We start from the raw sequence: 115,343 nt of genomic DNA on the forward strand, positions 1-115,343 counted from the left end.
TCACTCCTTCCTCTACCGCTTCGTTATATTCAGTCTTTAGCGCAGGCAATTCATCTTCTGTCTTGCGATAAATGATGTTTACCGAATTCGCCCCCATTCTCAAGGCTGTGCGGGCAGCATCCATAGCTACATTTCCGGCACCAATAATAGCTACATTTTCCCCTTCCACCAATGGCACGGCATTACGGCTTATGTCGCCGTTATTATAGAGATTAACCATCCGTAGAAAGTAAGATGATTGCAATACCTTATATAGATTGATACCCGGAATGTCTAATCTGTTTGGGACAGACGTTCCTGAACCTATAAATACAGCATCGAATTCACGTGACAACATCTCGTCCACGGTCATCTTTTCACCAACAAGAAAGTCATTAATAAAGGTAACACCCAAAGCTTCTATTTTATTTATCTCCCTGCGGACAATATCTTTAGGCAACCGATACTCCGGTATACCATACATTAATACCCCTCCGGGTTCTTTTTGTCCTTCAAACACAACTACATTAAATCCCTCCCTGGCCAGGTCTCCGGCTACGGTCAGCCCAGCAGGTCCGGAGCCAACTACAGCAACCTTTCCTCGGGTTTTGGGTTTTAGTCGCTCTTTTATAAGATTCATATCACTGTCGAAGTCCGCGATAAAACGTTCCAATTTGCCGACTCTCACCGGATTGTCTTTTTTATTAAGAATACAATGACCTTCGCATTGCTTTTCATGTGGGCAAACCCTTCCACATATAGCCGGAAGATTACTCTTCTCATTTATTATTTGCATTGCCGCGCCAATATTTCCCATTGACAACTGATTCACAAAACCAGGAATATTATGCTCTATAGGACAACCCTGTATACATAATGGGTTTTTACAGTTGAGACATCGTTTAGCCTCATCAATAGCTTCTTTAGCGGTATAACTTACATTTATTTCAGCAAATTTATTACTTCTCATTTTTATTAAATTATCCATAAGCACAGTTTTTGCAATGTTAACATTGCAAATATATGTACTTTTTTGCTATATACATATTGCAAAATAAGTTTTTATAAAAAATAAAAGAGAATTACAGAAATAGAATTTTATTAAAAAAGAAATAAAATCAACCTGCTCTATCCTTTCTATATAGATAATTCTTTTAGAATAAAATAATAAATCAGAGTGTAAAGTTTATAAAATAATGATTTCAAGACTTAAAGTGGATAGATTTAAAGAAAAACCTCACCAGGGCAAGTTAAATAAAGTTAACAAAATAAAGAAAAGCACCAAAACATGTTTTACAACATAAAAATTCCATTATCTTTGTACTGTGTTTTTCATGGTATTAGATTTAAGGTTAACAATGAAGATTGGTTGTCGTGATGACAACCTTTTCTTATTTTATAGAAGTACCTTTCTGAAGATACTGAAATTCACGCTTCCATATACTCTTTTATCCTCAAATAAAGGTAACCCGGAAAAATCATGATCTTTCGGATGCTCCAGTATAAATATGCCTCCTGGCTTTATTAAATCCTTTTCAAAGACAATACGCGGGACATCCACAAAGTTTTTCATATCATAAGGAGGGTCTGCAAATATAAGATCAAACTGCTCCTTGCATCTTTCCAAATAACTGAAAACATCCATTTTGAGCAATAATAATTCTGATTTTATCTTCAATTCCTCTTTCGTTTTTTCAATGAAAGATGCATGATTGAAGTTTTTCTCAATACATGTGACCTGTGGACAGCCTCTCGATACCAACTCAAGACTTATACCTCCTGTTCCTCCGAATAAATCGAGAGCAACGGTATCTTCCCAATCTATAGTGTTATTCAGCACATTGAAAAGATTCTCTTTTGCAAAGTCCGTCGTAGGCCGTGCTTTAAAACTTTTAGGCAGATCGAATCTGCGTCCCTTATATTTTCCGCTGATAATTCTCATAATACTAATGCCAATAAATCGAGTGGAGCCTTTTGAGCATCCTCATTCCATAAATATACTTCGCTTGGAGTATTCATCCTTTCTATATTCTTAATATATTCCTGTAACCGGATAACAACCAGTTCGTCAGGTTTCCCGCTTATATATATATAATCTTCCAATTGATTAAAACCACAATTTTCCCATAATTTAAGAATATAGTAAACCTGATTGGCTGCCGGTTCATTTTCATAAGTTAAACAATGAACAAGCTTTGAACCTGAAAAACAAATAACATCCATAAAATTACCATGAAAATTCAAACACACCTTCGACCTTAAATTTGTTACTCCTCCCCTGCCCTCTAATAAATTAATAAGCAGATTGGAATGGTGAAAAAAGTGAGGATTCCATAAATTACGCAAAAGAAACTCAAAAATATCTTTCTCTACGTTAAACAAGCTTATAATATCCTGTTTTTCAATCAATCCTGACATCAATTGTCCGGCTTCCTGATTATGGGTAAAATTATACAATCTCTCTCTCTCCTTTATATTGAAATAAGATGCAGGAACCAGCTCATAGTCAGAAGAAACAATAATAACATTTGTCCGTTTAAATTCCTGGGTAAGAAAATTCAGATCAAAAATAATTCGCTGAATATTGCCTAATAGATTATCATTAGTCGAAAATGTAGTTTCACGCAGACAATATCCTTTTCCATTCTCCGGATCGGAAATAGAAAACATAAATTCATCCGTTTTTATACGAATGGATAAAACATATTTTTCTGACTGTCCAAGATCTATATTTTCCGGTAAGAACATATTTTATTTTTATATTGCAAAGTAAACAGAATAATATTCATTCATACATATTACCCAATATTTATTACTCTTTCTCCAATCTATAGATAAATCTTTTTATAAAGATTGATACATTACCCTGATTTAATATGTACAAAGTTAGAAAAAGATATTTTTATCCACTATTTTTGAACTTCAATTCACTTAACCATCCATTATGATCAATAAATTCTTCCTGGATAAGATAAAGCAGAATTTTCCATTCGAACCTACTTCCGAACAAGCTACCGCTTTGGAAAAGATCGTGGATTTCCTTTTTTTACAGAAAGAAGAATCTTTATTCTTATTGAGAGGTTACGCTGGTACAGGTAAATCCTCCCTTTTAGGTGCATTGGTAAAAACCATGACCGAATTTAAGCAAAAAACCGTGCTGCTCGCCCCTACGGGACGTGCCGCCAAAGTTTTTTCTTCATACTCCAGCCACCCTGCGTTCACTATTCATAAGAAAATATACCGCCAGCAAAAGTATTCCGGCGACTTCGGTAGTTTCGGTATAATGGACAATCTGCACAAAGATACTTTATTCATTGTCGATGAAGCTTCTATGATAAGCAACAATGGGCTTGATTCATCCATTTTCGGTACGGGGCGATTGCTGGATGATCTCATTCACTATGTCTATTCGGGAGAAAATTGCCGGTTATTATTGATCGGCGACTCTGCCCAGCTACCCCCTGTAGGAGAAGATGACAGTCCTGCATTACAAACCGATGTACTTACCGGATACGGACTGGAAGTGCGTGAAGCCATGTTATCACAAATCGTCCGTCAGGCCGAAAGTTCCGGTATATTATATAATGCTACCAGTATCCGGAATGCGCTTAACAAGGGGAGAACAGAAGCTTATCCTAAGCTAAAGTTGAAAAAGTTCACAGACATTGTCCGTATATCAGGAGAAGACCTTATAGATGAAATATCGGCGGCCTATGATCGCGATGGACTGGAGAATACTATGATTATTTCTCGTTCTAATAAACGTTCCAACATCTACAATCAGGGGGTAAGAAATCGCATACTCTACCGAGAAGAAGAACTCTCTGCCGGCGATATGCTGATGATTACCAAGAACAATTACTTCTGGACTGAGAATACTGAAGGTATTGACTTTCTTGCCAATGGCGAAATAGTAGAAGTACTGCGTGTCCGCGGCGAACAGGAGTTGTATGGCTTCCGTTTCCGCGATGTACTGGTAAAGAGCATCGATTACGACATAGAACTGGAGATAAAAATACTGATGGATACGCTTCATTCGGACGTGGCAGGACTTACACGTGAACGCTCCGAAGAGCTATTCGTGAATATAATGGAAGACTATGCCGATATATCTACCCGTGCAGGCAAAATGAAGAAGCTGAAAGTAGATCCCTATTATAATGCGGTACAGGTTAAATTTGCCTATGCTGTAACCTGCCATAAAGCTCAGGGGGGAGAATGGTCTAATGTATTTCTCGACTTAGGCTATATCTCGGAAGAACATCTTGGCATAAACTTTTACCGGTGGCTATATACTGCAATCACCCGGGCCAGTGAAAAATTATATCTGGTTAACCTGCCCGATGAATTTGTGTAGGAGAAAATGGTATGAGCAGACATTTATAGCAGATTTCAACCAACGAAAGGTAATTTCTGGTCAATCTTAGTCACCCATATTCATTTGTGTACAAATGGCTTCTGTTCTTCAAAATATATGCATTATATTTGAAGTATACGGAACAATTATCCGTTCCTATTTAAAGAAATCCAATTTGTATATTATGAAGAAAACTGAACCACTATTACTTTCCATTATCCTTTTTCTAATACAATCTATCTGTATTAATACATCAGCTCAGAACTCCAATACATACCAAAATCCGGTAATCAATACCAGCTTACCCGATCCTACTATCATCAAGACCAAAGATGGTAGCTTTTACTTATATGCAACCGAAAATACCCGCAATATACCTATCTACAAGTCTGATAATCTCACCGACTGGACATTCACCGGCACTGCCTTTACCAACGATACCCGCCCTAATTTCGAACCGAAAGGCGGATTATGGGCACCCGATATCAACTACATCAATGGAAAATATGTCCTATACTATTCCATGTCGGTATGGGGAGGCGAATGGACATGCGGCATCGGTGTGGCTGTATCCGATAAACCGGAAGGACCCTTCTTCGATAAAGGAAAGCTTTTCCAAAGCAAGGATATAGACGTCCAGAACTCCATCGACCAGTTCTATATAGAAGACAAAGGCAAGAAATACCTTTTCTGGGGCAGCTTCAGAGGTATTTATGCCACTGAACTCAGCAAGGATGGCCTAAGCCTGAAACCGGACGCCGCCAAAAAGCGGATAGCGGGAACTGCTTTCGAAGGAACATATATCTATAAGAAAGGAAAGTACTATTATATGTTCGCATCCATTGGCACTTGTTGTGAAGGAGTAAAGAGTACCTACCAACTTGTTGTAGGACGATCCAAATCTCTATTTGGCCCATATGTGGATAAATCAGGAAAAGACATGATGGATAACGGATATTCAGTTGTCATTGGCTCCAATTCCCGGTTCGTAGGCAATGGCCATTGTTCCGAGATAGTACAGGACAAGAAAGGAAACGACTGGATCTTCTATCATGGAGTAGATCTGGAGAATCCTAAAGGCCGTGTATTATTGCTGGACCAGATAAAATGGGATAAAGAAGGATGGCCATACACAGAAGGTGGAATCCCCTCATTGTCAGCCGACAAGCCTGTATTTTAAAAGAAATACTTCTTTAGAACAAGGGATCTGTCACTTAAAATTGGTCTTTATATAGTCTGTCATCTCAAAGTCTTTCTTCATTTCCGGTTTACCGATCTGCTGTACTTCCGTATGAATCATCAGTGGCTGCTTGCCAGCCACATATTTTTCCAGAAAACTGTCTATTTCGTGTAAGTTGGAAGTCATCGGACTCTCTGATATTTCGTGCGCCGCATTTTTCACATCAAAGAAATAATAAGGCGAAGCTATCTTATTTAGCTGTCCTTCAATATATTTCGATCCGTAAAAGCTGTAGTTATAAAGCTCTATCTTATCATAAGGTACATTACTATCGGCATCGCCATGGAACAACTGCATCGGAGCCGGAGGCGTCTGCCACTGCAACTCCCCGTCGATACTGAATATTGCGCCGGCAAAAGAGATAATCCCGGCATAATTAAACCCAACAGGAAGTTTCCCTGTTACTTTTGCCCGGGTACAGATAGCATATTCGCCGTGTAAAACAGATACGGCACCTGCGCTGGAACCATTGGCAACAATCATATCCTTATCAATATTCCAATCTCTGGCATTATCCACTACAAAAGCCGTGGCATCGAAGAGGTCTTCCACTGCCATAGATATACTTTTATTAAGAGCGGCTACGATACGCATCGGGTCTTGGGTATCCAGGCTCTTCATTCCCAGCCTGTAATCAATAGAAACTACGGTAAAGCCTTTATCTGCCAAATGATTGAAATACCCAATGTAATTCTTATTATCACGAACCCCTCCGACAAAACCTCCTCCAAACATAAAAACAATGCATGGCTTTTCTTTTTCCGGCCCGGGCAAATCATATTTATCGAGACGAAGGGTGTCTGTCCCTTTTATGGAATAGATATATGTCTCCTTCCTTAGCGGGTCATTTGCTCTAATAGTGATACTTAGCAATAATAAGACCGACAAAATGAATACAAGGCTCTTTCTCATAAGGCAGACTAATGTGTTATTTTATACAGTAACTCTTTTAACAATTCCCCATCGGGCGTAGATACATTATCCACCCCTTTGCATTTAGCGTCGTATGTTCTCAGTAGACTAAGTATCTCCATACATTTAAAAGCATTGTAATTGCGTATTGCCGCAACATAATCTTTTGCCTGATATGGATTCCTGAATCCCAGTTCGGCGGCGATACCCTGCTCTGTTTTATTCTTTGCCCAGTAGCATATCATCAGATTGCTGAAGAAATTGAAAAGAACTACCAATGTCACAATCAAAGGATTGTTCTTTGGATTCTTCTCAAAATAATCCGCTATCTGGTTCACTTTGAATGTATTCTTTTCTATAACAGCCTTTAGCAACTCGAAGTTGTTAAAATCCTTGCTTATACCAATATTCTCTTCTATCAGATTAGGAGTAATCTGTACCTGGCCTTTCGGCATAGCAATCAGCAACTTAGCTATCTCATTGGTTAGTTTGCTCAGGTCGTTTCCCAGATAATCGGATAGCATCTGTGCCGATTTCGCATCTATAGCCAGCCCTTTTTGTTGCATGTAAGAAGAAATGAAGGCCGGTATTTTATATTCCGGTATCTTCTTCGACTCGAACACTATACCGTTCTTATCTATTTCCGCATACAGCTTCTTACGTTTATCCAGCGTCCCGTTCTTGTAGTTGAGTACAAGGACGGTTGTATGAAGCGGATTCTTTGCATAAACCTCCAGTTCCTCTATTTTAGTCAGGTTTTGAGCTTCTTTTATAACAATCAGCTGATAATCGGACATCATCGGAAAACTACGCGCCATAGTAATAACAGAAGCCACATCTGTCTCCATTCCATAACGGATAGTTTGGTTAAAGTCCTTTTCCTCCTCAGGCAGGACGGTGCTTACCAGCATATCTGTTATCTCGTCGATGTAATACGGCTCGTCACCCATCAATAAGTAAACAGGCTTAAATTTACGGGCTTTTATATCGGCTATAATTTGCTCAAAAGTCATAGTCCTTATTCGAATTTCAGGTGTTTAACGGTTTGCCCGTTGTTTATCAGTGTTGTAAGAGACTCTATACCTATAAGCACATGTTCATCCACAAAGCTTTTAGTGACCAGGCTGTCACTTTTTTCAGTTTTCACACCGTCCGAAATCATTGGCTGGTCAGACACCAACAGCAACGCTCCGGTCGGGATCTGGTTAGCAAACCCGCAGGTAAACAATGTCGCTGTTTCCATATCCACAGCCATTGTACGAATCCGCCTCAGGTAGTCTTTGAATACATCGTCATATTCCCACACCCGGCGATTGGTGGTATATACTGTCCCCGTCCAGTAATCTCGGTTGTGATTACGGATAGTGGACGACACCGACCTCAACAGGCTGAAAGCCGGCAAAGACGGCACTTCGGGCGGAAAATAATCGTTCGATGTTCCTTCTCCCCGGATAGCCGCGATAGGCAATATATAATCTCCCAGATTGTTATGCTTCTTTATCCCTCCGCATTTACCTAAAAACAATACGGCTTCGGGTTCAATCGCGCTCAGTAAGTCCATTATGGTGGCCGCATTGGCGCTTCCCATACCAAAATTAATAATGGTAATACCATTAGCCGATGCATTCGGCATATTGCCGTCGAGCCCTACAATAGGCACGTTGAAATGACTGGCAAACACCTCTACATACTTTGCAAAATTGGTAAGTAATATATGTTTGGTAAACTGTTCTAATGGCCTTTTGGTATACCTTGGAAGCCAATTGTCTACAATTTCTTGTTTTGTTTTCATATTAACTTTACTTTTGTTTTAAGATACAACAAGTATCTTTTATTTTTTGTTGTACAGGATTAACAAAGGTAACAAATGTTGGATTTAAATCTGCCCCCTTTCAATATAAATGTAAAAAAAACGGACGGAAGACTTAGCGTTTTCGACAGGCTACGTCGTAAGTTTGTGACACTTACACCCGAAGAATGGGTACGCCAGCACTTCATTAATTACCTGATCACAGAGAAGGGGTATCCGCAGGCTTTAATAGCTAACGAGATACAAATCAACCTGAATAATCAGAAGCGCAGGTGCGATTCCATCGTTTACGATAAAACGATTTCCCCTCTGGTCATAGTCGAATATAAATCACCGGATGTGGAAATCACTCAGGCTGTTTTCGACCAGATAGTAAGATACAACATCGTACTGAAAGTAAAATACCTGATTGTATCCAACGGACTCAGCCATTACTGTTGCCGGATGGATTACAGCACGCAAACATTCGAATATCTTGCCGATATACCGACATATAAAGAATTATAACCCTCTGTAAAATTACATATTTTAACCATATACAGTTAAAATCTGACACATCTGACAGGTTTTTCATTATTTCCGTCTTACAATTTCATATTAGTTAACTCTATTTAGTTAAAAGGTAACAAAGGTAACAGATATACCAGTTATCAGTGAACAGTCATCAGTTAGCAACTTGTATCTTATATTTTGTATTTTGTCTACTTGTAACTTTTTCAAAAGGTAACACATGTAACAGTTTTTTATCCTTTGTGATTTCCTTCGTGTATTTGGTGGCTAAAACTCTTTACCGCAAGGTAAACAGATAGTTACACAAAAGATGCTATATAAAAGGTAACAAAGGTAACAAAGGTAACAGATATATTAGCAAACAGTCAACAGTTAGCAGTCAACAATATTTCACGCAGAGACGCTAAGGCGCAAAAGGTAACAAAGGTTACACTTTTTTACTTATTACTTTTACCTTCATTGTAAGTCCCCCTTGGGGAAACAACATTCGGCAGAGCCAATTATGGGGCCATCAATCTTTCAAAGAGCTCATAAAAACCGTATAGATAAATATATCCGGCAAATACACGCACCTATATCGCAAAAAAGGCTTCTCGTACGAGAAGCCTTCAATATCTTAATTATATTCTAGTCTGAGATTATTCAGCAGGAGGTGTTGCAGGCTGCTCTGTAGCAGGCGCAGTGTTGCTTGGTATTGCAGGCAGTGTTGTCGACATATCAGGAGCACCTGTATTAACAGGAGCAGGAGCACCTACTTCCGGTTGAAGAGTAGTTGTCGCTTTCGGCCTGATCATAACACAAACTATACTCATCACCATGATGAAACTGGCTAGTCCCCAAGTTGCTTTTTCAAGGAAATCGGTAGTTTTACGAACACCCATAATGGCGTTTGATGATGAGAAACCTGATGAAAGGCCACCACCTTTAGAATTTTGAACAAGAACTATCAGTACTAAGGCAATCGCTGCAATTACAATTAATACAGTAATAAGTGTAATCATTTTGTATCTTTAAATTTCGAATTTATAATCAGTTTTTCCAAAAAACTCAATTGGTCTGCAAAGTAAATATTTTTTTTCGGATAATTCAAACTTAAGTGTTTAATAATTTTGTATGCTTTCTCATACTTTTTCTGTTTTATGTAGATTTTAGCCAATGTTTCGGTAAAAAATACATCTTCGTCCAGCTCATCATCTTTTTCATCCGTTTTTTCCGTATCATCCGACAAAGGCTCGTCGTCTCCACTCATTTGTATGCGGATACCGCCTTCCATCTCCGAACGGGTAATGAATGTATCTATGATATTCTGATGCTTGAGGCTTGACGGCTCTTTATCTGCAGGGACATCTTCACTCTCTACTACAGAAGTCACCTGCATATAAGTAAAGTAATCTGTAGTAGCGAGACTTGAATGCGATATACTATACTCCAATTCCATATCTGAATTATTGTCTCCCTTCGATTCGAAAAAAGCATTCAGCAACAAGCTGGTCTTATCCTCACTCACTTCTGCCTTTCCCGTCTGACGGAAAAACGAGTCGTACTCATCACTCAAAATATAATAAAATAAAGCCTTACGGTCATTTACAAAAATACTTAATCTTCCAAGTTCTTCCTGAAAACTTTCAGACTCAAATAAATATACAGACTTCAGATAAGTAAATATACCCGTCTGCGAATATGGATATTCTTCAACAAAAGCCTTTAAAGGCTGTATATCCTCTTGCGAAGGATTTACGCCTTTTCCGGTTAATTTATAGAATTGTTGAATATCCACTTTTTTAATTAAAAATGATGAATTAAGAATGATGAATTATTCAGAAATATAGGATATAAAATCTCAATTGATTTGAAATTCTTAATTCATCATTCTTAATTATTAATTACTTTTTTCTACCAATTAGACATTGTCGCATTAAAAATCTGGTCTACAATATCTTTCGTCAACTCATCAATCAATCCATCCTGTACATCGGTAAGCATCAGGCTACTGGAGAAATCACGGTAAGCTGTAATCGTTTCCTCCTTGTCTTCCTGAGGATTTTTATTATTTCTGAATCGCATTTTCACTCCTAATGTCAGACGTGTTTCCGCGGAGAAGTTATCTTCTTTTACCGACAAAGGTGTCAATTCATATGTAACAATCTCCCCTTCAATCTCGAGCGACGGATTAATCGAGGTGAATTGCAATTTCGTATTACGGGTAAATACATCCTTCATTCGCTCATTGAAGACCTGTGTCAACGGAGGATATACATAAGGTGCCTGATTCTGGAAATCACGTATATCGATTGTTGGCGTTTCTGCATAGTTGATAGATGCCCCATTAAATTTATAAGACACCGTACAGCCGACAAACAATGCGACAAAGAAAAGTGACAATAATACCTTTTTCATAAATTTTCCAGATTATATTCTTTTATTTTTCTATACAATGTACGCTCCGATATTTTTAGATCCTGAGCTGCATTCTTGCGTTTCCCGTTATGCCGCTCCAGTGCCTTTATAATCATATCTCTTTCTACATCTTGTAACGAAAGCGTTTCCTCCTCATACTCCGGAGCCTCGATCACATCGGCATCGGCAATTGTAGATGCAGGTATTATCGTATGCCCGTCATCCTTGATAGGCAAAGAAGATGTCCTGTCTGCCTGATTTACAACCATTGGCGTAAGAGGTTTTTCACTACTATTTACCACAGAAGAAGATATAATATCGCCGGGCTTCATATTTCCGGCCACGATATCATGAACGATCTTTTTCAGCTCGTTCATATCCTTCTTCATATCGAACAATACCTGATATAATATTTCCCGCTCGTTATTGAAATTCTTCTGTTCACTCGCATTTATTGTACCTACAGGGATAAGCCCTACCTCATTAGCCGGAAGATATAATTTCAGTATATCAGGAGTTATATCCCTCGTTTGCTCAATTATCGAAATCTGTTCTGTAATATTCTTTAACTGGCGGATATTGCCGGGCCAGTAATATTCTTTTAGCATTTGTCTTGCAGAATCGGTTAGCACGATCGGAGGCATACTATACTTTTCGGCACAATCGCTTGCAAATTTCCTGAATAACAAGGGGATATCATCCTTCCGGTCCCTAAGTGCCGGAATACGGATAGGTACTGTGTTAAGACGATAGTACAAATCTTCACGGAAACGCCCGTTACGGGTAGCAGTCACCATATCCAGATTGGTAGCGGCAACAACACGTACATCGGTTTTCTCCACTTTAGATGAACCCACTTTTATAAACTCTCCTGTTTCCAGTACGCGTAATAAGCGAGCCTGAGTAGACAGAGGCAACTCCCCTACCTCATCGAGAAATAAAGTACCTCCGTTAGCTACCTCAAAATATCCTTTCCGCTCACCTGTTGCTCCGGTAAAAGACCCTTTCTCATGCCCGAAAAGTTCGGAATCGATCGTTCCTTCGGGAATAGAGCCGCAATTGACCGCGATATATGTCCCGTGTTTACGATGACTGAACTGATGAATAATCTGTGGAAAATTCTCTTTCCCTACTCCGCTCTCCCCGGTCACCAATACCGACATATCGGTAGGAGCCACCTGAAGGGCAATATCTATAGCCCGGTTCAGATCGGGACTATTCCCGATGATACCGAAGCGTTGCTTCACTTGTTGGATGTCCGGTTTTGCCATTATAATTACAAGTTTATAGGTTATATATCTTAAGTATTCAATATATTAGAATATAAATACAACTAACAATTGCCTACTATCAACTGTTAAACAGTAATAAAACCTGACAAAATTACATATTAATTCCCATTTTGTCAGTCTTTTTTAGTGAAGATTTGCAAAGAATAAAAATAAGTTATCATACTTATAAGTTATATTCCAAATTGGTTTTCGGAAAAATAACAACCTGATTAACGAACGTGAAAAAAGATAAACAATTCTTATCTTTTTAACGTTCTTATTTAAAAGTATTCGCTTTGAGCTAAAGGATTCTTTATCTTTGTATACATTGGAAAAAACAAACTGCTTAATATATCATAATAATATATTTAAATATGGAATTATCCACCTTACTGTCCCCTATCAATATCACATTAGCAATTCTGATTACGGCATCTATCTTCTTCATGCGAGGAAAGATCCGCTCCGACCTTGTTGCTGTATGTGCCTTGCTGGCATTGGTTCTTTTCGGAATACTGGATACATCAGAAGCATTGGCCGGATTTTCGAATCCTGTTGTCATAATGATGATCGGGCTCTTCATAGTAGGCGCCGGAATCTTCCGGACCGGATTAGCCAAGGTAATCAGTAGTAAGATACTGCAAACGGCGGGAAGCAACGAAAATAAACTATTCATACTTGTAATGCTTGTAACAGCATCGATCGGGGCTTTTGTGAGCAATACAGGTACTGTAGCCGTGATGATGCCGATTATTGTCAGCATGACCGCAAGTGCTAATATCAATCCACGCAGATACCTGATGCCGTTAGCCTTTGCCAGTAGTATGGGTATGTTTACGCTAATCAGTACTCCTCCCAATCTGGTAATTAATAACGCGTTGGTAGAAGCTGGACATAAGGCGCTCTCGTTCTTTTCTTTTGCTCCTATCGGTTTTGTTGCACTGGGTGTCGGGGTTATTATTTTATTTTTCCTAAGTAAATTGCTAATATCTAAAAGCGATGCGTCTGCAACAAAAAAGAAACAAGGAAAATCGCTAGTCGAATTAGCTATGGAATATGAACTGCAAAACCAATCATACAGGATAGAGGTAAAGAATGACACTCCATTATCGGACAAAACTCTTGCCGAACTAAAAATAGCGACACATTACAATGTAAGTATCAGTAAGATAGTACGGAAAGTAGGCAATTCAAGGTTCAGGAAGAATGTTATTGAAGAAGTTGCAGGTCCGAAGTCAACGATACAGAAAGGTGATATATTATATTGCCATGGAAATCTGGAAGATATAGAGAGATTCGTTTCCGAAAATCATCTGCATCTGGAGGAAACAAATGGAGATTATCCTTTTGCTGATTTTCAGGAATCAGGTATCGCTGAGATATTTATCATGCCTAACTCTAAACTTATAAATCGGACAATCTCTGAGATTCAGTTCAGAGAGGAATATAATGTAAATGTACTTGGTATTCAGCGGCAGAATGAATATCGCATGCATGATATTAAAGATGCAAAATTGCATTCGGGAGATGCACTCTTGATACAGGGTACGTGGAAAGACCTTGCAAACCTCGATGACAGGCAGGACGACCTCGTACTGGTGGGACAACCCCTGAAGGAAGCTGCAAAGGTGACACTAGATCAGAAAGCACCTATAGCTGCCGCGATTATGATACTAATGGTAATAGCTATGGTATTTGAAATTGTACCGTCTGTGATAGCGATTCTACTGGCAGCAGTGGCAATGGTGGTTACAGGCTGTTTAAGAAACATGGAAGAAGCCTATGGCAGTATCAATTGGGAAAGTGTAGTACTCATCGGAGCTATGCTGCCTATGGCTACAGCATTTCAGAATACGGGAGTAGATACACTGATTTCCGGTGGGCTGGTTGATAAGTTAGGAGACTTTGGACCTTACGCCCTGTTAGCAGGAATATACTTCTGTACATCATTGCTCACCATGTTTATTAGCAACACAGCAACAGCCGTGCTGTTCACCCCTATAGCCCTCAAAGCTGCGGTAAGCATGAGCGTCAGTCCATATCCGTTCCTGTTTGCTGTTGCAGTAGCTGCGAGTATGTGTTTCGCATCTCCATTCTCAACACCACCAAATGCATTGGTGATGAGTGCCGGGCGTTATACATTCATGGATTATATAAAGGTGGGATTGCCTCTACAATTAATTATGGGAATAGTAATGATATTAGTACTACCGCTATTGTTCCCTTTCTGATAAAGTAACCGGAATTTAAGATTCCAACAGTTTAACTATCTGTTGAAGATATTGCGCATCCGTTTCATCGAAGTGATTCAGATGCTCGCTGTCTATATCGAGTACAGCAATAACTTCATCGTGATGGAACAGGGGTACTACTATTTCGGATTGAGAAGCGGCATCGCAGGCAATATGTCCGGGAAACTGATTTACATCTTCTACTATAACTGTTCTCTTTTCCTTCCATGCTGTTCCGCAGACTCCTTTTCCGTATTTAATACGGGTACAGGCTATTGTCCCCTGAAATGGTCCGAGAACGAGTTCCTCTTTTTTTACGATATAAAAGCCAACCCAGAAGAAGCCAAAAGTCATCTTCAATGCTGCTGATACATTGGCAAAATTGGCAATGGTATCGGTTTCACCTTCCAGTAATGCTTTTAGTTGGGGAAGGAGGGACCTGTAGGCTTCGTCTTTGGAAGAGGGAGAGGTGAGGTGGAGGGTGTGGGACATAAAAAGCTTTTTTAAACGATCTTATCGACCTTTATACATTTCATTATAATATCTCTCATAATCTCCGGAAGTTATATTATTCATCCATTCCTGATTATCCAAATACCATCGAACGGTCTTTTCAATCCCTTCTTCGAACTGCAAGGACGGCTCCCATCCTAATTCATTTTTCAACTTTGAAGAATCAATAGCATAACGAAGATCATGACCTGCCCTGTCTGTGACATAAGTTATCAAATGATCGGATGTACCGTCAGGATTACCTAATAATTTATCTACCGTTTTGATAATAACTTTAATCAAATCTATATTTTTCCACTCATTGAATCCTCCAATATTGTATGTATCCGCAATCTTACCATTATGAAAGATTGTATCAATTGCACGCGCATGATCTACCACATAAAGCCAGTCCCTGACATTTTCGCCTTTACCGTATACAGGTAGGGGTTTTCCTTGACGAATATTATTGATAAACAGAGGTATTAATTTCTCCGGAAACTGATATGGCCCATAATTATTCGAGCAATTAGTCACAATTACACGCATTCCATAAGTATCATGATATGCTCGTACAAAATGATCGGAGGAAGCTTTACTCGCCGAATAAGGAGAATGAGGATCGTATTTGGTGGTCTCAGTAAAGTACGTTCCATCAAAGTCTAAACTGCCATATACTTCATCTGTAGAAATATGATAGAAAAGTTTATCTTCCCAATCTCCGTTCCAAAATAGTCTGGCTACCTGAAGTAGAGATAAAGTTCCCATCACATTTGTTTGAGCAAAAGTGAATGGATCTTTGATGCTACGGTCAACATGGCTTTCAGCCGCCAGATGGATTATATTGTCAACGTTATAAGTTTCAAGAATATCTTTCATTTTCTCAAAGTCACAGATATCCGCCTTAACAAAAGTATAGTTAGAAGCTCCCTCTATATCTTTAAGATTTTCCAGATTTCCGGCATAAGTCAGTTTATCCAGATTAATTATATGATATTCTGGATATTTATTTACAAATAATCTTACAACATGAGAACCTATAAACCCGGCTCCCCCTGTGATTAGTATATTCTTTTTAAAATTCATTTGTTTGCGCTTTTAATTCTTTTATACATTGCGTTAAGGACTCTTCCCAATACGGAATCTTTATATTAAATGTTTCTTTAACTTTAGTTTTATCCAGAACAGAAAAACTAGGACGTCTGACTTTACTCGGAAATTCATCACTATGACAAGGTTGAATATCACAAATATTTTCTGAAAGGTCGCATATTTTTTTTGCAAAATCATACCAGGAACATACGCCCTCGTTACTAAAATGATAAGTACCTTGTTTATGATATATATCCTCTTCAATTATTTTATATATAAGAGAGGCCAGGTCTGCGGCATAGGTAGGAGTTCCAACCTGATCAAATACAACATTAAGAGTATCTCGTTCTGAAGTTAACCGCTGCATAGTTTTTACAAAGTTATTGCCATATTGAGAATAAAGCCAAGACGTGCGAAATATCAAATATTTACATCCTATCTCTTGTATACTCAGTTCTCCTGCTAATTTAGTTTTTCCATATACTCCGATCGGATTCGTTCTGCAAGTTTCCTGATAAGGTATACAAGACTCCCCGTTAAATACGTAGTCTGTCGATACATGAATCAGAGTAGCTCCAGTCTCTTTAGCAATGACAGCAATATTTCTTACAGCCTTATTGTTTATAAGGTCTGCCATATCATAGTCATCTTCTGCCTTATCTACATTGGTATATGCAGCGCAATTTACTATAATGCTCAGTTTTTCCCCTATTGCCAGTTGACGAATAGCATCTAAATCTGTAATATCTAATTCTGCAACATCTGTAAAGATATAGTTATTCTTACTATCTCCGGTTATCCGGCGAATCTCATTACCTAGTTGTCCGTTAGCACCTGTAATCAGTATGTTCATTATTAATATAAATTTTCTTTATAATCAAATAACCATTCTGCATGTTTCAATGGTTTATTCTCTTTATCTTTTCCAGATAAAATAACTTTATCTGTAGATATTTTCCAATCAATATTTAGATCGGGATCGTCCCAAGCGATAGCACCTTCACTTTGAGGTGCATAATAATTATCACATTTATACTGAAAAATAACGTTTTCGCTCAACACAACAAAGCCATGAGCAAATCCCCGTGGGACGAAAAGTTGTAGATGGTTTTCTTCGGATAACTCCACGGCCACATATTGACCAAAAGAGGGAGAACCTTTTCTTATATCAACGGCAACATCAAGAACTTTCCCTTTTATAACCCGGACTAATTTACTCTGAGCATGAGGCGGCTTCTGGAAATGTAATCCTCGTAGGACACCAAAAGTAGATTTACTTTCATTATCTTGGACAAAAGTTGTTTTACACACCTTTTCTTCGAATATCTGCTGACTGAAAGATTCAAAGAAATAGCCTCGCGCATCTTCAAAAATACGAGGTTCGATAATAACGACCTCTTCAATATCTGTTTTTATTATATTCATCTTTTTTCGTTTGCTAGTTTATTTAAGTATTGCCCATACTGATTTTTAATCATTGGCTTTGCGACCTCAAGCAATCTCTCTCTCGCAATCCATCCCTGGTTATACGCAATAGCTTCTAAACATGCTATTTTCAGTCCTTGCCGTTTCTCAATTACCTCTACAAAAGTAGAGGCTTCACTCAATGAATCATGCGTACCGGTATCTAACCATGCAAAGCCTCTTCCTAAGGTCTGAACCTTTAACTCTTTATCTTGAAGGAACTGTTGATTCACTGTTGTAATTTCTAATTCCCCCCTTGCTGATGGTTTTATATTTTTTGCAATATTTACAACCTTATTGGGATAGAAATATAAACCTACAACGGCATAATGTGATTTTGGCTTTTCAGGTTTTTCTTCTATTGATAGACAGTTGCCTTCTTTATCAAACTCTGCAACTCCATAACGTTCAGGATCGCTTACCCAATATCCGAAAACTGTCGCATTCTGATCTTCTTCAGCTTGATAAACAGACTCTTTCAACATAGCAGTAAATCCTTGTCCATGAAATATATTATCACCTAATACAAGGCAAACAGAGTCGTCTCCGATAAAATTCTCCCCTATAAGAAAAGCTTGGGCTAAACCGTCGGGGGAAGGCTGTACTGCATACTGAAGCCTTATCCCATAATCGGAGCCATCTCCCAACAGTCTTTGGAAAGACGGTAAATCGTCTGGCGTAGAGATTATCAGTATATCCCTGATTCCTGCAAGCATTAACACTGAAATAGGATAATAAACCATTGGCTTATCATAAACGGGTAATAACTGCTTACTTACTCCTTTAGTAATAGGATAAAGACGAGTGCCAGAGCCTCCGGCTAAGACGATTCCTTTCATTTTATTATCTTTTTTGTTTCAGCATCCATTGATAACTTTTTGGTACGTCATATAGAAGATCTAATTCATATTATTTTTAGATATAAAATAGAAAACTTTTTTGAGATAGCAATTATATCAAGTAATAAACATAGAAAAAACTTTTGTGTAGAAAGAATCCTCTGTACAACAAACAAATTATGATACATTTATCTAAACTGGCTCATTATTGAATATAAAATATTATTTGAGTTTTGCTCTCTTTTCCTCTTTAATGGAGTTAAATCTTGGGAATACAATAATTCTTTCAGTTGTTTTTTATCATAAGCTACATATGCATATTCCTTCTCATTTATAGCCATTGCCGTTGCTATTTGATGATCATTCCGATGCTCGCCAAGTGATACCAATCGAGGGAATATAATTATAGGCTTTTCATAATCTATAGCAGTCAGAATGCTGCCCATTCCCGCATGGCTGACAATCAATCTAGCTTTTTGTACAATTTCATTAAATTCATCAGGTGAAATAAAATTTACAATCTTAAAATTCTGAGGTGAGTAATTACCATTCAATGCCTGCACAACAAAGGTTTCATCTATTCCCCCTGCAAGTTCATCAACTATTTTAATGAAGCGATCAAATGGTATCTGTGTCCCAACTGTAACAAATATCATAACTCTAATTTTCAATCAAAAACATTTCCTTTATATAAAACCTTGTCTGATGCTAACTCCTGCCATTGAGTATAAGCTTGTGTTACAAATTTTGATGCGATACGACCACTCAATGACAATCCTTGAATATTGGCAACACTATCTACCCAAAAAGTTTTTATCCCAAATAGTTTTGCTGCAAACAATGTAATTAATCCAGGAGCCGCACCTGTTGTTATAACAGCGCAGGGTTTCTCTTTGCGCAGAATCTTTATTGCCTGAAAAAAGACAGGTACAACTTTATACGCATTCCAACGACTAAAATCATCTATTGAATAAAATCTATTGCCTTCGACCATTATAGCACATTTGGGGTGTGTAGATACATATACTATTTCAATATCATTGAAAGTTTGTGGTACTATGCACAATAATTGTTTCCAATGTCCACCGATAGAGGCTATGGCTAGTATTTTCTTAATTGGAGTTTTCATTCTCGTTTTTACATTCTTTTCCATTAATTTTCTCTAATACTTGCATCGCCATTTTACACCATTTCTCATTCCTCTCTATTTTCAATATTCGAACTTCATTTTGAAGCCTATCAATATCATTCAAAGCTTTTTTTATTCCATTAGTGATGGAATCCGCATCAAGTGTTTCCACATAGACAGCCCCCTTGTAAAACATATCGCGTAGTAATTGGGTATCAGAGAGTACCATTGGCATTTCTAATCCGGTAGCTTCGTTTGCAACACTCAATTGAATATGATCTTCTGTTGTAAGCCCCATAATCAGGTCTGACTGTCTAAATACGATTTCATATTCTTCTAAAGGTAAAAAGCCAATTAAACTTACATTATCTGGTATTTTATTATAATCGAACAGAGAAATACCTCTCTCCTTCGGGCCTGATATCAGAATATGAATGTCCGGAATCTGCCTGGCGGCTTCAAACACAACCTCTAAAGGTTCATCCTTTGAAAATCCACAAGGCATTAATACTTGACTTGTATACTTGCTCTCCTTTTTCGGCAGTGGAGTATCAATATTTTTTTCAGCAGGTTTATCTTCTAAAATAATAGTTTTTTCTGCATTTAACCCCATATCAATGGCAATACCTCGAATTACAGTATTGTGAACCACAATGATATCGCTCTTATTTAATAAATCCGGATCAAAATATTTCTTCCACTTCCCAAAAAAGACACCATTATGACAATCCGAAATTATAATTACTTCCTTGTTAAAATATTTCTTATAAAATAGCAATAAATTCAACAGAAAAATTGGAGGCAATTGTATCCATACGGTTTTAGGCTTTTCTTTACATAGAATTACAAAGGTCTTTATACTTTTTATTATATAGTCCAATACTCTGAAATACTTATTTTTGAAACAAGAGGTAATATGTTTACAATTATAATCAAAGTATGATTGCATCGAAACAGCTCTTCGTTGAAATTTAATCCACGCAAAATAAATATTCTGTTTTTCCATTTAATATGGTCTGTAAAAATTATCGTTAAAGATTGAATAATAAGGGAAGTACATTTCTAAATAACCACTGAAAAAGAGGGTATAGGAACGAAACAATATATAAAAAGTGAAAATATATGGAAATGCAAATTTATATTTTGGATATTTTTCCCTACCATACACAATAAAAGCTGAGAACAAAACAGGAAATGCAAACATAAAATAGTTTTGCATCCTTTTTAATCCCAACATTTCATCACTAGAAAAAAGAATACCAATTATCACAAAAACAAAATAAATATTGTAAATAAATCCATAATTAATTTCACCTTCTTTTTTTGAGAGATCTTTAGCCATCTTTCCAAAAGGTATAAGGGTGATTATAAATATAATCGAATTAAAGAAAGTTGATGCACCCTTTACAAACGATTCTCCACCTTTCGCTGCTATATCATATTCAAAATAATGTTCATATTTAGTCGCTACATTCTCCCCACCCAATATATCCACATAAAGACTTAATGGCATAAGCAACTCTTGGACCTTATTGAGCTGGGCGATAATCAATGCTGCTAGAGAAATAGTAACTGCAAGCATTGTCGGAATACTTCTAAAGAAAATCAGAAAATACACAGGAATAAATACCAATGCTGATTTATGTATACTCACAGCCAGAAGAGTGCATATGATTATACGCATATATTTTCTGTCAGAGAAGCTACACAATCCCATCATAATAAAGGCAACTGCAATTCCCATACGAACCGGGAAAAATTGAGTACTGAACATAATCAATACGAAAACATATATAGGAGTCTTAGAGTTTGTTTGAGCAAACTTCATGTATACAACTAGTATAAACAAGTTGGTAAGCAGCAAAAATACAGTATAATTACCTCCAAGGTTCCTGACCAATGCATTAATGAACATATACCCTGGCTCCATTACAGCCACGCTATGAGTATAAGAAAATATATTATTCCAGTCTGCTGACTTAAACGTTTCATAATATAGTTCCCAATCGGTACCGGTTTCCCATCGCAAGCCTCTAAAAAGCGTAAAAATGACCACAAAGAAGAATAGTATTTTCTTTTTTGTATAAGAATCAACATTTTCCTTCTCTTTACAAATGGAAAGGAATAAAAGTGTATATAATAATATATATATAAGCATTTAATAAACTATAAAACAGTATTTCATATCTGGTAAAGTCTATTTAAGACAGAACCAAGCATTCAGGTCCATTCTAAAATTCAATCTTTTTTATCAAGTAAGATTTTACTGCCTCTAAATACCCCTTCCCCCATTTTAGGTCAGGTTCCATATAATTCCCCTCCCCCCATTCATTCCATGATTTTAATATTACCAGCTTATTCTCCTTTTCCTCAACAACATCGAATACTTTTTTAACATGTTTTTGAAATAATTGCGGAGTAGATTTATGCAATACAATAGCTCTTTTTGCACTTCTTGGTGAATGATCCCAATTTGGTAAAATAAATGGGATTACATCCTCCTGTTTGTCTATATCTCTTGTAAACCCATCTATTACAGATGAATAATTGACAACAATAGGAACATTAAACAACCGCCGAGCAACTTTACGAATAAATGTCACTATCTTCGACTTATAGATCATTCTGCTACTGGGATTTATAGTTACGGCGTCAAATCCTAGCTGCTTCAGTGCTAAATATTCATCCTCATTATAAGCATTGGCAACAAAATAAAACTTTTCGCCGACATTGTTCTTTTTCAGTAAAGCATTCCATTGTTTGATAAAATCGGAAACTCCGGGAAACTGAAGCGGCTTATAGATCAAAAAGAAAGGATTACCATCTACTCGAATATACCTTTTATCCTGAAATGCAGGGAGTAATTCATAAAAATGATCTTCATTATCTTTCTCTCCCGGATATTTTTGTTCTATAAGAGTTCTATTTTCCCCAGCTTCTCTATTCCATACTTTAGCTTGCCAAGACTCATTTGCCCAACCTAAGCAAAAAGGAAAATCTGGTTTACCTGAAGATACTACTTCATTGAAGGGCATTTCCAATAACCTTTTACCATCTCCAAACCAATAATGCCAGTAACAAAAGCCCTCTATACCTGCTTCTTTTGCGAGTTTTGCCTGCTCTTCCCGAACTTCCGGAATCCGTAAATCATAATATCCCAAATCGGCAGGAACCAGAGGCTGATAATGACCTTTGAACAATGGCCGGGCTTTTCCGACATTTGTCCACTCTGTAAAACCTTTCCCCCACCATTCATCATTCTCTGGTATGGGGTGAAACTGTGGTAAATAGTACGCTATTACTCGTGCTTTATTACTCTCCATCTATATTATTTAGTTTTTCCTTTATTTCATTTCGCCGCTCATAAAAGCTTACTATTTCAGACAATAGTAAAGCAATATTTTCTCTCTCTAAATCGACAATATCAACAATATATTTATCAAGCCCATACTGATTGAAAGCATATTTAAATTTATAACTATACGCTAACCCCAAAACAGGTGTCTGTGTATATATAGCAGCAAAACAAGCATGCATTCTTGTACCAATAAAAAAATCAAATTGTGAAATCATATATTTTGTTTGTGGAGAAGTCAATTTTTTATCCACAAGATAAACACCTTTCTTATTCTTCAGTGAATGATATACTGCTTTGTTGGCCTCCAAATCATCATTATTCGTTTCTGGAGTTATATAATTATATGAATGAGATACTAAATAAACAGGTATATTTTTCTCTTGAAACATATTTATTATTTTTTCAATAAAGAATGGATAATTATCAAACTTATTTGATAAAGCGCGGAATTTATTTGAATATGCCAATCCACTCACATTCAGCCCAACAGATTTAGGTAATATTTCCAAATCATCAATTTTCTCAGGTTGCATATAATATGAAAGATCTTTACACAATTCATACTGTACCCCCATCTTATCTAACTCTTGTTTAAAAGCTAAATCTCGCACATATACTTTCGAAGAATATTTCAATATTCTTTCTGCTAATTTATAATTAGAAGGAGTGCTAAAAGGACCGAGAGTTTGTGGCAATTCTATCAGTGGAATCTTACATATCATTGCTAAATTTGTATCCATCAGCCTTGATTTAAATGTTTTAGTACCATATATATCCGAAAAGCCATCACCACCGTTTATAGCAGCCACATATTCTGTTCTTTTTAAGATATCACTTAATCTTCCAAAAGGAGTTTTCTTTTTAAATAAAGAAATAAACCAATAATATAAAAAGAAAATATGTACAGTTTCTACGTCAAAAATATCACCTCCTATTTTCACCTGCTGGACTACAGACTTTTTATTCCTATATCTCCAAAGATTTCTAAAAAAATTAATTTTTATAATTTTATAATCAGACAACTGCTTCTCTATATTTAGAAAAGAAAACGCCCCATAGCCTAAAGCGGCAGTTCCTAGATTGTTATCATCTAAAATCAGTCCTGAAATAATTACATAGTCTTTCATTATATTATTCTATTTCTTTAATATACTTTTTAATATATCAATACCTTTTTCACCTATCACTTTGCGTAATAAAGCTTTTGGACCGTCCTCCTGTTTGTTATTTGCAATAATTGATTTTAACACTTTTGATTCATCTTCTGCAGTTGTAAATATCTCAAAAACAATTGACTGGTCAGATTCATTTATAAATTTATCTTTCAGTTGTATAAATTCATGTTTATTTCTTGCAGACAGATATTTAAAGCCATTTGCTTCTGTCCACCCTTTAGCATTATTGTAATGTCCAACTGCAGCAATATACGGATTTGCGTCCGTTCCCTCAATCTCAGATAACTTAAATTCCACCCCACAGCCATTATTTACCAAGAGAATACGAATATTGTTCTTCAAATGACGAATACCTAATGAATTCATATCATAAAAGAAACTCAAATCGCCAATAACCATAAAGCATAACCTATCAGTAGATACACTTTGGCCTAACAAGACCGACATACATCCATCAATGCCAAAAGCAGCAACGTTTGAGTAGCAAGTTATTGACGAATCAAGAGAGAAAAAACTCCAAACTCGTAAGCTATTCAATATCGCAAAATTTAAAAAGCTATTTTTAGGTATTTCATTATGTAGCTGCTGTGCTAAATATGCATTAGAAAAAGGTAAATCTTCAGGTATTGAAATTGACATTTCTAATTCTTTCCATTGGTCATAATAAGAGTGCTGAACAGTATCCTTTCCTCCTAACCGGGAAAAAAACAAATCAAAAGGACACTCGAATATTTTGGTCAGTTTATCATAGGTATCAACAACCTTTCCATCTTCACTAACACGCCAATGCTCAAAGTCAAATTGACTCCCCGCTGATAGTTTCCCATATAAGGGATAATCACCAGTCTGCCCACCTATGGTTATTAATATATCAGGCTTATAGTTCTGTATAAAAACATTACTCGACATACTGGCTAAAAATAAATTAGCTGAGACAGCATATTGACCGTGATAGTTAGATAAATGATTGACATAAACAAAAGCATTATGAGTTTGAGTAAATATTTCTAATGCTGCAGTCTGTTTCTCAGTGAATGGACGATGCTCACCTATAACAATCATTATTTTTTTATCTTTTAATGATACATCCCACTCTTCCCACTCCATATATCGCTTGATTGTACGAACTTGTGGTAATTTAGATACTGATATCTTTTTGATTTCCGAGTCCAACATCGGCACATTCAATTGCACAGGTCCAGGCACCCGATGAGATAATTCCAGAATTGCTTCATTAACCAAACGCATACAATGCAACTCGTCGTGTTGATTTGAAACATATGGTAAAGCGAAGGTTTGTTTCACTGTATCTACAGGCAAAGATATCTGATTAGGTGCCTGCATATATTCCTGGTAAGTAAATCGTGGATGCTTTGATGCTGTTATTGCTAATATAGGAACATGTTTGTAAAATGCCTCAGTAAGTCCAGGAATATAATTGCGCGTTGCCTGCGCACTCGTACATGATGTAGCAATTGGTACGCCCAGTTCCAAATACAAACCTATTGCGAAATACATCGCACTTCGTTCATCCACAACAGAATAACAAGTAAAAAATGGATCACTCTGAACTCCTTGAACAATTGGTATATTTGTAGCCCCGGGACTTATTACAATATGCCTAATATTGTGCTGCTTAAGCAATGCCAATACTATTTGGGCGTTTTTTGCGATTGTATACATAATATAATTTTATAATCTCATTTATTTTATAGTATATCCTCCATCACAGATTATCGTCTGCCCAGTAATAAAATTACTAGCATCACTCATTAGAAAGACAGCCAATTCTGCGATTTCTTCTGGTAATGCAAATCTTTCTAAAGGGTTCTGAGTGCAATAAACATTTTCTGCCCGATTTTGAAAATCAGATTGCATGTTCGTCACGACAACACCGGGAGCGATCCCATTGACAATAATACCATATGGAGCCAACTTAATTGCAAGCCCTTGTGTTAATCCTGCAATATCCCACTTTGTCATTCGATATGGATAAACTGCTCCAACAAAACCACCCTGTGAAGAAATATTAATTATTTTTCTCTGCTTGATTTTGTTTTCTTTTATCCATTTACCACATAACGATTGAGTAAGGAAAAACAATCCTTTCGAATTTGTAGCATATACTTTATCCCATACTTCTTCGGTCACATTTGGAAATTGAATACTATTCACAATTCCTGCATTATTAACTAGAATATCTATATCATTATTTAACAGTTCTTTGGTTTTTAAAATGCCTTCCTCCATATTAGCTATTTGGCTAATATCCCATGTGAGGACTTTTAATAGCGAACTGTTTATCTTTTCTTTTGCCTGCTTTAACTTATTTTCATCTCTACCTGTAATTACAACAGTCGCCCCTTCCTGTACACACTTTTTTGCAATACAAAAGCCGATCCCTGAACTGCCTCCTGTAATTAAAATATTTTTTCCCTTTAAAACTTCCCCACAATTAATATATGCAATATTAGTGGTTGTATACCCTCCATAACGATAAACTTTCCGTAAAGATCTAAGTATCAAAGGTACTCTCTTGACTGCAAAAATAATCTTGTGAATTGTTCTTTTCATTTTTAACAATTTCTACGTAAATTATCAATTTTAGTTATAGCAACATTCCTTATTTTTTCTCGTTCAGATTGCTTCAATGCAATTAAATACATACATATGCAAGCAAATAGTATGCTTCCAACCACCCCAATTACAGCATAAAAAAATCCAATAGGCAAAAGATAATGTAACCCGAAGGAAAGCACTGAAGACGCTAACATAACAAAAAAAACAGGAACTATTACCTCCACAATAAAAAGTTGAATATCCAGTCCTATTAACTTTCGAACAATAAATAAACGAACAATAAACATAATTAAATTTGCTACTATTGCCACAACAAAAACAGAATATGCCCTTGCTCCCATAATCAATACAATCCATGAAGCTATAAAAATAGCTATTTGAATACAGCCAAGCGTTAATTCATACATCCTCATCCTACCAGGTGCACGAGCTGCAGTAGTCATAGGCAAGCTTATCGAATTTATCATGACTTCAACCAAAGCCAATCGCGTAAACAATACAGCTTCGGGAGGAGGGTTCTTCAACCATACTTGTAATATAATATCCATTTCAAGAAACAATGGTAAAGCAAATACCCACATCAAAAAAAAAGTAATTTTAGAACCTTGGAATATCAGCGAAAACATTTCCTTTTTGTCATTCGCTGCATATGATTTTATAATTGGTGGATAAAGTCCTGTATTAAAATTATTAGAAAACACATTAACCTGGCCTGTAATATTTGTTGCCACAGCTCTTGCTGCTACAACAACAGGACTAAACACCTGATTTAACAAAATCGTAACTGCCTGATTTCGAAAAACCGTAGTTATTTGTCCAAATAATGTCCAGCCTGTAAAGCCTGTAATTTCCCGTAACAGTTTTTTGTCCCAATAGAATTTTCTAAACTGACATTCTTGGTATTTTCTCGTACAAATCACGATATAGACAAGATCGACAATAACCATTACTGCAAAAATCAACACTCCATACAGTTCAAGTTTATCCCAAGGCAAATAAACCAGTAAAAAAACAACTCCTAACTTCAAAATTGCCTCAAGGATTGATACATAAGCATAAATCTGCATGTCTTCATGAGCAATAATAATTGCCATAAAAGGTGCAGTAAAAATAGTAGCAATAAAAGTCAGTACCGAGAAATGATATATAAATTGAGCGGCTTCATACCTCTCGGGGGGAACATGTAATTTCTCATTTACAAACCAAAGGCCAATTGTTTCAAGCAAAACTAATGCAATAATCGCTATAACTACATAAATTAGTAGATTTATTGAAAAAGTACGATTTAGTTTATTTGTATCACTTTGTCCTAAAGCAAACGAAAAGAATCGTTGCGTGGCTGAAGCCATTGTTCCGCTGAGAAATGAAAAGAAAGCTACGATTCCACCAACTACATTATAAATTCCATAATCTTCAACACCAAGAGTATTTAATACCACACGTACTGTATATAGACTTACCAGCAAAATCAGTATTTGTCTAAAATACAACATCAAAGTATTTTTAACAATCCGTCTGTTACTACTTATAGAATTTTCTTTCCGCTCCATTAATAGATTCTCTTATCGTATTAAATATAATATATCTTCCTTGATGATCCATGCAGAAGCACTCAAAAACGATATTAATAAGAAACCCGCTAATATTATTTTTTTTGAAGGTTTCGATGGCTCTATAGGTTGTACAGCTGGTTGAATAATAGTAAAAACCGGCGTATTATCCTGAACCTTTACTTTTGCCAATTGCAATTGCTGTGCAGCTTGATTATATACAGAGTAAGCAAGATTTGCTTCATTTTGCAATCGTTCCTGAGTTATACGATATTTGGCTGACACAACATTTAAATTAGCATCAGAATATGTTGCTAATTTTTGTTGAGCTGTATAATAATCTGTTTTGGCTTCTTCATATAACTTTTCAGCAAATAATAAATCATTTCGGGCTTTCTGAGTACGATAGTCAATTATATAGGACTGAAAATAAAGAGTCAGTGTATCAACCAGATAAGCAGATATCTCAGGACTTTGCATTGTTACTTCAATAGTAGTAACTGCCGTTTTCTTTTCTGAGGATATAATTATTCGGTCTTTTAAACTCTTAATAATATCCATATCCATTTTAGACATAATTCGATTATTATCTACATCTTTAATGATTGAATCATCTTCTGTAAAAAATAAATTCATAAACAAACCTGGAGCCTTCAGAAGATATGACCACCAAGCATAGCTTTGATAGTTATTCATATAAGAATAGAAAGTCGTATCTATACCTTGCTTTAGATCTTTTACATTCATATCGAATAATCCTTTAATAAAAGGTGTAGACTCAAATACACTCGGATATAAATCAGGTGAAGCTAATGCATCAATTCCCGTAGTTCCTCCAATATTGACTCCTGCTAATGCTGCCAGTGAGTTCATAGACGATGTTCCAGACTGTGCCTCCGGCATTAAAATCACGGTCGTCGTATATTCCTTCGGAATACTAAATGCAACAATAAGAGCTATAACCAGTCCAATACCTAAGGCCTTTATTATAAACTTCTTATTTACCCATATTTTATTAGCTAATGCAAGCAAATCTATTTCTTTCTCCTCTGCTATATTATTTTTTTTCTCTTCCATAGCTTTATTTAGTCAATGCATTAATCAATAAAGCCACTACTGACGCCATCGATGTAATACTAGTACCAATACTAATAGTTTCAGCCAATGTCATTTTCTGCCTTTGTTCTTTTGCTGGTACAATTATCTCACAACCAGGTTGAATCGCATCTTTACTAGAACCTTTAACCTTTGCAACTGTTCCATTCATATAAACAATGTAAGCCCTCTTCTTCTGAGCCACATCATTATAGCCTCCTGCCTGATCGATATAATATGAAACTTTTTCCCCTTTTCTATAAAGGACTGTATTCGGATACATCACAGCTCCATTAATTTTAACTGTATTATCGTATTCAGGAATCATCAATCTATCCCCCGGCTTCAATACTAAATCGAATTCTGAGCGAGGATACTTCATCGCCATATCCAGTTCTATTCCGATAGCATAGTATCTCTCAACATCCATCAACTCAGAAGATATAGAATCTGTTGATCCACTTTCTGATATCATTCTAATAGATTTCTTCTGACTGGCTATTTCCGCTTGTGTTTTCTCCCTTACCAATTTTGCTCCTTGAGAATATGCATGTGGGGTTAAATTTCCAGCTCTTGCTATTATATCTGAAATCCGCTCGGTTTTCTCTTTAAGAGCATAAGTCCCAGGAAACAGCACTTCTCCCTGAAGCACTACATTACGCTGTTCAATATATCCCGGACTTCTGCGCACATACACTTGATCATATGGCATCAAAGTAAAATTAGAAACTCCTTCCGCAATTAAACCATCTTTTATACTAAAAGTAAATGTTTCTGCAATCACAGATTGACTTTCTGTACTCGTAGGATCTACTATTCTACGGGCAACATCAACCTTAGCAGTAGATGCTGACCCTAGTAATCCTCCAGCCCGGACTATAAGATCTTCAATAGTTGTATTATCTGCATATTTATATGAACCAGGATTTGCCACATTTCCATATATAGCAAAATTACCTAAGTCCATAACAACAGCATTTGCTGCAACAAATAAGACATCATTCTTTCTCAATACTATGTCACTAATAGTACCTTTAAGAAGCGAACTTAAGTTAATTGATAAATTCTCGATTGTCAAATCTGCCTTTTCGCGTGTCAATATAGCCCTGCTTAAAAATGCATCATCTTTGAGACCTCCTGCTTTTTCGATCAAATCCTTCACAGTCTTTATATCTTTTCCAATCTCATAGTAGCCAGAGCGATAAACAGCACCTTGAACTTCCACTCTGTTTTCGTATAGATTTAATCCAGCATGAATTGTGACCTGATCCCCATCGTCAAGGATAAAATTTTTAAAATTATCAGATGCTAATGTAAATACTTTATCATAACCACCTGTTTTTCGCACTAGTCCAGCTTCATCCCGGTATGCATCACCGACAAAACCTCCGGAATACTTAATTAAATCTGCTAATGTTTCCTGCGAAGTCATTTCATAATACATCGGCCGCTTTACCTTACCTGTTATTTCAACCAGTGATATATATGGCGGAACAATAATAATATCTCCATCATTTAATCGTATATCACCACTCGAATCTCCATCCAATAGATATTTATATATATCAATAGTTTTAATCAATTTACCCTTACGGTATAATTGAATTAACCTTAATGAACCTATTTCATTTATCCCTCCTGCATTATATAATGCATGAAAGACTGAAGATAATGAAGACATGGAATAAGTGCCCGGAACCGACACCTCACCCATTATATTTATTTGAATAGTCCTTATCTGTCCTAAAGTAAGTTTTATTTGAGAAGCTCCCTCATAATCACCTATTCCTGAATATAGCCCGGAAAACTTTTGCTGAACATAATCATTTGCTTCTTTTATCGTCATTCCATTCAAATAAACAGGCCCTAATCGATCAACCCTGATACTTCCCTCTGGAGATATGGTCTGTCTCACTGATGCTTGAGATGCACCCCATATATCGATCACAACTTCATCCCCAGGACCAAGCTTATAGTCTTCAGGAGTAGGAATATTAACATTGGGTGTAAATGATAAATTCTTCTTATTAAATATATCTTTTCCGAATATCCGCCGTTTATTATCAACAACAGGTTCATTGGCCATTGTTTCATCTAACACATCAGTCCTCAACTTCGAACCGTCATCGATAACTCCTGGAGCTGCTTTTTGTCTTTGTTGATTCTGTTGATCCTTTATCCTCTCTAGCTGACTTTGAGTCACACCTCTTTTTAACAGCTCGGCAGCTATTGTTTGTTGCGATGTCCCCTTATCCATCTCCGTCTTAACATAACTGATGACCTGATCGTCTGACATTTGAGCAAAAAGGGAACAAATCGAAATCAAAAAAGTAAATAAACAAAGAATAAGCCTTTTCATATATTTGAATTAATTTTTCCGGGAGTTTATGATTCTCTAATTTAGCTAATTGAGTAATATAACTTATTGCTGTTTCTTTTATTTTGTATAAGGTAATTCTCTGCCGAACAACCACAGAGGTATTTTATCTTCATGAAATAAACGCATAACGCACAAAATCAGACAGTTGCAGCAATCACATCAGCCACACTATTCTTCTTCTTTTTTTCGCGCTACAAATGTAGTCATTTTTTAGCTGAAAGCAAGCGTATTATAAATAAACATTTTGCGTTTTATCTAACTATCATAAAATACAATATAATGATAAGACAGTTATTCTTTATTCAAATATCCAAATAATTTTTCCTCCACAATACAGCATATTATATGTCCGATAAGTATGTGCGATTCTTGTATACGAGGAGTCTCTTCTGATGGAACTTTTATACATATGTCACAAATATCCGTAACACGCCCCCCTCCTTTTCCTGTAAAAACAATCGTCTTAACACCTTTTGCCCGGCATGCCATCAAAGCCTTATATATATTTTCTGAATTACCGGAAGTTGTGATCCCTATAAAAACATCTCCAACCTGACCATGAGCTTGAACCTGACGCTCAAACAACCGGTCAAATCCATAATCGTTACCTATAGCTGTCAGGATAGAGGTATCCGTAGACAAGGCGATAGACGGAATACCTGGGCGGTCAAAATAAAACCGGCTAACAAACTCCCCTGCAATATGCTGAGCATCGGCTGCACTACCTCCATTACCGGCCAGCAAGGTCTTAAAACCCTTCCGATAAGCCTCCGTAACCATTTCTGCTGCTTCCCGAATATTCTTCAATAAAGCAACATCGGTTAGTATTGCTTCCTTCACAGAAATTGATTTTTCTATCTGATCCTTAATTATACATTCAGTATCCATATTTCTTTTTTGTACAAAATTAATGCTTTTATATCAAACTATGCTTTTTTATGAATATCTTTCCTACAAACACCATAATACGCCATAAACACCAACAAAACCTCTTATATCTTGAACGTGACCACAATGCATAAATTGAAAAATAAAATCCTTTTTTTAACTACAAAATTATCCTGCTTATGCTTATATTTGCATTATGGAAAAAACAATATTTAAATACCTAGAAATTTCACTTCCGATACACAATTGTGTTATTATACCTGATTTTGGAGGTTTCATATTAAACATGGAACCAGCAATATTCTTATCCAACGGCGCAATCAAACCGCCTAAACACAGTATTGTTTTCAATCCGGAACTAAATCATAATGATGGAATTATAGCATCATACATTACCAAAGACGAGAAGATATCCTATAACGCTGCATGCAAAAAGATAAAAGAGTTTGTGACAGCAATTAAAACAAAACTGAAAGATGGTAAAACGATTCCGTTTGGCAATATTGGGTCATTTACAACTGATACAGAAGGAAATATTCTTTTCGCACCGAACAGATCGATTATGCATCCCGGTTTGTTTGGATTATACCCTACCAGCATAAAACAATTGGCCGAAATAGATAAAATTATCATAAGAGACAAAAGAAATCTGTCCTTAAAATATACAATTGGTGCGGTCGCTGCCAGTGTAGCCGCAATTGCACTTTTCATTACCCCCATCAACATTAAAGACAGCAACAGCAAAATCTCTCAAAAAGCTGATTTTATATCTACAATTACAAGCTCGTTGTCACCGCGTAATAGCGAAATTGTTAAAGATTTGGAAAACAAGACTGAGACCAAGCAAATCACTAACACGGCTGAAGATAGTCCTGTCAAACTCAAATCCGGACGTATCTATTATATTATTGTCGGAGGAGAAGACACAATGGATAGGGCGAACAATCTGCTTTCCAAAATTAAGAAGAATGGATTTAATGATGCAGACATTGTAGAAGGAGGCGATAGATACAGGATATATATATCTTCGTTTGAAGATAAGACACAGGCAGAATCATATCTTGACTCTTTCAGGAAAGAAAACCCTAAATTTGAAACGGCGTGGCTTTATTCCAAAAGAAACAACTAAACTCATCATATTACAGAAAATAAAAAGTCCGGAAAATTTCCGGACTTTTCTTATTTTAGTATTATCTTTTTTCATTCCTTTTCCCCATATGCTAAATCTCCGGCATCTCCCAGTCCCGGAATAATATATGCATACTCATTCAACTCCGGATCTATTGCTGCTGCCCAGATCGTAGTCCTGTCTTTAGGGAAATTCTGCTCACAATAATCTATTGCCTGCCGACTTGCAATAATAGTTGCAATATGAATATGTTTCGGCTGGCCTTTTGTCAGCAATGCCTGATATGACAAATCCATACTCCCACCTGTAGCCAACATCGGATCTGTAAGGATCAATATCTTATCCTCAATTCGGGGTGACGCTATATATTCGATGTGTACATGAAAACTCTGATGGTTTTCCCGATACTTTCTATATGCCGAAACAAATGCGTTCTCCGCCTGATCGAAACAATTCAGAAAGCCATGATGATATACCAACCCGGCACGCAGAATAGTACCTATTACAATAGGATCGGATGGCACGTTTGTTACCGAAGTACCTAATGGAGTCACAGTTTCTAAAGGAAAATAATTCAAAGTCTTACTTATCTCATAAGCCATAATTTCTCCTATTCTTTCTATATTACGCCTAAAGCGCATACTGTCTTTTTGAATGTCTACATCGCGCAGTTCACTGACAAAACGATTCAATACAGTGTTTTGTTCCGATAAATTTATTGTTTTCATTATTATATTTTAAGCCAAATTTAATTGTTTTCTTTCAATTTCACAGAATTGATAATAAAAATTTATCTATTCCATATATCCCAAGCTGCCAAAGCCTGCAATTCAAGCATCTCCGCACCATTTTTCACCTTAGCACCTCTTTCTTTCCCCAACCTCAGAAACTTTGTTTCAGCCGGATTATATACCAGATCATACAATAAGCAATCCCGGGTCAAATACAGATAAGGAATATCCGGTGCTTCATCTACATTAGGGAATGTACCTAGTGGCGACGCATTCACAATTACCGTATATTCATTAAATATATCTTTATTCAAATCCGGATATTGCAATTGCCCGGTCTTAGGTGTACGGGAAACATACGTAAAATCCAAACCGAGATTTTTCAACCCTCCGGCTACTGCTTTAGAGGCTCCTCCTGTTCCCAAAATCAAAGCTTTCTTATGAATATCTTTATTGATAAGTGGAGCAATCGAATTCCGGAAACCTATAATATCTGAATTGTACCCTACCAGCTTGACTGCCGATCCGCTTCTTACTACTTTTATTACATTCACCGCCCCCAATTCTCTGGTCTGAGGATCCAAATCATCTAAATATTGAATCACCTTTTCTTTATAAGGAATAGTTACGTTCAATCCTCTGAGATTCGGATGCGAACTTATAATATCCGGAAATAAAGAAATTTCAGGAATTTCAAATTTCACATATTCTGCATCAATACTCTCCTTCGAAAATTTCTCTGTAAAAAACCGGGGAGAAAAAGACTGAGCTAAAGGGTTCCCCACAATTCCATATAAATCCATAATATCAGTAAATTTAATTTTAAGAGCTGAGAAGGTATAAAAAAATAGGATAATACCAATTGGCAATTATCCTATTTCTATATTTTTAATTCTTCTATTTAGCGGCTTCGGGCTTGTAACGGCTATTAAGTAGCTGTATTACATCTTTCGTAATATCATATGAATCTTTTGCCAACAGGATATTGTCTAATCCTGTATTACTGAAGATCACCTGATAATTAGCTTTTTTATTATAATCTTTCAGGCAAACACGAACCGAATCGGTTATCTCCGCATTTACTTTAGCCTGTTTTTTCATATAATCTTCTCTCAATCGTTCTGCTGTAGCATGAAGGTCAGCCTCCATTTTCTGTATACGGACTTGCTCTTGCTGAGCACGTTCCTGACTTAGAAATACATTGTTATCAATTTTCTTACGAAAATCAGCGACTTCATTTTCAAATTGACGTTGTTTGTTGTTCAATGTTGCATTAGAACTGTTATATTCCTTCATCAACACATCATTTGCATCTTTTGCGTAATTGTAATTGATAAGTAAAGAGTCAACATTGACATAAGCTATAGGTAAAACGCCTGTAGAATCACCTTCTGCAAATTTAAGGGATGCAGATCCACCTTCTGTGCTTTTCTTATTAGATGTAAAAAATAAAATAAACAATACGATTATTGCAACTGCAAGTACACCGTTAATAACATAAGAGATATTCTTCATTTATTTAAATGCATTAGTTAATCCTTTTTTTAATACAGAAAACCTGTCAGGTACGAGTCTCATTTTCATACCCATTTTTGAGAACGACTTGGCAAAGATATATCTTTATGTTAAAACAACGCTATATTGAAACCTTTAAAAGATGTAAAAAAATTGCTTTTTATAGGTTATCTATCTAATTTTAGATGTTATTACAAAATAGAGTAGTCATCTACTAAAAAATTTAACGGAATATGACAATAAAAGATTTAAAGCCAAGCGCAGTATGGAACTATTTTTATGAAATAAGCCAGATCCCGCGTCCATCGAAAAAAGAAGGTAAAATAATAGCTTATCTACTCGATTTTGCAAAAAAGCACAATCTGGAGGTAAAAAAAGATGATGCCGGAAATGTGCTTATAACCAAGCCTGCGACTAAAGGCAAAGAAAATCTTCCGACCGTGATACTTCAGGGGCACGTAGATATGGTATGCGAAAAAAACAGCGGAACTGTCCATGATTTTGGCAACGACCCGATAGAAACAGTTGTAGAAGGCGACTGGTTAAAAGCTAAAGGTACAACTCTGGGTGCAGATAATGGCATAGGAGTGGCAGCTGCTCTGGCTATACTTTCATCAGATACAATAGAACACGGAAAACTGGAATGCCTGTTCACTGTAGATGAAGAAACAGGTCTGACTGGCGCTTATGCATTAAGTAAAGATTTTCTGAATGGAGATATTCTTATCAATCTGGATACCGAAGAAGAAGGTGAAGTATATATAGGATGTGCAGGAGGTAAGATAACTACTGCTACATTCACATACAAGCCGGAAAGCATTCCAGCAAACTATTTCTGGTTTAAGGCTCAGGTAAAAGGGTTGAACGGAGGACACTCAGGTTCGGAAATCCACAAAGGCCTGGGTAATGCAAATAAGATACTCAACCGCTATCTGTGGACACTCAGCAGACAATACGACCTTTCTCTAGCGGAATTTAACGGAGGGAATCTGCATAATGCTATTGCTCGCGAAGCATATGCTATAGCAGGAGTACCTTACAATAAAAAGGAAGAGGTAATTGTAGCATTGAATACACTGGCTCCGGAAATCGAAGCTGAATTGAAAAGCGTAGATCCTAATCTGAGAATGACAGTGGAATCTACCGATACTCCATCGTTTGTTATAGATAAGGATACAACTAACAATCTGTTGAACGCACTATACGCTTGTCCTCATGGTGTACTGGGCATGAGTTTTGAAATACCGGGACTGGTAGAAGCATCTACAAATCTGGCTTCAGTGAAAATGAAAGAGGGTAATACAATCCTGATAACTACAAGCCAGAGAAGTTCCACAAACTCATTGAAAGATGATGCAGGAAATATAGTTAACGCCGTATTCACACTAGCAAAAGCAGATGTGGTGCACTCGGCAGGATATCCGGGATGGAGACCTAATCCGGATTCTAAAGTATTAGGTGTAGCTAAAGATGCTTACAAAAAACTATTCAACAAAGAAGCGGAGATAATGGCAATCCATGCCGGTCTCGAATGCGGACTATTCCTCGAAAAATATCCACATCTGGATATGATCTCATGTGGACCTACAATCCGTAATGCCCATTCTCCGGAAGAACAGGTTGAAATTCTTTCTGTTGAAAAATGGTGGGTTTTCTTACTGGAAATATTAAAAAACATTCCTGCTAAATAATATCAGTTACATTATTTTTTGATATATAATACCTGAAATAAACGCATTTGCCGTGCCGATAGTAATATGCTTATTGGCGCGGCATTTTTCATAAAAGAATGTGTTGATATATTTTAATGTGTTGATATATTTTAATGTTCGATTAATTTCGACTAAACTTCGTTTCGTCAGGATGTTCATTTTGGCATTGCCCAAAACGAACCAAAAGGCTAGCGCTTCGTTCCTCGGCGACCTGTCAACGGTTTGCCGGCTGAAAGGGACAAACGGGCTATCGCCCCATCCCTTTCTACGTCGACTTCACCGGACAGGTGCCCGCTTACGTCACTAATGCGTATCCGCTGACGCCTTAGTAAGGCAAAGCTCTTTCGAGAATTAAATATGCGTCAGCCAGCGCCGTTAGCTTCACCGGCGGGGTACCCGTCAGGAGAGAAAGGCTAAAAAACGAAAACGTGTTTGAGCTTATCCGAGTATACGGATTGTACAAACCTTGGAGCGAGTTTTTTCGTTTAGCCGTCTCTTCTGCTAACGGGTCGGCCTTTGAAGCGGGGCGCTAAAGCGTTTTTGGTTCCTTTTGCGGCTTTGGGCAAAAGGAACACAAGCAATCTTTGATTGCGCGTAGCATAAAACAATCGAACACTAAAATGAAACAGAAAATACCAACATAAAACACTAATTAAAACAAAAAATGAAAGGAGAAAGAGTATTCAGTATCGACTTACTCAGAGTATTAGCCTGCTATATGGTAATACAAGTACATGCAGGTGAATTTTACTACATCGGAGAAGGAGGGACTATCGCAAATGGAAACGATCCGTTTTGGGTCAATATCTACAATTCACTGTTCAGAACAGCAGTACCCTTATTCATCATGATTACAGGCTATTTTGTCCTGCCCGTAAAGGAACAGATGAACGTATTCTTTAAGAAACGTTTCACTCGCGTATTAATTCCTTTCATCGTATGGTGTGTACTATATGCGATTTATGCCTTCGCTATGGGCAAGACCGATATAGAGGGAATGTTTATCAATATAGCTAAAATCCCTGTTAACTATGGAGTGGAAGTCGGACATCTCTGGTACATTTATATGCTGATTGGATTATACCTGTTCTTCCCTATTATATCGCCCTGGCTGAATAATGCATCGCGCAACAACCTGCATTTTTACCTCATTATTTGGGCAATCACATTGTTACTCCCTTATATACATCAGGTATTCCCCGAGGTATTGGGAGAATGCTACTGGAATCCGACATCCCTGTTATATTACTTCACCGGATTTCTCGGATTCGCCATACTGGGCTTCTATCTCAAAAAATTCTGTATAGCAAAGAGCAAGTGGGATATGCCCATAGGATTCTCTTTAATTATAATTGGGTACATCGTAACCTATTCACTTTTTGCCAACAGACTGAATACACAAGAGTTAGTATCTGATTTGGAATTATCGTGGAACTATGGAACCATCAATGTGGCAATGATGGCTTTGGGCTTATTTCTAGTTATTAAGAATATCAGATACAGAAAAGATACTATTCTAAAAAAGGTAATAACAAGTATATCTGTCATGAGTTACGGAATATACCTGGTGCATATAATAGTATTAAATTTCTTCTACTGGGCTTTTAACGATATATTTTCATCAGCAGCAATAAAAATCCCTCTACTGGCTATATGCACATTTCTGGTATCTTATATTATTATAAAAGTGATTTCATATCTGCCAAAGAGTAAATATATTATCGGTTAATAGTATCTTTGTATTGTTATAGCTTTGTTACATTTTAAGTTTAACAAATATATTTATCTATACAATAAAGTATTGTTTTGCAGCTCTTTGAAATGATAAAAAGTAACAAATATAAAACAAAAAAACTGTTACCTTTGTTACCTTTTAACAAGTGATGAGTTTTAAGTAATAAGTTTTAAGTTATATGAGATACGAGTAGACAAGACACGGGATACAAGTTGTTAACTGATGACTGTTCACTGAAAAAAGTGTTACCTTTGTTACCTTTTAACAGTTACGAGTTACTACGCCCTGTGGGCAGTTACAAGTAAACGAGATACAAGTTGTTAACTACTAACTGACGAGATGCTTCGCTCTGCTCAGCATGACAAGGGTATTATTAATTATTCATTCTTAATTGTTTTCTTTGTTACTTTTGTTACCTTTTAAAACTTACAAAACTAATTATCAACAACATAAAAAAACATCGATAATGAACAAAATGAAAATAGATATATGGTCAGATATAGCCTGCCCGTATTGTTACATAGGAAAGCGAAAATTAGAAATGGCCTTGAGCCAATTCCCTCACAGGGATAATATCGAACTTGTCTGGCATAGCTATGAATTAGATCTTGAACTCCCTAAAGAAGCTCTGGAATCGAAAATCTATGGATATTTTGCGGATAAATACCAGATGAGCGTAAATGAGGCTCATGAAACAATGGCAAATACAGCTAAACTGGCAAAAGAAGTAGGACTAAATTACGACTACGATAATCTTATCGTAGCTAATACATACGATGCCCTCCGTCTGGTGAAGTTGGCTAATGAATCGGGTTTGGCGACCGAAGCCGAGGAAGTGCTTTTCGATGCCTACTTCGTGAGAGGTGCAGACATAAGTGACAACAGTATACTGGTGAAACTGGGTACACAAATAGGACTGACAGAAAAATCCATTGTGGAAATGCTGGACAGTGACACATATCTGGACAAGATAAAAGAGGATATTGAATACAGCGAAAACGAGCTTAATCTCGAATACATTCCGTTCTATCTATTCAACAACAAGCAAATAGTGCAAGGTTCTATTCCTGTTGATGATTATCTGGAGGTGCTGAATAAAGCATATGCCGAATGGGAGCAAAACGGCGTATCCAGCGAAAAAGGAGAAATCATAAGCGGGCAATCCTGTTCTATAGACGGTGTTTGCAGCTAAAAAAAAGAATAAGAGAAAATACTGCTACACCTTATTACATATAAGGTCTCAGACCTTTTTATTAACTATTTGAGCATAAATACAACAGACTGTTATGATTTTAGAATACAACATTAAGTCTTATCTGTTACTTATATTGCTATTCTTTGGGCTTTTTGCATGCTCGAACGACGATGATTTTTCGTCGGATGGAAATATGTCTATCACATTTTCATCAGATACAATCGGTTTCGATACTGTATTTACGACTATCGGCTCTGCTACACGGCAGTTTAAAATATATAATAAAAACAGTAGATCACTTGTAATAGGCTCGATAGAATTGATGAACCCGGCAAAAAGCGGATTCAGAATGAATATCGACGGAGAAAAAGGGACGAAGCTCTCAAATGTAGAAATACTAAAAAAAGACAGTCTTTTTGGATTTATAGAAGTTACAGTAAATCCTACAGACAATGAAACTCCGTTGTTGATACGCGATTCCATCAGATTCGAAACAAACGGAAATATACAATACCTGCAACTGGAAGCTGTAGGACAGGATGTCTATATATGGAAAAGCGGACGGATTACCCAGGATTCTGTAATTACAGGTAAGAAACCGCTTCTTGTATATGATTCCATCGTGATCGATAAAGAGGTTACAGCTACAATGTCTGAAGGCTCCAAAATCTTTTTCAGAAACAATGCTTCTATACGCATACATGGGAGACTGATAGCCAAGGGGACAATAGAAAAGCCTGTTATTTTCAGGGGAGACCGCTTTGATAAGATCGATGCAGATATACCTTACGACAATGTTCCGGGACAATGGGACGGCGTATATTTCTATTCCGAAAGTTATAACAACCAACTTGAAAATATAAATATACGGAATGCCACAAAAGGCATAACATTCTATGCATCAGACATTCAATATAAAAAAGCGACTTTATTGAATGTAGTTGTACAAAACACATTAGAACACGGGGTATCGGCTACAAACAGTAATATTGACGGAGGAAACTGCCTGTTTGTTAATTCTAAAGGAGCAGCACTAAATCTCAATGGGGGAAAATATTCATTCCTGCATTGCACCATTGCGAATTATTTCAGATGGTCGGCAAGGAGTGTAGAAAGCCTGATAATAAGCAATAGTAAAGAGACACCGTTAGCACAATGTGATTTTATGAACTCTATCGTTTACGGTTCATTAAATAGAGAACTTTCAATGAATAGAAATGCTGAAGCCGTCTACAATTATCAGTTCATAAACTGTCTGATAAAAGGCACGGAGATTTCAGACTCGTACTTTGAAAATATAATATGGAATAAAGATCCTCTATTCAAAGACTTGAATACGGAAGGTATCTATTCATACAACTTTGAGTTACAGGATTCATCCCCGGCCATAGATAAAGCCGATAAAACATATTCAATGGGTTTGCCTTTTGATTTGCGAGGTAAATCCCGTCAGGATTCTCCCGATATTGGTTGTTATGAGCGGGTTAAGTAAAGGTTGGAAAATATTACAGGGCATTATACTGTTACTGATAATCAGCATACAGACAAATGCGCAGGAAAATTTTCGTATCATGTTCTACAATGTAGAAAACATGTACGATACAAAAGACAATCCGAAAACAAACGATGATGATCTCACCCCGAACGGACAATTGCACTGGACAAACTACCGATATTGGAAGAAGTTGAATGATATAAGCACCGTGATTTCATCTGCTGGTGACGATCGATACCCTCCTGCATTAGTCGGTATATGCGAAGTAGAAAACGATTCCGTATTGTATGACCTTACCAAAAGAGCAAGACTGAGGAAACATAAGTATGAATATATAATCACCAACTCCAAGGATAACAGGGGTTCGAATACAGCCTTACTCTATCAGCGGGACCAGATAAAGATAATAAGCAAAAGGTCTTATACTCCCACCCTGCAATCAGACCCATCGAAAACAACGCGGGATATACTCCATGTTACAGGTGAAGTCATCAATGATCAGATACTTGATATATTCGTTTGCCACTTCCCGTCCCGACGTGAGGGGATTAAAAAGACAAGGCCCGACCGCATACGGTGTGCAGAACTCTTGAGACAAAAGACTGACAGTCTTTTCCGCATACGAAAGAAAGCGAATATCATTATCATGGGAGACTTCAATGACTATCCGAATGATACAAGCCTATCTGAAAGTCTTGGTGCGCATAGCATCAAATCCCCGGTTTCGGATAAAAGTTTATACAATATGTTTTATCATCGTCTAGGCGAGAAGGATACAGGCTCCTATAAATATAAGGGAAAGTGGAACTTTATAGATCAGTTTATTACAAGTGGGAACCTGTTGAATCCCTCTTCTAAAATCTCAATCAAGAAGAAAGAAGCACATATTTACTCTGCACCTTTCCTCTTACATGATGATAATACAAAGTCCGGAGGTGGCGGACAGAAACCATTCCGTACTTACTCAGGGTTTAAATATCTGGGCGGATACAGCGACCATCTTCCTATTTATATGGATTTGATTATTAAAAACTGACGAAATGAAACACGCTATACTTGTAACAGCATATAAGAATCCGCAGCAATTAAATGAATTGGTAGACTTCTTCAATGAAGACTATTCATTCTATATCCACATAGATAAGAAAAGCCGGATTACCGATTCTGATATTGAGACACTGAAAACGAAGGCTACCGTCAAGTTTGTATCACAGGAATACAGAGTCAACTGGGGTAGTGTCGACCATCTAAAAGCTATTCTTCTCTTATCGAAGGAATGCGCCAAAGATAAAAGCATAGATTACATCCACCTGATTACAGGACAGGATTTTCCTGCAAAGTCGCCACAACAGATATCCGATTATCTGAAAGAAAATTATGGAACAGAGTTTCTCTCGGCCAGGCCACTACCTATTAAAACATGGATAGAGGGCGGACTCAACAGGGTTGTATATTACAATCTATATGAGATTTTCAATGCCAAAAGCTGGCAGCGTATATTCATCAAAGCATTTGTACAAATGCAAAAGATTGTCGGATATAAGAGGAAATTGCCGACCGAATTAAATAACCTCTATGGAGGTTCTACCTATTGGACTCTTACGCTACCTGCAGTTGAATACTTCCTCGACTTTCTCGATAAGCATCCGAATGTTCTCGAAGCTTATAAATATACATTTTGTGCCGAAGAAATCTTATTGCATTCCATATTAATGAACTCTTCATTCAAGGAAAAGGTAGCAAAAAGGAACCTGAGATTCATGCTGTGGGAAAACCGGGACGGAGTATATCCGGCCAATCTGGATGAAAGGGATTTCGAGGACATTACCAGTTCAGACGCGTTTTTTGCAAGAAAATTCGAATACCCTGTCTCAGGGAAATTACGGGACAAACTAATTAGGTATTTATCACATTCTAATAGCGATTAGAATCCTCCAGGGCCTCACGTATATTGCCAAAAACAGCCGCCAGCAGGAAACGCACCTGCTTAAGCCCCTCTTCATCGATACCTGCTAAAGCAGCATCTACGGTCTCATATACGGCTTTATTGGCCTTTTCTTTTATTGATTTACCTAGGTCGGTGAGGAATATATAATTGGAACGCCTGTCTGTTGTGGAAGCATTACGATAAACAAGATTCTGCTTAGTCAGGTTGTCAATAAGGCGAGTCATACTCGGCTTATCCTTAAATGTGGAATTGCATAAGGTCTGCTGGGTGACGCCATCTTCGCGCCAAAGGAAAGCTAATACCGTCCATTGTTCGGGAGTAATATCGAGACCTTCTTTACGAAGGTTGCGGTACATCATACGGTTAATAGCCATCGACACTTTTCCGTTAATGATGGGGAAGATAAGATCCTGATCTCCATCCAAGCTGAGTATTTCTTCATTTTCCATTGACGATTCCTCTTATATTGTATACAAATGTAAGATAAGAAGTCCGCTTATCAAAGATTTTTTAAAGCTTTAGCATTTGTTATATAAATAAAAAGCTCTATCTTTGCACCTCATTTGCAAAAATGACATGTTTAATTTATAATTATTTAATTTATGAACAATTACGAAACCGTTTTCATTTTGACTCCCGTTTTGTCTGATGTACAGATGAAGGAAGCGGTAGAAAAATTCAAGACTATTTTGACCAATGAAGGGGCAAAAATAGTAAATGAAGAAAACTGGGGACTTCGCAAACTGGCTTATCCAATCCAGAAGAAATCTACCGGTTTTTATGCGATGTTAGAATTTGAAGCTGATCCGGCTGTTATCGCTAAACTAGAAATCAACTTCCGCCGCGACGAACGTGTTATCCGTTTCTTGACTTTCCGTCAGGATAAGTTTGCACACCAGTACGCAGAAAAGAGAAGAAATCTAAAATCACCTAAAAAAGAAGAAGTAAAGGAGAACTAAATTATGGCACAGCAATCAGAAATCAGATATTTGACTCCGCCTTCAGTTGATGTCAAGAAAAAAAAGTACTGCCGTTTTAAGAAAAACGGTATCAAGTATATCGACTACAAAGACCCTGAGTTTTTGAAGAAATTCCTTAACGAACAGGGAAAAATCCTTCCTCGCCGTATTACCGGAACATCTCTGAAATTCCAACGTCGTGTTGCACAAGCTGTAAAAAGAGCTCGTCACTTAGCTTTGCTTCCTTACGTTACAGACTTAATGAAATAATAAAAAGGAGGAAAAAGAAATGCAAGTTATATTAAAAGAAGACATCCTTAACTTAGGATATAAAGATGAAGTCGTAACTGTAAAAGACGGTTATGGACGTAATTACCTTATACCTCAAGGTAAAGCTGTGATAGCATCAGAGTCTGCAAAGAAAGTTTTGGCTGAAAACATGAAGCAACGCGCTCACAAACTTGAGAAAATCAAGAAAGACGCTGAGGCTTTGGCTACCAAACTTGATGGCGTATCACTCACTATCGGAGCAAAAACAAGCTCTACCGGCACTATCTTCGGTTCGGTAACTAATATTCAAATAGCTGAGGCTCTTGAAAAATTAGGATACAACGTGGACCGTAAGGTAATCATCATCAAAGATGCCGTAAAAGAAATAGGTACTTATAAAGCAATCGCTAAACTTCACAAAGAAGTTTCTGTAGAAATTCCTTTCGAAGTAGTCTCTGAATAAGATACCGTTAAATATAGAAAAGAGAGTTGTCTATCGACAACTCTCTTTTTACTTTTATTAAACCTTAACAAAACCTAAAAATAAATACTATCTTTACATACTAACTATTAATTACAAAAATAACTTATGAAAAATTTAACAAAAACTACCCTTAGCATCATTGCTATTGTATTCATTTCTTCGTTTTTCATCCAATGCAAAGATGCAAAAGACGCAGTAGTAACTAAATACCTAGATATGCAGGTAGAGCAAATGAACAAGCAATGCCCGCTTAGTCTTGGAGGAGGATTAACTCTGGAAAGCTGCAAAGTAGAAGGAAACAGAACGATGAAATTCTCTTATAAAATAGACCAGGACATCGAAACATTCGATACGGCAGCAGGCAAAGCGGCAGCTGTTGATGCGCTAAAAGGTTCGCCGGAAATAGCCCAATTAAAAGAATATGAAATAACATATAAGTACGAATATAAAAATGCATCGGACAAAGTCATAGGAGAAATGACAATTGCCCCAGATGATTATAAATAAAAAATAGATAAAGAATAATATAAGAAGCCGAAAGACAAAACATAGTCTTTCGGCTTTTTCTTATAAATAGTGCGAACGAAGAGTTATTTCAAAAATAATCGTTTGTATTGGTAAATACTTTATCAATGCATATATGGCTATTAGCCGACAGCTCTTCGATAGACTGAAATGTCCCCTAATTGGCGTTGTTTTCCCAAAGGGGGACATGCAATGAGAGTAAAAAGCAACAAGTAGAAAAAGTGTAACCTTTGTTACCTTTTTTAGAGTTACAAGTTATTGTGCCCTTGGGGCAGTTACAAGTTGGTTTACTGTTAACTGATATATCTTTACTTTTTGTATAGTGCTCTTTGTGTAAATCTTTGTGTCCCTTGTGGTATAGAAATTTAGCCACTAAGTACACAGCGGGAATCACAAAGGCTAAAAAGACTGTTACATATGTTACCTTTTGTAAAAGTTACAAGTAGACAAGATACAAGTTGTTAACTGCTAACTGATGACCGTTAACTGATATATCTGTTACCTTTGTTACTTTTTAACAGGCAGTCAATTTTAGATAATAAACAGTATAAAGTATTATTGCTATTATCTGTATGTAAGGGGAATGTTTTTGGGTGGCTAATGCCGGACACGGATCCGTCCCTATAAGTTGCTATCTGAATTATTGACAATTAAAATATAATAACGGGCTAAATAGATAATATTTATCAAACATTTTCCATATATAAAATATTGATAACCAATATTCACTATCGATGAACTAAATAATATAACACACTGTTTTAACTTAAAATCATAAAAAAATAGTAACTTCGTAGGGTTTAAGAGATTAATTATCAAAATATTTTCAAATACTAAATAACGGATAGAATTTGATAATATATTCTATAATGGTAACTAACTATTGTTGTTTTAATTACCAAAGCAATAATTAACAGTCGACGACGCGAAGGCGAGTCTAATAGGTCTGCGGCCTTAACTTGTTTATATTATAAAAATAAAAATAGAAACTAATATGAAAATCGGATTTGTAGGATTAGGCAAAATGGGCGGTAAAATGGTAGAGCGCCTGTTGAATCATGGACACGAAGTAGTTGCTTACAACTTAACTCAAAAAGAAATAGATGAAGTAGCTGCAAAAGGAGCTATACCGGCTTCCAGCCTGAAAGACCTTGTTAGTAAATTGGATGAACGCAAATTGGTATGGTTAATGGTTCCTGCCGGCAAGCCTGTAGACGGGAACATTGCCGAACTGCTTACATTACTTAAACCAAACGATATAATTGTAGATGGCGGCAATAGCTATTGGAGAGAAACTGTTGAACGTGGAAAGAAAGTAAAAGAACACGGAATTCACTACCTCGACTGTGGTACAAGTGGTGGCGTATGGGGACTTCAGAACGGATACTGCCTGATGTATGGCGGAGACAAGGAAGCCTGCGACTTCGCTGAACCTATCTTTAAAAGCCTTGCCCCTGAAAACGGATATATGCGTTGCGGCGAGAGCGGCTCCGGCCATATGGTGAAGATGGTACATAATGGCATCGAATATGGTATGATGCAGGCATACGCAGAAGGATTTGAAATAATGAAGAACTCCCCATATAATGTAGACTTAGAAAAAGTTTCGCGTGTATGGATGGAAGGCTCGGTTGTTCGCTCATGGTTACTGGAACTGATAGGCAATGCACTTGAAGGAAACGAAAATCTGGACGGCATCAAAGATTATGTAGCCGATAGCGGCGAAGGTCGCTGGACCGTACAGACTGCGATGGACTTTGATGTTCCTGCACATGTCATCACAGCTTCACTTTTCACCCGTTTCGAATCGAGACAGGAATCGTCTTATGCAATGAAATTACTGGCAGCTATGAGAAATCAGTTTGGCGGCCATGAAATAAAGAAAGACTAACTTAGTTACTTCGCCCTACGGGCAGTTGCAAGTTACGGGTTACAAGTCGGACACACAATAAGTCGCTTCTACAAACTCGTAACTTGTAACTTGTAACTCGTAACTAAAATACGATGAAACCAAAAATTATAAAAGATCAGGCACTGGTCATATTCGGTGCATCGGGAGATCTTACATACAGGAAACTGGTACCTGCTATATTCGATTTGCATAAACAGAATTCACTTCCTAAAAACTTTGCAGTATTGGGAGTGGCCCGCAGTCCTTTCACGGATGATTCTTTCCGTGAAAAGATGAAAGATGGTATCAAGCAATTTGCTACGGCTAAAGACGTCTCTGATGAAGAATTAAACACATTCTGCCAGAAACTTCATTATCTGTCTATCAATACAGATGACGGTAAAGAATACTCGAAGCTGAAAGACCGTTTAGATCTGCTCGACAAAGAAGAAAATACTGCAGGAAACTATATTTTCTATCTATCTACGCCACCTGCGCTCTACCCTCTCATTCCTAAATTCCTGGCAGAGCAAGGCTTGAACAAAGAGGACGATAATTTCAGGCGGATTATTATAGAAAAACCTTTCGGTACAGATTTGAAATCCGCAATTTCATTAAATGCTTCTTTACGCGAAGATTATGATGAAGAGCAGATATACCGTATCGACCATTATCTGGGTAAAGAAACAGTACAAAACATGCTTGTTACCCGTTTTGCAAATGGTATCTATGAGCCATTATGGAACAGAAATTACATCCATCATGTCGAAATCACGGCGGCTGAAAGCATTGGCGTGGAAAATCGTGGAGGATACTATGATCATTCAGGAGCATTACGCGACATGGTACAAAATCACCTGCTGCAATTAGTAGCTCTTGTGGCAATGGAGCCTCCGATGTCTATAGATTCGGTTTCGATACGAAATGAAAAGCTAAAAGTATTTCAGGCCTTCCGTCCTATGTCGAATGACGATTTGTTCAAAAATGTTATTCGCGGACAATACACAGCAGCCAACATAAAAGGCAAATACGCCAAAGGATACCGGGAAGAAAAAGATGTGGATAAAGATTCACGTACCGAGACCTATGTAGCGATGAAACTGTTCATTGACAACTGGCGCTGGGGAGATGTTCCTTTCTATGTCCGCACCGGAAAACGTTTACCGACACGGGTATCGGAAGTAGTTATACATTTCAAACCTGCTCCGCAACGATTGTTTCCTGAAACTACAGACCTGAACAATGACGACAATCAATTGGTAATAAGAATACAGCCCGATGAAGGCATTCTGCTGAAAACAAAGATGAAAGTGCCGGGAAGCGGCTATCAGGTAAAGAATGTGAATATGGATTTCCACTATTCGCAATTACAAGATACCTACCTGCCCGAAGCATATGAGCGCCTGCTGCTCGACTGTATGGTAGGCGACTCTACATTATATATCCGGGGCGACGCCTTGGAAGCCACATGGAAATTCGTGCAACCGCTGCTTGATTTCTGGGAGAAGAATCCGGATGCGCCACTACATGGATATCCTGCCGGATCATGGGGTCCCAACTGCGCCGATGACCTGATTGAAGAAAAAAATCTTACATGGAGATATCCTTGTAAGAATCTGTCTGACGATGGTATATATTGCGAACTATGATAAAAGAAGAGATTAAAGTTTATGAAGATCCTAACGCTTTAAGCAAAGGATTCACCGAGTTTGTACTAAAGTTGCTGGATGTATATCCGCACATCAATCTGGCCCTGTCGGGGGGAACCACGCCTAAGGTAATTTTTGACTATTGGGCCGAGAATTGTAAAGAGTCTATCGACTGGAACCGTATCTCATTTTTCTGGGGAGACGAACGTTGCGTACCACCGGAAAATGTGATGAATAACTTCGGGATGACAAAGGATCACTTATTCGACAAAGTGCCGAGCATTCCGAATAATAACATCTACCGTATACACGGAGAAAACGAACCGGAAGAAGAAGCGTTATGGTATGGTACAGTTCTGAAATCGAAACTGATGCAAAAGCAGGACATGCCTAGTTTCGAGATTGTCATGCTCGGACTGGGTGATGACGGACATACCGTATCGATTTTCCCTAATCAGATCGAACTCTGGGACAGTAAAGACATCTGTGTAATCGGTGAGCACCCTGAAACAGGTATGCAGCGGGTGACTATCAGCGGTAAAGTGGTAAACAACTCACAGTATGTCGTATTCCTTGCTACAGGAAAGAACAAAGCTGAAAAAGTAAGAGATATAATAAAGAACCGGAAAGAACACCTGAATAAATACCCTGCGGCGAAAGTAAATCCCAAAAGGGGCTATTTGTATTGGTTCCTGGATGCAGAAGCGGCAAGTTTGCTGTAATACGCATAGGAATAAAAAAGGATGGTTGTACAACCATCCTTTTTTGCCTTATCTTGTTTGTTCTATAAACGACCTTAGCCTATCTACATAGTCCCTGTTATTCGATAACCGCGGCACTTTGTTTTGCCCGCCCAGTTTCCCTATCGATTTCAGCCACTCATTAAACGTCCCTTTTGGCAAACTTTTCACAATAGGTAAACCTAAAGAGAGATTATAGGAACGCTTAGCCTCATAGTCCGAGTTTACCCTCTTCAGGTTGTCATCCAAAGATTTGACAAACTTATCCAAATCGTCGGGCTCGACGGAAAACTCGATAAACCACTCATGGGCACCGGTATTTTCATCTCCAAAATAAACGGGAGCGGCTGTATATTCAGTTATCTGTGTACCTGTATCTTTACAAGCTTCGGATAAAGCTCTTTCAGCATTGTCAATGATAATCTCCTCTCCGAAAGCATTGATAAAGTTCTTTGTACGACCTGTTATCCGGAACAGATAGGGACTGGTAGACGTAAACTCGATAGTATCACCTATCATATAGCGCCAAAGCCCGCCATTGGTAGAGATGAGGAGTGCGTAATTCTGCCCGGTCTCCACTTCGTCCAATGTCAGTGTCTTAGGATTTTCACTATTCCATTCACTCATCGGAACAAATTCGTAGTAGATACCGCTATCCAGCATCAGGAGCATATCTTTCGATTTATCGGAAAACTGTACTCCGAAGAATCCTTCCGAAGCATTGTACGTTTCCCAATAACGCATTTCAGGCTTTTGTATGATCTTCTTATATTGTTCTTCGAATGGGGTGAAACTGACCCCCCCATGGAAGAACACTTCCAGATTAGGCCAGATATCAGTCAGTTCGCGCCCGGTATCAGCCTTTATTTTTTTCAAAAGGACAAGCAACCATGAAGGTACACCCATGAATGCCCTTACATCGTTCTTTACAGCATAATCTGCTAATGCCTGCAACTTAATTTCCCAATCGGGTAACAGGGAAATGCTCTCAGGAGTACGGCTTTTCTTAGCCCAGAAATACAGGTTCTTGATCAATATAGCAGATATATCTCCGGTAAAAATACCGTCTCCTATATTGTTTATCTGCTTACTTCCTCCCAAAACCAATGTCTTTCCGAAAAAGAATCTGGCCTTATGATTTGCCTGCCCGTATATAGCAAGCATCTGCTCTCCACATTTATAGTGACCTTTTGTCAGAGATTCTTGGGTGACAGGGATGTATTTACTCTTATCCTCGGTAGTACCGGACGACATAGCAAACCACTTTACGGGTTTGTTCCACAAAACGTTTTGCTGTTTATCTATCAGTATCTTATCAAGATAGGGACGCAAATCTTCGTAATGGAAAACAGGAACCTGCTTTCTGAAATCGTCTTTATTCTTAATTGAGGAAAAGTTATATCGTTGACCTATTAGCGTTTGCGCTCCATTGTGAAGCAAATAGGATAGTATTTTTTCCTGAGTATAGACTGGTTTATTGATAAATCCGGCAACTTCTTTATATTTGAAGTTGAGATATTTGTGAGCAATATTGGTTATCATCCGATTTTGCTTATTCTTCGTAGCTTTTCTTCGTCTATTATCTTGATTTTCCGGCCGTCGAGTGTAATTATATGTTCATCAACAAATGTAGACAGCGTCCTGATTGCATTTGAGGTTGTCATATTCGACAAATTGGCAAGGTCTTCCCGTGACAGGTAGATACTGATAGTAGCGCCGTCTTCTTCCAATCCGTAGTTTTCGATAAGGAAGATTAGCGATTCAGCTAAACGTCCGCGGATATGTTTTTGAGTAAGATTAACCACCCTTTCATCTGCAATGCCCAGATCTGTAGACAGTTCCCGGATAAAGAACATTCCTAATTTTGAGTTTACAGTAACTATCTCTTCAATAATCTGCATAGATATAAAACAGATAGTGGAAGCCTCGAAAGCCGAAGCAGCAGTCACATATGGCTGGTTGGCAAAATAGGCTCGATACCCGAAATATTGTGTAGGACGTATCATTCTTATTATCTGGCTACGTCCGCCTACTCCATCTTTATATATCTTGACTTTGCCTTTACACAGGCACATCAATTCTTGAGGAGTCTCTTCTTCTCTGTAGATTACCTCATTCTTTTTATAGTCAAGAATCTTCGCGTTTGCCGAAATTAAGTCACGTTCCTTATTATTCAACAAATCCCAAATCTCCGGAATACATTCCGATATACTTACAACATTGCTGCTATCTGCTACCATAGAGAAAAGCTTGATATATAAATCAGGTTCAATAATTAACTTAAAAACAAAGTTAGCATTTTTTTATATTAAAACATGTTACAAAACATATTTTTAACGCATTATACCATCTTTTTATAAAAAAGGCCTTGAGATTAATTATTATTTCTCTTTGAATATTACAATAATAAGACTATTTTTGCACCACCAAAAAAGAGAGCTGTGAAAGCTAACTTTTTCTTATACATTTGAATAAACTTGTAATAATTTAAAATAAACCCGTTAAGATGAATGTATCTCTAACAAATGTTGATAGCGTAAATGCTATTCTACAAATCAGTGTAGCTAAAGCTGATTATCAGGAAAAACTTGATAGTGCACTGAAAACTTTCCGCAAAAAAGCAAATGTACCGGGATTCCGTCCGGGCACTGTACCTGTAGGTATGGTAAAAAAGATGTACGGTAAATCCATAATGGCCGAAGAAATAAACAAAATAGTAGGTGAAAGCCTATATAACTATATTCAGGAAAATAAATTGAATGTGCTTGGCGAACCGCTTCCCAACGAAGAAAAGCAACAAGCGATCGATTTCGCAACAGAAGGCGACTATGATTTCTATTTCGATATAGCCCTTGCTCCTGAAATTAAACTATCACTGACAAAGAAAGATAAAGTCACCTACTACAAAATTGATGTAAACGAAGAACTTGTTGATAAACAAATCGAGTCTTACAAAGCAAATTACGGTAAGTATGACAAGATAGAGGACGGCGCCCTTGCAACCGACCTTGTCAGAGGTACTATCTCGGAACTGGAAGGCGGCAAAGCAAAAGAAGGCGGTATCAATGTAGAAGCCGGTGTAGTAATGCCATCTTACATGAAAGATGCTGACGAACAAGCTAAATTCGTTGGAGCTAAAGCCGGAGATGTGATCACATTCAATCCTGGGAAAGCATATGAAGGAAATGAAACCGAGATCGCATCACTACTTCACATCGAAAAAGATGCAGTAGAAGCCATTGCTCCTGAATTTAAATTTGAAATCACTGAAATCACCCGTTACAAAGAAGCTGAACTAGATAAAGATCTGTTCGATAAAGTATTCGGAGCAGATACAGTAAAAGATGTAGCTGAATTCAAAGCAAAGGTAAAAGAAACTATCGAAGACCAGTTTGCTCCGGATAGCGATTACAAATTCCTGTTGGATGCAAAGGAACTTCTGGAGAAAAAAGTCGGAGATATTCAATTCCCCGATGCTTTCCTTAAAAGATGGCTGCTAGCATCAGGTGAGGAAAGAACAGCAGAATCCATCGAAGCAGATTATCCGAAAATCGTAGCCGACCTGAAATTCCACCTCATCAAGGAACAAATCGCAAAAGATTATGATATCAAGATTGAAAATGAAGATATGAAAACTATTGCGATGCAGGCAGCAAGAGCTCAGTTTGCGCAATATGGCATGATGAACCTGCCGGACGAAATGGTTGAAAACTATGCGAATGATATGTTGAAAAACAAAGACAACGCACGCAACCTGCTCGAACGCGCAATGGAAAACAAAATAATTGACGCATTAAAAACAAAATTAGGTATAGAAGAAAAATCCATATCACTGGATGACTTCCGCAAATTCTTCGAAAAAGAAGAAGACAAACAGGAAGAAGCATAAACCTAAATGAAATTATATAACGGGCAGAAGAATAAATACTCTTTCTGCCCGTTTTTGATGAATAATAGTAGAAATACACCGGATAATATCTTAGCTTTTCAATTTTTTATTTATAACTTTGTTTATAAGAAATGAGGCTGAATATTAGCCTCTTTTTTGTGCCGGTCACAATGGCATGATAATTGTTTATAAGACTATAGTATTAAATTATTCACTTATCGAAAGGAAAATATTATGAACAATGAATTTAAGAAATATGCTACCAAGCATTTAGGTATGAACGGACTTGCTCTAGATAAATATGTAGATATCACAAGCAGCTATATATCACCCACTATTATTGAAGAGCGTCAGTTGAATGTGGCGCAGATGGATGTATTCTCCCGTCTGATGATGGACCGAATCATCTTTCTTGGCACCCAGATAGACGATTATACTGCTAATGTTATCCAGGCACAGTTGCTTTATCTGGATTCTGCCGATTCCGGTAAAGACATATCTATCTACATCAATTCTCCCGGCGGTTCGGTTTATGCAGGATATGGCATCTATGATACCATGCAATTTATAAACAGCAATGTCTCTACCATCTGTACAGGTATTGCAGCGTCTATGGCAGCCGTACTGCTTGTAGCTGGAGAAAAAGGCAAACGTTTTGCGCTGAAACATTCACGCGTAATGATTCACCAACCACTAGGAGGCGCACAAGGACAGGCATCCGATATTGAAATCACTGCCCGTGAGATAGGTAAAATAAAGAAAGAACTATACACCATTATAGCCGATCACTCAGGACAACCGTTCGACAGGGTTGAAAAAGATTCTGACCGTGATTACTGGATGACTTCAGCCGAAGCCAAAGATTATGGTATGGTTGACGAAGTTTTAACAAGAAATAAGTAATAGTAAGTAATGGGTTCAGATAAAACTTAAAACCCACTACTTATAATTCAATTTATGGCAAAAAAAGAAATAAACCAATGCAGTTTTTGCGGACGAAGCGATAAGGATGTAAACATGCTTATATCCGGTTTGTCCGCAGACATCTGCGATAGCTGTGCCGAACAGGCCTACCAAATCGTAAAAGAAAGCATCGAAGCCAAACAAAAATCTTCGATAGGCATAGACAAAACACAATTGCCTGACCCCAAAAAGATAAAAGAATACCTCGACGGATATATTATCGGACAAGATAATGCTAAGCGTTATCTGGCTGTTGCCGTTTACAATCATTACAAACGGATATTACAGGAAAAGAACGATGATATAGAAATAGAAAAATCGAATATTATCCTTGTAGGACCTACCGGTACAGGAAAGACGCTTCTAGCCCGTACAATAGCAAAGATGCTGCACGTACCTTTTGCCATTGTAGATGCAACCGTGCTTACCGAAGCCGGATATGTAGGAGAAGACATCGAAAGTATCCTTACACGGCTACTTCAGGCATCGGACTATGATGTAGCATCAGCCGAGAGAGGAATCGTATTCATTGATGAGATAGATAAGATAGCACGCAAAAGTGATAACCCGTCAATCACCCGTGATGTAAGCGGAGAGGGAGTACAGCAGGGATTGCTAAAATTGCTTGAAGGATCAATCGTGAATGTGCCGCCGCAAGGAGGCCGTAAGCACCCTGACCAGAAAATGATAGCTGTAGATACTAAAAACATCCTCTTCATTTGTGGTGGAGCATTTGACGGTATAGAACGTAAAATCGCCCAACGCCTGAATACTAAAGTAGTAGGATATGCCTCTTCTCTGAAAAACGCAGAAGTAGACAGAGAAAACCTATTGCAATATGTAGCACCTCAAGATTTAAAATCTTACGGACTGATCCCGGAAATTATCGGCCGTCTGCCGATACTGACATATCTGGATGCACTGGACAGAAGTGCTTTGCGCAGAATTCTTACCGAGCCTAAAAATTCTATAATAAAACAATACATCAAGCTCTTCAAAATGGATGACGTAGATCTCACATTCGATGAAGATGTATACGAATTTATTGTAGATAAGGCAGTAGAATATAAGTTAGGAGCAAGAGGATTGCGCTCCATTGTAGAGAATATAATGATGGACGCAATGTTTACCATACCATCTACAAAACAAACGCAATTACACATCACCAAAGACTATGCCGGGGAACAACTCGAGAAGTCACAAATGATAAAACTCAAAAATTCACAATAAAGTTTGTTTTTTTCATAAAAAATAGCCTATTTTAAGTTGGAGATTTAAAATTAGGACTTTATCTTCGTATAACATAATAGCCTATTTTTTTACAAATATGCCTGACCGAAACGATAAACTGACCGTTGCTTTAAAAAAGCATTTTGGCTTTGATAAATTCAAAGGAAACCAAGAGGCAATCATCCAGAATCTTCTGGACGAGAAGGATACTTTTGTCCTGATGCCTACAGGGGGAGGGAAGTCGCTTTGTTACCAGTTACCAGCCTTGTTGATGGGGGGAACGGCTGTTATCATATCACCGCTTATAGCGCTGATGAAGAACCAGGTAGATGCAATGCGCAATTTCAGCGAAGAAGACGGAGTTGCTCATTTTATCAATTCATCACTAAACAAAGCTGCCATAGAACAGGTGAAAGGCGATATCCTTTCTGGTAAAACCAAATTACTCTATGTAGCGCCAGAATCCTTGACCAAAGAAGAAAACATAGATTTTCTTCGACAAATAAAGATTTCGTTTTACGCTATAGATGAAGCACACTGTATATCGGAATGGGGACACGATTTCCGCCCGGAATACAGACGAATACGCCCTATAGTTACCGAGATAGGTAAGCATCCGATTATTGCACTTACCGCTACAGCAACGCCAAAGGTACAACTCGACATCCAGAAGAATCTGGGCATGGTCGATGCCGATGTTTTTAAAGCTTCATTCAACAGGGAAAATCTTTTCTATGAAGTGCGTTCCAAAACGAACAATGTAGACAAGGATATCATAAAATATATCAAGTCACAGGGGCATAAATCGGGTATTATATATTGCCTGAGCCGCAAAAAAGTAGAAGAATTTGCAGAAATACTGCAAACAAACAACATCAATGCATTACCATATCACGCAGGATTAGATGCAAATACACGCTCAGCAAATCAGGATGCATTCCTGATGGAGCAGGTTGATGTGATTGTAGCTACCATTGCATTTGGGATGGGGATAGACAAGCCGGACGTAAGGTATGTAATACATTACGACATGCCAAAGAGCCTTGAAGGATATTATCAGGAAACAGGCCGGGCCGGACGCGACGGAGGAGAAGGTAAATGCATTGCATTTTACTCCTTCAAAGACTTACAGAAACTAGAAAAGTTCATGCAGGGAAAACCTGTTGCCGAACAAGAAATAGGAAAACAACTGCTCCTTGAAACAGCGGCATACGCAGAGACTGCATTATGCAGAAAAAAGGTGCTCCTTCACTATTTCGGTGAAGAATATAAAGTGAGAAATTGTGGAAATTGTGACAATTGTGTAAATCCAAAAAAACAGGTGGAAGCTAAAGATTTATTATTAACAGCTCTGGAAGCTGTAGTTGCGTTAAAAGAAAAATTCAAGACGGATTATGTTATCAATATCCTCAGAGGTAAAGAAACATCCGAAATTGAAACATACGAGCATCAGGATCTGGAAGTGTTCGGCTCCGGAGATGATGCCGATGAAGATACATGGAATGCAGTGATTCGTCAGGCCATTATCGCAGGATATTTTGATAAAGATATTGAGAATTACGGGTTGTTGAAAATTACAAAAAAGGGAAAAGACTTCCTGAAAAAACCTGTATCTTTCAAAATTACGACTGCCGATGAAGAAGATCTGGAAGACGATGACAACATAGATGATGTAGTTGTAAAAGGTGGAGGTGGAGGTTCTGCCGTAGATCCGGTATTATTCTCTATTATGAAAGACCTTCGCAAAAAAATGGCTAAGAATAATAACGTTCCGCCATATGTGATCTTTCAGGATCCATCATTGGAAGCCATGGCAACCATCTATCCTATCACAATGGAGGAATTACAGAATATTCCGGGTGTAGGGGCAGGTAAGGCTAAAAGATACGGAGCCGAATTCCTACAGATTATAAAGAAACATGTCGAAGAAAACGAGATTGAACGTCCCGAAGATTTACGTGTAAGAACCGTTGCTAACAAGTCGAAATTAAAGGTTGCCATAGTACAGGCCATCGACAGAAAAGTAGCCTTGGACGATCTGGCCGAATCGAAAGGAATAGATTTTACCGAATTGCTCAATGAAGTTGAAGCAATTGTATATTCAGGCACCAAAATCAATATTGATTATTTCTTGCGTGAGGTAATAGACGAAGATCATCTGGATGATATTTTTCAATATTTCCAAGAAGCAGAATCGGACGATCTGGAAGAAGCAATCAACGAGTTAGGTGAATATTCAGAAGATGAAATCCGTTTGGTCCGTATCAAATTCATATCTGATATGGCAAACTAAAATAATGAAAAAAAAAGCAATCTTTCCGGGAACATTTGATCCCTTTACGATAGGACATCATTCATTGGTAAAACGGTCTCTCGAATTAGTCGATGAGATCGTTATTGCCATTGGGAAGAATGATGCAAAAAAAAGCTATTTCTCTCTCGAACACCGTATAGATATGATACAATCACTCTATAAAAACGAGCCTCGCATCTCCGTAGAAACTTATGATAGCCTGACCGTAGATTTTGCAAAGACAGTGAAAGCACATTTTATAGTAAGAGGTATACGTTCGGTAAACGATTTCGAATACGAAAAAACAATTGCCGACATGAACCGGAAGATATCAGGAATAGAAACTTTTATCCTTTTCACTGAACCAGAACTCACACATATTAGTTCTACCATAGTACGCGAGTTATTAAGATTCGGACATGATGTCAGCGAATTTATACCCGAAGGCATGAATCTGAATACCTGGCAATAGATCTGAATTACACAGAACAATATTCGTAATTTTACGAAAACATAAATATAATCAAGATAAATATATATGAAAAGAGTTATTATCGCGGCTCTGTGCTTTCTTACTATTGTAGCTTCTGCCTCTGCCCAATTCAAAATGAGTGAAGGGTCTAAAAAGGTGGCGACAACAATGGCAATTATCGAAAATCTGTATGTAGATGATGTAAATGACCAAAAGCTAGCCGAAGATGCTATTAAGTCTCTTCTGGAGAAGCTAGACCCTCACTCTACCTATATCAGCACAGATGAAGTAAAAGATATGAATGAACCACTTGAGGGTAACTTCGACGGAATAGGTATCTCATTTAACATGATGACCGATACACTTTACGTCATCGAAGCATTACCCGGAGGCCCTTCTGAAAAAGCCGGATTGATGGCCGGGGATAAAATTCTCTATGTAAATGATACGCTTATAGCAGGAGTAAAAAGATCTACCAAATATGTCATGTCTCGACTGAAGGGTCCTAAAGGAACAAAGGTGGATGTAAAGGTCCTGCGACGTGGTGTGCCGGAATTACTCGATTTTAAAATAACCCGTGCAAAGATACCGGTATATAGCATTGATGCTTCCTACATGGTAGATAACAATACGGGATATATCCGCATTATCCGATTCGGAGCCACTACTACAAAAGAATTTCAAGACGCCTTAGCTAAATTGAAGAAGGAAGGTATGAAGAATCTCATACTTGACCTTGAAGGTAACGGTGGAGGATATATGGCTCCCGCGATTGATCTGTCAGATGAATTTCTGAGTAAAGGTAAACTTATTGTTTACACCGAAGGATTGCGTCAACCGAGAAGAGATGAAGTATCGACTGAAAAAGGAAGTTTCGAAGAGGGAAAAGTGGTGATCATGATTAATGAAGGTTCGGCATCGGCCAGTGAAATTTTGTCAGGCGCTGTTCAGGATTGGGACAGAGGTGTCATTGTTGGCCGACGCAGCTTCGGAAAAGGACTTGTACAAAGACAAATTCCACTCCCTGACGAATCAATGATAAGGCTTACCGTAGCCCGCTACTATACTCCGACAGGACGTTCTATCCAAAAGCCCTATACAAGCGGGGACCTTACATCATACAATATGGATGTGATAGAAAGATATAATAAAGGGGAAATGATGCACGCCGATAGCATCCACTTTCCTGACTCGCTAAAATACACTACACTGACCAATCACAGGACTGTATATGGTGGCGGAGGTATTATGCCGGACTACTTTGTACCGTTAGACACAACAAATTACACACCATATTTCAGAAGCATTGCCAACAGGGGACTTATCTATAAAGTTGCGTACAGCGAAGTAGATAATCACCGTAAAGATATACAGGATGAATATCCAACGAAAGAAGCTTTTCTGAAAAAGTACATTGTTCCGCAAAGCCTATTGGAAAAGATTGTAGCTGCCGGAGAAGAAGAAAAAATTACATATAACGAGGATGAGTTTAACAAGGCTTCGGATTTAATCAGAATGCAACTGAAGATGCTTCTAGCCCGGGATGTTTATGATACGGAAACATCTCTCAAGATATATAACGAGTATAGTGAGACGTTTAAAAAAGCATATGAAATCATACACGATGATAATCTATATAACAGCTTGCTGAAAGGAAAGAATTGATATTCTATTATAGACAAAACGGGTTGCATAATACATTTATGCAACCCGTTTTATTTATCTATGATATTTAAATATTGAACTTATCTATTGCTTCTTTCAGATAAAAACCGGATTGTAGTTTCTTGCTCATTTCAATAACATTTCGTTTCATCTCATTATAATACCCGGGAGTGATAGACGAAAGAATACTATTTATCTCGGTTAGGGAATCAATAGTTATCCCTATTCTATTTTCTTCAATCATAGGTGCTAACGCCGCATGTTTCCATATAATTACAGGCAGATGGCTTTTAATGTAGAACGATATCTTATGCGGAGTATTGTATTCGAGATAAGCGCCAAAACTTCCGGAGCATTCATCCATCGAATCACCATCCCATACAAGGCCAAAATCATCATTATTGGTAAGAATAAAAGTATCGCTATCTATATATCCTCTGCAATGGAAATCATTGGTATCGGCAATATCAAATCTATCGCCATAAATATTTAATACAAAGTTTCTTGGAGAAGAGATAAATTCATACAAAAATGCATTCTTTCTACGGTTTAATGCTCCTGCATAACATATGCTATATGGATTATTATTGTCTAATCTGAATTCAGGTTTACGTTCTTCCTTAGATAGGAAATGCCACACACCCAGTGAATTTATTTCAGCTTTTATATTATGAGCTGTCAGCCAATCAGCCATCTTCTGATTTGTTGCAATAATAAAATCGGAGTGGTTCAATCGGCCTATTTCCTGTTCTATAGATATTCTTTTTCTGCGGAAGGAGCCCAAATCATGTATCAAGGAGATCACTCTGGTATTTTTCAAGTGAGCTACTCTACACAGCAAAACATAATATTTCTTTGTTGGATATTGGATAAACAGAATCCCGTTAGTGGGGATCAATATAAGTCCTTTGATAGTTCCGACAAGGTTGCGGATAAAATCAGTTACCTTACTTTGGCTAAAACTTTGCTTCAATCCAATATTCCGATAACCAAATTTATCCAAAAGTGCCTCTGTGTCTGTGCGGGCATCATTTCCGGCAGACACTCCTTTGTAATTTCGTGAAATATAAACTGATTTCCTTTTATTCATCCTCTAATTACTCTATATATCTTATCTCAGAGAATATGTATATTCCCTAAGATAAAGGTAAGATATATTTCTCGAACCCGGAAAGAATGTATGAAAAGTATGAACCGGTAATATCCAGTACAGAGAGCTGGGGAACTTAACGAAGCAAAAAGACTTGATTTAATCTTTTATTTCCTCATATTTTACATATTCGCCCTCATCTTTAGAGAATATCTTTTTATTTGAGCCAGAGGATGTATGCTCCGACCGTCCCGAAGAAGAGGTGTTATTAGAAGTATATCTATTATTGGAAGTATATCCGCTATGTGATGTGGAAGGTTTTCCGAAAATAAAAGACGACACCCCTCTGACCACTGATAGCAAAACCATCACTCCAAATATAATTATGGCAAATATTAGAAAAAGCAGAAATGTCATTTTGTATAAATTATTAGTTCAGGTCGCAGACCTAATTATTACTTTGATAAGTAAAAGGAACAAGTGTGAGTTATCCTTTCATTTACTACCTTGGCAAATATAATACACTGATATTAGATAAAACTAAGAAACAACATGTAAGTTCGATTGTTTCAATTTATTTAACAAGAGTTTATTATCTTAAACAATAATCACAAAAGAGCGGTCTGAGTGTCGGACAGAACTGTATGCTGGAACAATATGCTACAACCAATAAGAATAAGAATGATCCCTCCGGCTATATTAATACGCAGATTACACCTCTGGCCTGCTTTACAGCCAAATATAATTCCGAATGAAGACATCATAAAAGTTACCACGCCGACAATTAATGCGGGAAGTAGTATCTGTACATTAACCAAGGACAAAGATAACCCCACTGCCGTGGCATCTATACTAGTGGCTACAGCCAGACCAAACATCACTTTAAAATTAAGCGGATTGAATGGAGAACTATCTTCATCTTTCAAACTGGCAACTATTACCCTTACTCCCAGAAAGCATAAAATACCAAAAGCCAGCCAATGATCGAACTGTTCGATATAACGAGCAAATGTAGAACCGACAAACCACCCGAAAACAGTAAGGCTCATCTGTATAAAAGCCAGCATACCGGCTATTTTGAGTACATTTATTGTTTTGTGGTTTCCTATTACAGCCCCACTGGTAAGAGCGACAACTAAACTATCCATCGAAAGGCCCACTGCCAATGCTACAATCTGAATCATATCCATTCGGTTATTTCAGACAAAGACTTACGCTTCTTTTCCGGAGATATACTTTTATCCATGTCGATATATCCAAGCGGGAATATGGCAATAGGTTCGAGATTCGGGGATAAGTTCAGCACCCCTGTCAATACATCCGGTTTAAAATTACATATCCAGCATGTACCTAAACCAATTCCCGCTGCTGCAAGACAAATATGTTCTGCTGCAATGGCAGCATCTACATCTCCGAAATCTTTATTATCCGAACCTGCCCTCTTCCACGATATAGAAGAGTCTTTACACACTACAATATGTACCGGAGCAGATTTAAACCACTCTCTGTTATATGATTCCTGTATGCAGGATATCACAGATTGATTACGGATGATGAAAAACTTCCATGGCTGATTATTACAGGCAGAAGGTGCCAGCCTTGCACATTCGAGAATGTAATTGATCTTATCTTCCTCTACAGCGCGGGAAAGATAAGCCCTGACCGAATAGCGACTTTCGATGAGTTCTTTTAGTTTCATTAGTGATCTTATAGTTGCAAAAAATGCCGGTATTCTTACATCGGCATTTCAGATTTATAGTTCTTCTGTTATCTTATAATCGTTCCTGACAGTTGAATTTCGCGAGACAATCTCACCCAAAAATCCGGCGAGAAACAATTGCGTACCCAACAACATCATAGTCAAAGCAATATAAAAATATGGAGAATTTGTAACCAGCGGATGCGGAATACCCTTACTGATAGCGTATAACTTATTCGCACCAACAATAACTACGGCTATAAAGCCCAGCAGGAACATAACCGTTCCCCACAATCCGAAAAAGTGCATCGGCTTACGTCCGAATACGGAAAGGAACCAAAGTGTAAGCAGATCCAGATAACCGTTTACAAAACGGCTAAGACCTACAAATTTGCTTTTTCCATATTTACGGGCCTGATGATGTACTGCCTTTTCCCCTATTTTATTGAATCCGGCTATTTTGGCCAGGTAAGGAATATAACGATGCATATCATTATATACCTCTATACTTTTTACGACTTCTTTCCGGTACGATTTCAATCCGCAATTAAAGTCATGCAGTTTCACTCCCGATACCTTACGGGCTGTTGCATTAAATAACTTGGTAGGTAAAGTTTTGGACAACGGGTCGTAGCGTTTCTTTTTCCATCCCGACACCAAATCATAGCCATCCTCTTTTATCATTTTATATAGTGAAGGAATTTCATCCGGACTATCCTGCATATCTGCATCCATAGTGATTATAACATCTCCCTCTGCTTTCTGAAATGCACAATGGAGTGCAGGAGACTTACCGTAATTACGTCTGAAACGTATTGCTTTTATTTCTGGAGAGGTTTCCTTGAGGGTGCTTATGACATCCCACGACCGATCGGTACTACCATCATCGACAAAGATTACTTCATATGAATACCCGTTCTCATCCATTACCCGCTTTATCCACGCGTAAAGTTCCGGAAGAGATTCTTCTTCATTCAGCAACGGTATTACAACAGATATGTCCATCGGGATACTACTAGTTAATTAAAGGCTTAAGGCCTGTTATTATTCATATTACTTGTACTATTTACAAGAAAGCTCATAAGAAAACCAAGAACTACCCCTAATATCATATTACCGATAAACTCGGAGATAATATATAAAGGTTTTCCTGTAACGATATAAAGGTATATTTCTTTCTGATCGGGCTGGAGATTAGGCATTTTATCTACCATTGCTATAAAGGGCGCCGTCATCTTCATAAAAAATCCCGGATCTATAAATTTATAATGAGCGTACATGATTACAGCCTCAAAGAAAGAGGCAAAGAAACAGATCAGCACGACAAAAAAGACACACGACCATATACCCTTCGGCTTATCCGGTTCTGAAGCTTTATATTTAAAGGTAAAAATATAAATAAGCAGAAATGTACCGACATTCAATAGATAGAATATATAAATAAACACATGATCGGAGAATCCGGCGCCTATCTTAAACATATATTTAAACATCCAGAACAGCCCCAGAATAGCCCCATAATGCATGGCGTACCTGAGTAACGACGTTCCCCTCTCCTTTATATCCGTACTATCAATCATTGTGCTACAAATGTAAGAAATTTGTTTAAAACAAATAAGTGTAAATCGGAGGATTTACACTTATTTCATTTATCAGTTTGCTGCCTTTTCTTCTTTTACCGTTAAATCCAGCGGTTCTTTAATTTTCTCCTTTAACAAAGCTATATCCAGAACCTCCTTTATATCATCCACATAGTGAAAAGTCAACCCTTTCAGATAAAGCGGCTTTATTTCATCAATATCTTTCTTATTTTCTTTACAAAGAATTATATCTTTTATTCCGGCACGTTTAGCTGCCAGTATCTTTTCGCGGATACCGCCAACCGGCAAGACCTTACCACGCAACGTTATTTCCCCTGTCATAGCGAGATTAGCTTTCACTCTGCGTTGGGTAAAAGCCGAAGCCAGAGATGTTACCATGGTAATACCTGCTGACGGACCGTCTTTGGGAATAGCCCCTTCAGGCACATGAACATGAACATTCCAGTTATCAAAAACCTTTTCATCAATACCGAAATGTTGTGAATGGGAATGAAGATACTCCAGTGCCAATACGGCAGATTCCTTCATCACATCGCCCAGATTTCCGGTAAGGGTGAGTTTTCCTCCTTTACCTTTACTCAAGGATGTCTCAATAAAGAGTATCTCACCGCCAACCGAAGTCCAGGCCAATCCTGTAACTACTCCGGCATAACCATTACCCTGATACTGGTCGCGGGTATATTCTATAGCTCCGAGGTATTCGAGTAAATCCTCAGGCTCAATAACCTTCTTGTATTCTTCTTCCGAAGCTACCTTGCGGGCAACTTTACGCATCACTTTGGCTATCTTCTTATCCAATTCGCGGACTCCGGATTCACGTGTATAATTTTCAACAATCTTTTCGATTGTCTTTTTCGGAATATCAATTACATCCTTAGCCAAACCGTGATTTTCCATTTGTTTGGGAATCAGGTGGCGGCGGGCTATCTCTACTTTTTCTTCAATGATATAGCCACTTACATCAATCAATTCCATACGGTCGAGCAACGGCTGGGAAATTGTAGACAGATTATTAGCTGTAGCAATAAACATTACTTTCGACAGGTCGTAATCTATATTCAGGTAATTATCGTGGAAAGCAGAATTCTGTTCGGGATCGAGTACCTCGAGTAATGCAGAAGAAGGATCTCCTTTAAAATCGCTTCCGATCTTATCCACTTCATCAAGGACAAACACGGGATTTGACGAACCGGCCTTCAATATATTCTGAATAATACGCCCCGGCATAGCTCCGATATATGTACGACGGTGACCGCGTATTTCCGATTCATCGTGTAATCCACCGAACGAAACACGCACGTAATTACGGTTCAGGGCTTTCGCGATAGATTTACCCAATGATGTTTTACCTACTCCCGGAGGGCCGTAAAGACAAATTATAGGCGATTTCAAATCTCCCTTCAGTTTCAATACTGCCAAGTGCTCGATTATACGCTCTTTCACCTTCTCCAGACCGAAATGATCCTGATCTAGCACTTTCTGCGCATTCTTCAGGTTGAAATTATCTTTCGTATATTCGCCCCAAGGCAAATCAAGTAATGTTTCTATATATGTGAATTGAGTAGAATAATCGGGAGACTGCGGATGCAAGCGCTCCAATTTACTCATTTCTTTTTCAAATGTCTGGGCAGCTTCTTTGTTCCACTTCTTCTTTTGTCCACGTTGTCTGAATTCATCCAGATCTGCCTGCTGAGGATTCCCTCCCAACTCGTCCTGAATAGTCTTGATTTGCTGTTGCAGGAAATACTCTTTTTGCTGCTGGTTCAACTCCTCACGTGTCTTCATCTGAATATTGAGTTTCATCTCCATCATCTGAGTCTCACGGTTGAGAATAACAAGCAGACGGTAAGCACGTTCCTTATCGTCGTCAATATCCAGCAAACTTTGTTTTTCAGTACCGGACACAGGCAAGTTGGCACAACAATAGTTCACCAAAAGTGGAGATACCACATCCGATTTTAGCCGTTGTATAAATTCTTTCGGCGGTTCGCCATACATACGCAGCATCTGTATTGTCATATCCCTTATAGAATCCAACAATGCTTTGTATTCCGTATCGTTTTTAAGGACAGGTACAGTTTCACGTATTTCGTAATGCCCTTTGAGAAAAGGTTCTATTTGTGTCAATTCTGTCAGTCGGAAACGTTTTTTACCTTGAAAAATGACAGTTACATTTTCATCATCCGGCAACTCTATTACACGTATAATTTCGCCGATCACACCCATAGAATACAAGTCGGCAAATTCAGGATCATCATTTTCTGCGTCCTTTTGGCAGACTAAGCCGACATATTTTCCTTTCAGACGGTTTACACTCTTTATAAGCTTCAGCGATTTTTTACGGGCAACCGCAATTGGCATACTTGTTCCCGGAAAAATCACGGTATTACGAAGAGGTAAAATAGGCAATTCTTCTTTCAGATTTTTCTCGTTTATATAGCAATCCCCATCATCGAAGTCATTGGCTATAATTGAAATAACCGGTTCATTGCTTTCGTTTAGATGAAGAAAATCTCTCTTTTTATTAGACATATTATCCTTTTATTTAGATTGGATTTACCCCCCTCCTCTGCAAGGGGCTGTAAAAATACAGAATTATAATTAACTTTGCTTTTAATATATAACAAAATTTGTGCCACAATGGATCTCAAGATTTGACTTTACTGTATTTCAAGATTAAAGCGGACAAAAACATGCCAAATCCCTATTTCAAGTTTAAGCGATTCACTGTATACCATGATCTGTGCGCCATGAAGGTAGGCACCGATGGAGTATTGCTTGGTGCATGGACAAAAATTAACGGGGCGAAGAAAGCTCTCGACATAGGTACAGGCTCGGGCCTGATAGCCTTAATGCTTGCTCAGAGAAACGACAAACTTCACATAGACGCTATTGATATCGATCACGATGCAATAGGGCAGGCAAAAGAAAACATAAAACGTTCAACTTTCTCTAGCCAAGTAAACGCAATAGAATCTTCGCTACAAGATTTCAAACAATATGAAAGACAATATGATTTGATTGTATCCAATCCTCCTTTCTTTATTCAATCATTAAAATCGCCGCATAAAGAACGGACATTAGCCCGTCATACCGACAGTTTATCTTTGGAAGAATTGCTAGGGATTTCCGCAACCTTATTAACGAGTAGAGGAAAGCTATCCATTATCTACCCGTTTGACCATAAAAAAAACCTATTGTCTATATCTAAAAATATCGGGCTGTATCCTTCGCGCATCACCAAAGTATATCCGACTCCGGCATCCCCACCAAAACGGGTAGTAATCGAATTCACAAAGACAGAATCATCTCTAATTGAAACCAATCTGATCATCGAAAAAGAAAGACATATATATTCTGATGAATTTACAGAGCTAGTAAGAGAGTTTTACCTAAAAATGTAGACTACCTAAATGACGATAAGCACACCTACACAACCTTATGCTGCCATTTGGCATATCGAAGATACAAGAAAGAAAATAACAGCAAACCGCCCCAATACACATACTCCACAGTCCAGCACACCGCTACAGATGCCGATTTATATATCACTATCCAATACATGTAAAGGACATATGACACTAGTGTTATTATTTCGAGCTGCAAGGCAGCACGCGTGTTCCCTGTACCCGAAATAGAATTGAATATCACAGTACTCAGGCTACAAATAGGCAGGGCAAACACCACAACCAACAAAGGTGTAACCGACTCGGGTATCAATGATACATCTTCGTGCGAAGCGATTAAGGATATCCAGAATTCAGCCCCAAGACCGGTTATCAACATTACAACAAGGATAACCCCGAGACTAAGCGAACAAATTCTTTTGATAAGAGGTATTACGTCTTTTATCTTACCTGCCCCCATCGTATTACCTACAAGCGTATTAGCTGTAGTTGCAAAAGCATTCATCGGTATAAAGAAAAGCATATAGAAACTACGTACAATATTGGTGATAGCTAATGCACGTGGTGAATGTTGTTCGATTGCCATAAAGAATATGAACCATGTGGACATGGATATTAAATACTGAACCATTGTAAAAGATGAAATATTCAGGATACTCTTTACTATAGAGAACCTGAATCGCATTTTCATAAAACCGTATTTCTTAAGATCTACAGTTTTCAATGTATATATTACAAAAAACAGTACCGATGCTATTTCCGATATTACGGCAGCAATACCTGCCCCTTCTATTCCAAGTTCGGGGAAACCGAATTTGCCGAATATGAGAACATAGTCCCCTATAAAATTGACCACCGCCATAACTACCGCATTCATTGTCAAAACAGGCGTACGCGCAATGCCGACATAAAAAGCCCTGAACATGACATTTATAGAAGCAAAGAAAAAGCCATAGATACGCCACGAGAGATAAGAATGCACTGCTTCATAAACCTTTTCCGATTCCATAAAACGGGGAAGCACATATTCACTCAGCAGGGAAGAGCCTATAAATAGCATCAAAGCAATAAGTTCCAGAAAAATCACCCCTTGAATCACAATGCTGCCAATCTTATCATAATTCTTTTCACCATTACGACGGCTGATCATGATCTGCCCTCCAATACTGAATCCGAAGCAAAGTGTAAAAAAGGCGATATAATAAATACCGGCCAATCCGGAGGCACTTTGCTCAACCTCACCTACCCTTCCCAGAAAGATGGTCGCAGTAATCTGAACAATATTCTGAGCAAGCAAACCTAACATTATAGGTAAACTTACCTTCCATATATCTTTGTATGAATACATAATCCGAGCAGATAGCTATTAGCAGATAGCTATTAGCTTCTTTAATATGTCAGTTTTATTTAATTAGTTTGTTTGTTTTTGTATCGGGAAATGCAACCCATGGTTTGAAAGTCTTGGCTTCCTCAAAGTCCATATATGCATATGACATGATGATAACAATATCTCCGGGCTGAACCTTTCGTGCAGCTGCACCATTCAGGCAGATAGCTCCCGAACCTCGTTTTCCTTTTATAATATAAGTTTCGAGACGCTCTCCGTTATTATTATTTACAATCTGAACCTTCTCACCTTCAATCAGGTTTACAGCATCCATCAGATCTTCATCTATCGTGATACTTCCTATATAATTCAAGTTGGCTTCGGTTACAGTAACACGATGTAACTTCGATTTTACAACCTCTATAATCATTTTGTGTTCTCTTAATTTTGGCTATTCGCCTTGTATATAATATTATCTATCAATCGCACTTCGCCACAAAATATGGCGATGCAACCCACTATATAATCGCTATCCTTCCAATCTGACACCGACTGTAAAGTATAGCCATCCACAATTTCGTAATACTCAACCTTCAGTTCGGCAAAAGAGTCCAGTGTTGCTACCACTTTCTTTATCACCTCCCCTACAGAGCTATTCTTAATCCAGTCCTTACTTTCCGCAAGAACTCTGGATATATTCACCGCCAGTTCTTTCTGATCAGCAGTCAATCGTTCGTTACGGCTGCTTAACGCAAGCCCACTAACTTCCCTCACAATAGGCATTGGGACAATATTCACATTCAGCTTTAGCTGCTTCACCATCTCACGTATGATAGCCAATTGCTGAAAATCTTTTTCTCCGAAGTATGCCCTATCCGGCTTCACTATATCAAACAAGCGGCTTACTACCTGGGCAACTCCGTTAAAATGACCCGGACGATGCTCGCCCTCCATCACTTTATCAAGTTGACCGAAATCGAATTGACGGGTATCCGGTTCGGGATAAACTTCATCTACAGAGGGTGCAAAAATCACACCAACTCCTATCGAGTCCAGAAATTCACAATCCCGTTCCAAATTTCTCGGATATTTTTCAAGATCTTCCCTATTATTAAACTGGGTAGGGTTTACAAAGATGCTCACAATGCAAACATCATTATCGGCAATACATTGTTTCACCAGGGAGAGATGCCCCTCGTGCAAAGCCCCCATCGTGGGAACCAGACCAATCGTTTTACCTTTCGAACGCAAGGCTGTAACTCTGTCACATACACCCTGAGTTGTTTTAATCAAATCCATTTATTCACATCAATAAAAAACGGATACAAAGCAAGTAAATATTTATGGATTGGCGAAACAATCGAGGATTTTTGTTCTGCAATTTAACGTATAAAACAGATCAAAATACGACTAATCCCCCGTAAAAAGAGAGAATTCAACATTTTGTGAAGCAAAGTTTGCAAAAAAGAAGATTTTTTTTTATTATCTTTGTACTCTCAATCGAATTCAGAAGAGAGTAAATTAAATGGGTACAAAAAAAGTTTTATACATCACACAGGAGATAACGCCTTATCTGCCTGATTCACCAATTGCAACAAATTGTAGATACTTACCTCAAGCTATACAAGAAAAAGGACAGGAAATCAGGACATTTATGCCTAAATTCGGAAGCATAAATGAGAGACGGAATCAACTTCACGAAGTGATACGGCTATCGGGTATGAATCTAATCATCGATGATACTGATCACCCCTTAATCATCAAAGTGGCGTCTATACAAGCCGCCCGGATGCAAATCTATTTCATAGACAATGATGACTACTTTAAACGTAAGCACACAATCGCTGACGATAAGGATGTAGAATTCAGTGACAATGACGAACGGAGTATTTTCTATGTAAGAGGAGTATTGGAAACTATAAAAAAATTGCGTTGGATACCGGATGTGATAGATTGTCATGGCTGGATGACTGCACTGACAGGCCTATACATAAAAACTGCTTATGCTGACGACCCTTGCTTCAAAAACTCGAAGATTGTATATTCTTTATACAATGATGACTTTAAGCAACCATTCAGCAATAAATTTATCGACAAGCTAAAATTTGACGGAATAAAAGATAAAGACGTGGAAGCACTGAAAGGTGTTGTAGATTACGAAACGCTTTCTAACTTTGCCGTAAAATATGCAGATGGCATTATACAAAGTGAAGAAAATGTGAATAATAACATTCTTGACAACATAAATAAATCAGGAAAAAAATTCCTTTCTTATCCGGGTAATTTAGACGTTTCTGTAGATGCTATCAATAATTTTTACGAGAATCTTTAAAGTATCTAAAATAAATATAGAAAAATGCTGTTTTATTTCTTGAGAATAGCATTTTTTTGGATATTTGAACCCCAAATTGAATTTAACAATAGTTTGAATGAAAATTAAAACATTATTGATTCTGGCAATCACTCTTTCCACGCTAACATTTGTGGCTTGTGATGATGACCTGACCTCCCTTGGTAGCAGTATACAACCCGGCGGTGACGATATATTCGTAGGATCCGATACACTTAGCCTTACAGCTGTAACCCGTTCGTTTAACGATTCGGTATATGCACGTACCGTATATGGCTTGTTAGGAGAATATACTGATCCTATCTTCGGAAAAATAAAATCCGATTACTTATGTGAATTCTACTGTGCAGAAAATTCTACATTTGCAGATCCGTATAAGATGGGAATAACCATTGATTCGGTCAGACTGAATACAGAGTTCACATATTTTGCAGGAGACACCGTATCGCCTATGGGATTATCTGTATACGAAGTCACAAAACCGCTGAAGGCATTTTTCTTCACAAGCGTAAATCCTGAGAATTATTGTGATATGCAAAAGTTGCTGGGACAAAGCATTTTCTCTATACAAGATGTTCCCGACACGGTCATCAGCAGTACCAGAATCAGAACTATTTCAACAAATCTCAATTTGGAATTAGGGCAGCGTTTTTATAACGAGTGGAAAAATTCGGACGGAGCTACTTTTAAAAACTCCGATGCCCTGAAAGAATTCTTTAAAGGTGTATATGTAACAACTAATTTCGGTTCGGGCAGCATTATTAATGTAGACTATACAGAGTTCGACATCTACTATACATATACATACGAAAAAGGGGACGCTTCAGAAAATACAGTTGACAGAGATACACTTGGCGTATTCCGTCTGCCTGTTACACCTGAGGTTATACAAATGAATCATGTTAAGAGTTCACCTCCGGCTGGTATGATCACAGAAGGCCCTGCCGGAAAGACATATATGAATACTCCTGCGGGACTATATACAGAAGTGACTATTCCATTAGATGCTATAGTAAAAGCAGCAGTTGCAGGTGCAGGTAAAGATGCAGTAATCAATGCTGCAAACTTTAAAATGCTCGGAAATACGGAAGAGGAAGCTAAATCGGGCCTGAGCAGGCCATCGGACATCCTGTTTATAAATAAAGACTCACTCCCGAACTTCTTCTATAACAGAAAATTGCACGATGCACAAACCAGCTTTGTGACGACCCGTTCCACTACCAATAATTCATACGACTTTGGAAATCTGGCAAGTGTAATCAATTACTATACAAAATATTATAAGGAGAAAGGGGTATCCCCTCTCCCAGACTTGAAATATCTCGTTATTCCGGTAACAGCTACATATACGCAAACCACAAACTCGAGCGGATATACAGTGAATGTGATAACGGATCTGTACAATCAGATGTTCCCTACATCGGCCATTTTAAGAACCGAGCCGAAGGATATGAAAATGTCTATTATATACAGTAAATACTGATAGTACAAAACAGATAACATAATATAACCGTGTCTGCAAAACAGATAAGAAATACAGCTAAAGTACTGCTCCTATTATATATAGGATACTTTAGCTGTGTTTCTTATTTTATACATACACACATCTACAACGGGGTAGTATATGTTCATTCCCACCCCTACAATAAGTTTGCAAAAGATGCAGACGATAACCAGACACCGCCTTTCGAGACCCATCATCATACATCAGCGGGTTTCTTTACGTTCAATCAGTTATCAAATCTTGCTTCATTCGAAGCTCTGCCAGATAATAATATAGGCGAAATCACTCAGCCTGTACTAATTGTTACATATAAGCAATTCTCGCCACAAATAGTTACACCTCCTGTTGTAGCTTACATCAGTCTTCGTGCTCCACCTCGGTTCTCTTAATTTTTAATAATAATATTTCTGTGATTCAGGAAATATAATCCAGGATTGATACGACTCCGTATTCAATCCCAATCTTATATAAATATACATTCGGTTTGCCCTCGATTAAACTTCGGGACAGATTGAAATAAAGGTGTAAACAATAAACTGTTTACCCCTCATTTATAACATAGGGTTACAGAGCTATTTATTATCCTGTTCTGTTCAAATGGAATAAATAGCTAGCTTAAAAAATGTATTATCAATACTTTCCATCACTTATATCGACAATCTGTAACTGCATATTATTCATGCTTCCGGATTATCGATTCTAAATAATTCAATATGAAAAAGATTATACTTTTATCATTCTATATATTTTATGTTGTTGGGATTATAGCTCAACAGACAAACAGATCATCCCTCAAAGGCCATGTATTGGACGGACAGACTGATGAACACTTACCTGGTGTAACAATTTCAATAGAAGGCACTCAAATGGCTACAACAACAGACGAATCGGGACATTTCGCTTTAGAAAATATTCCGGCAGGAACATACATCATAGCCACACAGTATATTGGATACTCACCTCTGAAACAAGAAGTCACAATAGAGAGAAACTCTACCAAAAATGTTTCCCTTTATATAGAACCGGAAAACCAATTGCTCGGCGAAGTAATGATCACAGCTTCTGCCCGGAACCTCAACAGGCAGATGTCGCCAGTAGTAGTAAATCAACTGACAGCCAAAACATTTGAGGCTACAAACTCCAACTCTCTTTCGCAAGGGCTGAACTATATGCCCGGGCTAAGAGTAGAAACAAACTGCCAGAATTGCGGAACGCAGGAGGTAAGGATCAATGGCCTGGAAGGGCAATACTCTCAGATGTTAATCGACGGGCAGCCGGTATTCAGCTCATTATCTACGATGTATGGACTGGAACAATTACCTACTAATATGATAGAGCAGGTTGAAGTTGTACGCGGAGGAGGCTCGGTCCTATTTGGAGCTAATGCAATTGGCGGAGTTATAAATATTATAACCAAGGAACCCGAAAAAAATTCATATCAGGCAAAATATAATATGTCGCTCATCGATGGAAAATCGGTAGATAATATCCTCTCACTCAATTCATCTTTTGTAGACCGCTCCAAAAAATCAGGTATATCCCTGTTTGCAAATATGCGTAACCGCAACCCTTGGGACGCTAATGGAGACGGTTTTTCGGAAATAGGAAAGAACAGGGCTTCATCTATCGGTTTCCGCTCTTTCTCCAAACCCAATTTACATGATAAATTTACACTGGAGTATCATTATATTTCCGAATATCGTAGAGGCGGGGACAACATGAGCCGTCCGCCACATGAAGCACTGATTGCCGAAACAACTGATTACAGGATACATTCGGGTAGTGCCGGATACACTCATTTGAGCGAAGACAACAAAAAGAAGTTAACAGTCAACCTTTCGGCTCAAAAGACAGGCAGAGATAGTTACTATGGTGGTGGATACGACCCCGATGGTTATGGCAACACTTCGGAACTGGCATTAACAGGAACCGTCCGTTATGAAATAAATATGGATAAATTTCTTTTCATGCCAGCTAAGTTTACCGCCGGATTCACTCAGGAATATACAAACCTCCACGATACCATACATAGCCGCAATGTGAAGCAAATAAAAAATGTTAGTAGCCTGTACGTTCAGAATGAATGGAGAGACGACAACCTGACTTTTATTGTCGGGCTGCGAGGAGATAAACACAATAAGCTGGACAATATCAATATTATTCCCAGGAGTAGTATCCGTTACCGCATTGGAGAAAATACCAATTTGAGAGCAGCATATTCGATGGGATACCGCGCTCCGGAGATTATTGCGTCGGATCTGGACATACCCGTTATAGGTGGTAGCGCAACCATTACCCAACTGGGAGAAAATCTGAAAAGGGAATATTCAAATTCCGTAAACGGAGGTATCGATTTCAGCCTTTACAATGAAAAGATATACTCCTATTTTCTTCTGGAAGGGTTTTACACCAAAATAAACAGGGTATTCATTGTTGAAGAAACCGGAACTGATGCTGCCGGAAATACAATAATGACCCGGCGAAACGGTGATGGCGCATATGTATACGGATTGAATCTGGAAACAACTATACAACCAATAAACTGGCTCGAACTGCAAGGAGGCCTTACTTGGCAGAAAAGCCGGTATACAGAACCTGTAAGCTGGTCGAGCGAAGCATATGTAGCACCCGTAAAACGAATGCTGCGTTCACCCGATACATACGGATTTCTTTCTGCGACAGCGACTCCGAAGAAGAGTTATGCTGTATCCCTGTCAGGAGTATATACAGGTTCTATGCTGGCACCCCACTTTGCCGGGGCAGAAGGTGTAACAAGGGATGAAACTGTAAAAACAAAAAGTTTCTTTGATACGACCATCAAATTGTCATACTTTTTCAATATCAATTCAACAAATAAAATCGAGATCAACGGAGGAATACAGAACATGTTTAACCAAATACAGAAAGATTATGATAAAGGGCCCGACAGGGACTCAGAATATATCTATGGGCCGTCACTACCACGTACATTCTTTATCGGTCTGAAAATTAGTTCCATATAATTAACTAAGGCAAGCCGTTAGATTAAAAATGCTTAACGGCTTGCCTGCTTTTAGCCGTTTATGTGATATTTTCTAAGATTTTGATACTATCTTTGTGCTATAGCGCAGTCAGATCGGCGGAAACTATAGCTTTTCGTACATTACTTTACAAAGGTGAAACGGCTGTTATAAAAGGTAGTTAATGGTATATATCATTATAAAAGGTTTGTTTATCGGATTCTTATCTTCAGCTCCTATGGGGCCTGTGGGTATGCTTTGCATACAGCGCACCCTGAATGAAGGTAGGAAAAACGGTCTAATAACGGGTATAGGCGCTGTGGTAGGCGATATGCTGATAGCATTGTTGGCCATCGTTGCCGCTCTCGGATTGGGCTTCAGTACGGAATTTATTCAACAGCACGAAGGCCCGCTTAAAGTAGTCGGAAGTATTATCCTTATTGTTTTCGGATATATCGTATTTAATAAGAACCCATCGAAAAGCCTTACAAAATTAAAAGAGAAATCGGTTTCTACCTGGACAGTATTCATTTCGTCTCTTATCCTTACCGTTTCCAACATCGCCACTTTATTCCTTTATATAGCACTTTTTGCCCGGTTTAATGTTATTGATGCCGATAAACCATTCGGTTACGACCTGATAACAATACTATTTATCGGAATAGGTGCATTCCTGTGGTGGCTACTGGTTACTTATTTTGTAAATAAGTTGCGCAGCAGATTCAACCCCAGAGGATTACAGATATTTAATAAAATTATAGGTTTGTTACTTATCGGACTGGGTGTTGCAGGTATTGTTACCGGAACATTGATGGGTATAGACATCTTCTAATCGCGTCCTTTCAATCTGATCTTTATTCCATAATGGCGTGTCATTAGCTCTTCCGAAAATGGATCTTCGCCATGAATATATGTACTACCCTCATATCGTTCAAATTCACAGAAGGCAGCACCTTGCCGTTTAGCCAACTCTATCCTAACCTCCCTTTCTTTCATTATATTCCTGAAAATATTAATATCCTTCGCTGCCAGATAGAATGTAAAGATAAAGCTGATAAATCCTATTGCTATAATCGACAGGCGTATCTGCCGCAGGAATTTCTGGCTGAAATCGAGATTATAATATAAGATTCCCGCCCCGATAATGAGAAAAGTAACAACCCCGAATAATGCCCTTCGGGGAAAAGTAGGTGAAAACAACATAGCATATACCGCAGCTATAGCGGCTATAGAATAGATAATACTGAGTTTCAATTTATCCTTTCTCTCTCCTACAGGAAAACGGTAGTATAGTATATATATTACCAGACAACTCAAGATTAATGTGCCTGAATAAAAGAAAAACGTAAGTGTACAATTGAACAATCTGTAGGCAATAACAGGCAAGCCAAATGCAGACTCTCCTGCCCTCTCGAAATTACCGGGAGCAAGAATCATAACTGCATAACCAATAATAGCACCCAACAATCCTGCAATAGCCCAACCCGGTATTTTCCATGTATACGACCTGTAATAGATAAAGAAAAAGACTACAATAAGAATCATCGCACCTGCTGTATTCTCGTTGGTCCATCCGGCAATAATGCCAAGAAGAAAAAGCCCCGTTGGCGCCAGTATCTGTCCTGTAATATTTAGTCTGTTCCCCTTATAGAAACGGTATGGAATCAGGAATAAAAGAATAAGGAACGTACACCAAAGATAATTAGCCGAACCCGTAAGCCATAAAACCGTATCGCCAAATACAGGTTGCATAAACCAGATCGCTATATTTATGAATATGAACAATGATAAACTCCCCTTACCTCGTCCTGTAATATGAAAATAAATAAGAAAAACATAACCGAGATACACCAACGTATTCAATAAATCTGCAAAATAAGCTGGTAGCAGTAACAAAACCTGCGCTATAAAATGAGCAACACTGCGCCCTCCCCACTGATAATAATGATTGATCTGAGACCGGACAATATCTCCGACAGACGCAACACGTACGTTTTCTCCATAGATAAACAGGTAAGCAAAATCATCGGATATAAGCGGGGTAAGTATATTCAGAAAGAGTATGGACGAAAAGCATAAGAAAACCGTCAGAATCCAAAGGAGTGACCGTTTCAGTTTATTATCGCCTATCCTATCGATTACACCTTCTGTCTTAACATACAGACCTTTTACCGAAGTAAGGACACGTTCAAATGTATTTGATTGTATATTCATCCGTTACACGCTATATCTATGCAAAAGTAGTATAAAAAACAAAAGTTACAAGTTTTGTCGCTGGCATCATTAGCTCATCGCTAAGTAAAGACTTTTTCAAAGGATATGGTTTACTAATTGATTTACTTTCAGATAAAGAAGTATATATCCGGAATATTTCTTAAATTAGTACTCTATACTTTCAATGAAAAACTAAAAGCAGAGATAAATAAAGCCTCTGTTTCACAGGATGAAAAAACCGAATAATTATGGATAAAATAAAATGGGGTATAATTGGTGCGGGTGATGTATGTGAAAAGAAAAGCGGCCCTGCCCTTTACAAAATCGAACATTCTGAACTTGTCGCCGTAATGCGCCGGGATGAAGCCAAAGTAAAAGATTTTGCCGTCCGTCATGGTGTAGGTAAATACTATACGGATGCAGAGCAGTTAATAAATGACCCTGATGTGAACATGATATATGTAGCCACCCCGCCGGCATCGCATAAGGAATACGCCATCAAATCCCTAAAGGCGGGAAAACCTGTTTACGTGGAAAAACCGATGGCAATGAACTATACCGAATGTATGGAAATGGTGGATGCTGCTAAAAATGCAAAACAGAATCTATTCGTTGCTTACTATCGCCGGGCCTTACCCTATTTTCTGAAAGTGAAAGAATTAATAGACAATAACAAGATAGGAAAAATACTAACTGCCGAGGTAAAGTATTTCCGCCCTGCCAGTAAATCAGACATGGATACCCTGAATCAGACATGGCGTGTGAACAGAGAGATTGCAGGAGATGGCTATTTCTTCGATCTGGCCCCGCATACACTCGATATACTCGATTTTCTGTTGGGAGAGATAGAAGAAGCGAAAGGCTATACACAGACTCTAGGTGGCTATTATCCCGTTTCGGACACTATATCGGCGATTATGCAGTTCAAATCGGGAGTCACAGGCACAGGGCAATGGTGCTTCGTTTCATCTGAACAAGCCCGGCAGGATACAATCATTATCAACGGTACTGAAGGATATATCCGCTTCAATACATTCGACTTCCGTCCTATTTTCCTGACTACGGCAAAAGGAACCGAACTGTTCGAAACCGAACATCCCGAACATATCCAGCAACCGCTTATTCAAACCATTGTTGATGAACTGAGGGGTGTAGGAACTTGTCCCTCTACAGGAGTATCAGGTGCAAGGACATCAAGGGTGATGGATATGATAACCAGTCCGTCCTAACCTTCCCAAAGGGGAAAATATTAAAGAAAACCTTTATTATTGATTTACTCCTCCCCTTTGGGGCAGGACTGTTAAGTTCTCTACTTTGTTCTGTTATTTTCTGCTGTCATCCTGAGTGGAACGAAGGATCCCGACCCTGAGAAACGAGATGTTTCACTCCGTTCAACATGACACAGAGGGTATAAAAAATTAGAACTTAACAGCCCTGCCCTTTAGGGAGGCAAGACAGGGACTTTTATCTTAACCTATTCTTTTCGAACACAACTCGCGAGCATGTCCAGTATATAAGAACACTGAACAGGCATAACCCGGAAGCAACGAGATACAAGGTTTCGAATGAAAAGAAGCCTGTAATATATCCGCCTAATAACATGCCTATTGCCAGCCCCAGGTCGAACCCGATAAGATACGTAGAGTTGGCTGTTCCCCGCTGACTGTTTTCGGCAAGGTTAATATAGAGCGTTTGCAAAGCCGGAAACATCATACCGAAACCTACGCCGATAAACAACCCCGATATACAGAATGCATAAATATTGTGTATAGTGGCAAAAGCGAAGAATGCAATAGCCACAATGGCCATTGCCGACACATTTACCTCATGTATCTTACCCCTGTCTACGAGCTTGCCTGCGAATACCCGAGATGCGATGATACCACCCGCCCAAAACAGAAAGAAGATACCGGCGTTGAATATGCCTATCTGTTTCCCGTATTGTGCTACAAAAGGACCTATTGTACCCCAGGCAAAACACGGCAGCAACTGATTGAGAAATATAGGCCAGCCTTTCAGCAGGAAGAAACGGTCCATAGAAAGCTTTTGAGACTGCTCCACCTTAGGTCTTGCAGGCGCTTTAATCATCGCAGTGGCTACAATACCCAATGTCCCCATAGCAATAGCACACCAAAGTAATACCTGAAAACCCCAGTTATTGTATATATGTATGGCTACGAATGGCCCTATAGCCATTGCCACATTCATAAAAGTACCGTAATAGCCTATACCTTCGGCCCGCCGTTCAGTTGGTACTACATCTATCGCCAGTGTGCTGGACGATACAGTGGAAAGCCCCCATGTAATACCGTGCAGGAAACGCACAAGGATAAACAGCATGACTGTTGTAGCCCAGAAGTAACCGAAAAAGATAAGGACATAGCAGGAAAAGGCTACTAAAAGAACTTTCTTCCGGGAATACAAATCAACGATATAACCGGAGAATGGGCGTACAAACATAAGGGCAATGGCATACGATGCCAACACGATCCCTGTTTTAGATTGTGCAACTCCCATCTGCTCTGTTATGTAAAGAGGGATAGAAGGCATCAGTAAATTGAATGAGCAGGCCATCAGGAAGTTCGCAATACAAACATTCAGATAGCTTAACGACCATAGTTTCGGTTTCGCAATTTGAATTTCCATAACACATTAACGTTAGAGGAGGTCACTAAGTTCCATCCAGCGCATTGTTTTTTCATCTATCTCATCAATCAATTCGCTGATACGGTTCGATTTGGATAGCAATTCGTCAGTGGAAAGAGTACCGCTCGACAACTCATTTTCAAGTTTCTCTTTCTCCTCTTCCAGTTTCGGAATCAGGACATCGAGCTCTTCAAATTCCCGCTTCTCCTTGAATGATAGCTTCTTCTTATCATCATTTTTTGGTGATGCGATCTGAGGTTTATCTTCTTTTGGTTTTGCAGCCTGTTCTTTTTCCTTCTCAATGGCTTCCTGTATCTCTTTCCACTCCCTGTATTCGGTATAATTACCCGGGAAGTCTTTTATCTTTGCGTTCCCCTGAAAAGCAAGCAGGTGGTCTACCACTTTATCCATAAAATAACGGTCATGCGAAACCACTATCACGCAGCCTTTAAACTGTTGCAGGTATTCTTCCAATATATTGAGTGTAACGATATCCAGATCATTTGTAGGCTCGTCCAATACCAGAAAGTTAGGATTGGTTATCAGCACTGTACACAGATACAGACGGCGCTTCTCTCCTCCCGATAGTTTATAGACAAAATTATGTTGCTTTTCGGGTGGAAACAAGAAATGTTGCAGAAATTGAGATGCTGTCAGACGGTTGCCATTACCTAAATCGATAACCTCAGCTATATTTTGTATCACGTCCAGCACTTTCATTTGGTCATCAAACTTTAGTCCGTCCTGGCTGTAATAACCGAATTTCACCGTCTCGCCGATATCGAAGTTTCCTTTATCGGGAGCAACTTCCCCCATCAGCATCTTTATAAAAGTAGATTTCCCTGTCCCGTTATTACCTACAATTCCCAGTTTTTCGTAACGGGCAAATACATAATTGAAATCCTCTACAATTTTGATATCACCAAAAGCCTTATATACATGCTGCGCCTCAAATATCTTGTTACCGATATAGGAACCTTTCATTTGCAACTGTACATTTCCGGCATCACGCACCTGTTGTGCTTTTTTCTCCAGATCGTAGAATGCATCGATTCGCGATTTTGCCTTTGTCCCCCGTGCCTGCGGCTGGCGGCGCATCCATTCCAGTTCCTTGCGCATAAGGTTATTGGCACGGTCTATCTCCGAATTCTGCGCACTGATCCGTTCATCCCTTTTTTCGAGATAATAGGAATAATTTCCTTTATACTGGTAAAGTTGTTGCTGGTCTATCTCTATAATCTCGTTGCAAACCCGATCGAGGAAATAACGGTCGTGCGTAACCATCAACAGGCTAAGTCGCGAACGTTGAAGATATTCCTCCAGCCATTCCACCATATCCAAATCGAGGTGATTGGTTGGTTCATCCAGAATAATCAGGTCAGGTTCGGTAATCAGCACATTTGCAAGAGCTACCCGTTTGAGCTGCCCTCCCGATAATTCGGAGATTTTCTGTTCGAAATCCGTAATTTTGAGTTGTGCCAGAATTTGCTTCGCCCTATGTTCATAGTCCCATGCCTGCAATACATCCATCTTTTGAAGGATATTATCGAGATTAGAATGGTCTTTTGAATTTATTACTTTCTCGTATTCCGCAATTAAATCCGTTACCTCATTGCCGGAACTAAAACAGGCCTGTAGAACTGTCAGATTTTCGGGATATACAGGGTCTTGTTCAAGATAAGCTACCCGTATATCCCGCCGGAAGACAACCGCTCCGTTGTCGTACGATTCTTTACCTGTAAGTATATTAAGTAAGGTAGTTTTGCCCGAGCCATTTTTTGCAATAAGCCCTATGCGCTCACCCTCAGCAATGCCGAAAGATATTTCGCGAAACAGAACTAAGTCTCCAAAGCTTTTTGTGAGTCCGTCTACCTGTAAAATAGATGCCATAAGAATAATTTTGTGCAAAGGTAAGCAAAAAGAGAGAGTTTATAGTTTTTATCTTGGGATAGTGATAGTGTATTTATCGGGGAAAAGTTTATCTATATGATGCCGATAGAGTTCTTTGACAATTTGCATTCATATTTTATATCAAGAATTGAAAAAGGTAATACCTGAATAATATGTAACATCTGTTACTTTTGTTACTTTTTAATTTCACATAGTGGCTGGCCTTGTTTCTATCGCTTATGATGGAGACAGGATTACATAAACGGGAAACCATAAGAGTTGGGAAAAGTAACAATAAAGGATAGTAAAAAAGGTGTCAACTTTTAACAAAATCCTCTGTGTTATGAAAGGGATTATTTCACGAAAGACACAGATAAAAAATTATAGGAGAAAAGTTTATAAAAGGTGTTACTTTTGTTACCTTTTAAGAATGAACTTGAAAAAAGCATTTCTTCTTGCTAAAAATTCTATCTTTGTTCAACAACATATATAACACACATACATGAGTACACAGTTATCTATATCTTTTTTCGATATTTTCAAATATTGGGATACAATCACACAATACGTAAATCCACTAACCATAATATTATGGGCTATAACTGGTGGTGTCATCGGATTTATTATAGTATTAATAGCCGAACTTATCCTTCGTAAAAAGATATTAGTGCGTCGTCGCCACTGGACATTGAAATGGCTTTCTTACTTATACATGGCATTCTTGCCTCTTTTTGCAGGCTTCTGCTTTACTCAATGGTTTGCATTGCATAGCTGTGAAAGAGAGATAGTAAAGAATATTCCCACTTATCTGGGTGAGGCCAATTCTGCTTTCAACAAATATCTGAAAGACGAAGTAGAAAAGATCATCGACAAAAAGCATATGCAACTTACCGGTCACGATGTTATTGATAAAACGGCATCATACGCAGGCCAAACTGCAAGCTCCTTACTATCCGAAGTACAACCGTCTGATAGTAGCATAACGGCTAAAACTTCCGCCTTCCTTATGAGCAAGGTAATGGAAACAGATTTCGTTAAAGATCAGGCTGTAAAATATGTAGAGGGTGCTTTAGGCGAAAAAGTGCTGAATGATAAGGAACTGACCAATGATCTGCTAAATGTAAAAATCGAAAATATTCTCACCGACGGGGTACTGAATACCATTATAGAAAAGAAGGTTAAGAATATTTTCGGAGGTTTTAAGTTGAATATCCTGTTCATGTTTATACTGGGCTTGGCAGTACCAATAGCCGAGATAATACTGGCGCATTATCTGGAAAAGAAAAGATTGGCAGCTATTCCTCCTCCAATACCGGGAATATTGGACACACCTCCTCCTGTACCAACACAATCAGAAAAGGAGGAAACAAGTCAGGAGAATAATTGATGCACAATAGGAATCAGCAGGGCCGTCATAACCCCCATCAATCCAATAGCCAGACCACTGAGTGCACCTTCTATTACTCCCATCTCCATAGCTTTGGCCGTACCAACACCATGAGCAGAAGCACCCATTGCAAGTCCTTTCGCAACACTGCTTTTTATTCCCAGTACACGCAGTATAGGGGGACCAACGATACTGCCGAAGATACCACAAAACAATACGATAACAGCAGTAAGTGAGGCATTGCCGCCGGATTGCTCAGCTATACTCATAGCAATAGGCGTAGTTACCGACTTTGGTTCGAGGCTATGTATCAATACCTGATCCGCCCCTGTAAGTTTAGCCAGTATGATGACGCTCAGAATACCGACAACACTACCTATGAATACCGATGTAAGTATGGATACGACATTCCCTTTCAGGTAAGCAAGTTGTTCGTACAATACATATCCCAATGCTACCACTGAAGGCCCCAGCATAAAACTAACAAATTCGCTACCCTTCTCGAAGGTCTGATAACTAATACCCGATATCTCAAGAAAAGCAATAATAATGGCAATGGATATAATCAGTGGATGTAGCAATCCTATCTTCGTCTTCTTGAATACCCATTGTCCAAAAAGATAGCTCCCGAAAACAAGGAGGAGCATAAATTCCGTAGATTCAAATAATGCTCTCATTTTCTCTTCTTCTCCATTTGTTGTTGAATAACCGCCACTACGGCAATAACCAGAACTGTACTCACCGAACATACGATAAGAATCGACATCCAGAATTTACTGATCAGTCCGTAAGAGCCTAAAAGTCCCGCACCGGCCGGTATAAAAAATATAGCCATATTGCGGGTAAAGGCATTGGCGACATCTTTTACATAGTCGGGTTTAAGGGCTTTGAAGTAGAGACTGAGGAATAATAAAATCATTCCGATAATATTTCCGGGAACAAGTCCATTTATCAGATAACTAACACCTTGTCCGAGAAAATAGAACAGAAGAATGATAAAGATACCTTTTACCATTTTCATAACGATAACCTCCTAATTTAACTCGGGTACAAAGGTAGTATTAAGTTATAAGTTATGGGTATAAGTCATGAGTTTTTTGATAACTAATCAGCTTTCTTCCGGCTCTTCAAACACCTCCAATGAGAAATTCTCTCCATCGAAAACACCATAAGAGAAGTATTTAATCCAGTCACCCAATATTACAACCCGGCTTTGCATAGAGAGCATTAGGTCGAGCATAATATGACGATGTCCGAATACAAAGAAGTTGATATTAGGAGCTAACTTCAGATGACTTTTCGCAAAGAGCACCAGATGCTCCTTGTCTTCTCCGAAATAATCGGGCATCTCATCATTCTCACGATTATGATTAGACCACCATTGGGCAAACCCCACTGTCCACCGCGGATGAATGGCTGCATATAATTTTCGGCAAAACTTATTATGGAAAAAACCGCGCAATAGCTTAAATGAAGTAGAATTATCTCCTAATCCGTCGCCATGTGCAAGAAAGAATTTCTTACCATGAATATCCCTAATCAGGGGTTGGGTATGGACTATCATCCCGCACTCTTTTTGCAAGTAATCGGTTACCCATATATCATGATTGCCGATAAAGAAATGCACCTCGATACCCTTATCTGTCAGTTCGGAAATTTTTCCTAGAAAGCGGACAAAACCGCGGGGTACTACATTACGGTATTCGAACCAGTAATCAAATATATCACCAAGCAGATAAATAGTCTGGGCATCTTCTTTGACCATATCGAGCCATCGGCAGAGTTTTCTCTCCACCTCGTGCTGTGGAAAATAATGGTCATCGACTTTGACCGAAGGCAGGGTCATCTGCTGATGCTTATCCACATTCTTTTTGTGAAAAGCAGACCCTAAATGTACATCTGATAAGAAATAGACCTTTTTCCCCACCTTATCCTGTTTATAGAAACCCTAGTTCCAGTTTCGCTTCCTCACTCAGCATATCCTTATTCCACTGAGGCTCGAATGTCAGATTAACTATAACATTGTTCACTTCCTTGATAGACTCTACCTTATACCTCACATCTTCCAATATAAAGTCGGCTGCAGGACAATTAGGCGCAGTGAGCGTCATTGTAATAGTTACATTCTTATCGTCATCTACCTCCACCTCATAAATAAGGCCAAGATCGTATACATTAACTGGTATTTCGGGATCATAAACAGTTTTCAACATGTTTACGATTTTCACTTCCATATTTAACAATTCGCTCATATCTCTAATTTAAGGTCTCAGACCTATTTATTATTTCCGTATTCGAAGCTGCAATAGTTAGCATAACAATATAACATTGCATTCAATACATTCTTTTACTTACATTTGTTATAAACAATTTTACAGAATCATTAGTTTATAACCATTCCATATTACATTGCAAAGGTAATATTAAGTTACAAGTTATGAGTTATAAGTCGTGAGTTTTTTGAGTACCCAATACCTTACATCCTTCCTCTATCCATATAACTATAGTATGAGTGATCACAAACAATAATATGATCGAGAAGCCTCACATCCATTATCTGCCCTGCATCCTTCAACCGGCGGGTAATATTATCGTCATCGCCACTCGGATTAGAATTACCCGAAGGATGATTGTGACAAAGCACGATAGCCGATGCCAGCGAGTCTATCGCTTCTTTCATTATCATACGGATATCAACAACTGTACCGGTGACCCCGCCTTTACTGACTTGTATCTTCTTCAATACCTTATTAGCCCGGTTGAGCAATAGGACCCAAACCTCCTCGTGTTTCAGATCGGCCAATACAGGATGAAATATCTGATAGACCGTCTCACTTGATGTTATCTGTGGCTGTACAACAACCTCCGATAATTTTCTGCGCTTGCCCAGTTCCATTGCTGCAGCTATGGTTATCGCTTTGGCTTCCCCTATCCCATTGAAGTTTTTTATAAGGTCTTTTATCTCCTGCTTGCCTAATATATTCAGATTATTGGATACACTGTGGAGAATGCGTTGTGCCAGTTCGACTGCTGTCTCATTCTTATTCCCCGAACCAATAAGGATGCCCAGCAGTTCAGCATCAGATAGAGCTCCCACTCCCTTCAGAAGCATCTTTTCCCGAGGCCGGTCTTCCTCAGCCCAGTCCTTAATATTTAGTTTGATCTTGTTTTCCATAGTTTAGAAAGTAAAGTCGGCTTTAGGTTTATTAACTATATATAGTTAAAAAGTAACAAAGGTAACGGAAACTGATGAATAATTAAGAATGAGCAATTAATAATTATCTTGTCATGCTGAGCAGAGCGAAGCATCTCCTTCTTTAAAAGGTAACACATGTAACACTTTTCCATTTATGTAGGGGCTGGTCTTGTGCTTGCCCATTTACGATAAGTGGGCAGCTACAAGGGATTTCCCCTACATGAATCCAAAAAAAAGGTAACAACCAACGGTCACAGGAGCGAAGCGTATGTAAAAGTAACACGTTTTTAATAACCTCAATTGTTACCTTTTCTGATTAAAAGCTTTAGATACTGAATATGCCAAAGAACTACCAGCTTAAAAATAGTATAGATAAAGTTCCTTAACAAACTTACATTAAAACATATCGGGCCCTCTGTTATCATAAACAGAGGACCCGATATTATTCTTAATCTGAAAGATTCAGGCTTTCACACGTTCTACATACGCACCATCTTTCGTGCTGATTTTGATCTTATCACCTTCATTGATGAAAAGCGGCACACGCACCTCAGCACCTGTTTCCACCGTTGCGGGTTTCAATGTGTTTGTAGCTGTATCACCTTTCATTCCCGGCTCGGTATATGTTACTTCAAGGATAACATTAGTCGGCATCTCGGCTGTCAGTATCGCTTCTGTTTCTGCATGTACCTGTACCTCTACCTTGTCACCTTCTTTCAGAAACGCCACTCCTTCAATCATATCTCCTGCAATGGAAATCTGCTCGAAAGTCTCGGTATTCATGAAATTATATCCCATATCGTCCTGATAGAGATACTGATAAGGACGTCTTTCAATACGCACCTCATCCAATTTGATTCCGGCATTGAATGTCCTTTCCAGAACACGACCGGTAGTAACGCTACGCATTTTTGTACGGACAAAAGCTGCTCCTTTACCCGGTTTTACGTGAAGAAATTCAATAATAACATAGTATTGTCCGTCGATGTCGATGCACATACCATTTCTTATATCTGCTGTTGTTGCCATTAATTATATTTTATGTTTAGATTAAAAATTTCGAGTTGCAAAGATAATAAAACTCATTATTTTACAAAACCCCTGTTTTTTAATAAGTAAATAGGATTTGGTTCTGCCCCTCTGAAATTTTTGTATAGAGTCATTGGTTCATCTGTTCCGCCTTTCGACAATACATTTTCCCGGAACGATTTAGCTGTTGCCTGATCGAAGATATTACCCTTTTCCACAAACGCCTGGAACGCGTCCGAATCCAGCACTTCCGACCATAAGTAACTATAATATCCTGCAGAATAGCCACCACTGAATACATGTTGGAAATATGTACTTCTGTATCGAGGTATAATTTCCGGTATCAGTCCTATTTCAGCCATTGCATCAGCTTCAAACTTGTCTACATCGAGCTTCTCAACACCCTCTGTCTGCTTAGGGTTAAAGTTTGGAGTAGCGGTTATTGTATACCATTTCATATCCAGAATGGCCGCAGCTACAAGTTCTGTAGTTCTGAATCCCTGATTGAAGTATCCTGCATTTTGGATTTTCTGTATCAATTCGTCAGGAATCACTTTACCTGTTTCATAATGTTTTGCATACATTTTCAATACCTCCGGCTCAAAAGCCCAATGTTCCATCACCTGCGAAGGTAACTCCACGAAGTCCCGGTACACTGAAGTTCCCGAAAGCCCGTTATATGTACATTTAGACAAAAGCCCGTGCAATCCGTGACCAAATTCATGGAACATCGTTTCTACCTGATCTAAAGTAAGAAGAGCAGGTTTACCATCTGTCGGAGGATTATAGTTTCCTACATTGTATATCAATGGGTGAACAAATTCGCCCTTAAATACTTCCTGCTTGCGGAAACTACTCATCCATGCACCCGGACGTTTACCCTGACGCGCAAAGTCATCAAAGTATATCATACCTATAAGAGAACCGTCAGCGTCATTTACCTCGTATGCTTTTACGTCTTGCTGATAAACCGGCACATCCGTTTTTTGCTTGAATGTAATGCCATAAAGTTTGTTTGCCACAGCAAATACTCCTTCACGTACATTATCTGCTTTGAAGTATGGCTTCAATGCATCTTCATCCAAAGCATACTTCTCCTTACGAAGCTTTTCGGCATAATATGCCCAGTCCCAAGACTCGATCTTGATATCTTTTCCTTCTTTTTTAGCAATAGCCTGCAATTCTGTTGCTTCTTTCTTTGCTTGAGGCAATGCATATTTCCAGATACTGTTCAGCAAGTTCATCACATTATCCGGAGTCTTAGCCATCGTTTCTTCGAGCACGTAATCGGCATGAGTGTTATAACCAAGTACATTAGCTTTTTCGAGGCGAAGACTTACTATTTTCTTTATATTCTCTTTATTGTCGAACTCGTTATTATTGTCTCCCCGCATATACATGGCTTTGTACAATTTTTCACGCAGTTCGCGATTATCGGCATACTGTAGGAATGGCTCCCAGCTTGGCTTGCTCAGTCCGAACATCCATTTGCCTTCCATTCCTTTATCTTTAGCCATTTTGGCTGCTGCTGCGATTATATCTTCCGGTAATCCGGCGAGGTCTTCTTTTTTATCTATTACCAACTGATAATTATCCGTTTCTTTCAACAGATTCTGATTAAAACTTAAAGCCGTAGAACTTAATTCTTTATTTATCTCACGCAAACGATCCTGTTTAGACCCGTCAAGCAATATACCTGAACGAACAAAACCTTTATAGGTTTTATCCAGCAACATTTTCTGTTCAGTTGTCAGATTAGCCGGTGCCGCATCATATACAGTCTTTATACGGGCAAAAAGCTTTCCGTTAAAGTTGATATTATCATAATGTTCTGTCCGCTTAGGAGTAATCTCCTTTTCAATGCTTTGGTAAGTAGAATCGGACATTGTCCCTGTCATTACCGACAGCACTGCACCCACACTATTCAGCATCCTGCCCGATTCATCAAGAGCCACAATTGTGTTTTCGAAAGTCGGGGCATCCGGGTTGTTCACAATGGAATCTATTTCGGCATTGTGCCTTTTCATTCCTTCTTCGAAAGCAGGCAGGTAATGCTCTGCTTTTATCTTATCGAAAGGAGGCACACCATTAGGAGTATTAAATTCTGAAAAGAAAGGATTATCCGCATCCTTAGTACTTGTAGTATTACAAGAGTAAACCATAATTAAAAAACTAATAATAAACAGAAACTTCTTCATAAAGTAGTATTTATGTGAATGAATTGATTTTTAGCAAAAATAGGTAAAAATTACTATACACTAAAACTTATAGATAAATATGAACGTTTTGAGTAGCGAGAGCAGAAGCAAAATTTATTTTGATTATGCCGAGTCGCGATAAACGACTAATGTAATTGAAAGATAAAAATTGGGAATATTAACAGATAATCCGATTAAAATCCTTAAACTTGTAAGAATATTTTTTCAAAACCATGAATAAACTGTTTATGAAACAAGGTTTACTCTATATCATACTATTTATCGGTATCATTATATTTCCCCGGTGTACAGGAAGTGTCGACAGCCAATTGAAAAAATTGTCGGAGGAGGCAAATACCAAATGTCCGAGAATACTGGATCAGTGGACAAGACTGGACAGTTGCACCACTTTCCCGAACCAGACGATAAGGTATTACCATACACTGAGCGAAGTAACCATTACCGATACTACCCTTTTTAAATCGCAGTTACAGCCTCAAATAATAAGTTCGTTGAAAACAAATCCCGACATGAAGTTTTTCAGGGAAAATAATGTCACCATGCAATATGAATACAGGGATCAGACAGGTAAATATCTTTTCTCTGTAATAATAGAACCAAAAGAATATAAGTAATATAAAAACTTTCATAACACCTGGGTAATTATGGATAATCAACGCATGTTTCAAAACCCTTTCTCCATCAAAGGCCGTATACGCAGACTCGAATATGGCCTTAGCTACCTTATTTATCTTGCTTATTATTTCACTATTTCCGCCGTTATCGCCTTGTTAGATACATCCGGCGTATCAGAAGATATGTTTTGGATTCTTCTGTTTCCAATGCTTCCTGCCTATTGGTTTCTTATCGCTCAGGGAACCAAAAGATGCCATGACAGAGAGAATAGTGGATGGTACCAAATAATACCTTTTTATGCATTATGGATGCTTTTTGGAGCCAGTGACTATGGAGAGAACTATTATGGTCCCAATCCAAAAGGGGACGGTAATGAAGATATGGAAAAGATAATCGATGAAATAGGATTACAGGATCAGGAATAACAATAAAATAAATAATATGATACTAGACAATTTAAAAAATGCAGAGGCGTACTACAAACTCCACCCTTTGTTCAAAAAAGCGTTTGAATACCTGAAATCGGTTGATTTCGCCAACGTAGAAACAGGCAAAACAGAAATTGAAGGTAAGGATCTTTTCCTGATGGTCAGCGATAGCGATATGAAGACCGAAGAAGATGCCAAAATGGAAGTCCATAATAAATATATAGACATACAACTCCCTGTGAGCAAACCCGAGACATACGGATGGAAAGCCCGTGCGGAACTTAAAGAGGAGCGCGACGCGTTTAATGAAGAAAAAGACATCCAGTTCTTCTTCGACAAAGGTACGACTCTTGTTACGGCAGTGCCGGGCGATTTCACTGTTTTCTTCCCCGAAGACGGACATGCTCCCTGCATCGGCGAAGGGAAAATAAGAAAAGTTGTCGTAAAAATAAAGCTATAAACAATTATGAGTTATAAATTATGAATCAGCCATAATTATTAATTCTCAATTATTAATTCTTAATTAATAAGACCATGCTTAAACTGATAAAAAACGATCCGTGGTTAGAACCTTATGCGGAAGCAATAGAAGGACGATACGACTATGTGTTGAAAAGAGAAGCGGCTATAACCAATAATGGGAAAATAACCCTTTCCGATTTTGCATCGGGACATCTTTATTTCGGTTTGCATAAAACTGCCCGTATGTGGATATTCAGGGAATGGGCCCCGAATGCTACAGCCATATATATGGTAGGTGATTTCAACAACTGGCAGAAACAGGATGACTATAAACTCAACCGTAAAGATGGCGGTGAATGGGAGTTGAAACTGCCTTTGAGTAAAATAAAGCATGGCGACCTGTTCAAACTTATCATGTCTTGGGACGGTGGCGAAGCCGAAAGAATCCCGGCTTGGGCCACACGCGTTGTACAGGACGACCATACCAAAATATTCAGTGCACAGGTCTGGTTTCCCGAAGTTCCATATGAATTCAGGAAAAAAACATTTAAGCCAAAAACCGACCCATTGCTGATTTACGAATGCCATATAGGTATGGCGGCCGAATCGGAAAAGGTCAGCACGTACGAAGAGTTCAGGCTGAATATCCTTCCCCGCATTAAGGAAGATGGTTACAATACCATACAGATAATGGCCATTCAGGAGCATCCATACTACGGTTCGTTCGGATACCATGTCTCCAGTTTCTTCGCAGCATCCTCCCGCTTCGGCACTCCCGACGAGTTGAAACATCTGATTGACGACGCTCACACTATGGGTATCGCGGTTATTATGGATATTGTACATTCCCATGCCGTGAAAAATGAAGTGGAAGGCCTGGGACGTTTCGACGGATCATACTCCCAATACTTCCATGAAGGAGACAGGCGGGAACATCCGGCCTGGGATTCGCTGAATTTCAATTACAGTAAGGATGAAGTCATGCACTTCCTACTTTCGAACTGTAGATACTGGCTGGAAGAATACAAATTCGACGGATTCCGCTTCGATGGAGTAACCTCAATGTTATATTACAGCCACGGGCTAGGTGATAACTTCACCGATTATCAGGATTACTTCAATGGCAATGAGGATGGGGACGCGATCTGCTATCTCACCTTAGCCAATAAACTGATACATGAGGTAAACCCCAAAGCGATCACCATAGCCGAAGAGGTTAGCGGGATGCCCGGACTGGCAGCCAAGATCAAAGACGGCGGCTACGGATTCGATTACCGTATGGCGATGAATATACCCGACTACTGGATTAAAATAATCAAAGAACGCAAAGACGAAGACTGGCATCCGACAGGTATCTTCTGGGAATTGACCAACAGGCGTGAAGACGAAAAGACAATCTCATACGCCGAAAGCCACGACCAGGCTCTGGTGGGAGACAAAACAATTATTTTTAGGCTAATAGACGCAGATATGTACTGGTATATGTCGAAACATTACGGCAGTTCATATCAGACAGACAGAGGTATCGCCCTGCATAAGATAATCCGCCTTGTTACAGCATCGACTATTAATGGCGGCTATCTCAATTTCATGGGGAATGAATTCGGACACCCTGAATGGGTAGACTTCCCCCGTGAAGGCAACGGGTGGTCATACAAATACGCACGCAGGCAGTGGTGGCTGGCAGATAATCACGACCTTAAATATCACTATCTGGGCGACTTCGACAAAGCAATGCTCACTCTGATCAGTAGTATTAAAGGATTCCAGAAAACGCCTGTCATCAGATTGTGGGACAAGGACGAAGACCAAGTATTGGCCTTTATGCGCGAAGATTATATATTTGTATTCAACTTTAATCCGAGTCAATCATTTGTCGATTACGGATTTCTCGCACCTGAAGGAAAATACAAGGTAGTATTAGATACGGATTCGCCCGCCTTCGGAGGCAATGGGCTTACTGATGACTCTGTCGAGCATTTCACCGTTTCCGACGAATTGTATCACAAAGATGGTAAAGGCTGGCTGAAACTATATATACCGGCCAGGACTGCTTTTGTATTAAAGAAAATAAATTAAGGGATAAATAACTAACGGACTGGATAATGAAAATTACCGGTCCGTTTTTGTTCGGCACAGAACGATTTTTATCTTTTATAAACATTCGGGGCTGTTCGCTGTTCAATAGAAGAAACGAAACGCTGCGAAATAGACAAAGTTTGATTACTTTTGCATAAGAATTTTAATATAACGTGTAATAAGATGAATTTATATCCATTAAAGTTTAAACCCATCCTTAAATCCATTATCTGGGGTGGAGATGAAATATGTAAATTTAAAGGTGTGACACCTGAGCAGGACGGCATCGGCGAAAGCTGGGAGATATCCAGTGTAAAAGGCAACGTTTCTGTCGTAGCTAACGGAGAACTGGAAAATAAAGATCTGAGCGAAATAATAGATACTTACAAAGCTCAGTTGGTAGGGAAAAAGAATTTCGAGACTTTTGGCAACACATTCCCTTTGCTTATCAAATTTATTGATGCCCGCGACAATCTTTCCATACAAGTACATCCCGACGATGAACTGGCAAAGAAAAGACACGATTCGTTCGGTAAAACGGAAATGTGGTATGTTATAAACGCTACGCCATCAGCGTTCCTGTATTCAGGTTTCGAAAAACAAATGACTCCGGAATCATACGTTAAAAGCATCGAAGACAATACATTTGTTGACTCTTTGGCCAAACATGACGTAAAGGCAGGCGATGTATTCTTCCTTCCCGCAGGACGCGTGCATGCTATCGGTGCCGGAACATTCATTGCCGAGATACAGCAAACATCGAATATCACATACCGCATCTACGACTATAACCGTAAAGATGCAAACGGAAACGGACGCGAACTTCATACCGAACTGGCGAAGGATGCAATAGATTTTAAATTATACGATAATTATAAAAACTCCTATACAAGAGCGGAGAATCAACCTGTAAGATTGGAATCGTGCCGATACTTTACCACGAATCTGCTGGAGGTAACTAAAGATATTACCAGAGATTACAGTGATATCGACTCGTTTGTCGCTTACATCTGTATGGGGGGAGCTTGCGGTATCAAAGACGATAAAGGAAATGACCTGTCTGTAAAGCAAGGTGAAACAATCCTCATTCCGGCCGATACCAAAAGTGTTACAATCAGTCCGGAAGGCAATGTATTGCTTCTCGAAACGTATGTCTAAAGGCAATTGAAAATATAAAACAATAGGAATACCACATATTTTCAGACAAAACGGAAATCTGTGGTATTTGTATTTAAGGAAATTATGAAAGGAGTATTATTAGTAAACACAGGTAGCCCTAAAACATGTACCCGACCGGATGTGAAGTTCTTTATCAGGGCAATGCTTTCCGATCCGTACGTCATGACCGTGCCTGATTGGTTCCGTCCTATTCTGGTCAACGGGCTTATAATTCCTTTGAGACAATTCAGTTCCACCGCCCATTACAGGATGATCTGGGATCACACAAAGGAAGATTCGCCCCTGCTCGACCATGCTAAATCCCTGGCAAAAAAACTTGAAACCCTAACGGAAATGCCTGTCGAGGTGGCGATGAGATACGGGCAGCCCGATGTACAACTGGCACTGGAAAGGCTGATGGCTAAAAACAACAGGTTACATGAGGTTGTTGTATTACCATTATTTCCCCAGTATGCAGAATCTTCTTACAAAACGGTAGTTGATGAAGTAGGCAAAATATTTTTCAAACGGCCATACCCTTTCCGGTTGAGAGTAATAGAACCCTATTTCCGGCATCCGGCATATATATCAGCTCTGGCAAAAAGTATCAAACCATACATAGCAGAAGGTTTCGATAAACTGATATTCACATTCCATAGTCTGCCTCTCTCCCATGTAGAAGAGGGCTGGAAAAAAGGGAAAGAATTCGATTATGTTTATCAGACCAAAGAAACCGTCCGTCTCGTATTGAAAGATCTGGATATGGAAATGAAAAGGACCAGACAGGTATATCACTCGGCAATGGGCAAAAAATGGCTTGGTCCAAGCCTGGACGAAGTAATAGAAGAACAGGCCGCAGAAAAGGCAAAAAAACTGCTGGTAGTGGCGCCGGGTTTTGCTGCCGACAATCTGGAAACACTATACGACATCAATATAAAAGCAAAAGAACTCTTTATCGATAAAGGAGGGGCGCAATTAACATTTATCCCCTGCCTCAACAGTGAAGACTACTGGGTAGAAAGCGTTGCTAAAATAATTTCTTAGAATGAATACTCCCGAGGGCTAATGAAACGTATATTATTTTTCAATGACAGTCTTGTAATGGGCGGTACCGAGATACTGTTGGTCGACCTCCTCAATCACCTGGCGACTAAAGCTCGAATCACCCTTCTTTTACCGGAGCCATCCGATAAGGATGTATTGTTGCGTAAGGTATCTCCGGCTGTTTCTATAAAATATCTGTACCCGGATGGCCTCCCTCATTTTCAAAAAAAAATATGGGAAAATATAATGATTTTCTTCCCCCGAATGTTTGCCAGACAGAAAGGTATTTCCGAAAGTGAGTATGATGAAATTGTTTGTTTCAAGGAAACATTCTTCGCCCGCATTTTTGCAAAAATGAACATTCCTAAAATACTCTGGATACATAACATCGTTTATAAAAGAAAGTATGAAGCCAGATCTTTCAGGGAAAAAGTTTCTGTGTGGCTGAATAAAAAACAAATAAAACGAGTAGAACGGTCTTATAATAGCTTCGACAAAGTTATATGTGTGTCCGATGCTGCAAAGAACACTTATCTATCGGTCTTGCATGAAGGAAAGGCTCCAAAACAAGATATCAGCGTACTATATAACGCCATTGACCTGACCAAAGTAAAAGAAAAGGCGAAAGAACCAATCATTGATTTACCCCAAAGTGAAACCAACTTCATACTTATAACAAGAACCTCTCCTGAAAAACGGATCGACAGGCTTATCAACACCATTATACGGCTCAAAGATGAGGGCTACAAGTTCCATGTCTATATAATAGGCGATGGAATGGATAACCGGACAATGGGAGAAGAACTGACAGAAAAAGAAATAAATGGAATGGTCACTCTCAAAGGCCGGATAGACAATCCTTTTCCTTATATTCTGCAAAGCAAATGGTCTTTGTGTGTCTCGGAACGCGAGAGTTTTTCTCTCGTTCTGCTGGAATCGATGGCACTAAAGACTCCTGTGATAACAACCGACTGCGGAGGCCCGCGCGACATTGTGGATGGAGGCAAATACGGCATACTGGTCGACAATAGTGCAGAAGGTGTTTACAGGGGGATGAAATCAGTATTAGACAATCCCTCTCTTTCCCTTGAATACAGTGCGCATCTGGACGAAGCTGTATCAAGGTTCGATTATAAGGGATGGCTAAATAGTGTGGAAATACTACTTGCAGTTGAAGGATGAAGACAGCTGAATTTCAATATTATTTCGTAAATTTGCATCATATTTATCGCTCCTATTTATTAACAATCAGGCAGACTTTTCAACAAGATATACATTGTTACACAAATTTAACACTCACTTCCTGTTTTTTATTATTTAATTTGTCATCAAAAAATATTAATAGCTTTTTATGGGAAAAATAATCGCATTAGCCAACCAAAAAGGCGGCGTAGGAAAAACAACAACTACAATCAATCTGGCAGCATCCTTGGCAGCTCTTGAGAAAAAAGTTTTGGTAGTCGATGCTGATCCGCAAGCCAACGCCTCTTCGGGTTTGGGCATTGATATTAAAAAAGTAAGCAAGACTATCTACGAATGCCTGATCGGCACAGCTTCTCCCAAAGAAGCAATCGTATCCACAGAGATAGAACGGCTTTATGTATTACCATCCCATATCAACCTGGTAGGGGCTGAACTGGAAATGCTGAATGTGGAAAACAGGGAAAAGCAATTGCGGGAAGTTCTTGTTCCACTCAAGCCGGATTATGACTATATTCTGATAGATTGTTCACCTTCATTAGGGCTGATAACCGTAAATGCCCTTACTGCGGCAGACTCGATCATTATACCTGTACAATGTGAATATTTTGCACTGGAAGGAATCAGTAAATTACTCAATACAATAAAAATAATTAAAAATAAACTGAACCCGGCCCTCGAAATAGAAGGCTTCCTTCTCACCATGTATGATGCTCGTTTGCGTCTGGCCAACCAGATATACGAAGAAGTGAAGAGCCATTTCCAGGAACTGGTTTTTACTACTGTAATACAGCGGAATGTGAAGCTTAGCGAATCGCAAAGCTTTGCCCAACCGGTGCTTGTTTATGATGCCGCATCGAAAGGTTCTGTAAATCATATGCAGCTGGCACAAGAACTTATTGAGAAAAATTCTTAACTTTGCTTTTCTGATTAAATACTTAATAAATTGTTATGGCTAAGAGAATGGTGCTAGGAAGAGGGTTGGACGCCCTTATTACCATTGATGAAGTAAAAACCGAAGGATCCTCTTCAATCAACGAAATAGAGTTATCCAAAATACAGGTAAACCCTGATCAGCCCCGGCATGTATTCGATGAAGAAGCATTGCAGGAACTGGCAGCATCTATTCGTCAGATAGGAGTTATCCAACCCATAACACTGCGCAAGATAGACGATGATTTATATCAGATCATAGCAGGAGAAAGACGGTACAGGGCCTCTTCAATTGCCGGATTAAGTTCAATCCCGGCATATATCCGTACTGCCGAAGATGAAACTGTGATGGAAATGGCTCTGATAGAGAACATACAGCGTGAAGACCTGAATTCCATAGAAATTGCGCTGGCCTACCAGAATCTTATCGAAGCATATAATCTCACTCAGGAACGCCTTAGTGAGCGCATTGGTAAAAAGAGAACGACTATAGCCAATTATCTGCGTCTGTTAAAATTACCCGCTGAGATACAAATGGGTATCAGAGACAAGAAAATAGACATGGCGCATGCACGCACTCTGGTCACACTCGAAGACGCAGCTGCACAATTGGAAGTTTACGAACTGATACTCGAAGAAGGTTTATCAGTAAGGAAAGTAGAAGAATACGTAAGAGCAATAGCCAAAGGGGAAAAACTGGAGGACTTGCTCAAAGAAGAAAAAGTAGTAGAAACAGTAAAAAAATCAGGAGTTAAAAAAGCTACTCCCGAAGAATTCGAGATACTAAAGACTCACTTATCGAAGTTCTTCTCCACCAAGGTACAACTTACCTGTAACGATAAGGGAAAGGGTAAGATAAGTATTCCGTTCAAAACAGAAGAAGAACTGGAGAGAATTATTTCGATATTTGACCAATTGAAAAAATAAAACGAGGTATTTTCCGTAATATTATATATGAGGAGAGGTTTATTTATTTGTTTATGGTGCATATTAGGAGGGACACTTCTTCCGCTGAATGCACAAGAACCTCAAGTTCAGGATTCAGTGCTTCGTTCAGATAGTAAACGTTTACCTGCCGATACTGTAAAACCGTTGATAAGCGAAAAAGCTGTGGTTTTAGTGGATTCGGTAATTACAATAAGTAAACATGAATTTAAACCCGATTCGAAAAAAGCAGTCATATATTCTGCTATTTTTCCGGGATTAGGGCAATTTTATAATCGTAAGTACTGGAAACTACCGATTGTATATGGAGGAGCACTCGGACTCACTTATGCCATTACATGGAATGGGCGGGTATATAATGATTACAATCAGGCATTCCGGGATTTAGTAACAGGCTCCGGTACCAGCTATACGAATTATTTAAGACCTGGACAAACTGTCGACGACTATGGCCGCGACAGACTACAATCGGCTCTGAAGAGCAAAAAGGATTTCTATAGAAGAAACAGGGACTTGGCCATTATTGCGGCCGTGGGTGTGTATGCGCTATGCATGATCGATGCTTATGTAGATGCGCAACTGTACGATTTTGATATGTCACCGGATCTCTCCATGAGAGTTACACCAGTATTCTGGCCAGCGACATCTTATTCTAAAGCCTCGGTAGGGCTTCAATGTAGTATAAATTTTTAAACTTGCAGAAATCTCACTTTATGAGAAGCTCTGCAAATACCATTAAGGGACACTTATGCTGAAAAAACTAATAATCACAGGGCTTTTCCTATCCAGTACACTTATCGTATTCGGACAGTCCGGTCGTAAAGAATTGTCGACACGTGACACAATAACCGATAGGTCGATAATATATCCGGCAGACATGGAACGTAACTACGATGAACTGCTAAAAAACTGGAGTAATAATGTAAAATATGGAGATGACTGCCGTTCGAATGACGACAGTGCCGTATTGTTCAATGATTCTGTTTATATACACAGATTATATTCTTTGCCTACTAAGATGGAGTTGGCATTCAACCCCGTTGTGCGCGACTACATAGAAATGTATGCAGGTCGTCGACGTAATCAGGTCAGCTATATGCTGGGGCAAGGTAAATATTACTTCCCTCTGTTCGAAGAAGCCTTGGATAAAGAAGGCTTACCATTGGAACTCAAATATCTTCCGGTAATCGAATCAGCCCTTAACCCGATCGCTCGCTCCAGAGTCGGTGCTACAGGTCTATGGCAATTCATGGCTCCTACAGGTAAAATGTACGATCTGGAGATAAACAGCCTGGTCGACGAACGTCGCGATCCGCTTAAATCGACAGATGCAGCAGCCAGATATCTGAAAGACTTATACGGAATCTATGGAGACTGGAATCTGGTAATTGCAGCCTACAACTGTGGCCCGGGGAATGTAAACAAAGCAATTCGCCGCAGTGGCGGACAAACCGATTACTGGGCTATCTATCCCTATCTGCCACGGGAGACGAGAGGTTATGTTCCGGCTTTTATAGCAGCTACATATATAATGAATTACTACGACGAGCACAACATCTGCCCTACCGAATGCAAAAATCCGGCTTCGATAGATTCTTTAATGATCGACAAAAACATTCATTTCCAACAGATAGCAGACAACCTGAACGTTTCAGTAGATGACTTACGTCAATTCAACCCGCAGTTTAAGAGCGACATCATACCGGGCGATTACAAACACTATTCTCTGAACCTTCCTATCGATAAACTTTCCTTATTTCTGGATAAGAAAGATGATATCTATACATATAAGGCTGACCAGTATCTGACTCACCGTAAAGTAGCAGGTGTTGACGCAGTGGGTGGTAACAGAGCTGCTGGCAACGCAATCACATACAGAGTAAAAAGAGGAGATACACTAGCACGCCTGGCCAGCCGATATGGAGTTACATCCAGCCAGATAAAACAATGGAATAATCTTGCTTCAAACAAATTAACAGTAGGCAGGCGCCTGAAAATTTATAAACCGGAAGAACAATCCTCAGAAGAACTACTGGCTTCAAACAATACATCATCCGACACTACAGTCATTTCTGTATCAGGCTTAACAAGAACTGTTTCCGTTCCGAAAGAAACTACTACTTATTACAAGATACGTAAAGGCGATACATGGGCAGGCATAGCAAAAAAGAACGGAGTATCAGTTACCGAACTAAAAGGCTGGAACCGCTCAAACAAACTAATTGCCGGAAAACAACTAAAAATACAGAAGATAGAATATGTAGAAATTCAAGAAGCTGTGAAACTTCCTGAACCGGAACTACCAACAGTCATCATTGATTCAACCTACACTGCGGATTTGATTGACGGCTACCTAAAGAAAATTGTGCGCGACGAATCCACACTACCTCGCGTAAGAATATCTACGACCGACTCTGACGATTCGGACAGAAAAAATGCAGACGATTCAAAAATAATTTATCACAAAGTAAAAATAGGAGAAACCATCACTCAAATTGCAGCCCGTTACAATGTCACTAAAAAAGATATCATAACATGGAACAAGCTATCATCCAATATGGCAAAGGTAGGACAGCGCCTACTGATACTTCTTCCCGAACAGAATAACAGCGCCCAAACCAGTGATGGAACCCAAGCCAAAACAGAAAATAAATCACTTACAGCAACGAACATGTAAGCAGTTATAGAATAATCTAATGGTTAAATCAATTTTTATTATGATGCGAATAGCTCTTAATTAAAATTGATTTTACTATTTTTGTTTCCTTACTCAAAACTTATGGCAAAAGAGGATACGCATACTCAGGATGATATTTTAATCGAGCAGGAATTCAATGCTCTTATCGACGATTACCTAAAGACCAACCATAGGCGTAAAGTCGAAATTATAACAAAAGCTTTTCTTTTTGCAAAGGAAGCACACAAAGGTGCGCGCCGTCGTTCTGGGGAACCATATATACTGCATCCTATCTCTGTAGCCCGTATTGTCTGTGGTGAAATCGGGCTTGGATCAACATCCATCTGTGCGGCATTGCTGCACGATGTAGTGGAAGATACGGAATACACTGTCGAAGACATGAAAGTGCTCTTTGGAGATAAAATAGCACAGATCGTAGACGGACTTACCAAAATTTCGAGCGGCATGTTCGGTGAGAATGTATCTGCTCAGGCCGAAAACTTCCGCAAGCTATTGCTCACCATGTCGGATGATATACGTGTGATATTGGTCAAAATAGCAGACCGCCTTCATAATATGCGCACATTGGGATCCATGGCTCCTGCCAAACAGTATAAGATTGCAGGAGAGACAATGTATATATATGCTCCGCTGGCCCATCGTTTGGGCCTGTTCGCTATAAAAACAGAACTGGAAGAACTCAGTTTTAAATGGGAAAATCCCGAGATGTATAAAGATATCCAATATAAATTACAGGCAACTTACAAAATAAGGTCAGATGTTTATCAGCATTTTGCCAAACCTGTAGTTGATAAACTTAACGATCTTGGCTTCAAATACGAGATAAGGGCACGCGAAAAGTCGGTCTATTCCATCTGGAATAAAATGCAGGCGAAAGGCGTCCCCTTTGAAGAAATATATGATATTTTCGCAGTCCGCATCATATTCGAGAATGAACCGGGCATAGATGAAAAAAAGCGATGTTGGGATATATATTCGGTCATAACAGATATCTATAAACTTCGCCCCGACAGAATCAGGGATTGGGTGAGCCGCCCAAAAGCGAATGGCTATCAGGCATTGCACCTCACCGTTATGGGCCCTGACGGGCAATGGATAGAAATACAGATACGCAGCCGACGCATGGACGACATCGCAGAAAAAGGATTCGCCGCACACTGGAAATACAAAGAAGGGAAAATAGAAGAAGATACAGAACTGGACAAATGGCTGAAAACTATTAAAGAAATATTGGAGAGCCCGAGTCCAAATGCGATGGACTTCCTTGACACAATAAAATTAAATCTATACTCACAGGAGATCTTTGTATTCACACCAAAAGGAGAAATAAGAACTTTAGCGCAAGGAGCAACAGCCCTTGATTTCGCCTACGACCTGCATTCTGACATAGGAGACCATTGCATTGGCGCCAAAGTCAATCATAAACTGGTTCCTCTCAGTGAGAAACTAAACAGTGGAGATCAGGTTGAGATCCTGACCTCGAAATCGCAAGTACCAAAATACGAGTGGCTTGGCCTGGTAACAACCGCCAAAGCCCGCACAAAGATAGAATATGCTCTCAGGAAGCACAAAAGAGAGGTCGCCAAACAAGGTGAAGAACTTTTACTAAAGGCGCTTGAAGGTACAACAATAGAGTTGACACCTACAATTATGGACCAGATGATGGATTATTATCAGAAACAGACGAAAGAAGACTTATACTACGCAATCGGTAATAACGACATTTCCCTCCCTCAAAAAATAGAAAAATTATTGACCTTAAAAAAACAAAACTCCGATAATGTCCTAGTCAAATATATGAAGCAGGCTTTCCATGCCGTAAAAAAAGCAGATAAAGACAAAGCCGAAAAGCCACAAGAATACGAGCAAATAAATCCTAAAAAAACATACATCCTCGAAGAAGATTCCTTTAATAAAAACTTCAGAATGCCTACCTGCTGCAATCCTATACCAGGAGATAAAGTATTTGGTTATCTGAATGACGATAATGAGGTAGACGTACACAGTATACATTGTCCGGTAGGACTGAAACTGAAAGCCAGCCACGGAGACAGGATTGTAAATCTGGAATGGGGCAGTTATACGCAATTTCCTTTTCTTACCTCTATTATTGTTACAGGCATAGACCGAATGGGAATGCTGAATGATATAACTAAGGTTATCACCGCCGGATCATTAAATATCAAGGGAATGAACATTGAGTCTAATGATGGAGTATTCGAAGGACGAATTATAGTATACGTACATGATGTAAATGACTTACAAACATTATGTTCCCGCATAGCTAAGATAAAAGGAGTAAAAGCAGTAAACAGGAAACAAAGTGGAGCCTGAATATTACATCCAAGATAAGAAAAACAAAGATGCTGAGTTATTTATTATCAAAATTTGGTATAAAAAATTATTTTCACTACTTTTGTAACCGAAATAGAGGGAGAGGAGGCCGTGGCTTCCTCTTTGTTGTTCTTAAAAGCAAATGATAGATAAAGATTTTATAAAAGATGTAACGGACAATTTTTTACAAGAGACACCTATGTTTCTTGTAGATGTTATTGTCAGACCCGGTAATATCATTGTTGTAGAAATAGACAGCGATGATAGTATCGGCATTGACGATTGCATTGCACTCAGCCGTGACATAGAATCCAGATTGGATAGAGATGCCGAAGATTTCGAATTGGAAGTAGGTTCTGCCGGTGTTACATCTCCATTCAAAATACCCCGTCAATATAAAAAGAATGAGGGTAACGAAGTCGAAGTACTTACAAAAGCAGGACAAAAACTTTCGGGTGTACTTAAAACTTCCGACAACAACGGATTTGTAATCGCCATTACCAAAATGGTAAAACCGGAAGGTGCGAAAAAGAAAGTGGCACAGGAAGAAGACCTTTCATTTGCCTATGATGAAGTAAAATATACAAAATACTTAATACGATTTAAATAACTGTTATGGCTAAAAAAGAAGTTATTAGTATGATCGATACTTTTTCAGAATTTAAAGAACTGAAAAATATTGACAGGATGACAATGATAAGCGTTCTCGAAGATTCGTTTCGCAATGTAATAGCAAAACTCTTCGGTTCGAATGACAATTATGATGTTATTATCAATCCTGATAAAGGAGACCTTGAAATATGGCGCAACCGCACAATTGTGGAAGATAATGAGCTTGAGGACGAGAATACTCAGATATCACTTACCGCAGCCAGAAAAATAGATGAAGATTTTGAAGTGGGTGAAGATGTGACCGACGAAGTTTTCTTCGAAGACTTTGGTCGTCGTGCTATCCTGAATCTGCGCCAAACTCTGACTTCGAAAATACTGGAACTTCAGAAAGAAGGCCTATATAACCGTTATAAAGAAAAAATCGGGGAAATAGTATCCGGCGAAGTGTATCAGATATGGAAAAAAGAAATACTACTTCTCGATGATGAAAAAGAAGAACTTCTTTTACCTAAGACAGAGCAGATACCAAGCGACTTCTTCCGCAAAGGCGAACATGTACGCGCAGTGGTAGAAAGAGTAGAAAACAAGAATAACAACCCTAAGATTATTTTATCACGCACATCTCCTGTATTCCTTGAAAGACTACTCGAGATTGAAGTACCTGAAATAAACGACGGACTGATAACAATAAAGAACATCGCCCGCATACCCGGTGAAAGAGCAAAAGTTGCCGTGGAATCATACGACGATCGCATCGACCCTGTTGGAGCCTGCGTGGGTATGAAAGGTTCACGTATACATGGTATCGTTCGTGAGTTGCGTAACGAAAACATCGATATCATCAACTATACGCCTAACATGAGTTTGTATATCCAGCGCGCCCTTAGCCCGGCCAAAATAACTTCCGTAAAACTGAATGAGGAAGAAAAACGTGCCGAAGTACTGCTTCGCCCCGAAGAAGTATCCCTGGCTATCGGTAAAGGAGGTTTCAACATCAAGTTGGCAAGTATGCTCACTGGTTACACCATTGATGTATATCGTGACATTGACGACTTCGACGAAGAAGATATCTATCTGGATGAATTCCGCGATGAAATTGACGGTTGGGTTATTGACCAATTGAAGAAAATCGGCTGTGTTACAGCCAAGAATGTACTGGCAGCAGATAGGGACAAGCTTATACAAGAAGCAGACCTTGAAGAAGATACAGTGGACGAAATATTAGATATTCTGCGTGCAGAATTTGACGATGAAAGTAAGTCCTGATTTGGTTATTCGCTGATTTCTTAATACTTTTGTATTCGGAGCATCCCGGCAGAATTTACCATTCATGCAAATAACAAGAATATTTACGGGTTCACTGTCCATTTTTTTGATTTAAAAAGAGAATATGTCTATAAGATTAATAAAAATATCCAAAGATTTGAATGTAGGAATCAGCAGTCTGGTTGAATTCCTGCATAAAAAAGGATTTGATGTAGAATCAAATCCCAATGCAAAAGTTGACGGTGAACAACATGAATTACTTGTGAAAGAATTCGGTAACAATGCTGACTTTGAAACTCTTCTTAGAAACCGAAAGGAAAGAGAAAGAGAGGTTCAGGCCCCTAAAGAAGTAGAGGATGTTGCTCCTAAAAAACAAGAACCTGAAGAAATCGTAACAGAAGTACCCGAATCTTTTAAACCGCATGTACAAGTCGTGGATAAAATAGATTTGGATGCACTAAATAAACCTAAAAAGACAGAGGTAAAAGAGGAAGAAACAGTAGCAGAACCGGAAGTAGTCACTATAGAGCCTGTTGCTGAGCCAAAGGTAGAGACACCTCTCCCCGAGCCTACTCCCCTCTCCGAACCAGAGCCTGTCATTAAAAAAGAAGAAGTAAAAGAAGAACCTGTGTTGATAGTAGAAGAAAAAGAAGAAGAGCCGAAAGTTTCCACTCCGGTTGCAACACCACCGGTAGTTGAAGTAGAAAAAGAAGAGGACGATATTTTCAGACTCAACAAGACTACAATCAAATCGAATATTGTAGTTAAAGGTTCCATCGACCTTAGTTCGATCAATGACAAGACACGCCCTGCCAAAAAGACAAAAGCAGAGAAGAAAAAAGAACGTCTTGAAAAAGAACAACAAGATCAGAAAAAAGTAAAAGAAAATACCGTTCGTCTGTTGAAAAAAGAAACCGACGAAGAAGCGAAAAAACGGAAAGCAAGTAGCGATGAAGCAGAAGATGCCGCTAAGAAAAAACGCAACCGTATAAAACGAGGTAAAGTAGATATCGAAAAAGGAGTTCCTCCTCAAGGCGGAGGTGGCGGCGGCCAACATCACGGTGGCGGCGACCGCACCAAGCACAATCTGCGAAAACCGATCGTTAAGCAGGCTGTAAACGAAGAAGACGTTCAAAAGCAAATAAAAGAAACATTGGCCCGTCTGACCGGAAAAGGTGGAAAAAATAAAGGTGCTAAATACAGAAAAGAAAAACGTGATGCTTTCTCCCAAAAATATCAGGAAGAACTGGAAATGCAGGAGCAAGAAAGCAGAACTCTTAAAATCACAGAATTCGTAACAGCGAATGATCTGGCAAACATGATGAATGTTCCGGTAGTAAAAGTTATTTCTACCTGTATGAGTATCGGTATCATGGTGTCTATCAATCAGCGTTTAGATGCGGAAACTATCAATATCGTAGCTGAAGAGTTCGGGTTCAAAACTGAATACGTAAGTGCGGAAGTGGTGGAAGCCATCAACGAAGAAGAAGATAACGCTGAAGATTTGGAACCTCGCGCACCGATTGTCACAGTAATGGGACACGTAGACCACGGTAAGACTTCATTACTCGACACTATCCGCCAGACCAACGTTATAGCCGGTGAAGCGGGGGGAATTACCCAGCACATCGGGGCATACAACGTTAAACTGAAATCGGGACGTCGTATTACATTCCTTGATACTCCGGGTCACGAAGCATTTACGGCTATGCGTGCACGTGGTGCAAAAGTGACAGATATCGCGATTATCATTGTGGCTGCCGACGACAATGTGATGCCACAAACGGTAGAGGCAATCAATCATGCTTCTGCGGCAGGTGTACCTATCGTTTTTGCGATAAACAAAATAGATAAACCGGGTGCAAACCCTGAAAAGATAAAAGAAACCCTTGCCGGAATGAATTACCTGGTAGAAGACTGGGGAGGAAAATACCAGTCTCAGGATATTTCAGCCAAACAAGGCTTAGGGGTAGACGAATTATTGGAAAAAGTACTTCTCGAAGCAGAATTACTTGACCTGAAAGCAAATCCTAACAGAAGAGCGACAGGTTCGGTTATTGAATCTTCCCTCGATAAAGGTAGAGGCTACTTATCCACAGTACTTGTTGAAAACGGTACTCTCAAGAAAGGGGATATTGTTCTGGCTGGAACATACTTCGGCCGTGTAAAAGCAATGTTTAATGAGCGTAATGCCAGCATAGATGCAGCAGCTCCGGCAGCTCCGGCTCTGGTATTAGGATTGAATGGCGCTCCACAGGCAGGAGATATATTCCATGTACTGGAAACTGAACAGGAAGCACGTGAAATTGCAACAAAACGCGAGCAACTGCAACGCGAACAAGGTCTCCGTACACAGAAGATACTTACACTCGACGACATAGGACGCCGTATCGCTATCGGAAACTTCCAGCAGTTGAATGTGATCGTTAAAGGCGATGTGGATGGTTCGGTAGAAGCCCTTTCCGACTCCCTGATCAGATTATCTACTGAAGAAATTCAGGTAAATGTGATTCATAAAGCCGTTGGGCAGATATCCGAATCGGATATTGTTCTATCAGCCGCCTCCGATGCCATTATCATCGGGTTCCAGGTGCGCCCATCGCAAGCAGCTCGTAGAGCAGCAGAGAAAGACGGTGTTGAAATCCGCTTGTACTCTATCATATACGATGCTATCGAAGAGGTGAAATCGGCTATGGAAGGCATGCTATCTCCTGAAATAAAAGAAGTACAAACCGGATACGTAGAAGTTCGTGAAGTATTCAAAATCACAAAAGTAGGTACAGTTGCAGGATGTATGGTGAAAGAAGGTAAACTAAAAAGAGCCAACAAAATACGTCTTATACGCGATGGTATCGTAATCTACTCAGGGGAGCTAGGCTCACTAAAACGGTTCAAAGACGATGTGAAAGAAGTAGCTTCCGGATACGAATGCGGATTGAACATCCATAATTATAATGATATAAAAATAGGTGACGTTATTGAACCTTTTGAAGAAATAGAGGTAAAGAAAACATTGTAATTAAAAAAAATTACATATCTTTGTTCCCATTATGAAATAACCTAAGAAAAACCAATTGATAGTTGTTGACAAGCAATCTTGCCTTGAAAGTCGGTGGTACTAACCATGCCACCGAAACACACAACTATCAACAGGTTTAGAGGTTAATCCATTTCTTCGTCAGATTATATAAGTTGTGTTACTACAAAACAGCAATTATCGTGATGAAAAAAATCATTTTAATTTCAATTATTGCCCTTTCACTCCTCTTTGTGGAGAATGCTGTTGCTCAGACTGTGCAACAAATAGCCTTTGTAAATTCAAATGAACTTCTGGAAGCAATACCCGATAAGGTTACTGCAACAAATACAATCAATGATTTGAATAAAAAGTACAAAGACGAACTGCAAGTGATGCAGAATGATTATAATAAAAAATATTCCGATTTTATCTCATATCAGAACTCGATGGCAGACAATGTACGCCTTCGCCGTATGCAGGAGTTATATGAACTGGAACGTCAGATAAACAACTTTATGAAAGTAGCCCAAGACGACATCCAGAATCAGGAGCAAATACTAATTGCACCTTTACGCAAAAAAGTAAAAGACGCCATATATCAGGTAGGAATAGAACAAGGATTCGTCTGTATCTATGACTTGGCTAATCCGGCGATCGCTTTTGTTACTCCGGATGCTACGAATGCAACCGCTCTGGTAAAACAAAAACTGGGAGTAAAGTAAAACATAGCGTATAAATAATAACAAGAAATGCTTCTGTATACAGAAGCATTTCTTGTTTCTAGTGGTGCATTAACTAGTTGTATAAATTTACTATATTTATATAATCTATCTGAAACAATAACAGAGTTACACTATTACAGACGGCTAATTGGTAATATCTAATTCAAAAGGATACACATGAATACTGATTTTATAAACATAACAACGGAAAACCTTTCATCTGAGCATTTATGCTGCATTATCCGAAGTAAAAAGGAACATCAGGGCATTGAAGCAAAACGACAATGGCTTTCCGGCCGGCTAAATGAAGGGCACGTATTTAGAAAGCTAAATGCAAAGGCCACTGTTTTTATTGAATATGCCCCTCTTGAAACTGCTTGGGTTCCCATAACAGGAGACAATTATTATTATGTATATTGTTTATGGGTTTTGGGTGGTGATAAAGGAAAAGGATATGGAAGATCCCTTATGGAATATTGTATAGATGATGCCGGAGAAAAAGGTAAATCCGGCATTTGCATGCTCGGAGCCAAAAAGCAGAAGTCATGGCTTTCGGACCAATCATTTGCGAAAAAGTTTGGTTTTAAGGTTGCTGATACTACCGATAATGGATATGAATTGCTTGCACTTTCCTTTGACGGAACAATGCCAAGGTTCACCAAGAATGCTAAGGCCCAAAAAGTTGAGAATAAAGAACTAACGATCTATTATGATATGCAATGCCCTTTTATTTGTCAAAACATTGAGATGATAAAACAGTATTGTGAAACGAATAGCATTCCTGCATCTCTAATTCAGATAGATACACTACAGAAAGCAAAGGAATTACCTTGTGTCTTCAATAATTACGGTGTGTTCTATAAAGGAAATTTTGAAACTGTGAATTTGTTAGATATCGCCTACTTAGAAAGAATACTCAAAAAGTGAAAACAGTTTATCAACGTGCAATTAACGAATGTAAAAGAATGGCTATAAATGAATGCTAAAAGGATTATTGATTAATCATTATCCATTCTTAATTATTTTCTATCTTTGAATCACTAAATCATTATATATGCTTAAAGCTGGACCTATCGGCGTGTTTGATTCAGGCTACGGAGGATTGACCATTCTTTCTGAAATACAATCGTTAATGCCTGAGTACGATTATTGTTACCTCGGGGATAATTCGCGTGCTCCATACGGCTCGCGTTCTTTCGACGTTGTATATGAGTTTACCAAGCAGGCTGTACTGAGCCTGTTCGATATGGGATGCAATCTGGTAATACTGGCATGCAACACGGCATCAGCAAAGGCTCTGCGCACAATCCAACAGAAAGATTTGCCTCACATAGATCCGGATAAAAGAGTATTGGGTGTTATCCGCCCCACAGCCGAGATTATAGGGCCTATAACCCAAAGCAGGCATGTTGGGATTTTAGGTACGACCGGAACCATACAATCCGAATCGTATTCTATAGAAATCAATAAACTTTTCCCGGATATTAAAGTATCAGGCGAAGCGTGCCCTATGTGGGTACCTCTGGTCGAAAACAGAGAGTATGAAAATGAAGGAGCAGATTACTTCATCAAGAAGAATCTCGCAAATATCCTCTCTAAAGACCCTCTGATAGATACACTAATACTGGGATGTACCCATTACCCTATTCTTTTGAATAAAATAAAATCATTCCTGCCGGATGGTGTAACAGCCATAGCCCAAGGCGAATACATCGCCCGTAGTCTGAAAGATTACTTACATCGCCATCCCGAAATGGATAATGTATGCACAAAGGGAGGCGCAACAAAGTATTTCACAACAGAATCGTCGCAAAAGTTTTCGGAGGCTGCCACTATTTTCTTAAATAAAGAAATCGAAGTAGAGCGTATAACACTAGAGTAGAAAAATCTTCTTACTTTTAGATATGCGCAAAATAATCCATATCGACATGGATGCCTTCTATGCTTCAATCGAACAACGTGATAATAAAGAGTATAGAGGAAAACCTTTGGCTGTAGGATATTCAGGACCGAGGGGAGTTGTTGCTGCGGCAAGTTACGAAGCAAGGAGGTACGGAGTGCGTTCGGCAATGGCTTCTAAAACGGCATTGAGAAAATGCCCTCAGTTGATATTCGTTCCCGCCCGTTTCGACGTCTATAAATCTGTATCGCGGCAGATAATGGAAATATTCCATGAATACACAGACCTTGTCGAACCCTTGTCTCTCGATGAAGCCTTTCTGGATGTGACCGAAAACAATAAAAATATTCCATCAGCAACACAGATAGCACAGGAAATCAAACAAAAAATATTAGAAGCCACCCGGCTAACTGCTTCTGCCGGTGTATCATTCAATAAGTTTCTTGCCAAAATAGCCTCAGACCAAAATAAGCCGAACGGATTATTTGTTGTCAAACCTAAAAATGCAGAACAGTTTGTAGAAACATTAGCTATCGAACAATTCTTCGGAGTGGGTAAAGTCACTGCAAAACGGATGCACCAATTAGGTATAAAAAACGGATGGGATCTGAAACAACGTTCCGAAAATGAATTAGTAGCCGTCTTCGGCAAAGCAGGGCATATTTATTTCCAAAATGCACGGGCTATAGACGACCGACCGGTAGAATCGCAACGGATAAGAAAATCGATGAGTTCAGAAACTACTTTTGAACACGACATTGATAATCTCGAAGAGTTGGCTATAATTCTGGATGAAGTTGCTCGGGATGCATTTCACGATATTGAAAAAAAGAAATTCAAAGCGCGGACGGTAACCTTAAAGATAAAGTATGCTGACTTCAAAACAATCACTAGAAGTAAGACCTTTCCAACATCAATAACAGACTATGAATCCTTCTACAAAGCCGGATTCGAACTCCTTCAAAATGTGGATTTGTCTCCTAAAGTGAGGTTAATCGGACTTGGTCTGAAAAACAATGAAGATGAAATGGGATGGGGCGAAGCGATCCAGTTACGCATCAATTTTGAAGACTAAAGTTAAACTACATATCCAAATGAGAATATTCTCCTGAAAATCCTTTCACATATTGGGATAAGTCCTTATTTTTGCGGTAATGAAACTAAGAAAGAAAGGGCCGCATAGCAATAGGACAAAACATCTTCTTTTTTCGCTCAACGAAGAAGAATATGCACTTATTTCCTCTTATATAAAAAAATATAAGATTGCTAATCGTTCCCGCTGGTGCAGGGAAACACTTATCGCCCATGTTCTGAAAAGCCTGGATCAGGACTACCCTACGCTTTTCGGTGAAAATGAAATGCGCCGATGACTGCGATTCTCACAGACGAACATTATATGAGGCAAGCCCTGAATGAGGCGCAGATTGCTTTCGAAAAGAACGAAGTACCCATCGGTGCCGTTATTGTATGCCAAAACAGAATTATTGCACGTGCCCACAACCTGACTGAAACCCTCAATGACGTCACCGCACATGCCGAGATGCAAGCAATTACTGCCGCAGCAAATTTCCTTGGAGGAAAATACCTGACAAATTGTACATTGTATGTCACCTTAGAACCTTGTCCCATGTGTGCCGGTGGACTTCTCTGGTCACAAATCCCTAAAGTAGTTTTTGGAGCCAGAGACGAAAAAAAAGGATACTCCCTTTTCACCCCAAATATACTGCATAACAAAACATCTATAATATCCGGCATTCTGGAGGAAGAATGCGCTTCCTTGCTAAAAGAATTCTTCAGGCAAAAAAGATAATCCGGCTTTTTCTTTGAGCAAAAGAAAACTCTTAACATTTATTTTGACTTCTCCATGCAACATGGCATACAAATTGCGCATCTAATATATGTGAGCAATTTTATTAGAATTAATCAACCAATTTTATTAAACAAAAAAATGAGAAAGTATATGAAACTATTTTCAGCACTGATTCTATCTTCTGTCTTAGCATTAGGATTCTCTTCATGTCTTGATGACGATGGGTATTCTCTTGGTAATTACTGGGAGGACATAGTGACAGTAAAAAAGATAGATGACAATACTTATTCCTTCGTACGGGATAATGGTGACAAACTCTGG

108 protein-coding genes and 1 pseudogene (2 of these 109 running past the window's edge) are annotated in these 115,343 nt (G+C 38.7%); 56 read left to right on the forward strand and 53 right to left on the reverse strand.

Annotated features, from left to right (window positions below):
• The 3 genes from QZL88_RS06765 to QZL88_RS06775 form a co-directional block, all read right to left on the reverse strand.
• Positions 1 to 967 carry the 5' portion of an NAD(P)-dependent oxidoreductase gene (locus QZL88_RS06765; RefSeq protein WP_296939414.1) on the reverse strand. It extends 356 nt beyond the left edge of the window, so only the first 967 of its 1,323 coding nucleotides appear in the window; its start codon is at positions 965 to 967; the stop codon falls past the left edge of the window.
• A gap of 408 nt (positions 968 to 1,375) precedes the next feature.
• On the reverse strand, positions 1,376 to 1,921 hold the full coding sequence (locus QZL88_RS06770; RefSeq protein ID WP_296939416.1) for an RsmD family RNA methyltransferase: 546 nt from the start codon (positions 1,919 to 1,921) through the stop codon (positions 1,376 to 1,378).
• Entirely contained in the window at positions 1,918 to 2,727 is an 810-nt protein-coding gene (locus QZL88_RS06775) for a DUF3822 family protein (protein WP_296939417.1), read from the reverse strand. The genes QZL88_RS06770 and QZL88_RS06775 overlap by 4 nt, the downstream gene beginning before the upstream one ends.
• Before the next feature lie 196 nt (positions 2,728 to 2,923).
• Between QZL88_RS06775 and QZL88_RS06780 the strand changes: the two genes are divergently transcribed.
• Together QZL88_RS06780 and QZL88_RS06785 are read left to right on the forward strand one after the other, a co-directional pair.
• Entirely contained in the window at positions 2,924 to 4,336 is a 1,413-nt protein-coding gene (locus QZL88_RS06780) for an AAA family ATPase (RefSeq protein WP_296939418.1), read from the forward strand.
• A 184-nt stretch (positions 4,337 to 4,520) separates the two neighbouring features.
• Positions 4,521 to 5,516 carry a family 43 glycosylhydrolase gene (locus QZL88_RS06785; protein WP_296939419.1) on the forward strand — a complete coding sequence of 332 codons (996 nt, stop codon included), beginning with the start codon at positions 4,521 to 4,523 and terminating at the stop codon, positions 5,514 to 5,516.
• A 30-nt stretch (positions 5,517 to 5,546) separates the two neighbouring features.
• Here the strand turns inward: QZL88_RS06785 and QZL88_RS06790 are convergent, their stop codons facing one another.
• Genes QZL88_RS06790 through QZL88_RS06800 form a run of 3 tightly spaced genes read right to left on the reverse strand, consistent with a single transcriptional unit; the run spans position 5,547 to position 8,280 of the window.
• Positions 5,547 to 6,488 carry a carboxylesterase family protein gene (locus tag QZL88_RS06790; protein WP_296939421.1) on the reverse strand — a complete coding sequence of 314 codons (942 nt, stop codon included), beginning with the start codon at positions 6,486 to 6,488 and terminating at the stop codon, positions 5,547 to 5,549.
• Between the two features lie 8 nt (positions 6,489 to 6,496).
• Positions 6,497 to 7,501 carry a DNA polymerase III subunit delta gene (gene holA / locus QZL88_RS06795; protein ID WP_296939423.1) on the reverse strand — a complete coding sequence of 335 codons (1,005 nt, stop codon included), beginning with the start codon at positions 7,499 to 7,501 and terminating at the stop codon, positions 6,497 to 6,499.
• A gap of 5 nt (positions 7,502 to 7,506) precedes the next feature.
• Positions 7,507 to 8,280, reverse strand: a complete 774-nt coding sequence (locus QZL88_RS06800; RefSeq protein ID WP_296939425.1) for an AMP nucleosidase — start codon at positions 8,278 to 8,280, stop codon at positions 7,507 to 7,509.
• A gap of 75 nt (positions 8,281 to 8,355) precedes the next feature.
• Here QZL88_RS06800 and QZL88_RS06805 point away from each other — a divergent pair, with 75 nt between their 5' ends.
• Positions 8,356 to 8,805 (forward strand): type I restriction enzyme HsdR N-terminal domain-containing protein, encoded by a 450-nt coding sequence (locus QZL88_RS06805; protein WP_296939426.1) that lies wholly within the window; start codon positions 8,356 to 8,358, stop codon positions 8,803 to 8,805.
• 641 nt (positions 8,806 to 9,446) lie between these two features.
• Here the strand turns inward: QZL88_RS06805 and secG are convergent.
• The 4 genes from secG to QZL88_RS06825 all read right to left on the reverse strand — a co-directional run bounded on the left by secG (position 9,447) and on the right by QZL88_RS06825 (position 12,476).
• Entirely contained in the window at positions 9,447 to 9,809 is a 363-nt protein-coding gene (gene secG / locus QZL88_RS06810; protein ID WP_296939428.1) for a preprotein translocase subunit SecG, read from the reverse strand.
• Entirely contained in the window at positions 9,806 to 10,585 is a 780-nt protein-coding gene (locus QZL88_RS06815) for a hypothetical protein (protein ID WP_296939430.1), read from the reverse strand. Before QZL88_RS06815 ends, secG begins: the two co-directional genes overlap by 4 nt.
• Before the next feature lie 116 nt (positions 10,586 to 10,701).
• Complete coding sequence (gene lptE / locus QZL88_RS06820; RefSeq protein WP_296939432.1) at positions 10,702 to 11,205, reverse strand: LPS assembly lipoprotein LptE; 504 nt, start codon at positions 11,203 to 11,205, stop codon at positions 10,702 to 10,704.
• A complete protein-coding gene (locus QZL88_RS06825) occupies positions 11,202 to 12,476 on the reverse strand; it encodes a sigma-54 dependent transcriptional regulator (RefSeq protein ID WP_296939433.1) in 1,275 nt (424 codons plus the stop codon). The genes lptE and QZL88_RS06825 overlap by 4 nt, the downstream gene beginning before the upstream one ends.
• A gap of 401 nt (positions 12,477 to 12,877) precedes the next feature.
• Between QZL88_RS06825 and QZL88_RS06830 the strand changes: the two genes are divergently transcribed.
• Positions 12,878 to 14,707, forward strand: coding sequence for an SLC13 family permease (locus QZL88_RS06830; RefSeq protein ID WP_363927914.1), 1,830 nt, complete (start codon positions 12,878 to 12,880; stop codon positions 14,705 to 14,707).
• 15 nt (positions 14,708 to 14,722) lie between these two features.
• On the opposite strand, the gene QZL88_RS06835 is transcribed toward QZL88_RS06830, so the two are convergent.
• The 17 genes from QZL88_RS06835 to QZL88_RS06915 all read right to left on the reverse strand — a co-directional run bounded on the left by QZL88_RS06835 (position 14,723) and on the right by QZL88_RS06915 (position 32,749).
• Complete coding sequence (locus QZL88_RS06835; RefSeq protein ID WP_296939437.1) at positions 14,723 to 15,199, reverse strand: GAF domain-containing protein; 477 nt, start codon at positions 15,197 to 15,199, stop codon at positions 14,723 to 14,725.
• A 21-nt stretch (positions 15,200 to 15,220) separates the two neighbouring features.
• On the reverse strand, positions 15,221 to 16,285 hold the full coding sequence (rfbB, locus tag QZL88_RS06840) for a dTDP-glucose 4,6-dehydratase (RefSeq protein ID WP_296939440.1): 1,065 nt from the start codon (positions 16,283 to 16,285) through the stop codon (positions 15,221 to 15,223).
• Positions 16,275 to 17,144: a dTDP-4-dehydrorhamnose reductase gene (gene rfbD / locus QZL88_RS06845; protein WP_296939441.1), complete on the reverse strand. Its 870-nt coding sequence runs from the start codon at positions 17,142 to 17,144 to the stop codon at positions 16,275 to 16,277. Before rfbD ends, rfbB begins: the two co-directional genes overlap by 11 nt.
• A 2-nt stretch (positions 17,145 to 17,146) precedes the next feature.
• Positions 17,147 to 17,716, reverse strand: coding sequence for a dTDP-4-dehydrorhamnose 3,5-epimerase (gene rfbC, locus QZL88_RS06850; RefSeq protein ID WP_296939442.1), 570 nt, complete (start codon positions 17,714 to 17,716; stop codon positions 17,147 to 17,149).
• Positions 17,713 to 18,594, reverse strand: coding sequence for a glucose-1-phosphate thymidylyltransferase RfbA (gene rfbA / locus QZL88_RS06855; protein ID WP_296939444.1), 882 nt, complete (start codon positions 18,592 to 18,594; stop codon positions 17,713 to 17,715). The genes rfbC and rfbA overlap by 4 nt, the downstream gene beginning before the upstream one ends.
• Positions 18,595 to 18,782: 188 nt before the next feature.
• The gene (locus QZL88_RS06860) at positions 18,783 to 19,250 is read right to left on the reverse strand and encodes a glycosyltransferase (protein ID WP_296939446.1); all 468 of its coding nucleotides are present in this window, start codon (positions 19,248 to 19,250) and stop codon (positions 18,783 to 18,785) included.
• Positions 19,251 to 19,261: 11 nt separating this feature from the next.
• Positions 19,262 to 19,723, reverse strand: a complete 462-nt coding sequence (locus QZL88_RS06865) for an oligosaccharide biosynthesis protein Alg14 (protein ID WP_296939449.1) — start codon at positions 19,721 to 19,723, stop codon at positions 19,262 to 19,264.
• Positions 19,707 to 20,729, reverse strand: coding sequence for a glycosyltransferase (locus QZL88_RS06870; protein ID WP_296939451.1), 1,023 nt, complete (start codon positions 20,727 to 20,729; stop codon positions 19,707 to 19,709). The genes QZL88_RS06865 and QZL88_RS06870 overlap by 17 nt, the downstream gene beginning before the upstream one ends.
• Positions 20,730 to 21,881 carry an EpsG family protein gene (locus tag QZL88_RS06875; RefSeq protein ID WP_296939453.1) on the reverse strand — a complete coding sequence of 384 codons (1,152 nt, stop codon included), beginning with the start codon at positions 21,879 to 21,881 and terminating at the stop codon, positions 20,730 to 20,732.
• A 73-nt stretch (positions 21,882 to 21,954) separates the two neighbouring features.
• Positions 21,955 to 23,046 (reverse strand): glycoside hydrolase family 99-like domain-containing protein, encoded by a 1,092-nt coding sequence (locus tag QZL88_RS06880; protein ID WP_296939455.1) that lies wholly within the window; start codon positions 23,044 to 23,046, stop codon positions 21,955 to 21,957.
• Positions 23,036 to 24,208, reverse strand: coding sequence for a polysaccharide pyruvyl transferase family protein (locus tag QZL88_RS06885; protein ID WP_296939458.1), 1,173 nt, complete (start codon positions 24,206 to 24,208; stop codon positions 23,036 to 23,038). The genes QZL88_RS06880 and QZL88_RS06885 overlap by 11 nt, the downstream gene beginning before the upstream one ends.
• 9 nt (positions 24,209 to 24,217) lie before the next feature.
• The gene (locus tag QZL88_RS06890; protein ID WP_296939460.1) at positions 24,218 to 25,939 is read right to left on the reverse strand and encodes a thiamine pyrophosphate-binding protein; all 1,722 of its coding nucleotides are present in this window, start codon (positions 25,937 to 25,939) and stop codon (positions 24,218 to 24,220) included.
• A gap of 21 nt (positions 25,940 to 25,960) precedes the next feature.
• Positions 25,961 to 26,830 (reverse strand): SDR family NAD(P)-dependent oxidoreductase, encoded by an 870-nt coding sequence (locus QZL88_RS06895; protein WP_296939462.1) that lies wholly within the window; start codon positions 26,828 to 26,830, stop codon positions 25,961 to 25,963.
• A 2-nt stretch (positions 26,831 to 26,832) separates the two neighbouring features.
• Positions 26,833 to 28,386 (reverse strand): oligosaccharide flippase family protein, encoded by a 1,554-nt coding sequence (locus tag QZL88_RS06900; RefSeq protein WP_296939466.1) that lies wholly within the window; start codon positions 28,384 to 28,386, stop codon positions 26,833 to 26,835.
• A gap of 12 nt (positions 28,387 to 28,398) precedes the next feature.
• The gene (locus tag QZL88_RS06905; RefSeq protein WP_296939468.1) at positions 28,399 to 29,463 is read right to left on the reverse strand and encodes a Wzz/FepE/Etk N-terminal domain-containing protein; all 1,065 of its coding nucleotides are present in this window, start codon (positions 29,461 to 29,463) and stop codon (positions 28,399 to 28,401) included.
• A 4-nt stretch (positions 29,464 to 29,467) separates the two neighbouring features.
• Complete coding sequence (locus QZL88_RS06910) at positions 29,468 to 31,840, reverse strand: SLBB domain-containing protein (protein WP_296939470.1); 2,373 nt, start codon at positions 31,838 to 31,840, stop codon at positions 29,468 to 29,470.
• A gap of 312 nt (positions 31,841 to 32,152) precedes the next feature.
• Positions 32,153 to 32,749, reverse strand: coding sequence for a D-sedoheptulose 7-phosphate isomerase (locus QZL88_RS06915; RefSeq protein ID WP_296939472.1), 597 nt, complete (start codon positions 32,747 to 32,749; stop codon positions 32,153 to 32,155).
• A gap of 196 nt (positions 32,750 to 32,945) precedes the next feature.
• On the opposite strand from QZL88_RS06915, the gene QZL88_RS06920 reads away from it, so the two are divergent.
• Complete coding sequence (locus QZL88_RS06920) at positions 32,946 to 33,878, forward strand: SPOR domain-containing protein (RefSeq protein WP_296939475.1); 933 nt, start codon at positions 32,946 to 32,948, stop codon at positions 33,876 to 33,878.
• 71 nt (positions 33,879 to 33,949) lie between these two features.
• Here QZL88_RS06920 and upp read toward each other — a convergent pair whose 3' ends face one another.
• The 3 genes from upp to QZL88_RS06935 all read right to left on the reverse strand — a co-directional run bounded on the left by upp (position 33,950) and on the right by QZL88_RS06935 (position 36,124).
• Positions 33,950 to 34,606: a uracil phosphoribosyltransferase gene (upp, locus tag QZL88_RS06925; protein ID WP_296939476.1), complete on the reverse strand. Its 657-nt coding sequence runs from the start codon at positions 34,604 to 34,606 to the stop codon at positions 33,950 to 33,952.
• Between the two features lie 62 nt (positions 34,607 to 34,668).
• On the reverse strand, positions 34,669 to 35,412 hold the full coding sequence (locus tag QZL88_RS06930; protein ID WP_296939478.1) for a shikimate dehydrogenase: 744 nt from the start codon (positions 35,410 to 35,412) through the stop codon (positions 34,669 to 34,671).
• Positions 35,413 to 35,506: 94 nt separating this feature from the next.
• Complete coding sequence (locus QZL88_RS06935; protein ID WP_006798729.1) at positions 35,507 to 36,124, reverse strand: OmpH family outer membrane protein; 618 nt, start codon at positions 36,122 to 36,124, stop codon at positions 35,507 to 35,509.
• 233 nt (positions 36,125 to 36,357) lie between these two features.
• Between QZL88_RS06935 and QZL88_RS06940 the strand changes: the two genes are divergently transcribed.
• The 7 genes from QZL88_RS06940 (at position 36,358) to QZL88_RS06970 (ending at position 44,189) form a co-directional block, all read left to right on the forward strand.
• Positions 36,358 to 37,815 carry an aminoacyl-histidine dipeptidase gene (locus QZL88_RS06940; RefSeq protein ID WP_296939481.1) on the forward strand — a complete coding sequence of 486 codons (1,458 nt, stop codon included), beginning with the start codon at positions 36,358 to 36,360 and terminating at the stop codon, positions 37,813 to 37,815.
• Positions 37,816 to 37,987: 172 nt separating this feature from the next.
• Entirely contained in the window at positions 37,988 to 38,143 is a 156-nt protein-coding gene (locus QZL88_RS06945) for a hypothetical protein (protein WP_296939484.1), read from the forward strand.
• Positions 38,144 to 38,500: 357 nt separating this feature from the next.
• Positions 38,501 to 39,565 (forward strand): acyltransferase family protein, encoded by a 1,065-nt coding sequence (locus tag QZL88_RS06950; RefSeq protein WP_296939486.1) that lies wholly within the window; start codon positions 38,501 to 38,503, stop codon positions 39,563 to 39,565.
• A gap of 472 nt (positions 39,566 to 40,037) precedes the next feature.
• Positions 40,038 to 40,763, forward strand: a complete 726-nt coding sequence (locus tag QZL88_RS06955) for a DsbA family oxidoreductase (protein WP_296939488.1) — start codon at positions 40,038 to 40,040, stop codon at positions 40,761 to 40,763.
• Positions 40,764 to 40,857: 94 nt separating this feature from the next.
• Positions 40,858 to 42,258, forward strand: coding sequence for a choice-of-anchor Q domain-containing protein (locus QZL88_RS06960; RefSeq protein ID WP_296939490.1), 1,401 nt, complete (start codon positions 40,858 to 40,860; stop codon positions 42,256 to 42,258).
• Positions 42,242 to 43,297 carry a hypothetical protein gene (locus QZL88_RS06965; protein ID WP_296939492.1) on the forward strand — a complete coding sequence of 352 codons (1,056 nt, stop codon included), beginning with the start codon at positions 42,242 to 42,244 and terminating at the stop codon, positions 43,295 to 43,297. Before QZL88_RS06960 ends, QZL88_RS06965 begins: the two co-directional genes overlap by 17 nt.
• A gap of 4 nt (positions 43,298 to 43,301) precedes the next feature.
• A complete protein-coding gene (locus tag QZL88_RS06970; RefSeq protein WP_296939494.1) occupies positions 43,302 to 44,189 on the forward strand; it encodes a beta-1,6-N-acetylglucosaminyltransferase in 888 nt (295 codons plus the stop codon).
• Here QZL88_RS06970 and QZL88_RS06975 read toward each other — a convergent pair.
• Positions 44,176 to 44,658 carry a MarR family transcriptional regulator gene (locus tag QZL88_RS06975; RefSeq protein WP_296939497.1) on the reverse strand — a complete coding sequence of 161 codons (483 nt, stop codon included), beginning with the start codon at positions 44,656 to 44,658 and terminating at the stop codon, positions 44,176 to 44,178. The two genes, QZL88_RS06970 and QZL88_RS06975, sit on opposite strands and share 14 nt — an antisense overlap.
• Before the next feature lie 153 nt (positions 44,659 to 44,811).
• Here QZL88_RS06975 and rpsF point away from each other — a divergent pair, with 153 nt between their 5' ends.
• The 7 genes from rpsF to pgl all read left to right on the forward strand — a co-directional run bounded on the left by rpsF (position 44,812) and on the right by pgl (position 50,709).
• On the forward strand, positions 44,812 to 45,168 hold the full coding sequence (gene rpsF, locus QZL88_RS06980; RefSeq protein WP_006798739.1) for a 30S ribosomal protein S6: 357 nt from the start codon (positions 44,812 to 44,814) through the stop codon (positions 45,166 to 45,168).
• The gene (gene rpsR, locus QZL88_RS06985; RefSeq protein WP_183305946.1) at positions 45,169 to 45,438 is read left to right on the forward strand and encodes a 30S ribosomal protein S18; all 270 of its coding nucleotides are present in this window, start codon (positions 45,169 to 45,171) and stop codon (positions 45,436 to 45,438) included.
• A 19-nt stretch (positions 45,439 to 45,457) separates the two neighbouring features.
• Positions 45,458 to 45,901, forward strand: coding sequence for a 50S ribosomal protein L9 (gene rplI, locus QZL88_RS06990; RefSeq protein WP_296939501.1), 444 nt, complete (start codon positions 45,458 to 45,460; stop codon positions 45,899 to 45,901).
• 126 nt (positions 45,902 to 46,027) lie between these two features.
• A complete protein-coding gene (locus QZL88_RS06995; protein WP_296939503.1) occupies positions 46,028 to 46,429 on the forward strand; it encodes a hypothetical protein in 402 nt (133 codons plus the stop codon).
• Between the two features lie 1,012 nt (positions 46,430 to 47,441).
• Entirely contained in the window at positions 47,442 to 48,338 is an 897-nt protein-coding gene (gnd, locus tag QZL88_RS07000; RefSeq protein WP_296939505.1) for a phosphogluconate dehydrogenase (NAD(+)-dependent, decarboxylating), read from the forward strand.
• A 113-nt stretch (positions 48,339 to 48,451) separates the two neighbouring features.
• Entirely contained in the window at positions 48,452 to 49,987 is a 1,536-nt protein-coding gene (gene zwf / locus QZL88_RS07005) for a glucose-6-phosphate dehydrogenase (protein ID WP_296939506.1), read from the forward strand.
• Positions 49,984 to 50,709, forward strand: coding sequence for a 6-phosphogluconolactonase (pgl, locus tag QZL88_RS07010; protein WP_296939507.1), 726 nt, complete (start codon positions 49,984 to 49,986; stop codon positions 50,707 to 50,709). Before zwf ends, pgl begins: the two co-directional genes overlap by 4 nt.
• A gap of 48 nt (positions 50,710 to 50,757) precedes the next feature.
• On the opposite strand, the gene QZL88_RS07015 is transcribed toward pgl, so the two are convergent.
• Together QZL88_RS07015 and QZL88_RS07020 are read right to left on the reverse strand one after the other, a co-directional pair.
• Positions 50,758 to 52,269: a GH3 auxin-responsive promoter family protein gene (locus QZL88_RS07015; RefSeq protein WP_296939509.1), complete on the reverse strand. Its 1,512-nt coding sequence runs from the start codon at positions 52,267 to 52,269 to the stop codon at positions 50,758 to 50,760.
• On the reverse strand, positions 52,266 to 52,967 hold the full coding sequence (locus tag QZL88_RS07020) for a Crp/Fnr family transcriptional regulator (protein ID WP_296939511.1): 702 nt from the start codon (positions 52,965 to 52,967) through the stop codon (positions 52,266 to 52,268). The genes QZL88_RS07015 and QZL88_RS07020 overlap by 4 nt, the downstream gene beginning before the upstream one ends.
• Before the next feature lie 266 nt (positions 52,968 to 53,233).
• Between QZL88_RS07020 and tig the strand changes: the two genes are divergently transcribed.
• From tig to QZL88_RS07050, 6 genes are all read left to right on the forward strand, one after another.
• Positions 53,234 to 54,616, forward strand: a complete 1,383-nt coding sequence (gene tig / locus QZL88_RS07025; RefSeq protein ID WP_296939512.1) for a trigger factor — start codon at positions 53,234 to 53,236, stop codon at positions 54,614 to 54,616.
• A 234-nt stretch (positions 54,617 to 54,850) separates the two neighbouring features.
• A complete protein-coding gene (clpP, locus tag QZL88_RS07030; RefSeq protein ID WP_296939515.1) occupies positions 54,851 to 55,519 on the forward strand; it encodes an ATP-dependent Clp endopeptidase proteolytic subunit ClpP in 669 nt (222 codons plus the stop codon).
• A 54-nt stretch (positions 55,520 to 55,573) separates the two neighbouring features.
• A complete protein-coding gene (gene clpX / locus QZL88_RS07035) occupies positions 55,574 to 56,809 on the forward strand; it encodes an ATP-dependent Clp protease ATP-binding subunit ClpX (RefSeq protein WP_296939517.1) in 1,236 nt (411 codons plus the stop codon).
• A 97-nt stretch (positions 56,810 to 56,906) separates the two neighbouring features.
• Positions 56,907 to 59,102, forward strand: coding sequence for a DNA helicase RecQ (gene recQ / locus QZL88_RS07040; RefSeq protein WP_296939519.1), 2,196 nt, complete (start codon positions 56,907 to 56,909; stop codon positions 59,100 to 59,102).
• Positions 59,103 to 59,106: 4 nt separating this feature from the next.
• Positions 59,107 to 59,574: a pantetheine-phosphate adenylyltransferase gene (gene coaD, locus QZL88_RS07045; RefSeq protein WP_296939520.1), complete on the forward strand. Its 468-nt coding sequence runs from the start codon at positions 59,107 to 59,109 to the stop codon at positions 59,572 to 59,574.
• A 66-nt stretch (positions 59,575 to 59,640) separates the two neighbouring features.
• Complete coding sequence (locus QZL88_RS07050) at positions 59,641 to 61,239, forward strand: S41 family peptidase (protein WP_296939522.1); 1,599 nt, start codon at positions 59,641 to 59,643, stop codon at positions 61,237 to 61,239.
• Positions 61,240 to 61,306: 67 nt separating this feature from the next.
• Here QZL88_RS07050 and QZL88_RS07055 read toward each other — a convergent pair whose 3' ends face one another.
• The 7 genes from QZL88_RS07055 to lon form a co-directional block, all read right to left on the reverse strand.
• Positions 61,307 to 62,329, reverse strand: a complete 1,023-nt coding sequence (locus QZL88_RS07055; RefSeq protein WP_296939524.1) for a galactofuranosyltransferase — start codon at positions 62,327 to 62,329, stop codon at positions 61,307 to 61,309.
• Positions 62,330 to 62,488: 159 nt separating this feature from the next.
• Entirely contained in the window at positions 62,489 to 62,746 is a 258-nt protein-coding gene (locus tag QZL88_RS07060) for a DUF4834 family protein (RefSeq protein ID WP_296939526.1), read from the reverse strand.
• 191 nt (positions 62,747 to 62,937) lie between these two features.
• On the reverse strand, positions 62,938 to 63,513 hold the full coding sequence (locus QZL88_RS07065; RefSeq protein WP_296939528.1) for a manganese efflux pump MntP family protein: 576 nt from the start codon (positions 63,511 to 63,513) through the stop codon (positions 62,938 to 62,940).
• Entirely contained in the window at positions 63,510 to 64,028 is a 519-nt protein-coding gene (locus QZL88_RS07070; RefSeq protein WP_296939529.1) for a nitroreductase family protein, read from the reverse strand. Before QZL88_RS07070 ends, QZL88_RS07065 begins: the two co-directional genes overlap by 4 nt.
• A 54-nt stretch (positions 64,029 to 64,082) precedes the next feature.
• Complete coding sequence (locus QZL88_RS07075; RefSeq protein ID WP_296939531.1) at positions 64,083 to 65,033, reverse strand: glycosyltransferase family 2 protein; 951 nt, start codon at positions 65,031 to 65,033, stop codon at positions 64,083 to 64,085.
• 26 nt (positions 65,034 to 65,059) lie between these two features.
• On the reverse strand, positions 65,060 to 65,608 hold the full coding sequence (locus QZL88_RS07080; protein WP_296939533.1) for a DUF4199 domain-containing protein: 549 nt from the start codon (positions 65,606 to 65,608) through the stop codon (positions 65,060 to 65,062).
• 72 nt (positions 65,609 to 65,680) lie between these two features.
• Entirely contained in the window at positions 65,681 to 68,161 is a 2,481-nt protein-coding gene (gene lon / locus QZL88_RS07085; protein ID WP_296939535.1) for an endopeptidase La, read from the reverse strand.
• A 161-nt stretch (positions 68,162 to 68,322) separates the two neighbouring features.
• On the opposite strand from lon, the gene QZL88_RS07090 reads away from it, so the two are divergent.
• Positions 68,323 to 69,033 (forward strand): methyltransferase, encoded by a 711-nt coding sequence (locus QZL88_RS07090; RefSeq protein ID WP_296939536.1) that lies wholly within the window; start codon positions 68,323 to 68,325, stop codon positions 69,031 to 69,033.
• A 25-nt stretch (positions 69,034 to 69,058) separates the two neighbouring features.
• On the opposite strand, the gene QZL88_RS07095 is transcribed toward QZL88_RS07090, so the two are convergent.
• Genes QZL88_RS07095 through panC form a run of 3 tightly spaced genes read right to left on the reverse strand, consistent with a single transcriptional unit; the run spans position 69,059 to position 71,662 of the window.
• The gene (locus tag QZL88_RS07095) at positions 69,059 to 70,384 is read right to left on the reverse strand and encodes an MATE family efflux transporter (protein WP_296939538.1); all 1,326 of its coding nucleotides are present in this window, start codon (positions 70,382 to 70,384) and stop codon (positions 69,059 to 69,061) included.
• Positions 70,385 to 70,439: 55 nt separating this feature from the next.
• The gene (gene panD, locus QZL88_RS07100; protein ID WP_291107527.1) at positions 70,440 to 70,793 is read right to left on the reverse strand and encodes an aspartate 1-decarboxylase; all 354 of its coding nucleotides are present in this window, start codon (positions 70,791 to 70,793) and stop codon (positions 70,440 to 70,442) included.
• Between the two features lie 11 nt (positions 70,794 to 70,804).
• Positions 70,805 to 71,662, reverse strand: coding sequence for a pantoate--beta-alanine ligase (gene panC, locus QZL88_RS07105; RefSeq protein WP_296939542.1), 858 nt, complete (start codon positions 71,660 to 71,662; stop codon positions 70,805 to 70,807).
• 226 nt (positions 71,663 to 71,888) lie between these two features.
• Here panC and QZL88_RS07110 point away from each other — a divergent pair, with 226 nt between their 5' ends.
• The 5 genes from QZL88_RS07110 (at position 71,889) to QZL88_RS07130 (ending at position 78,048) form a co-directional block, all read left to right on the forward strand.
• Positions 71,889 to 72,695, forward strand: a complete 807-nt coding sequence (locus tag QZL88_RS07110; protein WP_296939544.1) for a glycogen/starch synthase — start codon at positions 71,889 to 71,891, stop codon at positions 72,693 to 72,695.
• A gap of 97 nt (positions 72,696 to 72,792) precedes the next feature.
• Entirely contained in the window at positions 72,793 to 74,196 is a 1,404-nt protein-coding gene (locus tag QZL88_RS07115) for a DUF4270 domain-containing protein (RefSeq protein ID WP_296939546.1), read from the forward strand.
• A gap of 29 nt (positions 74,197 to 74,225) precedes the next feature.
• Positions 74,226 to 74,606, forward strand: a complete 381-nt coding sequence (locus QZL88_RS07120) for a hypothetical protein (protein ID WP_296939548.1) — start codon at positions 74,226 to 74,228, stop codon at positions 74,604 to 74,606.
• A 324-nt stretch (positions 74,607 to 74,930) separates the two neighbouring features.
• Positions 74,931 to 77,219: a TonB-dependent receptor gene (locus QZL88_RS07125; RefSeq protein WP_296939549.1), complete on the forward strand. Its 2,289-nt coding sequence runs from the start codon at positions 74,931 to 74,933 to the stop codon at positions 77,217 to 77,219.
• A gap of 181 nt (positions 77,220 to 77,400) precedes the next feature.
• Positions 77,401 to 78,048: a LysE family transporter gene (locus tag QZL88_RS07130; protein WP_006798770.1), complete on the forward strand. Its 648-nt coding sequence runs from the start codon at positions 77,401 to 77,403 to the stop codon at positions 78,046 to 78,048.
• On the opposite strand, the gene QZL88_RS07135 is transcribed toward QZL88_RS07130, so the two are convergent.
• Positions 78,045 to 79,430, reverse strand: coding sequence for a DUF6056 family protein (locus QZL88_RS07135; protein WP_296939552.1), 1,386 nt, complete (start codon positions 79,428 to 79,430; stop codon positions 78,045 to 78,047). The genes QZL88_RS07130 and QZL88_RS07135 overlap by 4 nt on opposite strands.
• 248 nt (positions 79,431 to 79,678) lie before the next feature.
• Here QZL88_RS07135 and QZL88_RS07140 point away from each other — a divergent pair, with 248 nt between their 5' ends.
• Complete coding sequence (locus QZL88_RS07140; protein WP_296939554.1) at positions 79,679 to 80,659, forward strand: Gfo/Idh/MocA family oxidoreductase; 981 nt, start codon at positions 79,679 to 79,681, stop codon at positions 80,657 to 80,659.
• A gap of 235 nt (positions 80,660 to 80,894) precedes the next feature.
• Here QZL88_RS07140 and QZL88_RS07145 read toward each other — a convergent pair whose 3' ends face one another.
• Together QZL88_RS07145 and QZL88_RS07150 are read right to left on the reverse strand one after the other, a co-directional pair.
• Entirely contained in the window at positions 80,895 to 82,076 is a 1,182-nt protein-coding gene (locus QZL88_RS07145; RefSeq protein WP_296939558.1) for an MFS transporter, read from the reverse strand.
• 12 nt (positions 82,077 to 82,088) lie between these two features.
• Positions 82,089 to 83,966, reverse strand: a complete 1,878-nt coding sequence (locus tag QZL88_RS07150; protein ID WP_296939560.1) for an ABC-F family ATP-binding cassette domain-containing protein — start codon at positions 83,964 to 83,966, stop codon at positions 82,089 to 82,091.
• 502 nt (positions 83,967 to 84,468) lie between these two features.
• Between QZL88_RS07150 and QZL88_RS07155 the strand changes: the two genes are divergently transcribed.
• On the forward strand, positions 84,469 to 85,353 hold the full coding sequence (locus tag QZL88_RS07155; RefSeq protein ID WP_296939562.1) for a hypothetical protein: 885 nt from the start codon (positions 84,469 to 84,471) through the stop codon (positions 85,351 to 85,353).
• Here the strand turns inward: QZL88_RS07155 and QZL88_RS07160 are convergent.
• The 7 genes from QZL88_RS07160 to QZL88_RS07190 all read right to left on the reverse strand — a co-directional run bounded on the left by QZL88_RS07160 (position 85,338) and on the right by QZL88_RS07190 (position 91,776).
• Positions 85,338 to 86,030, reverse strand: coding sequence for an LrgB family protein (locus tag QZL88_RS07160; protein WP_296939564.1), 693 nt, complete (start codon positions 86,028 to 86,030; stop codon positions 85,338 to 85,340). The genes QZL88_RS07155 and QZL88_RS07160 overlap by 16 nt on opposite strands.
• Positions 86,027 to 86,374 (reverse strand): CidA/LrgA family protein, encoded by a 348-nt coding sequence (locus tag QZL88_RS07165; RefSeq protein WP_296939566.1) that lies wholly within the window; start codon positions 86,372 to 86,374, stop codon positions 86,027 to 86,029. Before QZL88_RS07165 ends, QZL88_RS07160 begins: the two co-directional genes overlap by 4 nt.
• An 87-nt stretch (positions 86,375 to 86,461) precedes the next feature.
• Positions 86,462 to 87,280: a UDP-2,3-diacylglucosamine diphosphatase gene (locus tag QZL88_RS07170; protein WP_296939568.1), complete on the reverse strand. Its 819-nt coding sequence runs from the start codon at positions 87,278 to 87,280 to the stop codon at positions 86,462 to 86,464.
• Between the two features lie 10 nt (positions 87,281 to 87,290).
• A complete protein-coding gene (locus QZL88_RS07175) occupies positions 87,291 to 87,605 on the reverse strand; it encodes an iron-sulfur cluster assembly protein (protein WP_296939570.1) in 315 nt (104 codons plus the stop codon).
• A 224-nt stretch (positions 87,606 to 87,829) separates the two neighbouring features.
• The gene (gene radC, locus QZL88_RS07180; RefSeq protein ID WP_296939572.1) at positions 87,830 to 88,528 is read right to left on the reverse strand and encodes a DNA repair protein RadC; all 699 of its coding nucleotides are present in this window, start codon (positions 88,526 to 88,528) and stop codon (positions 87,830 to 87,832) included.
• A 483-nt stretch (positions 88,529 to 89,011) separates the two neighbouring features.
• On the reverse strand, positions 89,012 to 89,578 hold the full coding sequence (gene efp / locus QZL88_RS07185; protein WP_296939574.1) for an elongation factor P: 567 nt from the start codon (positions 89,576 to 89,578) through the stop codon (positions 89,012 to 89,014).
• Between the two features lie 56 nt (positions 89,579 to 89,634).
• On the reverse strand, positions 89,635 to 91,776 hold the full coding sequence (locus tag QZL88_RS07190) for a M3 family metallopeptidase (RefSeq protein ID WP_296939576.1): 2,142 nt from the start codon (positions 91,774 to 91,776) through the stop codon (positions 89,635 to 89,637).
• A gap of 233 nt (positions 91,777 to 92,009) precedes the next feature.
• Between QZL88_RS07190 and QZL88_RS07195 the strand changes: the two genes are divergently transcribed.
• From QZL88_RS07195 to QZL88_RS07300, 23 genes and pseudogenes are all read left to right on the forward strand, one after another.
• Complete coding sequence (locus QZL88_RS07195) at positions 92,010 to 92,411, forward strand: hypothetical protein (RefSeq protein WP_296939578.1); 402 nt, start codon at positions 92,010 to 92,012, stop codon at positions 92,409 to 92,411.
• Positions 92,412 to 92,441: 30 nt separating this feature from the next.
• The gene (locus QZL88_RS07200; protein ID WP_296939581.1) at positions 92,442 to 92,837 is read left to right on the forward strand and encodes a DUF805 domain-containing protein; all 396 of its coding nucleotides are present in this window, start codon (positions 92,442 to 92,444) and stop codon (positions 92,835 to 92,837) included.
• A gap of 16 nt (positions 92,838 to 92,853) precedes the next feature.
• Positions 92,854 to 93,300, forward strand: coding sequence for a YhcH/YjgK/YiaL family protein (locus tag QZL88_RS07205; protein ID WP_296939584.1), 447 nt, complete (start codon positions 92,854 to 92,856; stop codon positions 93,298 to 93,300).
• A 74-nt stretch (positions 93,301 to 93,374) separates the two neighbouring features.
• On the forward strand, positions 93,375 to 95,381 hold the full coding sequence (locus QZL88_RS07210; RefSeq protein ID WP_296939587.1) for an alpha amylase C-terminal domain-containing protein: 2,007 nt from the start codon (positions 93,375 to 93,377) through the stop codon (positions 95,379 to 95,381).
• 183 nt (positions 95,382 to 95,564) lie between these two features.
• Positions 95,565 to 96,539, forward strand: a complete 975-nt coding sequence (locus QZL88_RS07215; RefSeq protein ID WP_296939591.1) for a type I phosphomannose isomerase catalytic subunit — start codon at positions 95,565 to 95,567, stop codon at positions 96,537 to 96,539.
• Positions 96,540 to 96,623: 84 nt separating this feature from the next.
• Positions 96,624 to 97,583, forward strand: a complete 960-nt coding sequence (hemH, locus tag QZL88_RS07220; RefSeq protein WP_296939594.1) for a ferrochelatase — start codon at positions 96,624 to 96,626, stop codon at positions 97,581 to 97,583.
• A 21-nt stretch (positions 97,584 to 97,604) separates the two neighbouring features.
• Entirely contained in the window at positions 97,605 to 98,765 is a 1,161-nt protein-coding gene (locus QZL88_RS07225) for a glycosyltransferase (protein WP_296939597.1), read from the forward strand.
• Between the two features lie 169 nt (positions 98,766 to 98,934).
• Complete coding sequence (locus QZL88_RS07230) at positions 98,935 to 99,699, forward strand: AAA family ATPase (protein ID WP_296939600.1); 765 nt, start codon at positions 98,935 to 98,937, stop codon at positions 99,697 to 99,699.
• A 35-nt stretch (positions 99,700 to 99,734) separates the two neighbouring features.
• Positions 99,735 to 100,643: a ParB/RepB/Spo0J family partition protein gene (locus QZL88_RS07235; protein WP_296939603.1), complete on the forward strand. Its 909-nt coding sequence runs from the start codon at positions 99,735 to 99,737 to the stop codon at positions 100,641 to 100,643.
• A gap of 27 nt (positions 100,644 to 100,670) precedes the next feature.
• Positions 100,671 to 101,354 carry a DUF5683 domain-containing protein gene (locus QZL88_RS07240; protein WP_296939606.1) on the forward strand — a complete coding sequence of 228 codons (684 nt, stop codon included), beginning with the start codon at positions 100,671 to 100,673 and terminating at the stop codon, positions 101,352 to 101,354.
• Positions 101,355 to 101,628: 274 nt separating this feature from the next.
• Positions 101,629 to 102,666 (forward strand): annotated as a pseudogene (locus QZL88_RS21190) (transglycosylase SLT domain-containing protein); the annotation flags it as partial.
• A gap of 63 nt (positions 102,667 to 102,729) precedes the next feature.
• Positions 102,730 to 103,338, forward strand: a complete 609-nt coding sequence (locus QZL88_RS21195; RefSeq protein WP_363927916.1) for a LysM peptidoglycan-binding domain-containing protein — start codon at positions 102,730 to 102,732, stop codon at positions 103,336 to 103,338.
• A gap of 102 nt (positions 103,339 to 103,440) precedes the next feature.
• Complete coding sequence (locus QZL88_RS07250; protein WP_296939612.1) at positions 103,441 to 105,693, forward strand: RelA/SpoT family protein; 2,253 nt, start codon at positions 103,441 to 103,443, stop codon at positions 105,691 to 105,693.
• A 142-nt stretch (positions 105,694 to 105,835) separates the two neighbouring features.
• Positions 105,836 to 106,303, forward strand: a complete 468-nt coding sequence (rimP, locus tag QZL88_RS07255; protein WP_296939615.1) for a ribosome assembly cofactor RimP — start codon at positions 105,836 to 105,838, stop codon at positions 106,301 to 106,303.
• 5 nt (positions 106,304 to 106,308) lie between these two features.
• Entirely contained in the window at positions 106,309 to 107,571 is a 1,263-nt protein-coding gene (gene nusA, locus QZL88_RS07260) for a transcription termination factor NusA (RefSeq protein WP_296939618.1), read from the forward strand.
• Between the two features lie 124 nt (positions 107,572 to 107,695).
• Positions 107,696 to 110,590, forward strand: a complete 2,895-nt coding sequence (gene infB, locus QZL88_RS07265) for a translation initiation factor IF-2 (protein ID WP_296939621.1) — start codon at positions 107,696 to 107,698, stop codon at positions 110,588 to 110,590.
• A 203-nt stretch (positions 110,591 to 110,793) separates the two neighbouring features.
• The gene (locus QZL88_RS07270) at positions 110,794 to 111,312 is read left to right on the forward strand and encodes an OmpH family outer membrane protein (RefSeq protein ID WP_296939624.1); all 519 of its coding nucleotides are present in this window, start codon (positions 110,794 to 110,796) and stop codon (positions 111,310 to 111,312) included.
• A 177-nt stretch (positions 111,313 to 111,489) separates the two neighbouring features.
• Positions 111,490 to 112,239 (forward strand): N-acetyltransferase, encoded by a 750-nt coding sequence (locus QZL88_RS07275; protein WP_296939627.1) that lies wholly within the window; start codon positions 111,490 to 111,492, stop codon positions 112,237 to 112,239.
• A gap of 127 nt (positions 112,240 to 112,366) precedes the next feature.
• Positions 112,367 to 113,194, forward strand: a complete 828-nt coding sequence (gene murI, locus QZL88_RS07280; protein WP_296939630.1) for a glutamate racemase — start codon at positions 112,367 to 112,369, stop codon at positions 113,192 to 113,194.
• A gap of 22 nt (positions 113,195 to 113,216) precedes the next feature.
• Entirely contained in the window at positions 113,217 to 114,287 is a 1,071-nt protein-coding gene (gene dinB, locus QZL88_RS07285; RefSeq protein WP_296939633.1) for a DNA polymerase IV, read from the forward strand.
• A 79-nt stretch (positions 114,288 to 114,366) separates the two neighbouring features.
• Positions 114,367 to 114,582, forward strand: a complete 216-nt coding sequence (locus QZL88_RS07290; protein WP_296939636.1) for a hypothetical protein — start codon at positions 114,367 to 114,369, stop codon at positions 114,580 to 114,582.
• Positions 114,579 to 115,022 carry a nucleoside deaminase gene (locus QZL88_RS07295; protein WP_296939638.1) on the forward strand — a complete coding sequence of 148 codons (444 nt, stop codon included), beginning with the start codon at positions 114,579 to 114,581 and terminating at the stop codon, positions 115,020 to 115,022. Before QZL88_RS07290 ends, QZL88_RS07295 begins: the two co-directional genes overlap by 4 nt.
• A gap of 150 nt (positions 115,023 to 115,172) precedes the next feature.
• On the forward strand, positions 115,173 to 115,343 hold the 5' portion of the coding sequence (locus QZL88_RS07300) for a NigD-like protein (RefSeq protein ID WP_296939641.1). It continues 534 nt past the right edge of the window; 171 of the gene's 705 nt are visible here — the first part of the coding sequence; its start codon is at positions 115,173 to 115,175; its stop codon lies beyond the right edge, outside the window.

This window comes from uncultured Dysgonomonas sp. (genome assembly GCF_900079725.1).
Classification (GTDB): domain Bacteria; phylum Bacteroidota; class Bacteroidia; order Bacteroidales; family Dysgonomonadaceae; genus Dysgonomonas.

Coding starts and splice junctions, on each gene's coding strand:
- QZL88_RS06770 (WP_296939416.1), bottom strand. CDS start 1,921: ATGAGAATTATCAGCGGAAAATATAAGGGACGCAGATTCGATCTGCCT.
- QZL88_RS06775 (WP_296939417.1), bottom strand. CDS start 2,727: ATGTTCTTACCGGAAAATATAGATCTTGGACAGTCAGAAAAATATGTT.
- QZL88_RS06780 (WP_296939418.1), top strand. CDS start 2,924: ATGATCAATAAATTCTTCCTGGATAAGATAAAGCAGAATTTTCCATTC.
- QZL88_RS06785 (WP_296939419.1), top strand. CDS start 4,521: ATGAAGAAAACTGAACCACTATTACTTTCCATTATCCTTTTTCTAATA.
- QZL88_RS06790 (WP_296939421.1), bottom strand. CDS start 6,488: ATGAGAAAGAGCCTTGTATTCATTTTGTCGGTCTTATTATTGCTAAGT.
- holA (WP_296939423.1), bottom strand. CDS start 7,501: ATGACTTTTGAGCAAATTATAGCCGATATAAAAGCCCGTAAATTTAAG.
- QZL88_RS06800 (WP_296939425.1), bottom strand. CDS start 8,280: ATGAAAACAAAACAAGAAATTGTAGACAATTGGCTTCCAAGGTATACC.
- QZL88_RS06805 (WP_296939426.1), top strand. CDS start 8,356: ATGTTGGATTTAAATCTGCCCCCTTTCAATATAAATGTAAAAAAAACG.
- secG (WP_296939428.1), bottom strand. CDS start 9,809: ATGATTACACTTATTACTGTATTAATTGTAATTGCAGCGATTGCCTTA.
- lptE (WP_296939432.1), bottom strand. CDS start 11,205: ATGAAAAAGGTATTATTGTCACTTTTCTTTGTCGCATTGTTTGTCGGC.
- QZL88_RS06825 (WP_296939433.1), bottom strand. CDS start 12,476: ATGGCAAAACCGGACATCCAACAAGTGAAGCAACGCTTCGGTATCATC.
- QZL88_RS06835 (WP_296939437.1), bottom strand. CDS start 15,199: ATGTCCCACACCCTCCACCTCACCTCTCCCTCTTCCAAAGACGAAGCC.
- rfbB (WP_296939440.1), bottom strand. CDS start 16,285: ATGAATTTTAAAAAGAATATACTAATCACAGGGGGAGCCGGGTTTATA.
- rfbD (WP_296939441.1), bottom strand. CDS start 17,144: ATGAACATACTGATTACAGGTGCTAACGGACAACTAGGTAATGAGATT.
- rfbC (WP_296939442.1), bottom strand. CDS start 17,716: ATGAATATAATAAAAACAGATATTGAAGAGGTCGTTATTATCGAACCT.
- rfbA (WP_296939444.1), bottom strand. CDS start 18,594: ATGAAAGGAATCGTCTTAGCCGGAGGCTCTGGCACTCGTCTTTATCCT.
- QZL88_RS06860 (WP_296939446.1), bottom strand. CDS start 19,250: ATGATATTTGTTACAGTTGGGACACAGATACCATTTGATCGCTTCATT.
- QZL88_RS06865 (WP_296939449.1), bottom strand. CDS start 19,723: ATGAAAACTCCAATTAAGAAAATACTAGCCATAGCCTCTATCGGTGGA.
- QZL88_RS06870 (WP_296939451.1), bottom strand. CDS start 20,729: ATGGAAAAACAGAATATTTATTTTGCGTGGATTAAATTTCAACGAAGA.
- QZL88_RS06875 (WP_296939453.1), bottom strand. CDS start 21,881: ATGCTTATATATATATTATTATATACACTTTTATTCCTTTCCATTTGT.
- QZL88_RS06880 (WP_296939455.1), bottom strand. CDS start 23,046: ATGGAGAGTAATAAAGCACGAGTAATAGCGTACTATTTACCACAGTTT.
- QZL88_RS06885 (WP_296939458.1), bottom strand. CDS start 24,208: ATGAAAGACTATGTAATTATTTCAGGACTGATTTTAGATGATAACAAT.
- QZL88_RS06890 (WP_296939460.1), bottom strand. CDS start 25,939: ATGTATACAATCGCAAAAAACGCCCAAATAGTATTGGCATTGCTTAAG.
- QZL88_RS06895 (WP_296939462.1), bottom strand. CDS start 26,830: ATGAAAAGAACAATTCACAAGATTATTTTTGCAGTCAAGAGAGTACCT.
- QZL88_RS06900 (WP_296939466.1), bottom strand. CDS start 28,386: ATGGAGCGGAAAGAAAATTCTATAAGTAGTAACAGACGGATTGTTAAA.
- QZL88_RS06905 (WP_296939468.1), bottom strand. CDS start 29,463: ATGGAAGAGAAAAAAAATAATATAGCAGAGGAGAAAGAAATAGATTTG.
- QZL88_RS06910 (WP_296939470.1), bottom strand. CDS start 31,840: ATGAAAAGGCTTATTCTTTGTTTATTTACTTTTTTGATTTCGATTTGT.
- QZL88_RS06915 (WP_296939472.1), bottom strand. CDS start 32,749: ATGGATACTGAATGTATAATTAAGGATCAGATAGAAAAATCAATTTCT.
- QZL88_RS06920 (WP_296939475.1), top strand. CDS start 32,946: ATGGAAAAAACAATATTTAAATACCTAGAAATTTCACTTCCGATACAC.
- upp (WP_296939476.1), bottom strand. CDS start 34,606: ATGAAAACAATAAATTTATCGGAACAAAACACTGTATTGAATCGTTTT.
- QZL88_RS06930 (WP_296939478.1), bottom strand. CDS start 35,412: ATGGATTTATATGGAATTGTGGGGAACCCTTTAGCTCAGTCTTTTTCT.
- QZL88_RS06935 (WP_006798729.1), bottom strand. CDS start 36,124: ATGAAGAATATCTCTTATGTTATTAACGGTGTACTTGCAGTTGCAATA.
- QZL88_RS06940 (WP_296939481.1), top strand. CDS start 36,358: ATGACAATAAAAGATTTAAAGCCAAGCGCAGTATGGAACTATTTTTAT.
- QZL88_RS06945 (WP_296939484.1), top strand. CDS start 37,988: ATGTTCATTTTGGCATTGCCCAAAACGAACCAAAAGGCTAGCGCTTCG.
- QZL88_RS06950 (WP_296939486.1), top strand. CDS start 38,501: ATGAAAGGAGAAAGAGTATTCAGTATCGACTTACTCAGAGTATTAGCC.
- QZL88_RS06955 (WP_296939488.1), top strand. CDS start 40,038: ATGAACAAAATGAAAATAGATATATGGTCAGATATAGCCTGCCCGTAT.
- QZL88_RS06960 (WP_296939490.1), top strand. CDS start 40,858: ATGATTTTAGAATACAACATTAAGTCTTATCTGTTACTTATATTGCTA.
- QZL88_RS06965 (WP_296939492.1), top strand. CDS start 42,242: ATGAGCGGGTTAAGTAAAGGTTGGAAAATATTACAGGGCATTATACTG.
- QZL88_RS06970 (WP_296939494.1), top strand. CDS start 43,302: ATGAAACACGCTATACTTGTAACAGCATATAAGAATCCGCAGCAATTA.
- QZL88_RS06975 (WP_296939497.1), bottom strand. CDS start 44,658: ATGGAAAATGAAGAAATACTCAGCTTGGATGGAGATCAGGATCTTATC.
- rpsF (WP_006798739.1), top strand. CDS start 44,812: ATGAACAATTACGAAACCGTTTTCATTTTGACTCCCGTTTTGTCTGAT.
- rplI (WP_296939501.1), top strand. CDS start 45,458: ATGCAAGTTATATTAAAAGAAGACATCCTTAACTTAGGATATAAAGAT.
- QZL88_RS06995 (WP_296939503.1), top strand. CDS start 46,028: ATGAAAAATTTAACAAAAACTACCCTTAGCATCATTGCTATTGTATTC.
- gnd (WP_296939505.1), top strand. CDS start 47,442: ATGAAAATCGGATTTGTAGGATTAGGCAAAATGGGCGGTAAAATGGTA.
- zwf (WP_296939506.1), top strand. CDS start 48,452: ATGAAACCAAAAATTATAAAAGATCAGGCACTGGTCATATTCGGTGCA.
- pgl (WP_296939507.1), top strand. CDS start 49,984: ATGATAAAAGAAGAGATTAAAGTTTATGAAGATCCTAACGCTTTAAGC.
- QZL88_RS07015 (WP_296939509.1), bottom strand. CDS start 52,269: ATGATAACCAATATTGCTCACAAATATCTCAACTTCAAATATAAAGAA.
- QZL88_RS07020 (WP_296939511.1), bottom strand. CDS start 52,967: ATGGTAGCAGATAGCAGCAATGTTGTAAGTATATCGGAATGTATTCCG.
- tig (WP_296939512.1), top strand. CDS start 53,234: ATGAATGTATCTCTAACAAATGTTGATAGCGTAAATGCTATTCTACAA.
- clpP (WP_296939515.1), top strand. CDS start 54,851: ATGAACAATGAATTTAAGAAATATGCTACCAAGCATTTAGGTATGAAC.
- clpX (WP_296939517.1), top strand. CDS start 55,574: ATGGCAAAAAAAGAAATAAACCAATGCAGTTTTTGCGGACGAAGCGAT.
- recQ (WP_296939519.1), top strand. CDS start 56,907: ATGCCTGACCGAAACGATAAACTGACCGTTGCTTTAAAAAAGCATTTT.
- coaD (WP_296939520.1), top strand. CDS start 59,107: ATGAAAAAAAAAGCAATCTTTCCGGGAACATTTGATCCCTTTACGATA.
- QZL88_RS07050 (WP_296939522.1), top strand. CDS start 59,641: ATGAAAAGAGTTATTATCGCGGCTCTGTGCTTTCTTACTATTGTAGCT.
- QZL88_RS07055 (WP_296939524.1), bottom strand. CDS start 62,329: ATGAATAAAAGGAAATCAGTTTATATTTCACGAAATTACAAAGGAGTG.
- QZL88_RS07060 (WP_296939526.1), bottom strand. CDS start 62,746: ATGACATTTCTGCTTTTTCTAATATTTGCCATAATTATATTTGGAGTG.
- QZL88_RS07065 (WP_296939528.1), bottom strand. CDS start 63,513: ATGATTCAGATTGTAGCATTGGCAGTGGGCCTTTCGATGGATAGTTTA.
- QZL88_RS07070 (WP_296939529.1), bottom strand. CDS start 64,028: ATGAAACTAAAAGAACTCATCGAAAGTCGCTATTCGGTCAGGGCTTAT.
- QZL88_RS07075 (WP_296939531.1), bottom strand. CDS start 65,033: ATGGACATATCTGTTGTAATACCGTTGCTGAATGAAGAAGAATCTCTT.
- QZL88_RS07080 (WP_296939533.1), bottom strand. CDS start 65,608: ATGATTGATAGTACGGATATAAAGGAGAGGGGAACGTCGTTACTCAGG.
- lon (WP_296939535.1), bottom strand. CDS start 68,161: ATGTCTAATAAAAAGAGAGATTTTCTTCATCTAAACGAAAGCAATGAA.
- QZL88_RS07090 (WP_296939536.1), top strand. CDS start 68,323: ATGCCAAATCCCTATTTCAAGTTTAAGCGATTCACTGTATACCATGAT.
- QZL88_RS07095 (WP_296939538.1), bottom strand. CDS start 70,384: ATGTATTCATACAAAGATATATGGAAGGTAAGTTTACCTATAATGTTA.
- panD (WP_291107527.1), bottom strand. CDS start 70,793: ATGATTATAGAGGTTGTAAAATCGAAGTTACATCGTGTTACTGTAACC.
- panC (WP_296939542.1), bottom strand. CDS start 71,662: ATGGATTTGATTAAAACAACTCAGGGTGTATGTGACAGAGTTACAGCC.
- QZL88_RS07110 (WP_296939544.1), top strand. CDS start 71,889: ATGGGTACAAAAAAAGTTTTATACATCACACAGGAGATAACGCCTTAT.
- QZL88_RS07115 (WP_296939546.1), top strand. CDS start 72,793: ATGAAAATTAAAACATTATTGATTCTGGCAATCACTCTTTCCACGCTA.
- QZL88_RS07125 (WP_296939549.1), top strand. CDS start 74,931: ATGAAAAAGATTATACTTTTATCATTCTATATATTTTATGTTGTTGGG.
- QZL88_RS07130 (WP_006798770.1), top strand. CDS start 77,401: ATGGTATATATCATTATAAAAGGTTTGTTTATCGGATTCTTATCTTCA.
- QZL88_RS07135 (WP_296939552.1), bottom strand. CDS start 79,430: ATGAATATACAATCAAATACATTTGAACGTGTCCTTACTTCGGTAAAA.
- QZL88_RS07140 (WP_296939554.1), top strand. CDS start 79,679: ATGGATAAAATAAAATGGGGTATAATTGGTGCGGGTGATGTATGTGAA.
- QZL88_RS07145 (WP_296939558.1), bottom strand. CDS start 82,076: ATGGAAATTCAAATTGCGAAACCGAAACTATGGTCGTTAAGCTATCTG.
- QZL88_RS07150 (WP_296939560.1), bottom strand. CDS start 83,966: ATGGCATCTATTTTACAGGTAGACGGACTCACAAAAAGCTTTGGAGAC.
- QZL88_RS07155 (WP_296939562.1), top strand. CDS start 84,469: ATGAGTACACAGTTATCTATATCTTTTTTCGATATTTTCAAATATTGG.
- QZL88_RS07160 (WP_296939564.1), bottom strand. CDS start 86,030: ATGAGAGCATTATTTGAATCTACGGAATTTATGCTCCTCCTTGTTTTC.
- QZL88_RS07165 (WP_296939566.1), bottom strand. CDS start 86,374: ATGAAAATGGTAAAAGGTATCTTTATCATTCTTCTGTTCTATTTTCTC.
- QZL88_RS07175 (WP_296939570.1), bottom strand. CDS start 87,605: ATGAGCGAATTGTTAAATATGGAAGTGAAAATCGTAAACATGTTGAAA.
- radC (WP_296939572.1), bottom strand. CDS start 88,528: ATGGAAAACAAGATCAAACTAAATATTAAGGACTGGGCTGAGGAAGAC.
- efp (WP_296939574.1), bottom strand. CDS start 89,578: ATGGCAACAACAGCAGATATAAGAAATGGTATGTGCATCGACATCGAC.
- QZL88_RS07190 (WP_296939576.1), bottom strand. CDS start 91,776: ATGAAGAAGTTTCTGTTTATTATTAGTTTTTTAATTATGGTTTACTCT.
- QZL88_RS07195 (WP_296939578.1), top strand. CDS start 92,010: ATGAATAAACTGTTTATGAAACAAGGTTTACTCTATATCATACTATTT.
- QZL88_RS07200 (WP_296939581.1), top strand. CDS start 92,442: ATGGATAATCAACGCATGTTTCAAAACCCTTTCTCCATCAAAGGCCGT.
- QZL88_RS07205 (WP_296939584.1), top strand. CDS start 92,854: ATGATACTAGACAATTTAAAAAATGCAGAGGCGTACTACAAACTCCAC.
- QZL88_RS07210 (WP_296939587.1), top strand. CDS start 93,375: ATGCTTAAACTGATAAAAAACGATCCGTGGTTAGAACCTTATGCGGAA.
- QZL88_RS07215 (WP_296939591.1), top strand. CDS start 95,565: ATGAATTTATATCCATTAAAGTTTAAACCCATCCTTAAATCCATTATC.
- hemH (WP_296939594.1), top strand. CDS start 96,624: ATGAAAGGAGTATTATTAGTAAACACAGGTAGCCCTAAAACATGTACC.
- QZL88_RS07225 (WP_296939597.1), top strand. CDS start 97,605: ATGAAACGTATATTATTTTTCAATGACAGTCTTGTAATGGGCGGTACC.
- QZL88_RS07230 (WP_296939600.1), top strand. CDS start 98,935: ATGGGAAAAATAATCGCATTAGCCAACCAAAAAGGCGGCGTAGGAAAA.
- QZL88_RS07235 (WP_296939603.1), top strand. CDS start 99,735: ATGGCTAAGAGAATGGTGCTAGGAAGAGGGTTGGACGCCCTTATTACC.
- QZL88_RS07240 (WP_296939606.1), top strand. CDS start 100,671: ATGAGGAGAGGTTTATTTATTTGTTTATGGTGCATATTAGGAGGGACA.
- QZL88_RS07250 (WP_296939612.1), top strand. CDS start 103,441: ATGGCAAAAGAGGATACGCATACTCAGGATGATATTTTAATCGAGCAG.
- rimP (WP_296939615.1), top strand. CDS start 105,836: ATGATAGATAAAGATTTTATAAAAGATGTAACGGACAATTTTTTACAA.
- nusA (WP_296939618.1), top strand. CDS start 106,309: ATGGCTAAAAAAGAAGTTATTAGTATGATCGATACTTTTTCAGAATTT.
- infB (WP_296939621.1), top strand. CDS start 107,696: ATGTCTATAAGATTAATAAAAATATCCAAAGATTTGAATGTAGGAATC.
- QZL88_RS07270 (WP_296939624.1), top strand. CDS start 110,794: ATGAAAAAAATCATTTTAATTTCAATTATTGCCCTTTCACTCCTCTTT.
- QZL88_RS07275 (WP_296939627.1), top strand. CDS start 111,490: ATGAATACTGATTTTATAAACATAACAACGGAAAACCTTTCATCTGAG.
- murI (WP_296939630.1), top strand. CDS start 112,367: ATGCTTAAAGCTGGACCTATCGGCGTGTTTGATTCAGGCTACGGAGGA.
- dinB (WP_296939633.1), top strand. CDS start 113,217: ATGCGCAAAATAATCCATATCGACATGGATGCCTTCTATGCTTCAATC.
- QZL88_RS07290 (WP_296939636.1), top strand. CDS start 114,367: ATGAAACTAAGAAAGAAAGGGCCGCATAGCAATAGGACAAAACATCTT.
- QZL88_RS07295 (WP_296939638.1), top strand. CDS start 114,579: ATGACTGCGATTCTCACAGACGAACATTATATGAGGCAAGCCCTGAAT.